The sequence below is a fragment of the Phaeobacter sp. JH20_02 genome (assembly GCF_048056915.1).
Classification (GTDB): domain Bacteria; phylum Pseudomonadota; class Alphaproteobacteria; order Rhodobacterales; family Rhodobacteraceae; genus Phaeobacter; species Phaeobacter bryozoorum.
In genome coordinates this window covers 683,449-798,791 of sequence record NZ_JAYMVP010000022.1, presented here as the reverse complement: position 1 = coordinate 798,791, position 115,343 = coordinate 683,449, and the positions used below count along the sequence as shown (strand labels likewise).

The 115,343-nt window shown below is 61.2% G+C and carries 103 protein-coding genes, 1 tRNA gene and 2 pseudogenes (1 of these 106 running past the window's edge); 48 read left to right on the top strand and 58 right to left on the bottom strand.

What is annotated here, in order from left to right:
* A protein-coding gene (locus tag VWY34_RS10575) for an ATP-dependent Clp protease proteolytic subunit (RefSeq protein WP_340545310.1) crosses the window boundary here: on the bottom strand, window positions 1-342 show its 5' portion. It extends 291 nt beyond the left edge of the window; only the first 342 of its 633 coding nucleotides appear in the window; the start codon lies at window positions 340-342; its stop codon lies off the left edge, out of view.
* A gap of 273 nt (window positions 343-615) precedes the next feature.
* On the opposite strand from VWY34_RS10575, the gene VWY34_RS10570 reads away from it, so the two are divergent.
* Complete coding sequence (locus VWY34_RS10570; protein ID WP_340545309.1) at window positions 616-1,623, top strand: GlxA family transcriptional regulator; 1,008 nt, start codon at window positions 616-618, stop codon at window positions 1,621-1,623.
* Window positions 1,624-1,682: 59 nt separating this feature from the next.
* Here VWY34_RS10570 and VWY34_RS10565 read toward each other — a convergent pair whose 3' ends face one another.
* From VWY34_RS10565 to VWY34_RS10515, 11 genes are all read right to left on the bottom strand, one after another.
* Window positions 1,683-2,453, bottom strand: coding sequence for a lytic murein transglycosylase (locus VWY34_RS10565; RefSeq protein WP_340546308.1), 771 nt, complete (start codon window positions 2,451-2,453; stop codon window positions 1,683-1,685).
* A gap of 220 nt (window positions 2,454-2,673) precedes the next feature.
* Window positions 2,674-3,924, bottom strand: coding sequence for an Hsp70 family protein (locus tag VWY34_RS10560; RefSeq protein WP_416544246.1), 1,251 nt, complete (start codon window positions 3,922-3,924; stop codon window positions 2,674-2,676).
* Window positions 3,925-4,108: 184 nt separating this feature from the next.
* Window positions 4,109-5,140 carry a c-type cytochrome gene (locus VWY34_RS10555; RefSeq protein WP_416544384.1) on the bottom strand — a complete coding sequence of 344 codons (1,032 nt, stop codon included), beginning with the start codon at window positions 5,138-5,140 and terminating at the stop codon, window positions 4,109-4,111.
* A 61-nt stretch (window positions 5,141-5,201) separates the two neighbouring features.
* Window positions 5,202-6,473, bottom strand: coding sequence for a sulfite dehydrogenase (gene soxC / locus VWY34_RS10550; protein ID WP_416544245.1), 1,272 nt, complete (start codon window positions 6,471-6,473; stop codon window positions 5,202-5,204).
* A gap of 76 nt (window positions 6,474-6,549) precedes the next feature.
* Complete coding sequence (gene soxB / locus VWY34_RS10545) at window positions 6,550-8,247, bottom strand: thiosulfohydrolase SoxB (protein ID WP_416544244.1); 1,698 nt, start codon at window positions 8,245-8,247, stop codon at window positions 6,550-6,552.
* Between the two features lie 98 nt (window positions 8,248-8,345).
* Complete coding sequence (gene soxA, locus VWY34_RS10540) at window positions 8,346-9,197, bottom strand: sulfur oxidation c-type cytochrome SoxA (protein ID WP_416544243.1); 852 nt, start codon at window positions 9,195-9,197, stop codon at window positions 8,346-8,348.
* Between the two features lie 73 nt (window positions 9,198-9,270).
* Window positions 9,271-9,600, bottom strand: a complete 330-nt coding sequence (soxZ, locus tag VWY34_RS10535) for a thiosulfate oxidation carrier complex protein SoxZ (protein WP_340545304.1) — start codon at window positions 9,598-9,600, stop codon at window positions 9,271-9,273.
* Between the two features lie 49 nt (window positions 9,601-9,649).
* On the bottom strand, window positions 9,650-10,066 hold the full coding sequence (gene soxY, locus VWY34_RS10530) for a thiosulfate oxidation carrier protein SoxY (RefSeq protein ID WP_340545303.1): 417 nt from the start codon (window positions 10,064-10,066) through the stop codon (window positions 9,650-9,652).
* A 49-nt stretch (window positions 10,067-10,115) separates the two neighbouring features.
* Complete coding sequence (gene soxX, locus VWY34_RS10525; protein WP_340545302.1) at window positions 10,116-10,592, bottom strand: sulfur oxidation c-type cytochrome SoxX; 477 nt, start codon at window positions 10,590-10,592, stop codon at window positions 10,116-10,118.
* Between the two features lie 201 nt (window positions 10,593-10,793).
* Window positions 10,794-11,369 carry a thioredoxin family protein gene (locus tag VWY34_RS10520; protein ID WP_416540306.1) on the bottom strand — a complete coding sequence of 192 codons (576 nt, stop codon included), beginning with the start codon at window positions 11,367-11,369 and terminating at the stop codon, window positions 10,794-10,796.
* Window positions 11,370-11,406: 37 nt separating this feature from the next.
* A complete protein-coding gene (locus VWY34_RS10515; RefSeq protein WP_340545300.1) occupies window positions 11,407-12,144 on the bottom strand; it encodes a cytochrome c biogenesis CcdA family protein in 738 nt (245 codons plus the stop codon).
* Between the two features lie 313 nt (window positions 12,145-12,457).
* Here VWY34_RS10515 and VWY34_RS10510 point away from each other — a divergent pair, with 313 nt between their 5' ends.
* The 10 genes from VWY34_RS10510 (at window position 12,458) to mdoH (ending at window position 24,518) form a co-directional block, all read left to right on the top strand.
* Complete coding sequence (locus VWY34_RS10510) at window positions 12,458-12,937, top strand: hypothetical protein (protein WP_340546306.1); 480 nt, start codon at window positions 12,458-12,460, stop codon at window positions 12,935-12,937.
* Between the two features lie 19 nt (window positions 12,938-12,956).
* The gene (locus tag VWY34_RS10505) at window positions 12,957-13,292 is read left to right on the top strand and encodes an ArsR/SmtB family transcription factor (RefSeq protein ID WP_340546305.1); all 336 of its coding nucleotides are present in this window, start codon (window positions 12,957-12,959) and stop codon (window positions 13,290-13,292) included.
* A gap of 86 nt (window positions 13,293-13,378) precedes the next feature.
* Window positions 13,379-14,449, top strand: a complete 1,071-nt coding sequence (locus VWY34_RS10500; RefSeq protein ID WP_416544242.1) for a YeeE/YedE family protein — start codon at window positions 13,379-13,381, stop codon at window positions 14,447-14,449.
* A gap of 223 nt (window positions 14,450-14,672) precedes the next feature.
* Window positions 14,673-15,110: a DUF302 domain-containing protein gene (locus tag VWY34_RS10495; RefSeq protein ID WP_340546304.1), complete on the top strand. Its 438-nt coding sequence runs from the start codon at window positions 14,673-14,675 to the stop codon at window positions 15,108-15,110.
* Window positions 15,111-15,191: 81 nt separating this feature from the next.
* Complete coding sequence (locus VWY34_RS10490; protein ID WP_416536198.1) at window positions 15,192-16,856, top strand: thiamine pyrophosphate-binding protein; 1,665 nt, start codon at window positions 15,192-15,194, stop codon at window positions 16,854-16,856.
* Window positions 16,843-18,063 carry a CaiB/BaiF CoA transferase family protein gene (locus VWY34_RS10485; protein WP_416544241.1) on the top strand — a complete coding sequence of 407 codons (1,221 nt, stop codon included), beginning with the start codon at window positions 16,843-16,845 and terminating at the stop codon, window positions 18,061-18,063. The genes VWY34_RS10490 and VWY34_RS10485 overlap by 14 nt, the downstream gene beginning before the upstream one ends.
* A 368-nt stretch (window positions 18,064-18,431) precedes the next feature.
* Window positions 18,432-19,796, top strand: a complete 1,365-nt coding sequence (locus tag VWY34_RS10480) for a tetratricopeptide repeat protein (RefSeq protein WP_340545296.1) — start codon at window positions 18,432-18,434, stop codon at window positions 19,794-19,796.
* Between the two features lie 23 nt (window positions 19,797-19,819).
* Window positions 19,820-21,091, top strand: a complete 1,272-nt coding sequence (locus VWY34_RS10475) for an OpgC family protein (RefSeq protein ID WP_416542416.1) — start codon at window positions 19,820-19,822, stop codon at window positions 21,089-21,091.
* Complete coding sequence (locus tag VWY34_RS10470) at window positions 21,088-22,611, top strand: glucan biosynthesis protein (RefSeq protein ID WP_416544240.1); 1,524 nt, start codon at window positions 21,088-21,090, stop codon at window positions 22,609-22,611. Before VWY34_RS10475 ends, VWY34_RS10470 begins: the two co-directional genes overlap by 4 nt.
* Window positions 22,608-24,518 carry a glucans biosynthesis glucosyltransferase MdoH gene (mdoH, locus tag VWY34_RS10465; RefSeq protein ID WP_416536206.1) on the top strand — a complete coding sequence of 637 codons (1,911 nt, stop codon included), beginning with the start codon at window positions 22,608-22,610 and terminating at the stop codon, window positions 24,516-24,518. Before VWY34_RS10470 ends, mdoH begins: the two co-directional genes overlap by 4 nt.
* 126 nt (window positions 24,519-24,644) lie before the next feature.
* On the opposite strand, the gene VWY34_RS10460 is transcribed toward mdoH, so the two are convergent.
* Both VWY34_RS10460 and VWY34_RS10455 read right to left on the bottom strand, forming a co-directional pair.
* Window positions 24,645-25,505, bottom strand: coding sequence for an alpha/beta hydrolase family esterase (locus VWY34_RS10460; RefSeq protein WP_416544239.1), 861 nt, complete (start codon window positions 25,503-25,505; stop codon window positions 24,645-24,647).
* Entirely contained in the window at window positions 25,505-26,068 is a 564-nt protein-coding gene (locus tag VWY34_RS10455) for a rhodanese-like domain-containing protein (protein ID WP_416536210.1), read from the bottom strand. Before VWY34_RS10455 ends, VWY34_RS10460 begins: the two co-directional genes overlap by 1 nt.
* Window positions 26,069-26,332: 264 nt before the next feature.
* Here VWY34_RS10455 and VWY34_RS10450 point away from each other — a divergent pair, with 264 nt between their 5' ends.
* From VWY34_RS10450 to selD, 7 genes are all read left to right on the top strand, one after another.
* Entirely contained in the window at window positions 26,333-29,194 is a 2,862-nt protein-coding gene (locus VWY34_RS10450) for a monovalent cation/H+ antiporter subunit A (protein ID WP_416544238.1), read from the top strand.
* A 2-nt stretch (window positions 29,195-29,196) separates the two neighbouring features.
* Window positions 29,197-29,550, top strand: a complete 354-nt coding sequence (locus VWY34_RS10445) for a Na+/H+ antiporter subunit C (protein ID WP_340545289.1) — start codon at window positions 29,197-29,199, stop codon at window positions 29,548-29,550.
* Window positions 29,547-31,103 (top strand): monovalent cation/H+ antiporter subunit D, encoded by a 1,557-nt coding sequence (locus VWY34_RS10440; protein ID WP_416544237.1) that lies wholly within the window; start codon window positions 29,547-29,549, stop codon window positions 31,101-31,103. The genes VWY34_RS10445 and VWY34_RS10440 overlap by 4 nt, the downstream gene beginning before the upstream one ends.
* 1 nt (window position 31,104) lies before the next feature.
* Complete coding sequence (locus tag VWY34_RS10435; RefSeq protein WP_416544236.1) at window positions 31,105-31,602, top strand: Na+/H+ antiporter subunit E; 498 nt, start codon at window positions 31,105-31,107, stop codon at window positions 31,600-31,602.
* Window positions 31,599-31,868: a K+/H+ antiporter subunit F gene (locus VWY34_RS10430; RefSeq protein WP_014874349.1), complete on the top strand. Its 270-nt coding sequence runs from the start codon at window positions 31,599-31,601 to the stop codon at window positions 31,866-31,868. Before VWY34_RS10435 ends, VWY34_RS10430 begins: the two co-directional genes overlap by 4 nt.
* A 9-nt stretch (window positions 31,869-31,877) precedes the next feature.
* Window positions 31,878-32,258: a Na+/H+ antiporter subunit G gene (locus VWY34_RS10425; protein ID WP_340545286.1), complete on the top strand. Its 381-nt coding sequence runs from the start codon at window positions 31,878-31,880 to the stop codon at window positions 32,256-32,258.
* Between the two features lie 91 nt (window positions 32,259-32,349).
* On the top strand, window positions 32,350-34,509 hold the full coding sequence (gene selD, locus VWY34_RS10420; protein WP_416544383.1) for a selenide, water dikinase SelD: 2,160 nt from the start codon (window positions 32,350-32,352) through the stop codon (window positions 34,507-34,509).
* 8 nt (window positions 34,510-34,517) lie between these two features.
* Here the strand turns inward: selD and mnmH are convergent, their stop codons facing one another.
* On the bottom strand, window positions 34,518-35,570 hold the full coding sequence (mnmH, locus tag VWY34_RS10415) for a tRNA 2-selenouridine(34) synthase MnmH (protein WP_416544235.1): 1,053 nt from the start codon (window positions 35,568-35,570) through the stop codon (window positions 34,518-34,520).
* 163 nt (window positions 35,571-35,733) lie between these two features.
* Between mnmH and VWY34_RS10410 the strand changes: the two genes are divergently transcribed.
* On the top strand, window positions 35,734-36,225 hold the full coding sequence (locus VWY34_RS10410) for a MarR family winged helix-turn-helix transcriptional regulator (RefSeq protein ID WP_416536217.1): 492 nt from the start codon (window positions 35,734-35,736) through the stop codon (window positions 36,223-36,225).
* Window positions 36,226-36,342: 117 nt separating this feature from the next.
* Here VWY34_RS10410 and VWY34_RS10405 read toward each other — a convergent pair whose 3' ends face one another.
* Window positions 36,343-36,651 (bottom strand): DUF1992 domain-containing protein, encoded by a 309-nt coding sequence (locus VWY34_RS10405; RefSeq protein WP_340545283.1) that lies wholly within the window; start codon window positions 36,649-36,651, stop codon window positions 36,343-36,345.
* 100 nt (window positions 36,652-36,751) lie between these two features.
* The gene (locus VWY34_RS10400) at window positions 36,752-38,329 is read right to left on the bottom strand and encodes a bifunctional metallophosphatase/5'-nucleotidase (protein ID WP_416544234.1); all 1,578 of its coding nucleotides are present in this window, start codon (window positions 38,327-38,329) and stop codon (window positions 36,752-36,754) included.
* 154 nt (window positions 38,330-38,483) lie between these two features.
* Between VWY34_RS10400 and VWY34_RS10395 the strand changes: the two genes are divergently transcribed.
* From VWY34_RS10395 to arsC, 3 genes are read left to right on the top strand one after another with little or no spacing between them, the layout of a single operon-like run.
* Window positions 38,484-38,822: a DUF952 domain-containing protein gene (locus VWY34_RS10395; protein WP_416538616.1), complete on the top strand. Its 339-nt coding sequence runs from the start codon at window positions 38,484-38,486 to the stop codon at window positions 38,820-38,822.
* The gene (locus VWY34_RS10390) at window positions 38,819-39,877 is read left to right on the top strand and encodes a quinone-dependent dihydroorotate dehydrogenase (RefSeq protein WP_416544233.1); all 1,059 of its coding nucleotides are present in this window, start codon (window positions 38,819-38,821) and stop codon (window positions 39,875-39,877) included. The genes VWY34_RS10395 and VWY34_RS10390 overlap by 4 nt, the downstream gene beginning before the upstream one ends.
* Window positions 39,874-40,215: an arsenate reductase (glutaredoxin) gene (gene arsC / locus VWY34_RS10385; protein ID WP_416544232.1), complete on the top strand. Its 342-nt coding sequence runs from the start codon at window positions 39,874-39,876 to the stop codon at window positions 40,213-40,215. Before VWY34_RS10390 ends, arsC begins: the two co-directional genes overlap by 4 nt.
* Window positions 40,216-40,294: 79 nt before the next feature.
* Here arsC and VWY34_RS10380 read toward each other — a convergent pair whose 3' ends face one another.
* The 3 genes from VWY34_RS10380 to VWY34_RS10370 are packed head-to-tail and all read right to left on the bottom strand — an operon-like array spanning window position 40,295 to window position 42,617.
* Complete coding sequence (locus VWY34_RS10380) at window positions 40,295-41,626, bottom strand: MATE family efflux transporter (RefSeq protein ID WP_416544231.1); 1,332 nt, start codon at window positions 41,624-41,626, stop codon at window positions 40,295-40,297.
* 5 nt (window positions 41,627-41,631) lie between these two features.
* Entirely contained in the window at window positions 41,632-42,198 is a 567-nt protein-coding gene (locus tag VWY34_RS10375; RefSeq protein WP_416538614.1) for a PaaI family thioesterase, read from the bottom strand.
* Window positions 42,195-42,617: a PaaI family thioesterase gene (locus tag VWY34_RS10370; protein ID WP_340545276.1), complete on the bottom strand. Its 423-nt coding sequence runs from the start codon at window positions 42,615-42,617 to the stop codon at window positions 42,195-42,197. The genes VWY34_RS10375 and VWY34_RS10370 overlap by 4 nt, the downstream gene beginning before the upstream one ends.
* 115 nt (window positions 42,618-42,732) lie before the next feature.
* On the opposite strand from VWY34_RS10370, the gene VWY34_RS10365 reads away from it, so the two are divergent.
* The 8 genes from VWY34_RS10365 to VWY34_RS10330 all read left to right on the top strand — a co-directional run bounded on the left by VWY34_RS10365 (window position 42,733) and on the right by VWY34_RS10330 (window position 51,685).
* Window positions 42,733-43,110 (top strand): MerR family transcriptional regulator, encoded by a 378-nt coding sequence (locus VWY34_RS10365; protein WP_340545275.1) that lies wholly within the window; start codon window positions 42,733-42,735, stop codon window positions 43,108-43,110.
* Window positions 43,111-43,482: 372 nt separating this feature from the next.
* Entirely contained in the window at window positions 43,483-43,884 is a 402-nt protein-coding gene (locus VWY34_RS10360) for a MerR family transcriptional regulator (protein WP_340545274.1), read from the top strand.
* Between the two features lie 79 nt (window positions 43,885-43,963).
* Window positions 43,964-45,745, top strand: coding sequence for an acyl-CoA dehydrogenase C-terminal domain-containing protein (locus VWY34_RS10355; protein WP_416536231.1), 1,782 nt, complete (start codon window positions 43,964-43,966; stop codon window positions 45,743-45,745).
* Window positions 45,746-45,886: 141 nt separating this feature from the next.
* Window positions 45,887-46,099, top strand: coding sequence for a hypothetical protein (locus VWY34_RS10350; protein ID WP_340545272.1), 213 nt, complete (start codon window positions 45,887-45,889; stop codon window positions 46,097-46,099).
* A gap of 67 nt (window positions 46,100-46,166) precedes the next feature.
* Window positions 46,167-47,318, top strand: coding sequence for an acyl-CoA dehydrogenase family protein (locus tag VWY34_RS10345; RefSeq protein WP_416544230.1), 1,152 nt, complete (start codon window positions 46,167-46,169; stop codon window positions 47,316-47,318).
* Window positions 47,319-47,599: 281 nt separating this feature from the next.
* Window positions 47,600-48,238, top strand: coding sequence for a glutathione S-transferase family protein (locus tag VWY34_RS10340; RefSeq protein WP_416544776.1), 639 nt, complete (start codon window positions 47,600-47,602; stop codon window positions 48,236-48,238).
* 10 nt (window positions 48,239-48,248) lie between these two features.
* Window positions 48,249-49,460, top strand: a complete 1,212-nt coding sequence (locus tag VWY34_RS10335) for an acetyl-CoA C-acetyltransferase (protein ID WP_416536237.1) — start codon at window positions 48,249-48,251, stop codon at window positions 49,458-49,460.
* A gap of 23 nt (window positions 49,461-49,483) precedes the next feature.
* Entirely contained in the window at window positions 49,484-51,685 is a 2,202-nt protein-coding gene (locus VWY34_RS10330) for a 3-hydroxyacyl-CoA dehydrogenase NAD-binding domain-containing protein (RefSeq protein WP_416544775.1), read from the top strand.
* A gap of 158 nt (window positions 51,686-51,843) precedes the next feature.
* On the opposite strand, the gene VWY34_RS10325 is transcribed toward VWY34_RS10330, so the two are convergent.
* Entirely contained in the window at window positions 51,844-52,533 is a 690-nt protein-coding gene (locus VWY34_RS10325) for a Hint domain-containing protein (RefSeq protein WP_416544774.1), read from the bottom strand.
* A 175-nt stretch (window positions 52,534-52,708) separates the two neighbouring features.
* A complete protein-coding gene (locus VWY34_RS10320) occupies window positions 52,709-53,374 on the bottom strand; it encodes a sulfotransferase family 2 domain-containing protein (protein ID WP_340546302.1) in 666 nt (221 codons plus the stop codon).
* Between the two features lie 137 nt (window positions 53,375-53,511).
* Between VWY34_RS10320 and VWY34_RS10315 the strand changes: the two genes are divergently transcribed.
* The 4 genes from VWY34_RS10315 to VWY34_RS10300 all read left to right on the top strand — a co-directional run bounded on the left by VWY34_RS10315 (window position 53,512) and on the right by VWY34_RS10300 (window position 58,559).
* Entirely contained in the window at window positions 53,512-55,140 is a 1,629-nt protein-coding gene (locus VWY34_RS10315) for an AMP-binding protein (RefSeq protein ID WP_416536245.1), read from the top strand.
* Window positions 55,141-55,251: 111 nt separating this feature from the next.
* A complete protein-coding gene (locus VWY34_RS10310) occupies window positions 55,252-56,262 on the top strand; it encodes a hypothetical protein (protein ID WP_340545265.1) in 1,011 nt (336 codons plus the stop codon).
* A 457-nt stretch (window positions 56,263-56,719) separates the two neighbouring features.
* A complete protein-coding gene (gene rsgA, locus VWY34_RS10305; RefSeq protein WP_416544773.1) occupies window positions 56,720-57,802 on the top strand; it encodes a ribosome small subunit-dependent GTPase A in 1,083 nt (360 codons plus the stop codon).
* Between the two features lie 4 nt (window positions 57,803-57,806).
* Window positions 57,807-58,559, top strand: a complete 753-nt coding sequence (locus VWY34_RS10300) for a VOC family protein (RefSeq protein ID WP_340545263.1) — start codon at window positions 57,807-57,809, stop codon at window positions 58,557-58,559.
* Between the two features lie 609 nt (window positions 58,560-59,168).
* Here VWY34_RS10300 and VWY34_RS10295 read toward each other — a convergent pair.
* The 6 genes from VWY34_RS10295 to VWY34_RS10270 all read right to left on the bottom strand — a co-directional run bounded on the left by VWY34_RS10295 (window position 59,169) and on the right by VWY34_RS10270 (window position 65,694).
* The gene (locus VWY34_RS10295) at window positions 59,169-60,500 is read right to left on the bottom strand and encodes an SPOR domain-containing protein (RefSeq protein ID WP_416544772.1); all 1,332 of its coding nucleotides are present in this window, start codon (window positions 60,498-60,500) and stop codon (window positions 59,169-59,171) included.
* Window positions 60,501-60,729: 229 nt separating this feature from the next.
* On the bottom strand, window positions 60,730-61,362 hold the full coding sequence (gene upp, locus VWY34_RS10290; RefSeq protein ID WP_014874324.1) for a uracil phosphoribosyltransferase: 633 nt from the start codon (window positions 61,360-61,362) through the stop codon (window positions 60,730-60,732).
* A 156-nt stretch (window positions 61,363-61,518) separates the two neighbouring features.
* Window positions 61,519-62,736: a phosphopentomutase gene (locus tag VWY34_RS10285; RefSeq protein WP_416544771.1), complete on the bottom strand. Its 1,218-nt coding sequence runs from the start codon at window positions 62,734-62,736 to the stop codon at window positions 61,519-61,521.
* Window positions 62,736-64,046 carry a thymidine phosphorylase gene (locus tag VWY34_RS10280; RefSeq protein ID WP_416544770.1) on the bottom strand — a complete coding sequence of 437 codons (1,311 nt, stop codon included), beginning with the start codon at window positions 64,044-64,046 and terminating at the stop codon, window positions 62,736-62,738. The genes VWY34_RS10285 and VWY34_RS10280 overlap by 1 nt, the downstream gene beginning before the upstream one ends.
* Window positions 64,047-64,049: 3 nt before the next feature.
* Entirely contained in the window at window positions 64,050-64,442 is a 393-nt protein-coding gene (locus VWY34_RS10275; RefSeq protein WP_340545259.1) for a cytidine deaminase, read from the bottom strand.
* A gap of 154 nt (window positions 64,443-64,596) precedes the next feature.
* Entirely contained in the window at window positions 64,597-65,694 is a 1,098-nt protein-coding gene (locus tag VWY34_RS10270; RefSeq protein WP_416536257.1) for a cupin domain-containing protein, read from the bottom strand.
* A gap of 152 nt (window positions 65,695-65,846) precedes the next feature.
* Between VWY34_RS10270 and VWY34_RS10265 the strand changes: the two genes are divergently transcribed.
* Window positions 65,847-68,135 (top strand): NADP-dependent malic enzyme, encoded by a 2,289-nt coding sequence (locus VWY34_RS10265; protein ID WP_340545257.1) that lies wholly within the window; start codon window positions 65,847-65,849, stop codon window positions 68,133-68,135.
* Between the two features lie 85 nt (window positions 68,136-68,220).
* On the opposite strand, the gene VWY34_RS10260 is transcribed toward VWY34_RS10265, so the two are convergent.
* The gene (locus VWY34_RS10260) at window positions 68,221-68,400 is read right to left on the bottom strand and encodes a hypothetical protein (RefSeq protein ID WP_340545256.1); all 180 of its coding nucleotides are present in this window, start codon (window positions 68,398-68,400) and stop codon (window positions 68,221-68,223) included.
* A 40-nt stretch (window positions 68,401-68,440) separates the two neighbouring features.
* On the opposite strand from VWY34_RS10260, the gene prpE reads away from it, so the two are divergent.
* Together prpE and VWY34_RS10250 are read left to right on the top strand one after the other, a co-directional pair.
* Entirely contained in the window at window positions 68,441-70,330 is a 1,890-nt protein-coding gene (gene prpE, locus VWY34_RS10255; RefSeq protein ID WP_416544769.1) for a propionate-CoA ligase PrpE, read from the top strand.
* A gap of 128 nt (window positions 70,331-70,458) precedes the next feature.
* The gene (locus VWY34_RS10250) at window positions 70,459-71,886 is read left to right on the top strand and encodes an amidase family protein (protein ID WP_416544768.1); all 1,428 of its coding nucleotides are present in this window, start codon (window positions 70,459-70,461) and stop codon (window positions 71,884-71,886) included.
* A gap of 424 nt (window positions 71,887-72,310) precedes the next feature.
* Here VWY34_RS10250 and VWY34_RS10245 read toward each other — a convergent pair whose 3' ends face one another.
* The gene (locus VWY34_RS10245; protein WP_340545253.1) at window positions 72,311-73,072 is read right to left on the bottom strand and encodes an NAD kinase; all 762 of its coding nucleotides are present in this window, start codon (window positions 73,070-73,072) and stop codon (window positions 72,311-72,313) included.
* 169 nt (window positions 73,073-73,241) lie between these two features.
* On the opposite strand from VWY34_RS10245, the gene glyA reads away from it, so the two are divergent.
* The gene (gene glyA / locus VWY34_RS10240) at window positions 73,242-74,540 is read left to right on the top strand and encodes a serine hydroxymethyltransferase (protein WP_340545252.1); all 1,299 of its coding nucleotides are present in this window, start codon (window positions 73,242-73,244) and stop codon (window positions 74,538-74,540) included.
* Window positions 74,541-74,621: 81 nt separating this feature from the next.
* On the opposite strand, the gene VWY34_RS10235 is transcribed toward glyA, so the two are convergent.
* The 4 genes from VWY34_RS10235 to VWY34_RS10220 all read right to left on the bottom strand — a co-directional run bounded on the left by VWY34_RS10235 (window position 74,622) and on the right by VWY34_RS10220 (window position 76,771).
* Window positions 74,622-74,906, bottom strand: coding sequence for a hypothetical protein (locus tag VWY34_RS10235; RefSeq protein WP_260101729.1), 285 nt, complete (start codon window positions 74,904-74,906; stop codon window positions 74,622-74,624).
* A 76-nt stretch (window positions 74,907-74,982) separates the two neighbouring features.
* A complete protein-coding gene (locus VWY34_RS10230; RefSeq protein WP_416544767.1) occupies window positions 74,983-75,660 on the bottom strand; it encodes a PspA/IM30 family protein in 678 nt (225 codons plus the stop codon).
* 91 nt (window positions 75,661-75,751) lie between these two features.
* On the bottom strand, window positions 75,752-76,339 hold the full coding sequence (locus tag VWY34_RS10225; RefSeq protein ID WP_416537362.1) for a TetR/AcrR family transcriptional regulator: 588 nt from the start codon (window positions 76,337-76,339) through the stop codon (window positions 75,752-75,754).
* Window positions 76,340-76,405: 66 nt separating this feature from the next.
* A complete protein-coding gene (locus tag VWY34_RS10220) occupies window positions 76,406-76,771 on the bottom strand; it encodes a hypothetical protein (RefSeq protein WP_340545249.1) in 366 nt (121 codons plus the stop codon).
* A 144-nt stretch (window positions 76,772-76,915) separates the two neighbouring features.
* Between VWY34_RS10220 and VWY34_RS10215 the strand changes: the two genes are divergently transcribed.
* Window positions 76,916-77,674 carry an alpha/beta fold hydrolase gene (locus VWY34_RS10215; RefSeq protein WP_416537361.1) on the top strand — a complete coding sequence of 253 codons (759 nt, stop codon included), beginning with the start codon at window positions 76,916-76,918 and terminating at the stop codon, window positions 77,672-77,674.
* Window positions 77,675-77,704: 30 nt separating this feature from the next.
* On the opposite strand, the gene VWY34_RS10210 is transcribed toward VWY34_RS10215, so the two are convergent.
* The gene (locus VWY34_RS10210) at window positions 77,705-77,887 is read right to left on the bottom strand and encodes a hypothetical protein (RefSeq protein WP_416544780.1); all 183 of its coding nucleotides are present in this window, start codon (window positions 77,885-77,887) and stop codon (window positions 77,705-77,707) included.
* 338 nt (window positions 77,888-78,225) lie between these two features.
* The gene (locus VWY34_RS10205) at window positions 78,226-79,593 is read right to left on the bottom strand and encodes a methyl-accepting chemotaxis protein (RefSeq protein WP_416544766.1); all 1,368 of its coding nucleotides are present in this window, start codon (window positions 79,591-79,593) and stop codon (window positions 78,226-78,228) included.
* 453 nt (window positions 79,594-80,046) lie between these two features.
* Here VWY34_RS10205 and VWY34_RS10200 point away from each other — a divergent pair, with 453 nt between their 5' ends.
* Window positions 80,047-82,575 (top strand): ATP-binding protein, encoded by a 2,529-nt coding sequence (locus VWY34_RS10200; protein WP_416544765.1) that lies wholly within the window; start codon window positions 80,047-80,049, stop codon window positions 82,573-82,575.
* 133 nt (window positions 82,576-82,708) lie between these two features.
* Here the strand turns inward: VWY34_RS10200 and VWY34_RS10195 are convergent, their stop codons facing one another.
* From VWY34_RS10195 to VWY34_RS10180, 4 genes are all read right to left on the bottom strand, one after another.
* Window positions 82,709-83,683 (bottom strand): glycosyltransferase family 2 protein, encoded by a 975-nt coding sequence (locus VWY34_RS10195; protein ID WP_416542896.1) that lies wholly within the window; start codon window positions 83,681-83,683, stop codon window positions 82,709-82,711.
* A gap of 30 nt (window positions 83,684-83,713) precedes the next feature.
* Window positions 83,714-83,799, bottom strand: a tRNA-Leu gene (locus VWY34_RS10190).
* A 144-nt stretch (window positions 83,800-83,943) separates the two neighbouring features.
* Window positions 83,944-84,576, bottom strand: a complete 633-nt coding sequence (locus tag VWY34_RS10185) for a tetratricopeptide repeat protein (RefSeq protein ID WP_416544764.1) — start codon at window positions 84,574-84,576, stop codon at window positions 83,944-83,946.
* 69 nt (window positions 84,577-84,645) lie between these two features.
* Window positions 84,646-85,119, bottom strand: coding sequence for an Lrp/AsnC family transcriptional regulator (locus VWY34_RS10180; protein ID WP_416536269.1), 474 nt, complete (start codon window positions 85,117-85,119; stop codon window positions 84,646-84,648).
* A 136-nt stretch (window positions 85,120-85,255) separates the two neighbouring features.
* Here VWY34_RS10180 and putA point away from each other — a divergent pair, with 136 nt between their 5' ends.
* From putA to VWY34_RS10165, 3 genes are all read left to right on the top strand, one after another.
* On the top strand, window positions 85,256-88,732 hold the full coding sequence (gene putA, locus VWY34_RS10175; RefSeq protein WP_416548942.1) for a bifunctional proline dehydrogenase/L-glutamate gamma-semialdehyde dehydrogenase PutA: 3,477 nt from the start codon (window positions 85,256-85,258) through the stop codon (window positions 88,730-88,732).
* A 77-nt stretch (window positions 88,733-88,809) separates the two neighbouring features.
* Window positions 88,810-89,586: a rhomboid family intramembrane serine protease gene (locus tag VWY34_RS10170; protein WP_340545242.1), complete on the top strand. Its 777-nt coding sequence runs from the start codon at window positions 88,810-88,812 to the stop codon at window positions 89,584-89,586.
* Window positions 89,587-89,626: 40 nt separating this feature from the next.
* Window positions 89,627-90,040, top strand: a complete 414-nt coding sequence (locus tag VWY34_RS10165; protein ID WP_416536271.1) for a GFA family protein — start codon at window positions 89,627-89,629, stop codon at window positions 90,038-90,040.
* 90 nt (window positions 90,041-90,130) lie between these two features.
* Here the strand turns inward: VWY34_RS10165 and VWY34_RS10160 are convergent, their stop codons facing one another.
* Together VWY34_RS10160 and VWY34_RS10155 are read right to left on the bottom strand one after the other, a co-directional pair.
* Window positions 90,131-90,916 (bottom strand): inositol monophosphatase family protein, encoded by a 786-nt coding sequence (locus VWY34_RS10160; protein ID WP_416544762.1) that lies wholly within the window; start codon window positions 90,914-90,916, stop codon window positions 90,131-90,133.
* Window positions 90,917-91,096: 180 nt separating this feature from the next.
* Complete coding sequence (locus tag VWY34_RS10155; protein WP_260087555.1) at window positions 91,097-92,002, bottom strand: LysR family transcriptional regulator; 906 nt, start codon at window positions 92,000-92,002, stop codon at window positions 91,097-91,099.
* A gap of 96 nt (window positions 92,003-92,098) precedes the next feature.
* Between VWY34_RS10155 and metF the strand changes: the two genes are divergently transcribed.
* Together metF and VWY34_RS10145 are read left to right on the top strand one after the other, a co-directional pair.
* Window positions 92,099-92,968 carry a methylenetetrahydrofolate reductase [NAD(P)H] gene (gene metF / locus VWY34_RS10150; protein WP_260087554.1) on the top strand — a complete coding sequence of 290 codons (870 nt, stop codon included), beginning with the start codon at window positions 92,099-92,101 and terminating at the stop codon, window positions 92,966-92,968.
* 99 nt (window positions 92,969-93,067) lie between these two features.
* Entirely contained in the window at window positions 93,068-93,625 is a 558-nt protein-coding gene (locus VWY34_RS10145; protein WP_416536274.1) for a hotdog fold thioesterase, read from the top strand.
* 293 nt (window positions 93,626-93,918) lie between these two features.
* Here the strand turns inward: VWY34_RS10145 and VWY34_RS10140 are convergent, their stop codons facing one another.
* The 10 genes and pseudogenes from VWY34_RS10140 to VWY34_RS10095 form a co-directional block, all read right to left on the bottom strand.
* Window positions 93,919-94,332 (bottom strand): hypothetical protein, encoded by a 414-nt coding sequence (locus tag VWY34_RS10140; RefSeq protein ID WP_416537353.1) that lies wholly within the window; start codon window positions 94,330-94,332, stop codon window positions 93,919-93,921.
* 110 nt (window positions 94,333-94,442) lie between these two features.
* Window positions 94,443-95,009: pseudogene (locus VWY34_RS10135) on the bottom strand (IS5 family transposase); the annotation flags it as partial.
* A 66-nt stretch (window positions 95,010-95,075) separates the two neighbouring features.
* Entirely contained in the window at window positions 95,076-95,516 is a 441-nt protein-coding gene (locus VWY34_RS10130; protein WP_340545238.1) for a c-type cytochrome, read from the bottom strand.
* 11 nt (window positions 95,517-95,527) lie between these two features.
* Window positions 95,528-96,730, bottom strand: coding sequence for an ABC transporter ATP-binding protein (locus VWY34_RS10125; RefSeq protein ID WP_416544761.1), 1,203 nt, complete (start codon window positions 96,728-96,730; stop codon window positions 95,528-95,530).
* A gap of 53 nt (window positions 96,731-96,783) precedes the next feature.
* On the bottom strand, window positions 96,784-97,482 hold the full coding sequence (locus tag VWY34_RS10120; protein WP_416536278.1) for a copper-binding protein: 699 nt from the start codon (window positions 97,480-97,482) through the stop codon (window positions 96,784-96,786).
* 40 nt (window positions 97,483-97,522) lie between these two features.
* A complete protein-coding gene (locus tag VWY34_RS10115) occupies window positions 97,523-98,881 on the bottom strand; it encodes a multicopper oxidase family protein (protein WP_416544760.1) in 1,359 nt (452 codons plus the stop codon).
* 14 nt (window positions 98,882-98,895) lie between these two features.
* Complete coding sequence (locus VWY34_RS10110) at window positions 98,896-100,356, bottom strand: TolC family protein (RefSeq protein WP_416544759.1); 1,461 nt, start codon at window positions 100,354-100,356, stop codon at window positions 98,896-98,898.
* A complete protein-coding gene (locus VWY34_RS10105) occupies window positions 100,356-100,580 on the bottom strand; it encodes a hypothetical protein (protein ID WP_260084249.1) in 225 nt (74 codons plus the stop codon). Before VWY34_RS10105 ends, VWY34_RS10110 begins: the two co-directional genes overlap by 1 nt.
* An 83-nt stretch (window positions 100,581-100,663) precedes the next feature.
* Window positions 100,664-101,056, bottom strand: a complete 393-nt coding sequence (locus VWY34_RS10100) for a hypothetical protein (RefSeq protein ID WP_260108715.1) — start codon at window positions 101,054-101,056, stop codon at window positions 100,664-100,666.
* A 637-nt stretch (window positions 101,057-101,693) separates the two neighbouring features.
* Window positions 101,694-102,731 carry a helix-turn-helix domain-containing protein gene (locus VWY34_RS10095; protein ID WP_416542892.1) on the bottom strand — a complete coding sequence of 346 codons (1,038 nt, stop codon included), beginning with the start codon at window positions 102,729-102,731 and terminating at the stop codon, window positions 101,694-101,696.
* 177 nt (window positions 102,732-102,908) lie between these two features.
* Here VWY34_RS10095 and VWY34_RS10090 point away from each other — a divergent pair, with 177 nt between their 5' ends.
* Window positions 102,909-103,859: an alpha/beta hydrolase family protein gene (locus VWY34_RS10090; RefSeq protein ID WP_416548940.1), complete on the top strand. Its 951-nt coding sequence runs from the start codon at window positions 102,909-102,911 to the stop codon at window positions 103,857-103,859.
* A gap of 443 nt (window positions 103,860-104,302) precedes the next feature.
* Here VWY34_RS10090 and VWY34_RS10085 read toward each other — a convergent pair.
* The 6 genes and pseudogenes from VWY34_RS10085 to VWY34_RS10060 form a co-directional block, all read right to left on the bottom strand.
* Window positions 104,303-104,822, bottom strand: a pseudogene (locus VWY34_RS10085) (transposase); the annotation flags it as partial.
* Window positions 104,801-105,049, bottom strand: a complete 249-nt coding sequence (locus VWY34_RS10080) for a hypothetical protein (RefSeq protein ID WP_416544757.1) — start codon at window positions 105,047-105,049, stop codon at window positions 104,801-104,803. The pseudogene VWY34_RS10085 and the gene VWY34_RS10080, both read right to left, overlap by 22 nt.
* Window positions 104,967-105,344, bottom strand: a complete 378-nt coding sequence (locus VWY34_RS10075; RefSeq protein WP_416544779.1) for a hypothetical protein — start codon at window positions 105,342-105,344, stop codon at window positions 104,967-104,969. The genes VWY34_RS10080 and VWY34_RS10075 overlap by 83 nt, the downstream gene beginning before the upstream one ends.
* Window positions 105,345-106,060: 716 nt before the next feature.
* The gene (locus VWY34_RS10070; RefSeq protein ID WP_416544756.1) at window positions 106,061-107,260 is read right to left on the bottom strand and encodes a DUF2235 domain-containing protein; all 1,200 of its coding nucleotides are present in this window, start codon (window positions 107,258-107,260) and stop codon (window positions 106,061-106,063) included.
* Complete coding sequence (locus VWY34_RS10065) at window positions 107,238-109,535, bottom strand: xanthine dehydrogenase family protein molybdopterin-binding subunit (RefSeq protein WP_416544755.1); 2,298 nt, start codon at window positions 109,533-109,535, stop codon at window positions 107,238-107,240. Before VWY34_RS10065 ends, VWY34_RS10070 begins: the two co-directional genes overlap by 23 nt.
* Window positions 109,536-109,649: 114 nt before the next feature.
* Window positions 109,650-110,801 (bottom strand): type III PLP-dependent enzyme, encoded by a 1,152-nt coding sequence (locus VWY34_RS10060; protein WP_416536286.1) that lies wholly within the window; start codon window positions 110,799-110,801, stop codon window positions 109,650-109,652.
* A 121-nt stretch (window positions 110,802-110,922) separates the two neighbouring features.
* Here VWY34_RS10060 and VWY34_RS10055 point away from each other — a divergent pair, with 121 nt between their 5' ends.
* Both VWY34_RS10055 and VWY34_RS10050 read left to right on the top strand, forming a co-directional pair.
* Entirely contained in the window at window positions 110,923-111,360 is a 438-nt protein-coding gene (locus tag VWY34_RS10055; protein ID WP_340545227.1) for an Lrp/AsnC family transcriptional regulator, read from the top strand.
* Between the two features lie 434 nt (window positions 111,361-111,794).
* Window positions 111,795-115,070: a valine--tRNA ligase gene (locus VWY34_RS10050; protein ID WP_416544754.1), complete on the top strand. Its 3,276-nt coding sequence runs from the start codon at window positions 111,795-111,797 to the stop codon at window positions 115,068-115,070.
* The last annotated feature ends 273 nt before the right edge of the window (window positions 115,071-115,343 follow it).

Sequence of the window (115,343 nt, the reverse complement as noted above, 5' to 3'; positions counted from 1 at the left end):
CGTCAGCAGCAGCGAGCCCATAGAGGCCGCCTGGCCGATCACCAGTGTCGAAACCTTCGGCTTGATGTATTGCATGGTGTCATAGATCGACAGACCCGAGGTCACAACGCCGCCGGGGCTGTTGATATACATCGAGATCTCTTTCGACGGGTTCTCCGCCTCGAGGTGCAGCAGCTGGGCCACGATCAGGGAGCTCATGCCGTCGTGAACCGGACCGTTAAGGAAAATGATCCGCTCCTTCAGCAGGCGCGAAAAGATATCATAGGCGCGTTCACCGCGGCTGGTCTGTTCCACCACCATCGGCACCAGCGTGTTCATGTATGTTTCTCTTGGATCGACCATATTGACCTGCCTGCTTTGAATTGTATCGGCATCATAGCCGACTGAGTATTACCCGAGTCTTAGTGCCGCCACATTTGGGCTGCAAGGGGCGGCGATTGTTTTTGCGCTGGCCTGTGCCCTGCACCCGAATGCGGCCTCGGTGGCGCAAACAGTCAGGTCCGCGTCGAAAACCATCGCCCCGCCGTCGCAAAAGGTGGGATGCAGGCCGCAGATCGCGGTTAACAAGCAAAGATCACAGACCCAACCAAAACCGGTGTGTTACAGGTTCCCGAAATGATCGATGACTATTTTGTGCAAAAAGGGGCGTCGGCCAATCTGACGATCCCCTTTGACGGTGAGCCGCAGGATTTCTATTTCCTGCTGCTGCCGAAGGCGACGATGCTGCCCATCGCGGCCGCCGTCGAGCCGTTGCGCATTGCCAATCAGGTCACCAATACGCAGCTCTATCGCTGGTATGTGATGACACCGGATGGCGAACCGATCCGCTGTTCAAACGGGATGACCATCACGCCGGACCTGCCAATGGGTCCGCTCCCGGGGGATGCTCTGGCTTTTGTCTGCTCGGGCGTGGAACCGCAGAATGCCGCCAGTGAGACGGTGTTGAACTGGCTGCGGCGCGAACGCCGCTTTGGCCGCTCGATCGGCGGCATCTGCACCGGGGCCTTTGCTCTGGCGCAGGCTGGGCTACTGGGCGAGCATCGGTTCACCCTGCACTGGGAGAACCAGCCCGGTTTTGTCGAGAGATATCCGGACCTGCTCCCATCGCCCCGGATCTTTGAAATCAGCGATACTCTGATGACATGCGGCGGCGGCAATGCAGCCACAGATATGATGCTGAACCTGATCGAGGAACGCCATGGCAAGCAGCTGGCGATCATTGTTGCCGATATGTGCCTGCATGTGCGTACCGGCGGGCAGAGCACACCGCAGAAGTCCAATTACGCGGTCGCAATCGGCAGCCGCAACCAACGGCTGCTGAACGCGCTTCAGCTGATGCAGGAATCAATTGAGGAGCCGCTCTCCATCGGCGAGCTCTGTGATCGGCTGGATATCTCGCGTCGTCAGCTGGAGCGGCTGTTTGCGCGCTATCTCGACCAGAGCCCGATGCATGTCTACTTCGACATGCGGCTCAGCCATGCCTTTGCGCTGATGAACGAGACCTCGATGTCAGTGACCGAGATCGCGCTGGCGTCTGGCTTCAACAGCGCCACGCATTTCTCGCGCCAGTTCAAACGCAAGTTCGGCGCCAGCCCGCATTTTTTCCGCAAGGGGTGGAACTGAGCCGCAGCAGCCGCCGACAGCAGCAGTCTCCCCCCGTTGCGGATGAGCAGGCGGTGTCCTCAGCCGTCGATCTTGCGCCCCATGATGGCCAGCGACTGCTGGTAGACGGTTGCCGCATTCCATTCCTTCAGCACGCGGTAATTCGGCTCCCCCTGTTGGTAGCCACGCCCGGGTTTCCAGCCTTTCTTGCGCAGGAAATGGGCGGTTGAGGCCAGCGCATCCCCCATGTTGTAGAAATCCACCCGCCCGTTGCCATCCCAGTCCACACCGTAGTTGAGCGCATTCCCCGGCAGGAACTGGGTGTGCCCCAGTTCGCCGTGTTTGGCGCCTTTGGTCGCGCCGGTAATGGCGCCCTGATCCACCAGTTTCAGCGCACCAATGGCATGGGGTTTGAAGAAATCGGAGCGGCGGCAGTCGTAGGTCAGCGTCACGATGGCCGAGACCACCTGACTGTCACCCATGTAATTGCCAAACGCAGTTTCCATACCGTGAATCGCAATCAGGATCCCGGCCGGAACCCCGAACTTGCGTTCCAAGGCGGCAAAGAACTCCGCATTGCGTGCCTTGCGCTTGCGGCCTTGGGCGATGATCGTATTGGCGCCGCGGATCTGCATGAATTTCTCAAGAGAATAGCGAAAGCTCTTCTGGTTGCGATCTGCGGCGATGGTGCGGCTGGCGTAGCTGGTATTGGCCAGCGCGTTCAGCCCGGCCTGGCGGACGCCGGCGCGTTGCGCCTCCTGGGCGAAATCGCGTTTCCAGGTCTCAAACCCGGCAGAGGTATTGCCGCAGGATGCCGCCATCGCGGCAAGGGGAAGGCCAGAGGCCAGCATCGCGGTGACGGCGATGGCTGACAGCCGACGGCTGAGCAGCAGCGGCGCTCGACGATGAGTGGCGGCGGCATCTGAGGTGAAGGGGCGAAACAACTGGAACATCTTAAAAAACCTGAATCCGAAGCTTATGGGCTGAACCTTCAGTCTAGCTGAAATCTGCGTCGAGACCAGCCATCAGATCACCCCGGCGCAAGCCTATGTCCGACGTCAGTTCGCGGCCTCAGGCAAACGCGCTGCCCGCAGCCAGCGCCAGACCATCGGCGACAGCTGTCATCGCGTTCTCCGAATATAGCTCAGCGCGCGGACAGAGCTGCTGCATCTGCGTCTGCACCGCCGCAAGCAGGGCTGAACCCCCGACCAGAACCACCCGCGTGACCTGATCACCGCGCAGATCCGCCCGACGAAGGGTCTCGCGGGCGCAGGCGGTGATCTCGTCGATATCGCTCGCCAGGCTCTGCTCAAGCGTCTGCGTGTCCAGGGGCACCGACAGCCCCGGTTCCAGAACCTTCAGATCAATCACCGCGCGGCGGCGATCTGGGTGATTGACCGCGATTTTGCCCCGCTCAACGGCAAAGGCCAGATCGTGCCCCAGCTCATCTTCCAACACGGAGACAAGCCGTGCCAGTTTTTCAGGTTCTTCGGCATTGCGCGCCAGATCCTGCGCGGCGCGGCGACTGTCGGCAGCATAGAGGAAAGGGATCATCTGCCAGGTCGCCAGATCGTTGAACAGCCGGTTGGGTGCAGGCAGGCTGCCGCCACCAAAACTGTTGCGAATAGCACTGCCGCGCCCCAACAGCGGCATCACGTAATCAATGCTCAGCTGCCGGTCGAAATCGGTCCCGCCAAGACGCACGCCATGCGAGGCCAGAATACGCGCGGTCCCATCCCGTGACTGCTCAAAGGCTGTGAAGTCCGAGGTGCCGCCGCCGATATCAACGATCAGGCCGATGCCGGGCTTGGGCTGTGCCGAGCGCAGGGCCGCTTCGGGTTCCAGCATGAAACGGACCTCCTCAAACCCTGCGGCCAGATAGCAGGCGCGCAGGTCCACTTCGGCCTGGGCATCGCGGGCTGCATCCTTGCTGTGAAACAGCACCGGACGGCCTGACAGCGCATGGCTGAACGACTGGCCGGTTGCCGCCTCTGCCCGGGTCTTCAGCTCGGCCAGAAAACGGGCCACGATAGTGACAAAATCGACCAGCTCACCATTCAGACGACGCTTTTCATACATCAGCGGTGTGCCGAGCAGGCTTTTCAAGGCACGCATGAAGCGGCCTTCGTCCCCATTGATCAACGCGCGGGTGGCTGGCCGCCCGATAATCATCTTGCGACGATCAGGATCAAAGAACACGGCCGTTGGCAAAGTGGTTTCCCCCGGCTCGATCTCCACCAGCCAGGGTCGTCCGTTGACCGCAACACCGGCTGCCGAGTTGGAGGTGCCAAAGTCGATTCCAAGGGTGTTGGGAGTGGGCATGTCTGGCACCTGTCGCTGAGAAAGAACCGGCGTGAGTATCTGAAGACGTTGTGCAAAACAAGTGTTCAGACAGCGGCGGAACGACACAACTCTGGCGGAACGCAAACCACCCCCGCGATAGCCATAGCGGAGGTGGTGGGAGGCAGGCACCGCCTGACGCCTGCACTGAGGAGTGCTGGCGGGATCAGTCGGCGGTTGCGGCCTTCAGATAAGCGATCACCGCTTCGATATCGGCGTCTTTCTTCAGCCCGGCAAAGGACATCTTGGTCCCTTTCATGTATTTCTTCGGATTTGCGAGAAAGGCCGCAAGCGCGGCCTCATCCCAGACCAGCCCATTTTCTGCCGCCGCTAGCAGCGCCTTGGAATAGCGAAACCCATCAACATGGGCGGCTGGCGCGCCGATGATTCCGTTCAGGATCGGACCGGTTTTCGATTTCGCGCCCGCGCCGATCTGGTGGCAGGATTTGCATTTGCGAAAGGTCTTCTCGCCCTTTGCGACCAGCTCAGGGTCTGGGCCGATGTCTGGGGTAGCCTCTGGGGCGACGGCCTCTTTAACGGACGCGGTGTCTGCCGCTGCGGCGGCAACGGTCGGTTCGGCTGCGGTGTCCGCTTGTGTCTCAGCGGCATCGGTTTCGTCCGGCGTCACATCCAGCACCATGGCGCGCATGGTAATCTCGACGCTATCCTTGCAGCTCTCCATGCAGGGCGAAGCGGTCCAGAAGTGTTTTTCCGCTTCCAGCCGGTCATCCAGAATGAAGCCATCCGCATTGGGCAGCTTCACCCCGGCAAAGGTTTCGTCCGACAGCACAAACTCATCATCGACCAGGTCGTTGGAATAGAGAATATAGGCGACAATCGCATAGACCTCATCCGGGGTCAGAGATTGTGCGTCGCCAAAGGGCATGGAACGGTTCACGTAATCCCACGTGGTCGAGAGATACGGCCAGTAGCTGCCGACAGTTTTCAGCGGATCGTCATGGTCGAGCGTGCCCTGCCCGCCCGCGAGCTTGGGCCAATTGCCCACACCCTCGGCGAAATCGCCGTGGCAGACCGCGCATTTTTCGGCAAAGACCTCCTCGCCGGCGAAGACATCGCCCGAGCCTTCGGGCAGCCCGGTGCCATCGGGAGAGACATCGAGATCCCAGGCCGCGATTTCCTCCGGCAAGGCCGGGCGACCGAGGCCGAGTTTTTCCGCTGCGGCTGGCGTCACGACCATCGTGGACAAGACAGCCGCTGCAAGCAAACTCCGCCTCCCCTCGGTGGGCTTCATCACCACTTCAAGAAACCTCGACATTTTCCGCCTCCCCGTTTGCCTTGACCCACCAGGTCTGGATGGCGTTGTTGTGATAAATCGAATTCAGCCCCCGCACCTCGCGCAGCTGCGCCTTGGTTGGCTGCACATAGCCCGACGCATCGCGGGCCCGGCTTTGCAGCAGCATCTCGGACCCGTCCCAGTTGATATCCAGATAGAACCGGGTCAGCGCCTTGTCCGTTCCCGGTGCCGCCAGCCGCGCCTCGGTCCAGGTCTTGCCGCCATCCAGGGACACATCCACGCCAGTGATTGCGCCGCGCCCGGACCAGGCCAGGCCAGTGATCACCAGCGGCCCGTCGCCATGGGTAATCGGTGCCTGAGGGCTTGGGCTGGTCACAACGGATTTTGCGTCCATCTCCCAGGTCCACTTGCGGCTGATGCCATTGGCCAGCGTGTCGGTGTATTTCGAGGTTTCCTCGCGGCTCTCGACCGGACCTGCCATGACCTCGATCCGGCGCAGCCATTTGACCCACATGTTGCCTTCCCAGCCGGGCACCACGAGGCGCACCGGATAGCCGTGCTCCTTGCGCAGCGCCTCACCGTTGGCCTTGAAGGCGACCAGCACGTCGTCCATCGCCTTTTCCAGTGGGATCGAGCGCCCGTTGGAGGACGCATCCGCCCCCTCGACATAAACCCATTTGCCTGCGGGGTTTACGCCAGCTTCCTCAAGCAGGGTGCGCAGCGGGACACCGGAATATTCCATGTTGTGGATCATGCCATGGGTGAACTGCGCGCCATTGAGTTGCGCGCCGGCCCACTCCATGCCGGAATTCGCAGCACATTCGCAGAAATAGACGCGGTTTTCGCGCGGGAAGCGTTCCAGATCCGCATAGGTAAACACCAAAGGCGTGTCGACCAGGCCGTTGATCATCAGCCGGTAGTCATCCTTGCGCAGCTCAATCGCGCCGGAGTGATGACGTTCAAAGGCGCAGCCTTGCGGGGTGATGGTTCCGTCCAGCGCGTGGATCGGCGTGAAGTTGATCGAGCTGATGGTGTCCGCCGTCAGCCACTCCACATTGCGCCGGACCACGTCGCTTTCGTATTTGATCGGCAGGCCGTAGGGGGTGGTATCCACGCCGTCGCCAAGACCGGATGCCCAGTCCTGCACCTCTGTGATCAGCGGGTCGGGTGTCGCAGCGCCAGCAGAACGGCTCGCCACTGCCCCTGCCCCAACCGCCGCAGCACCGGCCAGAAACTGGCGACGCGACCGGCTGGTTTGCTTCGGTTTATCAGTCATCTCTGAATATCTCCTTACATCGAAAAATTCACTTTCGTGAATTCATCAGCGCAAAAATTTTTGGCGGATGCCGGGCTTAGGCGCCCGACACCTGCACGGAATTGTTCGGGGAAAGGGTAACGGTGCCCATCTTGCGAATGTGGCTTTCGACCACATCCCAGATCTGCGGGCCCTTGGTCCCTTCATTCACGCTGGCCCAGCCGGCAACGATATAGGTCTTGGCCGGGTCAATCGCCTCGCCGGTCTTGAGCAGTGTCATATTGCTGATCCGTTCGCCCTGCGGCTTGGTGATATCGATATGGTAGCCCATGCCACCGACGCGCACCATGTCGCCGCCCTGCTGGTAATAAGGGTCGGGATTGAAAATGTTGTCGGCCACATCCTCCATCACCACCTTCAGGAATTCGCCTGTCATTTCATTGCGATAAGCTGAACCATAGCTCATGGAGGTGACATTCCAGATATCCTCGCGGGTGATGTCATCGCCGGGCAGCAGGGATGGCCCCCAGCGCACCCCGGGCGACAGGGCGATATCAGCCTCCCGTTCGCTCAGCAGCGCATCGCAGATCAGATCATCCCAGGTGCCGTTGAAGTTGCCGCGCCGATAGAGCAGCTCATCAGTCTGGCCGATCACCTCAACCAGGTCTGCCTCATAGGGCGCGCGCTGATCGTCGATCAACTGGGTGATCACCGGATCGGGCGCAATCACATCGGCAAACACTGGGATCAGCTTATGCCGCAGCCCCATCAGCTGGCTGTCACGCACGTCCAGATCCACGCGGGAGACAAATTTACCATTGGACCCAGACGCAACAATGTGGGTCTGACCAACAAGAACCGGTTCCGGCAGCGCATCATGGGTGTGACCGGACAGGATCACGTCAATGCCACTGACCACACCGGCCATTTTCTTATCAACATCAAACCCGTTGTGCGATAGCACCACGACAACATCCGCACCCGCGGCGCGCACCTCATCAACCATGTCCTGCATATGCTCATCACGGATCCCGAAGGAGTATTCCGGGAACATCCAGCCGGGGTTGGCGATTGGCATGTACGGAAATGCCTGACCGATCACGGCAACCTTCGCGCCGCCACGGTCGAAGAACTTATAAGGTTTGAACAGCTCAGCCGGTTCATCCCATTCCGCATCAAAGATATTCTGGCCAAGTGCCGCAAAGGGCAGCCCCTCGACGATCTCATTCACCCGATCCGACCCCAACGTGAACTCCCAATGGAAGGTCATCGCATCCGGCTTCAGCGCGTTCATCACATTGACCATGTCCTGGCCTTCGGTGTGATGACAGGTGTAGGAGCCGTGCCAGGTGTCGCCGCCATCCAGCAGAAGCGCATCGGGGCGGTCGGCGCGGATCGCATTGATAATGGTGGCAACCCGATCCAGCCCCCCGACCCGGCCATACCCCTGCGCAAGCGACGCAAAATCATTATAGGTCAGTGCATAAGCTGAGGGGCTGCCATCGGCGATCCCATAGGCCTTGCGGAAATCCGCGCCGGTGATATGGGGCACATGGCCCTTGTTGTCACCAACCCCAAGGTTGATCGAAGGTTCGCGAAAATAGATCGGCTTCAGCTGGGCGTGGATATCGGTGACATGGATCAGACTGATATTGCCATAGGTATCAAATTGCAGAAGCTGGTCCTGCGTCAGACGTTGCTGAGCCGCCAGCCGACCCCAGTTGCCAAAACCAGAGGCGCCAACCAGCGCTGAGGCTGCCATGGAGACCTGCAAGAAATCACGCCGCGAGATCATTGGGTTATCTTTCTACTGAGACACACGATACATTCGCATGTTTGAATGAAACGAGAGGAAACGCGCCCCGCACCATTTCTGATACGGGGCTGCGCAAATCAGTTGCGGACAGACGGCGCCTCGACCGAGAGACCGTTGCCACGCGACGCGACATACAGCTCCAGAGCCACGAACTCAGCCGAACCCGGTTTGTAAGTCTCTGCACGGGTGTCACGTACACAGCCTTTGAACCGCGCATGGGCCGTGTTCAGCTTGGTGTTCTTCAAGCGATAGACCGGGAAGCCATTGATCTGGCCCTGGCTCAGATGGTCGGCACGGATCATGTTGCCATAGTTATCTTCATGGCAATTGGCGCAGGAGAGTTCCAGCTGGCCAGTGCGGGTGTAGTAGAGCTCCTTGCCCTGCTCCCAAGTAGATTGGGCCGGGCCGTCGATGGCCACGTTGACCGGCATGCCACGCGATTGCACTGAAATCAGCGCCTCCATGGCCGCCATCTTGCCGCTGGTGTATTTCCACTTCTCCGCGCCCATCTGGTTCTCGCGGCAGTCGTTGATCTGCATGACGAGGGTACGCATCTCGCCTGCATCCTCGTTCCACTTGGGGTAAACCGCGCGGACGCCGACCATGCTCTCTTCGACATCGTCGTGGCAGGAGGCGCAGGATTTCTCCGCGGTGCCTTCAACCTTGGACCATGCGTCCATTGCCTGATCGACAAAGACCATTGCAGGGTTGTCAAAATCATCCATCTGCAGTGCCTGCGTCTCATCCGAGCGGAAATGCCAGCCTGACATCACCTCGTCCAGCACATCAGCAACATGCGCGGGTGCGGCGGTCTTGGTGACCATTTCGATCTCGTCATTGACGACCAGCGTATCATCATCCGCCTCGGCAAAGGCGGTAACGGGCAAGGCCAGCGCCATGGCAATTGCGGTGATTGCCTTATTATTCATCTTGTTTCCTCCCTTGGGTGGTCGTCCCGCCCGGCGTTCCGGACAGGGCGTTTGCCTATGGATCCGGAAGGGATCAGCCGATCGCGATCGGTTTTTGTTCCGTGTAGACAGAACCGTCATCGTCGTACCAGGTGAAGACGAATTCACCCGCCTCGGGGACGGTGGCGTCGAACTGGAAGTAAGGGTTGGTGGAAATGGCGGGTTCCATGGCCACATCAACAACGGACTGACCGTTAAACTCGCAGGTAAAGCGATTGATGATCGACCGCGGAATGACGTTGCCTTCCTTGTCCTTGCGCTGACCGCTTTCCATGTTGTGGCTGATCAGCGTCTTGATGGTCACCGCTTCGCCTGCGGCTGCTTTCTTCGGGACTTTGACGCGGGGTTTTACACCGGATGCCATGTCGTTAACTCCTGATATCTATGGGGCGAACCTGACGGACAGGTCGCGCTTAGCCGCCGCAGCCGCCGATGGTCACCTTGACGGTCGCGCTTGCCTTGGCAAAGCTGCCGTCGGCCATTTTGGCAACCGCCACAATGTCTTGCGTACCTGCGAGGCGAATCCGTGTGGCGGCTGACTGGCTGGCAGCCAACGGACCAAAGGTAAAGGTCGCGACGCCCGGGGTCGGGTTGCCGGTCGCCAGGATCATGATGGCGGAAGCACCGGGCGCATCGACCTCGATCGGTACGGTATTGCCGTTTTCGGCGATTTCGGGCGCGGTCAGTGTCAGGCCGGTGTCGGCCATATCAGCGCCACCCGTGAACTCTGCAATCCGATCCTCGGCTGCAGCAACGACACGCAAGGGCAGCATGGTCAGGGCAGCGGCCCCAAGGCCAAGGCCAAGTGTGTCGCGACGTGAGAACTCCATCGTATGTCTCCTTTGACGTTGATGGCGCAAAAGATCCCGGTCCTTTGCGTCAGTCTTCTTTCAGGGTCGCAAGGAATGCGACCACATCTTCGATTTCCTGGGCGGTCAGGATCGGCGGCAGCGGCTCGGTCCCCGCCTCGCCCGTGTAGGCATCGCCCGGCCGGATGAAGCCATCGACCTTGTAAAAGGCGGGCATCATCGTGCCGTCGAATGTCATCTTGGCATTGGCCACCAGACCGCGCAGCTCCGCCTCGCTCCAGCGGCTGCCGGCACCATCCAGCGCAGGGCCGATTTCACCGTGAAACGGCACATCCGACAGCGCGGACACCTGATGGCAGGCCACGCAATTGCCCTTGGATTTATCGCCAACCAGCAATGCGCCGCTGGCGGCATCCCCGGCAGCTCCGCTGAGCGATACGGCAACAGCGCCGTCGTCGTCATAGGCGACCTCTTTCGGCGCGATCTCAGCGGCAAACGCAACTGTCCCGGCCAGACAGGCTGCCAGTGTCAGAGATATTTGCTTCATGTTTCCTCCCATTGGCTCCCACGCGCTTTGGCGTGCTTCGCTGGCGTTTACCCTAGGCGACCTCACCCGGCTAACGCAACATCAAATTCAGTAATTTGAATTTCATTATGTCGTTTCGACCGTTCAACCTATCCGGCCTCGTCTGCCCGACGGCACGCAGGCAAGGCCATCTTTGCTGCAAAGACGATCAAACCACCGGTATCAATCGGTGGAGCCGTTGTTCCGTTCCTGGATGCGGCGGGCATGGTAACGTTGAAAATCTTCTCCGTTATCAAGCAAATAGCGCTCTTCGTTCACCCATGTGAACATATCGAGCGTAGTGCCGACCCCAAAGGCACCGGGCATGATCGCCACCGCGGCCTGCGGCGCCGGAATCTCGGGCACCTCCTGCGGCAGGAACATCATTGTCGGGGTAAACAGAACGCCCCATTTTCGGGCCATGTCCTTCTCCGACAGGGTTTCACCGTCAAAATCCGTCACTTCGACATCGCCATATAGATTGAGCTGCACCACAAAGAAATTGTCGCCGATGTAGGTCCCGACCTCGGGTGTCGGGAACACCTCCTCGTGCATCTTGGTACAATAGACACAGCCCCTTTGTTCAAAGAACAGCACCAGCCGCTTGCCCTCGGCATTGGCCTCGTCCAGATCCTCGCGCAGATCCTTGAAGGTCTCGCGCATCCAGGGGGTCTTGTGCAGGCCATCATCGCCGAGCTCCACCGCCCCCGCAGAGCCGACACACAGCAGCCACAACAGTCCGATCATTAGTCGTTTCATCTCTTACCCTCCCAATACGGCCGCCATTCTGGGCCGCTCAGCCGATACTTGCAAAACCCGGGAACCACCGGATCATAGCCTCGGCAATATAACGCACGCTGCCCGTGGCGATCAGAACCGCAAAGATGATGAGCATGACGCCCATCCCCTTTTCCACCCAGGCAAAGGCAGACCGGTGGCGGGCCACAAACCTAAGAAAAGGCCCGGCAAACAGCGCCGCTACCACAAAGGGCGCGGTCATCGCCGCGCCGTAGACCAGCAACAGCAGCCCGCCGCGCCAGATATCGCCAAGGCCAGAGGCAATCATCAGGATCGAGGCCAGGGCCGGCCCCACGCAGGGTGTCCAGCCAAAGCCAAAGGCCAATCCCATCAAATAGGCGCCAGCCAAGGTCGCGGGCGGCGCGGTGCTTTCGATCCGAGCCTCGCGATAAAGCAGTGGAATCCGCAGGACCCCCAGAAAATGCAGCCCAAAGACCAGCAGCAATACCGCAGCGCCATAGGCCAGCACATCCATATATTGGCCAAACACCTGCCCCAGTGCGGTGGCTCCCATTCCCATCAGCACGAAGACAGTGGTCACCCCTGCGGCGAAGCAGATCGACGCCAGCACAAGGCGCCGCCGCGCGCCCAAAGCGATCTCGCCGTCGCTGCGCAGCTCCGCGATGGAAAGCCCCCCCATATAGGAGAGGTAAAACGGCACCATGGGCAGCACGCAGGGCGTGAAGAATGACAATAGCCCCGCAACAAGCGCTCCGAACAAAGAGATTTCCAGCATGTATCAAGGCCCCTTGCCATCTTCTGCGTTCGAACCAGACAAGACCACAGTTGCCGATCCACATCGCGCCGAGAAGTATCTTCTGTCGGCTGCTGGCGGTCGATCTCCGTGTGCAAGCCGCGATTGCCCAAATCAGGCACAGCTCCAACAAGATGCGCGGGCCGCCGGTCACCCCGGTAGAAACTTGTACTATTCACATATTCAAATTACGTAGTACATATAGACACCCTTCATGCCGACCCGTCAATCACCGGCCGTGGCTCAGACATCGTACTTCACGGCCCCCACACAGATCATCGAGACAAATCGCATCATGGCCTTTTCTTCGCTGACCTCCCTGCCCTATCGCAGCTGCCGCGCCGCTGCCTCGGCGCTGGCAAAGGTCGCTGTCATGGCGGCATTGCCGCTGATCGCATCGGCCAGCGATGCCGCAGAGCTGGTGATGGTCGAGCAGCCGGGCTGCGCCTGGTGCGAACGCTGGGACGCGGAGATTGCGCCGATCTATCCAAAGACCGCCGAAGGCACCTTTGCCCCGCTGCGCCGGGCAGATTTGCGCGACATGCCGAAAGATCTGACGCTGTCACGGCGGGTCACATTCACGCCAACCTTCTTGATCGTTGAGGGCGGCCATGAGATGGCGAGACTGGAAGGCTATCCGGGAGAGGATTTCTTCTGGCCGCTGATTTCCGGTCTGCTGCAGGCGCACGCAGGCTTTGTCCCGCCCGCTGCCGAGCAACCAGACGCGGGACACGCCCCCGACCAGCAGCCCGCCCCGATGGCCACCAATGGTTGAACCAGGAGAGAACACCGATATGGCCCTGCCACAGTTTTCCGCCGATATGGCCCCCGAAGATCTCGATACGATGGTGGACAATGCCACCCGCGCCTCGAATTTTCTGAAGGCGATCAGCCACGAGGGACGCCTGATGATCCTGTGCCATCTGGTGTCGGGTGAAAAATCGGTGACCGAGCTGGAAGAGCTGCTCTCCGCACGTCAGGCGGCGGTTTCCCAACAGCTGTCACGCCTGCGTCTGGAAGGTCTGGTCATTCCACGCCGTGAGGGCAAGGCGATCTATTACCGGCTGGCAGATGATCGTCCGCGCCGGATCCTGGAAGTGGTCTACGAGCTGTTCTGCAAGGAGGACTGACCGACGACCGGTCGGCCCGGCCACACTGGCAGCGGAACCTTCAGCCGCCAGCCCCGCAGCTCTTTCACCGGCGGAACCCGCACAAGATGCCCACCCCCCTGTCCGACCTCCTGAGCGATACGCAACTGACCGCCCTGCTGGGGGTGTTTGGCGGCGTCCTGCTGGGATTGGCGGCGCGGCTGGGGCGGTTCTGCACGCTGGGCGCCATCGAGGATCTGCTCTATGGCGGCTCGTCCCTGCGTCTGCGGATGTGGGGCATGGCAATCGGCATGGCAATCCTGGGAAGTTTTGGCCTCATGGCTCTAGGCTGGCTGGACCCGGCGCAGTCGCAATATCTTGCCATTCGCTGGATGCCGCTGGCCTCTATCGGCGGCGGCCTATTATTTGGCTATGGCATGGCCCTGAGCGGGATGTGCGGCTATGGTGCCATAGCCCGGCTCGGCGGCGGCGATCTGCGCAGCTTTGTCATCGTGCTGGTGATGGGCGTATCGACCTTTGTCGTGCTGACAGGCCCTCTCGCCCCGCTGCGCAACCTGTTTTTCCGGCAACAGAGCATCACCGATGATCTGCCCGCCGGCATCGCCCATCATCTGGCCAACCATCTTGGAGCGTCGGTCAGCGCTATCGGCCTAGCCATCGGCGGTGCGATCCTGCTGATATCCATCCTCGGGCGTGAGGTGCGCGAGTCTCCGGCCGCTATTGGCTGGGCTGCGCTGGTGGCGTTTGCCATCATCAGCGGCTGGGCAGGTAGCAGCCATATCGCGCGGACGGGGTTTGACGCGATACCTCTGGTCTCGCATTCCTTCTCCGCGCCGCTTGGCGAAACCATCATGTGGACAATGACCGGCAGCCTGCGGCCGATCAGCTTTGCCGTCGGCTCGGTCAGCGGCGTCTGGCTCGGTGCCTTTATCGGTTCGCTGATCAAGGGGCATTTCCGCTGGGAGGCCTGCGACGACCCGCGCGAGCTGCGCCGCCAGATCATCGGGGCCGCGATCATGGGGGGCGGCGCGGTCCTTGCAATGGGCTGCACGGTCGGCCAGGGGCTGAGCGCCTTTTCGCTGTTGTCGATTTCTGCCCCGGTGACCTTTCTGTCGATCTTTGCCGGGGCCGCTGTTGGGCTGCGCCAGCTGATCACCGGTTTTCGCCGCGCCGCCTGACTGTACCGCCTGGCTGCACCACCTGACTGCCCTGCCGCGTGGCTCGCACCGGCTGCACGACAATGTGACTGCGGTGCAGCCGCCGAGGCATTAACCTCGTAAGCAACGACAGGAGATCACCGCCATGTTTCAAAACGTGATGGGTCCGATGCCCCCCCGCCGCAGCCATCTGTTCGCTGCGGCACTGGCCTTCGTGCTGCTTGCCGCAACAGGGTCACATACGATGGTTGCGACCGCCGCACCGCTGGCCAAGCGCCAGGGCTGGGCCGTTCACCAGACCCGCAAGCCCTACCCGCAGCTGGTCGAAGATGTGATTGCGGCGACGAAGGCGCAGGGTCTTGTCGTGGTGACGCAGGCCGGGCCGACCAAGGCCGCTGCGGCCCGTGGCATTACCATACCCGGCAACCGGGTGATCGGTGTTTTCAACAATGACTATGCGGTGCGGGTCCTCAGCCATTCCACCGCCGCAATGATTGAAGCCCCGATCCGCCTTTATGTGACCGAAGGCGAAGATGGCTTGGCGACGCTTTCTTATAAAACCGCAACCCATGTCTTTGCCCCCTATCTCGATGAAGGCGGGGCTGATCTCGCCGATATCGCGGCAGAGCTGGACCAACATCTTGATGCCATTGCGCAAAATGCGGCGCGCTCGGCGCCTTGACGCTCACACCCGCGTGAGGAGGCTTGCAACCTTGCCCGGTTCCGGCAATTTGGCGGCACTTGTTCACGAAGGGTGGATTTCATGACACAGACCGACACCGCGGCTGCGACGGCCACAGAACCATTGCGCGCGGCGGATGTGCTGGCCCGGCGACTATATGCCGCCGGATGCCGCCATGCCTTCGGCATGCCCGGTGGCGAAGTGCTGACGCTTGTCGATGCGCTGACCAAGGCGGGCATCCGCTTTCACCTTGCCAAACACGAGAACAGCGCCGGTTTCATGGGCGAAGGCGTGCACCACAGCGATGGCGCACCGGTTATCCTTGTGGCCACGCTGGGCCCGGGGGCGCTCAATGGGGTGAACGTTGTCGCCAATGCGCATCAGGACCGGGTGCCGATGCTGGTGCTGACAGGATGTGTGGATGCGGCGGAAGCGGCCACCTATACCCATCAGGTACTGGACCACCAGGCGGTTTTTGCCCCGATCACCAAGGCCAGCTATCGCCTCGACGCCGAGGCTGCGGGTGTGATCGCCGACAAGGCGGTGCGGATCGCAACCGCGCCGCGCAATGGGCCGGTGCATATCGATGTGCCGATCTCCGTCGCCGATTCCCCTGCCGGCACCCACCGTCCTTGCCTCGCGCCTGCCAGAGCAACGCAACCGCAGCCCGCTGACCTGGCGCAGGCGCGCGCGTGGCTTACCGAGGCCGAGCGCCCGCTGGCGGTGATCGGTCTTGACGCTGTTGCCGAGGCCGCATCCGCGCCGCTTCTGGCCTTTCTCGAACACTACCAGATCCCTTTTGTAACCAGCTACAAGGCCAAGGGCATCCTGCCTGAGAAGCACCCGCTTTGCCTTGGCGGCGCCGGGCTGTCGCCGCTCGCCGATCGTCACCTGCTGCCGCTGGTGCGCGAGGCCGATCTGGTTCTTGCGCTGGGGTACGATCCAATCGAGATGCGCCCGGGCTGGCGCAACGCCTGGGATTGTTCCCGCCAGCGGGTGATTGATATCTGCGCCGAGGACAACACCCACTACATGCACGCGGCCACTCTGACGCTGGTTGCCGGTCTTGCGCCCAGTCTGCGTGCCCTGACGGTTGGGGCGCAGCTCGCCGATGACACACAGCCGTCCCCGCAGCGCTGGCCCGAAGGTCAGCCTGAGGTGGCCCGGGCAGCCCTTCGCTCCGCCTTCACCCCGCAGGCGGACTGGGGACCCGCTGCGATCGTTGCCGAATGTCAGGCCACCCTGCCCGGCGATACGCTGGCGACGGCAGACAGCGGCGCCCATCGGATCTTGCTCTCGCAGATGTGGAGCTGCCATGAGCCTCGCGCCCTGATCCAATCCTCGGGCCTCTGCACCATGGGCTGCGCGGTGCCGATGGCCATCGGCCGCAAACTGGCAGAGCCGCAGCGCACGGTTGTCAGCTTCTCCGGTGATGCGGGTTTCCTGATGGTGGCGGGCGAGTTGTCCACCGCCGCCGAGCTTGGCGTTGCACCGATCTTTGTTGTCTTCGCCGATGCCAGCCTCGCATTGATCGATCTGAAGCAGCGACAGCGACGGCTGGATAACGCTGGCGTCGACTTCGGCCAGCACGACTTTGCCGCGATGGGCCGGGCCTTTGGCGGCCATGGCGTCAGGGTCCGCGACCGCGCAGGCCTGCGCGCTGCCTTGCAAGAGGCACAGCAGGCCGAGCGTTTCACCGTCATTGCCGCAGAATTCGAGCGGGAGGCCTATGATGGGCTCATCTGACCGGACATCCGAAGCCAAGCTGCCTCATGGCCCGCTGACCGGCATCAAGGTGCTGGACCTGTCCCGCATTCTGGCAGGGCCGACCTGCACCCAGATGCTGGGAGATCTGGGGGCCAGTGTGCTCAAGGTCGAAAACCCGCGAACCGGGGGCGATGACACCCGGCAGTGGGGGCCGCCCTATGTGGTGGATGGAGACGGTCACCAGTCGGATCTGTCGGCCTATTTCATGGCCGCAAACCGCAATAAGCGTTCGGTTGAGGTGGACATCGCCACGGCCGAGGGCCAGCAGGTCATACGTCGTCTCGCCGCCGAAGCCGATATTCTGCTGGAAAACTTCAAACCCGGTGGGCTTGCCAAATACGGCCTCGACTACGAGAGCCTCCACGCAGAGTTCCCGCATCTGGTCTATGGTTCGATCTCCGGCTACGGCCAGACTGGACCCAATGCCCATAAACCCGGCTATGACCTGATGGCACAGGGCTATGGCGGGATCATGTCGCTCACCGGTGAGCCTGAGGGCCGACCGATGAAGGTTGGCGTCGGCATCGCCGACGTAATGTGCGGCATGTATGCCTGTGTCGGCATCCTCGCAGCGCTGCGCCACAAGGAACAGACCGGCGAAGGCCAGCAGGTCGATATCGCGCTGGTGGATGCGCAGATCGCCTGGCTGATCAACGAAGGTGTGGCAACACTCAACACTGGCAGCGCCCCCAAACGGCGCGGTAATGAGCATCCCAGCATCGTGCCATATGGGTTATATGAGACCTCAGATGGCCATGTGATCCTCGCGGTCGGCAATGACGCGCAATTTGGCCGCTTCCTATCTTTTCTCGGTCTGGACGGGCTGGCGCGGGACTCGCGCTTTGCAACCAACCCGGCCCGCTTGCAGCACCGCGACGCGCTCGCCGACATCCTGGTACCGGCGCTGCGCCAATACTGCACCGATGAGGTGATCGCCGCGATGGAGGCCCGCAAGGTGACAGCAGGACCGGTGCAGACGCTCGATCAGGTTTTTGCCTCTGATCAGGTGGCGGCGCGGGATATGACAATTGAAATGTCCTCGGCGGCGGGGCCGGTGCGGTTGCTTGGCAATCCGCTCAAATTCTCCCGGACGCCGGTGACCTACCGCCATGCGCCTCCAATCTGCGGTGCAGACAGCGACCTCCTAGCCAGGACCGCGGACCCGTTTTCGGAAGACGACAACTAAGACAGCGGCGCGCCGCCACCGAGAACAGGCAGAAGCCCCATCACCCGGGGGCGACTGCCTGCTCAATATCTCTGCTATCCCCTTAAGACACCGCAGAAAACGCCTGTTTCTCGGGCTTGCAACCGGCAGGATCTGGCCGAGTGTTACAGAAACTGGCGGTCTTCGGCCAAAGTCGCGCTGCACGGGCTTGCCAGATTACAAAAAATGCGGGAAATCGCTGTCAATCAATATGGTTGGCCCATTAATCCGGCGAGATTGCACACGCCGCTTCACCAAACCGCGAGCGGGCATCGCGAGACGCGCGGCCGTGCTTTAGGCTCGACGACAAAGCACCTCTGCTTTCGTTTTTGACACGGATCGGACAAACGATGATGCAAGATATTTTTGGCCAGGACACCAGCCTGACAAACGCCGCGGCGCTCGAGAACTGGAACTGCGTTCAGATGGGGGTGTTGTCTCACGGCGCTGCCGCGCCGCAACATCTGGGCGCCCTGCTGGAGGCTGCACCGGAGTTTGCCATGGCCCAGGCGGCCAAGGGCATGTTTGTGCTGCTGCTGGGTCGGGCAGAACTGATGCAGGCCGCACGCGACGCCTATGCTGCGGCCAAGGCCGCCGAGGATGGTGCATTGCCACGCGAACGCCACTATATCGCGGCGCTCGGTGCCTGGCTGGAGGGCCGTCCATCGCTGGCGATTGCAGAGATGGAGACCGTGCTGCGCAGCCACCCCGAGGACGCGCTGGCGATGAAGCTGAGCCACGCGATCCGCTTCATCCTGGGCGACAGCGCCGGTATGCGCCGGTCGATCGAGCGGGTCCTGCCCGCCTATGCGCCGGATCACGCCGGACGCGGTTACCTGCTTGGATGCCACGCCTTTTCGCTTGAGGAAACCGGCGCTTATGACCTAGCCGAAGCAACCGGGCGTCAGGCGCTCTGGATGGCACCGGATGATGCCTGGGGCCTGCATGCGGTGGCCCATGTCCATGATATGACGGGCAACTCACGTGCCGGGCTTGACTGGCTGACCGGTCGCGAAGAGGCCTGGGCACATTGCAACAACTTTCGCTACCACGTCTGGTGGCACAAGGCGCTGATGCATCTGGATCAGGGGCAGACCGAACAGGTGCTGGCGCTATACGATCACGAGATCCGCAAAGACAAAACCGATGATTACCGTGACATTTCCAACGCCACCTCACTGCTGATGCGGCTGGAGCTGGAGGGCGTTGCAATCGGTGACCGCTGGGAAGAACTCGCAGAACTCTGTGCCAACCGGACCGAAGACGGCTGCCTGATCTTTGCTGATCTTCACTATCTTCTTGCCCTGGTGGGCGATGATCGCAAGGTTGAGGCTGGCCAGCTGGTGCAGCGGATTCACGCTGATGCGCGTCGCGGCGCCAGCGAGAGCGATGGCCGCATGGCAACGCCAGGCTGCGGCCTTGCGCTGGGGCTCGAGGCCTTTGGCGAAGGTAACTACAGCGAAGCCTTCGGCTATCTCGCCAGCGGACGCAGTTCCCTGCAACTGGCAGGGGGCAGCCATGCCCAGCGGGACGTTTTCGAACGCGTGACCATTGATGCGGGCATCCGCGCGGGGCGTCTGGACGCGGTGGAGGCCATCCTCAACGAACGGCGCGCCCAGCGGGGCGGCGCCGAGGACAGCTATGCACAGGCGCGCCGTGCACTGATCGCTGCCGGACGTGGCGCGCCCTGCGCGCAAAGCGTCCCGGCAGAATAACAAAAGTAAGGACACAACAGCCTATGGCGACCATCTCGCCCTTTCCCGGTGCCAAGGGCACCGAGACCACTCCAGTGGCCAATCGCCCGGTTGCCCCGCAATCGGACGCGCAGACCCGCGCGCTTCGCGATCCCCGGCTGGATTTCTACCGCGGCATTGCGATGTTCATCATCCTGTGCGCTCATATTCCCGGGAACCGCTGGACCGGCTGGATTCCGGCCCGGTTTGGCTTCTCCGACGCGACGGAGATCTTTGTCTTCTGTTCGGGCATGGCCTCGGCCATCGCCTTTGGCGGCACCTTTGCCCGCCGCGGCTGGCTGATTGGCAGCGCGCGCGTGGTGTTTCGCTGCTGGCAAGTCTACTGGGCCCATATCGGCCTGTTTGTCTTTCTCGCCACCACCATGGCGGCGCTGGATCTCTACGGGGCTTTTGACAAGAGCTATATTGCCTCGCTGAACCTGTTGCCGTTCTTTGAAAACCCGGTGCCGCAGCTGGTTGGGCTGATGACGCTCAGCTACGTGCCAAACTACTTTGACATTCTGCCGATGTATCTCGTCGTGTTGGGGCTGATGCCGCTGATGATGGGGCTGGAACGCGTCGGCGTCTGGGCTGTGGCGGCCACCTCGATCGCGATCTGGCTGCTGGCCAACCCGTATATGATTGGCCTCGGGCCGAATGGGCTGTCGCTCTCCGCCGAACCCTGGTCGAGCCGCGAATGGTTTTTCAACCCCTTTGGCTGGCAGCTGCTGTTCTTCACCGGCTTTGCCTTCATGAAAGGCTGGCTGCCCGCCCCGCCGGTCTCACGCGGACTGATGATCATAGCCACGGCCTATCTGCTCCTGCTAGCGCCCTTCGGCTCCTGGAAAGTCTTCCTCTGGGTCGAAGCCTGGAACACCGGTCTGGCGGAGCTGATCCGACCGACCTGGCAGCTGACAGCCGAATGGCGGGAAAAAACCGACTTTGGCCTTTTGCGCTATGGCCATTTCCTGTCGCTGGCCTACCTCGGCTGGGTGGTTGCGGGTGAAGGCGGTCGCCGTCTGATCGCCTCCGGGCAATCCACGCCCGCCCGGATCTGGGCCGTGCTGCTGTCGCTGATCACCAAAGTCGGTCAGCAATCGCTTGCGGTCTTTGTGTTTTCCATGGCGCTGGCCCGGTTGCTGGGCTTTGCCATGGATCTCACCGACAGGTCGATCATGACCACTGCATTTTTTAACCTCACCGGGTTTGGCCTGATCATCGGCTGCGCCTATATCGCTGCCTGGTTCAAATCACATCCATGGAAAACCAAGAGATGAAAGAATTCTCGCGACGCACCTTTCTGGCAACCGCCCTGGCCAGCACGGCCCCGCTTGCGCTTGCCGCGCTGACCTCGCCTGCGCGTGCGACCGGAGGCCCTGCATTCTCGCGCGAAACGGTTGTGGCGCTGGCGCGCGAGTTGGCGGCCGCCCCTTACGCGCCCCGCCCCAGCGTGCCGCAGGACTGGCAGGAGCAGACCTATGAGGAATACCAGACCCGCTGGTTCCGCAGCCGCGATGCGCTCTGGTCGAAGACCCCGCGCAGCTACAATGTCGATTTCTTTCTGCCCGGCCTTTATTTCCCGCGCCCGGTCGAGATCTACACCGTGGAAAACGGCCTCGCCCAGCCGGTGGCCTTTGACCTCTCGCTGTTTGACAAAACCGACAAAGCCCCCGACCTGAGCGTCGACGACAGCCTCGGCTACTCCGGTTTCCGGCTGCGGACCGATCTGAAGGAACCCGGCAAGAAAACGGAATTCTGCGTATTCCAGGGCGCGAGTTATTTCCGGGCCATCGGGGCTGCACATACCTATGGGTTGTCGGCGCGCGGCCTGGCGGTGAATACCGCTACCTCCAAGGGCGAAGAATTCCCTGAATTCATTGCCTTCTGGCTCGAAGCTCCAGTTCCCGGCCAAAAGAACATGATCGTCCATGCGCTGATGGATTCGCCGTCTGTCACCGGGGCCTACCGGTTTGACATACTGCCGGGGCAAGACACGGTGATGGATGTCGAGGCGCGCCTGTTTGCACGTGCGGAACTGGACAATATCGGGCTTGGACCACTCACCTCGATGTTCCTGTTTGATCAGACCAATCGCAACCGGTTTGACGATTTCCGCCCTGCGGTTCACGACAGCGACGGTCTGCTGGTGGTCAACGGCAACGGCGAGACCCTGTGGCGCCCACTGGCCAACCCCAAGACGCTGCAGCTGTCGTCCTTTGTCGATGAAAACCCGCGTGGCTTTGGCCTGATGCAGCGCCCGCGGCTGCTGTCTGATTATGAGGATCTGGAAGCGCATTATCACCAGCGCCCGGCGCTCTGGGTTGAGCCGAAGGGTGATTGGGGCAAAGGCGCCGTTACGCTGGTCGAAATCCCGGCGGACAAGGAAATCTACGACAATATCGTGGCCTATTGGCGCCCCCGCGACAGCTACGCCCCTGGCTCAGAGATTGCCATTGACTATCGGCTGACCTGGGGCAACGGCCCGGATCTGCCGGTGCCACAGGTGATCAACACCGCCGCGGGCGCGCGCATCTTTGGTGATCCGGGTCGGATCATCACCATCGATTTCGCCGCCCATCCGCTGTTTGCCGGTGGCGTTGATGATCTAAAGGCGCATATCACGTCACCTCATGTCACCCCAACCGAAGGCGTCTTGCAGCAAAACCCGGAAACTGGCGGGGTGCGGTTGGCCTTTGCCTTTGACCCGGGCGAACGCGACCACGTCGAATTGCGCGCTGAACTGCGAAAGGGTGATCAGCCCGCCTCCGAAGTCTGGCTTTACCGGTGGACCAAATGACCAATTTCTCCCTGACCCCACCGGAACAACCGCTGGCTATGCCAGAGCAGAATTTCGGTGCCCATTTTCAGGATCACGCCTGCCCCTTACCCGGTGACAGCGTGGCAACCGGCGGACAGCCCAGCGAGTCAAGCCAGCGTCAGGTGGCGCTATGGCGTGTTCTGGCCTTCTCTCCAGCGATGGCCGCTACGGGGCTGTTGACCTGGGGTATGAAGGACTGGTTCGCGGCAGACGGGTTTTCCATGCTGGAGGTCGCACTTCTGGTGTTGATCGCGTTCAATTTCTTCTGGATCTGCTTTTCGGTCTCTACCGTTCTTCTGGGTCTCTGGGGCCTGTCCCAGCGCCCCCGCGCGCTGGGACGAGGCCGCCCGCAGCGGATGAAGGTCGCGCTCCTGATGCCGATCTACAACGAGGTCCCCTGGTATGTACTTGGCAATGCCCAATCCATGCTGGAAGAGCTGCACGCCCGCGGCGGTGTCCATGACTATGCAATGTTCATCCTGTCCGACACCCGCGACGATGCCATCGCCGCAGAGGAACGTGCCAGTGTCGAGGCCCTGCGCAGTATGCTCCCCGCAGGGGCCCAGCTCTATTATCGGCGCCGCGATGACAACGCAGGACGCAAGGTCGGCAATATCGCCGACTGGGTACGCCGCTGGGGCGCCGGCTGGGACGCGATGCTGGTGCTCGATGCCGACAGCCTGATGACCGGGCGCGCGATTGCCCATCTGGCCGACGCGCTGGCTCGTGATCCCGGCGCAGGTCTGATCCAGAGCTATCCGCAGCTGATAGGTGCGCATTCCGTCTTTGGCCGGATGCAGCAGTTTGCCAATGGCGTCTACGGCCTGGCTCTGGCCGAAGGTCTGGCGCGCTGGGCAGGGCATGAAGGCAATTACTGGGGGCATAATGCGATCATCCGCACCCGTGCCTTTGCCGCCTGTGCGGGGTTGCCGCCGCTGCGCTCTGTCTTTGGTGGTGAAAAGCTGATCATGAGCCATGATTTCGTGGAGGCCGGGCTGCTGCGTCGCGCCGGTTGGAGCGTGCAGTTCCTGCCCCGCATTCGTGGGTCTTACGAAGAAACTCCGCAGACGCTGATTGACCATGTGCTGCGGGATCGGCGCTGGTGTCAGGGCAATCTACAGCACCTGAACCTGCTCAACGCCAAGGGGTTTCGCGCCTTGTCACGCTTTCATCTGCTGCATGGGGCCATCGGCTACCTGATGGCGCCAGTCTGGTTCGCCCTGCTGGTGATCTGGGCGCTGATCGGACGTGGCGAGGAAGCCTCGGTCCTGACCTATTTCAGTGAAACCAATCCGCTGATGCCCTCCTGGCCGGACATGTCAGAGCCGCGCCATGTGCTGGTGATCCTGCTCATCTATGCCATGCTGCTCGCCCCAAAGCTTCTGGCCGTGGCGGCGCTGCCGATGACCGGGAGCCGCTTCTCCGACTATGGCGGCGCGGGCGCCTTTGCCCTGTCACTGTTGACGGAAATCCTGCTCGCGATCCTTTATGCGCCGATCCTGATGGTTCAGCAGATGATCGCGGTGCTGCGCACCGCCTTTGGCCTCCAAAAGGGATGGGCGCCGCAGGCACGCGACGGTGGCAGCTACTCCTGGCGCACGCTGTTCACCTGCCACGCGCTGGAAACCGTCAGCGGCATCGCGCTGTGGACGGGGATTCTTGCCGGCGTGGTATCCGTCTGGCTATTGCCAATCGCCGTATCGCTGATCCTTGCGGTGCCCCTTTCGGCCCTGTCGGGCGTACCGTTGCAGCGCTTTGCCAAAGCCCTTCTGGCCACCCGTGAGGTCCATAACGAGCCCCGCATCACCCGCATCGCCCGTGCCAGACGGGACAGGTTGCGCCTGGCATTGGAGCGATCCCCCGCCCATCCCACAGCCGCTGAGTAAAAAAGACAGTTCAGGCGAAAATATCCACAATTTGCATTAAATTGAAAATTCCGGCAGGAAACATCAGGTTTCGCCGGAATTTTTTATTGAGAATTCACAGCCGCCTCATCGACGCCATATGTCGCACTACTGCGACAGCGGGCGATCCTCGAACCAATCGGCAAGCCATGCGGCCCAGCCCTCCGGCACCCGGTGCCCGCCGTCGAAAAGCACCACGTCGATATCTGCGCCTGTACCGCAGGCCCATCGGCGCCGCAGGGTGCCACCTTCAGATCCGCTGTGGCTTGGCGCATGTGTCGTGCAGCCGTTGGTATCGCGCCACAGCTCAAGCCCGGCAAAGATATCTCCTTGCTGAAAACGACGATTGCCAAGGTATCGGCCTTCCAGCGGCACCACCTCATCGCGCCATCCATGAGTGTGCATCAAACGCACCGGACCGGTGCAGCTCTCAGGCTGCGGCCGCCAGAAACTGCCCGCAATCGTTGCGTAAGCGGCAAATTGATCGGGGGTTGCACAGGCCAGATAGCTGACCATGAAGGCACCTGCGGAAAATCCTGATAAAACAACGGATTTCCGGTCGATGTTAAACCTATGTTCAGCATCTGCCAGCACCGCCTCAAGAAACGCGGATTCGTCGCGACCACCGAAATCCGGCAAGAACGCCCAAGAGCGAGGGCCACCGGGATTACGCGGCAGCGCCGTGGGGGCGATCACCGCGTAGCCCCGATCGTTCAACCCATCGACCATCGCGCGATTGCGCAGTGCAGCCTCACCCGACCCGCCGTAGCCGTGCAGGAACATCACCGCCGGCAGCGCTTTCTCATCGCCGGTATCCGGCAGCACGATGTGATAGTCGCCCCCGTCAATCTGGCAGGCATCGGCGAGGGGCCCGCATCCAGCCTGTACCGCCGAGCCGAAAAGCAGGCCCGACAGAGCAACGCTTACGCCCGGCCAGAGGCGCCCCATACCTGCTATCACCCGTTTCATCAGCCCTGCCCCGTCCAGCGCGCGACCGGCAGATTGCTGCGCAGCCATCCCGGCCCGGCGGCGGAGCCGAGCATCCCCTCCGGCACGTCGATCACATTTGTATAACCGGCCGCGTCCAGCGCCAGCGTCACCCGGGCGGAGCGCACACCGCGCGCGCAGATCAGGGCCAGCGGCGCGCTGCGATCACCACCGGTGACGCGATCAAGCGCGGCCAGAAAATCCTCACGCCGCATGTCGATCTGATGGCTGCCCACTGGCACACCGCTGGCCCGCCACTCACGCGGTGTGCGGATATCTACCAGGATCAGCTCCCCCGCCTTGGCCCTGGCAAATGCGTCCTCAACCGACAGGCGGGGACGGTCATGGGCCGGGGGTTGCCTGCGCCACCATGTATATCCACCGCCCCCCGCAATGGCGATCCCGGCGAAGGCCACACCGGCCTGAAGCAATCGACGCCGCGAGATCAACGGATCACCCGCCTCCGCCTCAGCTGCCGGGTCACTGTCCGCGCCATCAGTCTGAGGGCCGGAGTTATCTGACCGTTTTGATTGAGAATGCGACATCTGGCCTCTCCCCGCGCTGCCGGCGCCGTCCTACATGACCCAAGACCTAGCAGGTTCCTGCAAAGTGTTCAGCCTGAGACATCCCGCATGGTGATCAAGTTGTTGTCAACCTGACACCGGGCCGCGCCAAATTGCTGCGGCGGGCAAAAAACTCACCGGATCGCTGCCTTTGCAGGGTTTGCAGGCGCGGTCGGGGCTGGCACAGTTGCGAAAAATTGCTTAGGCACCAAACGATCTGGCCTTGTGCATGGAGGAGAACCGCACGTGTCCCTGTTCCTGATTGCAGCCCTGCCCTTTCTCGGCGCGGTATTCCCCGCGCTATTGATCCGTGCCGGGCGCAATGCCTCGGCATCGGCGGCAGGCCTGACAACATTGCTCGCGTTTGTCGGACTGATGCTGCACGCCCCGGCGGTGATGCGCGGCGAAGTTATTCAGGCGCAATTCGACTGGCTGCCGGCGCTTGGGCTGAATGCCAATTTCTTTCTCGACGGCCTGGGCTTTCTCTTTGCCGGGCTGATCCTTGGAATTGGCCTGCTGATCATCCTCTATGCCCGGTTCTACCTGTCGCGCGAGGATCCGATGGGTAATTTCTACACCTATCTGCTGCTGTTTCAGGGCGCGATGGTGGGGATTGTCACCTCGGACAACATTCTGCTGCTGCTGATCTTCTGGGAGCTGACGTCGCTCAGTTCCTTCCTGCTGATCGGCTACTGGAAGCATCTGCCCGAAGGACGTCAGGGCGCGCGAATGGCGCTGACTGTTACCGGCGCCGGTGGCCTTGCCATGATCGGTGGCATGCTGATCCTCGGCAATATCGTCGGGTCTTATGATCTGACCGTGATCCTAGGCGCAAAGGAGGTCATTCAGGCCTCGCCGCTCTATCTGCCGGCCCTGATCCTGATCCTGATTGGCGCCTTCACCAAATCGGCGCAGTTCCCGTTTCATTTCTGGCTGCCGCACGCCATGGCCGCACCGACGCCGGTGTCAGCCTATCTCCACTCCGCAACCATGGTGAAGGCAGGCCTGTTCCTGATGGCGCGGATGTGGCCTGTGTTGGCGGGTACGCCGGAATGGTTCTACATCGTCGCAACGACGGGTCTGATCACGATGGTGCTGGGGGCGATCATTGCCCTGTTCAAGGATGATCTGAAGGCGCTTCTGGCGTTTTCCACCGTCAGCCACCTGGGCCTGATCACCATGCTGCTGGGGTTTGGCACCAAATTTGCTGCCGTCGCCGCCGTTTTCCACATCATCAACCATGCCACCTTCAAGGCGGCTCTGTTTATGAGCGCGGGCATTGTCGACCACGAGGCCCACACCCGCGACATCAAACGGCTGGGCGGCCTGCGGCACCTGATGCCGATCACCTTTGCCATCGCCACAGTCGCGGCCCTGTCGATGGCTGGCATTCCGCCCTTCAACGGTTTCCTGTCGAAGGAGATGATGCTGGAGGAAACCGTTCACACGGTCTGGGCGGGTTCACATTATCTGGTGCCGGGTCTAGCGCTATTGGGGGCCTTGTTCTCCGCCGCCTATTCGTTCCGCTTCATCGCCCATGTCTTCCTCGGGCCAAGGCGTGACGACTACCCTGCAACCCCGCATGATCCCGGCACCGGCATGTGGCTGGCCCCAGCGTTTCTGGTTGGTCTTGTCGTGCTGATCGGCCTGTTCTCGGCCAAGATCGTCGGGCCGTTGGTGGCCACTGCGGCCTCTGCCGTGATTGGTGGCGAGAAACTGCCCTATTATTCGCTGAAACTCTGGCACGGATTTACTCCGGCGCTTTATATGTCGATGGCGGCGGTTGCCGGGGGTGTCGTCCTGCTGATGCTGCACAAACCGCTGATGCGTATGTGGGATTCCGCACCGCGCCCGGAGGCGAAGGTAATTTTCGAGGCGCTGATCGGCGCGCTCACACGGCTTTCGCGTGCCATTACCGACGGTATGCACAACGGCTCGATGCCACGCTATGCCGGGATCATGATCACCTTTACCGCGGTACTGTCCTTCTATGCCTATCAATCCGGCACATTGGCGGCGCCGACCCGCAGCCTTCAGGATGTCGGGCTGATCCCGATCCTTGGCTGGGCCAGCCTGCTGATCGCAACCGGTTTTCTGGTTGCCATGCACCGCAACCGCCTGCTGGCGCTGGTGCTGATCGGCGTTGTTGGACTGGTGGTGTCGATGGGCTTTAACTACATGTCAGCGCCGGATCTCGCTCTGACGCAGATTTCGGTCGAAGTGGTCACCATCATTCTGATGCTGCTGGCGCTGAACTTCATGCCCAAGGAAACCCCGGTCGAAAGCTCTGGCGGCGCCCGCTTGCGTGACATCTCCATTGCCGGCATCTCAGGCCTTGGGGTTGCGGGGCTGATCTATGCACTGATGACCCGTGATTTCATCGGCGAGACGATTTCCGGCTTCCACCTTGAAAACTCCTACAAGGGCGGCGGCGGCACCAATGTCGTCAATGTGATCCTGGTGGATTTCCGAGGCTTCGACACCTTTGGCGAGATCATCGTTCTTGGCATTGCCGCGCTGGTGATCTTTGCGCTGACCGAGGCGGTGCTGGGCACCCGCGTGCGGGCCTATCTGCTGAACCGCAAGCCCGATCTGCCGCAGGCCGGTGACTCGCATCCGATGATGATGGTGGTGGCGACCCGCGTGATGATGCCGCTGGCGCTGATGGTGGCGGCCTATATCTTCTTCCGGGGGCACAATCTGCCCGGTGGCGGCTTTATCGCAGGGCTGATCGCGGCGATTGCGGTCATCATGCAATATATGGCGTCGGGCTTTGCCTGGGCGACCGAGCGGCAGCGCTACCCCTATCATGGCATCATCGGATCCGGTGTGCTGATCGCCGCCGCAACCGGCATGGGATCATGGTTCAGCGGCAAGCCCTTCCTGACCAGCGCCTTTGGGTACATCCACTGGGAACCGCTGGAAGAATTTGAATGGGCAACCGCTGCGCTGTTCGACCTTGGCGTGTTTCTGGCAGTTGTTGGCGCTGTGCTGCTGGCGCTGGAGAGCCTGTCACGCTTTGCCTGGCAGCCTGGCACCGACAGCACCCACGCGATGGATATCAACCCGGCCCGCGATGACGTGGCCATGACCGAGAACGAGGGCTGACTATGGAAATTCTAGTCGCTTCGGCCGTGGGCGTCCTGACCGCGGCCGGCATCTACCTGATCCTGCGCCGACGCAGCTTTCCCGTCATCCTCGGGCTGTCACTGATCTCCTATGCGGTGAACGTGTTCCTGTTTGCCACTGGCCGCTTGATGACCAACGCCCCTGCGATCCTCAATAAATACGAAGAGGTCCCCTATACCGACCCGCTGCCGCAGGCTCTGGTGCTGACCGCAATCGTGATCTCCTTTGGCATGACGGCCGTTGTGGTGATGATTGCGCTGGGGGCCTATCTGTCGTCGCAGGATGACCGGATCAATCTCAGCGATGATGATGCCAAAGTTGGAGATGACGCATGAACCACCTCGTGATTGCGCCGATTGTCCTGCCGGCAATCGTCGCGCCCTTTATTATCATGGTCCTGCGCTACCATCTGGACCTGCAACGGATCTTCTCGGTCGCCAGCAGCCTGCTGGTGCTCTGCCTGACCCTGGCGCTGGCAGCGCAGGCCGCCGACGGCACCGTGCAGGTCTATGAGCTGGGTGACTGGCCTGCGCCTTTTGGCATCGTGCTGGTGCTGGATCGCCTGTCGGCAATGATGATCGTCCTGACATCGGTTCTGGCGCTGGCTGTCGTGCTCTACGCGATTGGCACCGGCTGGGATTCTCGCGGCGCCAATTTCCACGCGCTGTTCCAGTTCCAGATCATGGGCATTCTCGGCGCCTTCATGACGGGCGATGCCTTCAACCTGTTCGTGTTCTTCGAAGTGCTGCTGATTGCCTCCTACGGGTTGATGATCCACGCAGGCGGCGCCAAGCGGTTTCAGGCCGGCGTGCAATATGTGGTCTATAACCTCCTGGGCTCGACCCTGTTCCTGTTTGCGCTCGGCACGATCTACGCCGTTACCGGCACGCTGAACATGGCCGATCTGGCGGTGCGCGTGGCCGAGATGTCGGGCGAGGAAACCGCCCTGCTGCGCGTTGGTGCGGTCATGCTGCTGCTGGTCTTCGCGATCAAGGCTGCGGTGCTGCCGCTGCATTTCTGGCTGCCCGCCTCCTACAGCCATGCCCCGCTGCCGGTGGCCGCGCTGTTTGCGATCATGACAAAGGTCGGCGCCTATGCAATCCTGCGGGTCTACACGCTGATCTTTGGCCCGGATGTTGCGATCACCGAAGGGCTGGTCGGCGATTGGCTGCTGCCTGCCGCCATGGTCACGCTGGTCGTCGGCGCCATCGGTGTTCTCGGCTCGCGCGAGATCGGGCGACTGGTCGCCTTTGGGGCGATCACCTCGATGGGGACACTGCTGATTTCCATTGCCCTGTTCACCCCTGCCGCAACCGGAGCCGCTCTCTACTACATCGTCCATTCGACGCTGGCGACGGCGCTGATGTTCCTGATTGCCGATCAGGTCATGGAACGTCAGGGCGGTGCTATTGCCGCCCTTCGTCTGATGCCGCAGAGCGGCTTGCTGTCGGTGATGTTCTTTATCGCCGCTATCGCGCTGGCCGGTATGCCACCAGTCTCCGGCTTCATTGGTAAGCTGCTGGTGATGGATGCCGCGCGCGATCATGACCTGGTCTGGTGGATCTGGGCGGTCATTCTGCTCGGCTCGCTTGTGACCATCGTTGGTCTGGCTCGTGCAGGCACGCTGATCTTCTGGAAAAGCCATGGCCTGCAGGCAACCGACGGCACGGTCGCATCCGATGCAGGTGACGAGGATCTTCTCGACGGTAACGCCACCCCAGCCCCAGCGGCGGCGCCGGTCCTGCCGCTTGTTGTCTGCTTTGGGCTGATGGGGGCGATTGTGCTGCTCACCGTCTTTGCCGGGCCGATGACCCGCTATGCCGACGCCACGGCGGCCCAGCTGTTCACCCCAACCGCCTACATCGAAACCGTCCTTGGGGGGCTTTGAAATGAAGCTGATGCGCCGCGTACTGCCACACCCGATCCTGACACTGGTGCTGACCGCAACCTGGCTGTTGCTGGTGAATGGCTGGTCGCTCAACTCGCTGGTGTTCGGGTTCATGCTCGGGGTTTTGATCCCCTTCCTGACACAGCCCTACTGGCCCCAACAGCTGAAGATGAAAGGCCCGGTGAAGATCATCGGCTACATCCTCATCGTACTCTATGATATCGTGGTGGCCAATCTGGTGGTGGCCAAGATCGTCCTGTTCAAATCCAATGCCAGCCGCCACCCCAATTGGGTGACGATCCCGCTGGACCTGCGCACACCCGAAGCGATCACGGTGCTGGCAGCGACCATCACCATGACACCGGGGACCGTCTCTGCCGATCTCTCAGCCGAAGGTCATGCGCTGCTGGTCCACTGCCTTGACGCGCCGGACCCCGAAGCGGTGCGCGACGAGATCAAGGACCGCTACGAACGCCGCCTGAAGGAGATTTTCGAATGATCGAAACAGCTGCAATCTTTGCGTTTGTCTGCTTTGCGCTGTCGCTGCTGATGAACCTGTGGAAAGTTGTCTCCGCCGAGGATGTCGCCGACCGGATCCTGGCGCTGGATACGATGTTCATCAACGCCATCGCGCTGATGGTGCTCTATGGGCTGGCGCTGGGAACCGAGATCTTCTTTGAGGCGGCAATGATCATCGCCATGCTGGGCTTCGTGTCCACAGTGGCCTATGCGCGCTTCATCCTGCGCGGCAATATCATCGAGTGAGGAGAGATCATGGACCTGTTCTTTGACATCGTGATCGCCGGATTTCTCGTGATCGGCGGCATCTTCGGTATCGTGGGATCATTTGGCCTGTTGAAGCTCAACGACCGCATGTCCCGGCTGCACGCGCCCACCAAGGCGACGACGCTAGGCGTTGGCGGTGTGCTGCTGGCCTCGATGACCCATGCCGCCGTCTACGAATACCACCTGTCGGTGCATGAGCTGATGATTACGCTATTTCTGTTCCTGACGGCGCCGATCACGGCAAATTTCATTGCCAAGGTTCACATCCACCGGCACGACACGCCAGACAGCCTGCCAGACGCAGGTAAAGATAAGATATGGGCGACGCATAAACTGCCCGAAAACGAAGTGATCGGCCCAGAGGTCTGATCTCCCAGCGCCCCCGCCCGTCCGGCGGGGGTCTTTCATCCGGGGCGGAGCCTGTCCGGGTGAGCCAGCCCAGCCCGGTGACACATAGATGATGCACGCAGCCCCCCTCCCCCTGACCAAAGACGTGGTATTGATCGGCGGCGGCCACACCCATGCGCTGGTGCTGCGCAAATGGGGTATGCGGCCCCTCGCCGGAGCGCGCCTGACCGTGATCAACCCCGGTCCGACCGCCCCCTACTCCGGCATGTTGCCGGGCTTTGTCGCCGGGCATTACGCGCGCGAGGCGTTGGATATTGATCTGGTGAAGCTGGCACGCTTTGCCGGGGCGCGATTGGTGCTCGGGGCGGCTGATCACATCGACACCGATAGACGCGAGGTCCATGTCTCGGGCCGCCCCCCAATTGCCTATGACATTGCCGCAATCAACCTGGGCATCACCTCTGCCATGCCCGATATGCCGGGATTTGATGACCATGCGATCCCGGCAAAACCACTCGGCCGTTTTGCGGAAAGCTGGGCCGCGTATCTGCACGGCGACAGCGCCGCCCATGTTGCGGTGATCGGTGGCGGTGTGGCCGGAGTGGAGCTGATCCTCGCCATGGCCCATGCGCTGCGGGCCCGGGGCCGGACGGTGCAAGCCACGTTGATTGATCGCAGCGAAATCCTGACTGACACCGGCACCAAGTCCAGCGCCCGGCTGCGCGCTGCGCTGCGCGGTCTTGACGTCACCGTGATAGAACACGCGAAGATTGCCCAGATCGAGGCCACTCATGTGTTGCTGGCGGACGGCCGCGCAATCCGGTCCGATTTCACAACCGGGGCTGCGGGTGCACGTCCCTACCCCTGGCTCAACGGAACCGGGCTGGACCTGCACGATGGGTTTCTCTCGGTTGATGCCTATTTGCAGACCAATCGCAAAGGCGTCTTTGCTACCGGCGACTGTGCTCATTTCAGCCCCGACCCGCGTCCGAAGGCCGGGGTCTATGCGGTGCGTCAGGCGCCGATCCTCTATCATAATCTGCGCGCCAGCCTGACGCGGGATCCGCTGCGCCGCTACCGCCCGCAGAAAGACTATCTGAAACTGATCTCGATGGGCGGCAAAACCGCTGTTGGAGAACGCTTTGGACAGACCTTTTCGGGCGGTTGGATCTGGCGCTGGAAAGATCACATCGATCAGGGCTTCATGGCGCAGTTCCGAGATCTGCCGCAGATGGATCAGCCGGCGCTGCCCCCCGAACACACCCATGATCTGCCAGAGGCGCTTGGCCATAAACCGATGTGCGGAGGTTGCGGTGCCAAGGTTGGCGCGCGCACGCTCAAGGCGACGCTCCGATCGCAGCCGCATAATCAGCGCACGGACATCACCCCGCTTCCCGGTGATGACGCCGCGCTGCTGATAACGGGCGGGCAAAGGCAGGTGATCAGCACAGATCACCTGCGGGCCTTTACCGCCGACCCGGTGGTGATGGCCCGTATCGCGGCGGTCCATGCGCTTGGCGATATCTGGGCGATGGGCGCCGAGCCGCAGGCCGCGACCGCCAACTTGATCCTGCCCCGACTGTCGGCGGAACTTCAGGCCCGGACCCTTGATGAAATCATGTCTGCCGCCGGTGACATCCTGAGGAAAGCCGGCGCCGAGATCGTTGGTGGCCACACCTCCGTGGGAGACGAGCTGACCATAGGGTTTACCGTGACCGGACTATGCGACGCGGCACCCATCACCCTGGCCGGGGCACAGCCGGGTGACGCCCTGATCCTGACAAAACCGCTGGGCACCGGGGTGATCATGGCGGCGGAAATGGCGGGAAAGGCCGAGGGCGCCTGGGTCGCCGCGGCATTGACGTCGATGAGCCAGTCGCAGGACAAGACCGCCGAGCTTCTGCACGCCGCACATGCGATGACCGATGTGACCGGATTTGGCCTGCTGGGCCATCTGCTGGGGATCTGCGAAGCCTCCGCTGTTGGAGCTGAACTGGACCTCGGGGCAATTCCTGCGCTGCCCGGTGCCGCTGCACTGACAGCACGCGGGGTCAGGTCCTCGCTCTTTGAAGAAAATGCCGCGCTTCTGCCGCAGATAACCACCGGCGGGCCACAGGATCTGCTGTTCGATCCGCAGACTGCCGGTGGCCTGCTGGCCGCACTGCCGCGCGATCAGGCCGAGGCGCTCTTACCCGAACTCCGCAGATACGCAGCTGAGGCCGCGATCATCGGCCATATCACCGGCTCTGCGGGCGCGATCACGCTGATCTGAAGTCGCGGCTATAGCCGGTCCAGCTCAAGACGCAGATCCGCGGCCAGCCGGTCAAGATCGGGCTCCCGCAGGTCGGTTGCCCCCAGGGTGGTTATCACATCGGCACCGATGGCCCGGCGCGCAGTCTCATAGGCGGGGTCGTAATGCTGCGTGATGAGCGCCTCCGTCAGCGCCGGTTTGTCGCCTTCGGCAATCCTCTGCAACCAGCCATCGACCACCGCATTGGAGCGATGTGCCCGCAACCCATCGAGACGCACGCGCAGCATCTCCGTGTTTGACAGAATATCATCATAACCCGCCAGCAAGTATCGACATCGCGCCGCCACGGGTGCGTGGATCTCGATCCGCGGAGCCCGTTTCATGGCCGCCCAGAGCTGCGGTGGGATGATCCGTGCGCCGATCTTGCTCGACTCCGCCTCCACCAGCACCGGGCGTTCCGGATTCATCCGTGCCAGTTGACCGGCCAATGCGGATTCAAACGCCTTCTGGCTGGGCTGCGGGGTCGGGTGATCGCCCAGCAGCGAGCCGCGATGATGTGCCAGCCCCTCAAGGTCCAGCACCTGTGCGCCAAGCAGTCCAACACGCTGGAGGATATCGGTTTTTGCGGTGCCCGTGTAGCCATCCAGCGCCACGAAACGATGCGGCAACGCGGCTTTATAGAGATAGTCATGGACCAGTCTGCGGTAACTTTGGTAGCCGCCCTCGACCACATCCGCCCGCCATCCAATCTGCTGCAACAGCCAGGTAAAACTGCCGGACCGTTGCCCGCCGCGCCAACAGTAGACCAGCGGGCGCCAGGATCCCGGATGATGGCTCAGCCGTTGCTCAATATGGTCGGCAGCATTGCGAAACACCTTCGCGGCACCGACCTTGCGGGCCAGAAACGGACTTTGCTGGACATAGATCGTGCCGACTTCGGCGCGTTCTTCATTATCCAGAACCGGCAGGTTTATGGCCCCGGGCCAGTGATCCTCAGCAAATTCGGCGGGACTCCGCACGTCGATGACACAATCGTAGTCTTGATCGAGAATTTCGGATAGCGATGTAAAACGAAGGGCCATGTCTGATGATCTACCGCGCCGCGCGCGCAAGGAAAAGTCGCATTCCCTTTATACCTTAAACATTTTATTATGGATCAAAGATTCGTTTGAAATTCTATCTATAAACCGATCACAGCCGGTTCCCGGATGTGAACTGGATGCTTTTTCCAGCGGGAGGCAGGACATGGCAGAGCCACAGATAGATACCTTGCAGTTCCCCGGTCATCTGATCCGGCGGTTGCACCAGATCTCTGTTGCCCTGTTTGCGGATCATATGGCGCGCAATGACATCGACCTGACACCGGTACAGTTTGCCGCGATTGACGCCCTGGCCCACGAACCCGGTGTTGATCAGGCAACAATCGCGGCCCGCATTGCCTATGACCGCGCAACGCTTGGAAAAGTGATCGACCGGCTAGAGGCCAAGGGACTGATCCGGCGTGATATTTCTCCAGCTGATAGACGTGCGCGCGTTGTCACCCTGACCGAGGCTGGCCAGTCGCTCCTGAACAAAGCCATGCCGATTGTCGAGGCGCTACAGTCCGAAATCCTGACCGGCCTCAGCCCGGCGGAGCAGGTTCAGATCACCACATTGTTGACCAAGGCGACCCAGATCGGCGACCGGCTGCGCCGCGCTCCGCACCGCGCGCAAACAGGCTCGCAGAAGGAATTCTGACCCCGCTATCGCGCAGAGACGGCCCGGCAGCCATATGGTGAGTAGCGGATAACAAGCTGCCGACGCAGGACCCGAACAGCACCGTCAACGCCCTAGCCAGATCGCGTGCAACGCTGGTTATCGACCATAGGCCTTGCGCGCGAGGTCGATGCGGGCTTCCAGCATTGTCATTTCTTTCATGATATCACGGCGTTTTGAACGGTCGCCGGTATCGGCAAGCTGTTGGCGCAGAACCGCAAGCGTGCGCGACAGCGTGACGAACTCCGGCACACCGCCGCTCTCCTTGATCAATCGGTTGACCAGCGCATTCTCCGGGTCGTCAACCGGTGGCAACGGTTTGCCCGCTCCTGACAGGTTGTCAAAAGCGCCATCGGCCTCCGCCTTCTGGATACGCGCGTTGATAAGGTCAATCAGGGGGTGATCCATAACGGTGTTATGCCGCAGCTGACAGGAAAAACAAAGACCGCGCCGAAGATACGGCGCGGTCCAGTCTGGGTTGTTGAGGCAGCGCAATAGCTGCGCCCGGTCACTTCTGGCGGATGCGGCCGTCGGTGTAGGGCTTATAGGGGGAGTTCTCGACCAGATACTCTGCCATGACATCCGCCAGATCCGGGCCAAAGTCATAGGCGTTCTTGTCGTCGCCTGCGAAGACCTTGTAGCCATCACCGCCATTGCGGACGTAGTTGTTTGTCACGACAACATAGGTCTTGGCCGGATCAATCGGCACGAAGCTGTCGCCTTCGCTCACCATGACCTCCTGAATGCGGCCCTCATTGGGTGCAACCGACGGATCCCAGGTGAATTTCAGACCAGCGACCTGCGGGAAGCGGCCCTTGACCTCTTCAACCTGGCTCACCCCGTTTTCCAGGGCCGCGATGACGTCCTCGCCAGTGATTTCAAAGGTCGAGAGCGTGTTCTGGAACGGCAGGACCGTCAGGACCTCTCCCATCGTGACCTCGCCCGGCTCCAGGCTCGCACGGATACCGCCCGAGTTGGCAATCGCAATGCTGACACCCTGATCCTTCACTCGGTCCAGCATCGCATCGGCCACCAGGTTGCCCATCTGGCATTCCTGAACACGGCAATTGTCGCGGTCGCCGTCAACAGCTTCTGCGCTCTCGGCCACAACCTTGTTGCGGATCTCGTCCAGCGGTTTGGCCAGCTCGGCGATGCGTGCGACGGTATCCGCATCCTCGGTGACGGTGCCATCCATAATCAGAGGTTCGCCAACCGCTTCGACGACATTGCCTGCATCATCGAAGGTCACGTTCAGCTCACCCAGGAACTTGCCATAGGCATAGGCCTGCACGATGGCCACATCATTGACCATGGTCGGGTATGGCCCTGAAGCATCTTCCGACGTGTTGGAAAGATAGGTGTTGCTGTGCCCACCCACGATGACGTCCACACCCGTGGTGCCCGCCGCAACGCGCTGATCCACGGCATAGCCCGAATGGCTCAGCACGATGATCTTGTTGACGCCCTCGGCGGTCAGCCGGTCGACCTCCCCCTGCACGGCATCAACCGGGTTGGTGAAGGTGATGTTTTTGCCCGGGCTGGCCAGATCGGGCGTATCCTCGGGAGTGAGGCCGATCAGGCCGATCTTTTCACCGCCGCGTTCGATCACGGTGGATTTCTTCAGCACATCGGCCAAGGCAGGCTCAGCGCTGACATCGGCATTGGACATCAGAACCGGAAACTGAACCGAATCCATGAACCCGCGCAGGACCTCGGGGCCATCATCGAACTCGTGGTTGCCGACGGTCATGCCGTCATAGCCAAGCTTATTCATCATCTCGGCGGCAACTTTGCCCTTATAGTAGGTGTAGTAGAGCGAGCCCTGAAACTGGTCGCCACCATCAACAAGAATGCTGTTGTTGCTGCGCGCGCGCGCATCCGCCAGCGCAGTTACCAGACGTGCCGATCCGCCAAAGCACTTGCCCTCGGCATTGTCCCCTTCGCGGCAGCCGCTGTCATACTTGCTGATCGGCTCAAACCGCGAATGAAAGTCATTGGTGTGCAGGATGGTCAGCTTGTAGTCGGCTGCGGCTACGCCCGCCGTCAGGCCAAGCGCGGCAACAGACGTCAGAAAACGCGTCATCATGGAAACATACTCCCTTATTATTTTTCTATTGCCGGATGGTGAGGGGAAATGCGGGCGCAGTCAAAGGGGAAAAATTCATCGCCGTGCTGTCTTTGCGTCAAGACCGATCATATTCAGCCTTGATTCACCTCTGCGCGCAGGGCATCACCGCGCCATGCTCATCTATAAAATCTTCCGCACCGACGAATGGACCACCCTTCAGGCAGAGGGTGAGACCCTCGGCGCCCCCATCGATCTGAGCGATGGTTACATTCATTTCTCCACCGCCGACCAGTCCCAGGAGACCGCAGCCAAGCATTTTGCCGGAGTTGACGGGCTTTGGCTGATTGCGGTCGATGCCGAGCGGCTGGGGCTAGACCTGCGCTGGGAAGTGTCGCGGGGCGGCGCCGAGTTTCCCCATCTCTACCGCAAGATGACCATGACTGATGTGGTCTGGGCGAGACCGCTGCCGCTGGTCGACGGCACCCATCAATTCCCGGAGGATATGGCGTGAGCCTCGTTGAACGTCTTACCCTTGGTGCGCTGCATCGCTGCGACCCGGAGACCGCCCATGGCTTGTCGATCAAGGCGCTGAAACTGGGGCTGACGCCCGCCCCCGGCCCGGTCACCTCCCAGCGTCTTGCGACCGAGATCGCCGGTCTGTCCCTGCCAAATCCGGTTGGCTTGGCGGCGGGATTTGACAAGAACGCCGAAGCACTGCGCCCGCTCTCTCAGGCCGGGTTCGGCTTTATCGAGGTGGGGGCCGCGACGCCGCGCCCGCAACCCGGCAACCCCAAGCCGCGCCTGTTTCGTCTGACCGAAGATCAGGCGGCTATCAACAGGTTCGGCTTCAACAACGACGGCATGAGCGTGATCGGCCAGCGTCTTGCGGCCCGCCCGCGCGATGCTGTGATCGGCCTCAATCTTGGGGCCAACAAGGACAGCAGCGACCGCGCTGCCGATTTTGCCAAGGTGCTAGCCCATTGTGGGGCGCATCTGGATTTTGCGACGGTGAATGTCTCCTCGCCCAACACCGAGAAACTGCGCGATCTGCAGGGCAAGGCCGCCCTGTCAGCGCTGCTCAGCGGCGTGATTGAGACGCGGGACGGGCTGGACCAGCGGGTGCCGGTGTTCCTGAAAATCGCCCCCGACCTTGACCGCGCTGGGATCGAGGATATTGCCGAGGTGGCGCTTGAAACCGGTATTGATGCGGTGATTGCCACCAATACAACGCTTGATCGCGACGGGCTGAACAGTGCACATCGTGGCGAAACGGGCGGCCTGTCTGGCGCGCCGCTGTTTGAGAAATCCACCCGCGTTCTGGCGCAGCTTTCTGAGCTTCTGGACGGTCGGGTGCCTCTGATTGGCGTGGGCGGCATCTCCACAGCCGAACAGGCCTATGCCAAGATCTGCGCCGGCGCATCGGCGGTCCAGTTTTATACCGCCATGGTCTATGCCGGACTGTCATTGGCCGGAGAGATCGCGCGCGGGCTGGACCAGCTGCTGGCCCGCGACGGTTTTGACACTGTCGCAGATGCCGTCGGCATCAAACGCGGGGACTGGCTATGATCACCTACTGGCACAATCCGCGCTGCTCAAAATCCCGTGCGGGCCTTGCCCTGCTTGAGGAGGCCGGAACAGCGGTCACCCTGCGCCATTATCTGAAAGATGCGCCCTCGGAGGCAGAGCTGGCGGAGGTTCAGGCCAAACTGGGTGTCACTGCAATTGAGATGATGCGCAGCGGCGATGCCACCTTCAAGGAGCAGAACCTCAGCTCATCGGATGATGACGCAACGCTGATCGCGGCGATGGCCGCGCATCCGATCCTGATTGAGCGCCCCATCGCCATTTCGGAAACAGCAGCCGTGATAGGCCGTCCTACCGAAGCGCTGAAAAAACTTCTCTGACAGGAGCCGCGAGAAACAGTGGCCGCCTGAAACAGTCGCCATCTGAAACACAGCTGCTCTCTTTCAGCCCAGCCCCGATCTATGCGCCGACCTGCGCTTCGAGCCGTGGATAGCGCAGACCAAGCGTCGCACCTCGCGCTAGGTTCAACACCATCAATGCCGCCCAAAGCCCGTGATTGCCGAGGAGCGGCACCAGAACCAACAGGGCCACAACGTAGACCGCCACCGATTGCAGCATCGCGATCCGCATGTCCCGCGTCCAGGTCGCCCCGATGTAAATCCCGTCGAACATATAGCTGGCCACACTGAGCAGCGGTAATATCGCAGCCCAGATCAGGTAATCCCGCCCGGCTGCCCGCACCTCAGGCGAAGTGGACATGACATCGATGAGCCAACCACCGCCCAGCCAGAACAGCAGCCCCAGTACGATTGCGCCGCCCACGCCCCATTGGCTGGTCACCACCGCTGCGCGTCGCAGCTGCATCCGCGCCTTTGCACCGACCGCGCTGCCCACCAGCGCCTCGGCAGAAAAGGCAAAACCGTCGAGCGCAAAGGCCGTTATCTCAACGAATTGCAGCAACACCTGATTGGCTGCGAGCGTCACATCGCCCAGATCGGCGCCGATGAACAGAAAGGTCGTGAAGGATCCGGTCAGCAGCACCGAGCGGATCATGATATCGCCATTGACCTGCATCATGCGTTTCAGCCGCACAGGATCGAACACACGGGCCCAGTTGCGCCACTGGCTGCCCGCAAAGGCATCGCGGCACAGCCACAGCCCCAGCGCAAGACCGCTCCATTCCGCGATCAGGGTTGCGACCGCGACCCCTTCGACTCCCCAGCCCAGCCCCAGCACGAACCAGAGATCCAGCAGAATATTGAGACCGTTCATCCAGATTTGCAGGGCAAAAACACCGCGTGTGCGTTCAACCGCGATCAGCCAACCAGTGACCGCATATAGCGCGATGGTCGCAGGGGCACCCCAGATGCGAATCTGAAGGTAATCCCGCGCCAGCCCCTCGACCTCGGCACTGGCAGGGGCCAGCGCAAAGGCCCCCCAGAACACCGCGACCTGTCCAACAATGAACACAAGGCCCGCAGCAAAGGCCAGCAGGATCCCCCGGGTGAGCAGCGCGCCCGTTTCTGCCCAGTCTCCAGCCCCGCGGGCCTGCGCGGCGAGACCCGTGGTGCCCATCCGCAGAAAACCGAAGATCCAATAGATCGTCGCCAGAATGACCGCACCGATGCCCACCGCCCCAATAGGAGCCGCCTGCCCCATCTGGCCGACAACTCCGGTATCCACGGCCCCCAGAATAGGCACCGTCGCATTCGAGAGTACAATCGGCAGCGCAATCTTCAGCACCCGCGCATGGCTGATCGGTTCCGGCACCTCGGCGCTGGCTGTGGACATGCGTTCTAGCCCTTGTCCCGAGGCGCGGCATCGGCCACGAAGTCCGGCGCGGCAGCCCCCTGTTTTGCCGCCTCCTGCGGCATCAGGAAATGGCCCGTGGCCTGGGCGAACAATTTGTCCTTGTGATCCTGCCAGGCCGCCACATGGACCGAGGCATAGCGCCGGCCGGACCGGGACACGGTGGCGCGTGCATAGGCATCTCTCGGCAGCCCGGAACGCAGGTAATCCACTGTGAAATCAATGGTCTTCGGCTGGCGTGGCAATTTACCTGCGGCCAGTTCCTCAACATCGAGCGTGCCGCTTTCGATGCGCTCCCACAGGTTGGCCCAGGTCAGGGTCATCACGGCTGTCACCTCCAGAAAGGCCGCTGTGACACCACCGTGGATGGCGGGTAGAAACGGGTTACCGATCAGCTTGTGATCGAAATTTAGCTGCGCCGTCAGCTCATCGCCGCGACGATCAAACGTGATGTTGAGAAAACGCGCATAGGGCACGGATTCCACAAGCGCGGCGAGGGCAGCGTCGCGCCGCTGCTTCACCACCTGAACGGGTTCGGGACGGGGGCGGCTCAAAATTTTGCCTCCACGGTAAAGGCGCCAACCGCCGTAGCGACGGGGTGTGCCTCATCCTCGTCCATCGCCGTCGCACGGACGAAGGCGACGTTGCGGGTCATGTGATGACAGGTCGCGCGGGTCACGATCCGCTGCCCGGGAGTGGCTGCACGCATGTAGTCGATACGCAGGTCGATCGTGGCGGTGCCGCCCGGCGCCGACGGGTGGCACATCACCGCCGCGCCGCAGCAGGTATCCATCAGCGCCGACACCGCGCCACCGTGGATCACCCCGGTTTCCGGGTCGCCGATCAGTTTCTCATCATAGGGCATCACGATCTCGGCCGTGCCATCCCCCAGTTCCGTGAGGGTCATCCCCAGTTCCTGCGCATGCGGGATGGCTTCTATGAACTGTCGCGCGAGCTGCGTCTTGTCGACCATGGGCTTCCCCGTTCCTATGTTTTCCTCTTTATCGGCCAGACCTTGGCCGAAGAGCAACCCCGGCGGTTGAACCCTTTGCCGGTTGTGCTTAGTTTGCGGGTAAGGGAGATACGGAATGACCGAACAGAAATTGTCATTCAAGGAGATGTGCAGCGAATTCGACGTGACCCCGCGCACGCTTCGCTACTATGAGTACATCGAATTGTTGCAACCCGATCGCGAAGGCCGGTCGCGGTTTTACGGTGCCCGCGAGCGGGCCCGGATGAAGCTGATTATGCGGGGACGCAAGTTCGGCTTCCAGCTCGAAGAGATCCGCCAGTGGCTGCTGATCTATGAAAACGAGGGCGATGAGGCTCAAAATCGCGCCTTTGTCGAAATGGCCGACCGCCAGATGGAAGAGCTGCGCAAGCAGCGCGAACAGCTCGACGAAGCGCTTCAGGAACTCCACGACCTGCGAGCCACCACGCTCAACCTGCTGAAACAAGACGCCTGATTCCCGCCGACCAAGCGTCAGGTCGGATCCGCTTTTGACACTCAACGCCCCGCCGACTGGTGGGGCGTTTGCCGTTCTGCGGGCTCGTCAGCACGTGATCTGCCGTCCATGTGACGGATGTTCCAATCAAAAAAATCGAACATAATCCACGCGAAAAAGCCCGATAATTTTATCGGTAATTTGAACGATCGCCCTATTTTAAGGGCTGATAGCCAAACCCGAAACGAAGTAACGTTGCGTCAGCTCGGTGGATCCTACGTCACCTCGGAAAGTGACGCAGCGTTCAACTTACGTCAACGTCAAGTTGCTGTTGTAAACGACGGGCAAGCTGCTCACCTTAGTCTCACAACCCAGCAGTTATGAGTTACGACGATGACCGATGAAACCAAGACCATCCGCCAGATGTGCGATGAGTTCGGCGTTACGCCGCGTACATTGCGGTTTTACGAAGCCAAGGAGTTGCTGTTCCCGATCCGCGAGGGTCAGAAACGCCTCTTTACCAAACGCGACCAGGCCCGGCTCAAGCTGATCCTGCGCGGCAAGCGGTTTGGCTTCAGCCTCGAGGAAATCCGGCAACTTCTGAATCTCTATCATATGGGCGACCAGCAGCTGACGCAGTTGACCCGCACCTATGACATCGCCTGCGACCGGCTCGCCGATATGGAGCGGCAGCGCGATGAGCTGAACGAGGCAATTGATGATCTGAAAGAGCAGCTGCGTTGGGGCGAACGTGTGATCGCCTCGATGAGCGCCAAACAAGAAGCCGCGGAATAGATCCCGGCCCCCATGCCTGCCTGTCCCAAGATGGGAGAGGCAACCAGACAGACACCGCAGAACCACAGCGAGGACCGCGATGCCCAGTTACACCGCCCCGATCAAAGACACTCAGTTCATTCTTCACAATGTTCTGAAGATCTCTGAAAGCGCCATTCCCGGCTATGACGAGCTGGACGCCGATTTCACCAATGCCGTGCTGGAAGAAGCAGGCAAGATCTCCAGCGAAGTCCTGCACCCGCTGAACACCGTCGGCGATACCGAAGGCTGCCGCCTTGAAAATGGCGTCGTCTACACACCGACCGGGTTCAAGGCTGCGTTTGAGCAGGTCAAGGAAGGCGGCTGGACCGGTCTCGACATGCCGGAAGAATACGGTGGCCAGAACATGCCCTATATCATGGGCACAGCCGTGGGCGAGATGTTCTCCGCTGCGAACCAGGCCTTCACCATGTATCAGGGCCTGACCCATGGCGCCGCGTCGGCGATCCTCGCCCATGGTAGCGACGCCCAGAAAGATACCTATCTGCCGAAAATGGTGTCCTGCGAATGGACCGGCACGATGAACCTGACCGAACCGCACTGCGGCACCGATCTGGGTCTGATGCGCACGAAGGCCGAACCGCAGGATGACGGCAGCTACAAGATCACTGGCCAGAAGATCTTCATCTCCTCCGGCGATCACGACATGGCCGACAACATCATCCATCTGGTGCTGGCCAAGATCCCCGGCGGCCCCGAGGGCATCAAAGGCGTGTCGCTCTTCATCGTGCCGAAGTTCATGGTGAACGAGGACGGCTCGCTCGGCGAACGCAATGGTGTCTCCGTTGGCAAGATCGAAGAAAAGATGGGCATCCACGGCAACTCGACCTGTGTGATGAACTACGACAGCGCAACCGGCTACCTGCTCGGCACCGAGCACAAGGGCATGCGCGCCATGTTCACGATGATGAACGAAGCCCGCCTCGGCGTTGGCATGCAGGGTCTGGCTCAGGCCGACGCCGCCTATCAGAACGCCTTGGAATATGCCAAGGACCGTCTTCAGGGTCGCGACGTGACCGGAGCCAAGAACCCGGAAGGCCCGGCAGACCCGCTGATCGTCCACCCGGACATCCGCCGCAACCTGATGGATCAGAAAAGCTTTGCCGAGGGCGCGCGCGCATTCATCCTCTGGGGCGCAAAGATGATCGACCAGGCGCATCGCGCCGAGGATAAGAATGCCGACGGGCTGATCTCGCTGCTGACACCGGTCATCAAAGGCTTCCTGACCGATCAGGGTTATGACATGACCGTTCAGGCACAGCAGATCTACGGCGGTCACGGCTACATCGAAGAATGGGGCATGTCGCAATACACCCGCGATGCCCGGATCGCGATGATCTACGAAGGCGCCAATGGCGTTCAGGCGCTGGATCTGGTCGGCCGCAAGCTGGCGCAGGATGGCGGCAAACATGTCATGGCCTTCTTCGAGATGGTGAAGAATTTCTGCAAAGAAAACGGAGACATCTCCGACGCTTACAGCAAGGAGTTCATCGACCCTCTGAAAGCCGCGTCGAAGGACCTTCAGGCCGCTGGCATGTATTTCATGCAAAACGGCATGACCAACCCGAACAATGCGCTGTCTGGGTCTTATGACTTCATGCACATGTTTGGTCACGTCTGCCTCGGCCTGATGTGGGCGGAGATGGCCAAGGCGGCACAGGCAGAGCTTGACGCCGGGTCTTCTGACGCCGCGTTCTACGAGACAAAAATCGCGACCGGGCGGTATTACATGGCACGCAGGCTGCCTGCGACGGCGCTGCACCTCAGCCGTATCCAGACCGGCGGCGACACGGTGATGGCACTGGCGGCAGACCAGTTCTGAAGCGCAGTTTGATCACCTCGGGGCCCCTTTTCGTGAGGGTCTCCGACACCGCCCCCGTCTGATCATCGGGGCGGCAGGATAACAGGCGATCCGGGCCATCCGGGGCGCCAGAACCAGGGCGTCGCAATCGGAGGAGAGACAATGCCCAAACGCTTTCGCCTCACGCGCCGCCTGCCGGTTGCCATGACCGAAGACGGCTATCGCCGCTTGCGCCGATTTTCGCAGGAGGCCGGCCTCGACGAAGGCGAAGCCCTCTCCTTCCTGTTTGAGAATTTCGACAGCGTCACAGATCGCGACAACCTCACCCACCGGCTGCGGCTCTTCAATGCCGAGCTTGAGGACCGCAAGAAATAGGCCGGCCCACACCGTCCAAAGAAAACAGATGCCACAAGGCACGAGACAGCCACCAAAGGGGAGCCCCATGAGCGCAGAGCAAAAATCCAGCTGGATGACCGAAGAGCATCAGATGCTGGCGGATATGACCGCCCAGTTCATCACCCGCGAATGGGCGCCGAAATTCGAGACCTGGCGCAAGCAAGGCATGATGGATCGCTCCACCTGGAATGAAGCTGGCGCCCTTGGCCTGCTCTGCCCCTCCGTACCGGAAGAATACGGCGGCGTCGGTGGTGATTTTGGCCATGAAGCCGCAATCCTGATCGAAGGCAGCCGCGCCAATCTCGCCAGCTGGGGCCACGGGATCCATTCCGGCATCGTCGCCCATTACGTGCTGGCCTATGGGACCGAAGAGCAGAAACAGCGCTGGCTGCCCAGGATGATCACCGGCGAGCTGGTCGGCGCTCTGGCGATGACCGAACCCTCCACCGGCTCCGACGTGCAGCGGATCAAGACAAAAGCGGTCAAAGATGGCAACGCCTACCGGCTGAGCGGTCAGAAAACCTTCATCACCAATGGCCAGCACGCCAATCTGATCCTGGTGGCGGCCAAGACCGACCCCACCGAAGGATCCAAGGGCATCTCGCTGGTGGCGGTTGAGACCGATGGCGCAGAGGGTTTCAGCCGCGGCCGCAACCTCGACAAGATCGGCTGCCATGCCGCAGATACCTCGGAACTCTTCTTCGACAATGTCGAGATTGCGCCGGAAAACATCCTCGGCGGCGCCGAGGGTCAGGGCTTCTACCAGATGATGCAGCAGCTGCCGCAGGAACGGCTGATCATCGCCTGTGGCGCCGTCGGTGCCATGGAAGGGGCGGTTGAACGCACGGTCGCCTATTGCAAGGAGCGCGAGGCCTTTGGCGGGCCGCTGACGCAGTTTCAGAACACCCGGTTCAAACTGGTCGAATGCCAGACAAAAACAAAGGTTGCCCGTGCTTTCCTTGATGAATGTATGGTCGAACATCTGCAGGGCAAGCTGACCGTGGAAAAGGCGGCGATGGCCAAATACTGGATCACCGATACCCAGGGTGAGGTGCTCGACGAATGTGTCCAGCTGCATGGCGGCTACGGGTTCATGCAGGAATATGCCGTGGCCGAGATGTGGGCAGATGCCCGCGTTCAGCGCATCTATGGCGGCACCAATGAGATCATGAAGGAATTGATCGCGAGGTCCCTGTGAGGCTTCGGGCTGCACATATAGACGCGGATGCCGGAAGCCTCCGGCGGGAGTATTTGGGGAAAGATGACAGGATGAGACGCGCCTCCCCCCGAGCTCTCCGCCTAATGGGTCGGCGCGCCGTCACCTTTCACGGTCATCGGCTCTCCAGCCTGTTCCGCAGGACCATGCTGACGCCATCTACCTTAATACGGAGTGAAGGTTCCGTCATCTTTCCAGAAATACTCCACGGGGGTGCGGGGGTGTGAAACCCCCGCTCCGCCAGCAGACACAGGGAGCAACATATGACACTCAAACTGCATTGTTTCGGTGAAAGCGGCCATTCCTATAAGGCCGCCCTGGCTCTTGAACTGGCCGGGATCGACTGGGAGCCGGTGTTTGTGGATTTTTTCAGCGGCACCACCCGGGGTGATGCCTTCCGTCGAGATATCAACGACATGGGAGAATGCCCGGTGCTGGTGGATGGCGATCTGACACTCAGCCAATCCGGGGTGATCCAGCAGTATCTGTCGGACACTTATGGCCGGTTCGGCGGCGTCACTGCCGAGGAAAAGCGCGAGATCCTGCGCTGGCAGCTATGGGACAATCACAAATTGTCCTCAAACGCAGGCTTGTGCCGGTTCCTGATGAATTTCCTGCCCGAAGACAAACGCCCGCAGGAGGTCATCGCCTTCCTTCAGGGCCGTCTGCGAGGCGCCTACGCGATCCTGGACAAACATCTTGAGGGGCGAAGCTGGATTGTCGGCGATGGGCTGACCAATGCCGATCTGACCTGCTGCTCCTATCTCTATTACCCCGAACCCTTCGGCTTTGATCGAGCCGAATGGCCCCATATTGACGCTTGGCTCTCGCGGCTGAGCGCACAACCGGGCTGGAAAGCCCCCTACGACCTAATGCCCGGCAACCCGTCGGACCGAGCCTGAGGAGACTGATATGACCGAAGCCTATATTTACGACGCCGTGCGCACCCCGCGTGGCAAAGGCCGCAAGGATGGATCCTTGCATGAAGTAACGGCCGCGCGTCTCTCTGCGGTGGCGCTCAACGCTCTGAAGGAGCGCAACAATCTGGAAGGCCACGCAGTCGAGGACGTGATCTGGGGCAATGTGACCCAGGTTGGCGAACAGGGCGCCTGCTTGGCGCGGACCGCTGTTCTGGCCTCTGATCTGGATGAATCGATCCCCGGCGTGTCGATCAACCGCTTCTGCGCCTCGGGTCTGGAAGCCGTCAACATGGCCGCCAACCAGGTGCGGGGACGTGCTGGTCATGCCTACATCGCCGGCGGTGTGGAATCCATGAGCCGTGTCCCCATGGGCATGGACGGCGGTGCCATTGCTGTTGATCCGGCGATTGCCATCGAGAACTACTTTGTGCCCCAGGGGATCTCGGCAGATATCATCGCCACCGAGTATGGTTTCTCGCGTGATGATGCCGATGCCATGGCGGTGGAATCCCAGCGCCGGGCGAAGGCGGCCTGGGACGACAAGCGTTTTGCGCGCAGCGTTGTCCCGGTGCGCGATATCAACGGGCTGACCATTCTCGATCACGATGAATACATGCGACCCGGCACCGACATGCAGTCGCTCGGCGGTCTGAACCCCTCGTTCCAGATGATGGGTGAGCAAATGCCCGGCTTCGACAAGATCGCGATGCTAAAATACCCGCATCTGGAGCGGATCAATCACATCCACCACGCGGGCAACTCTTCCGGTATCGTGGATGGCGCCGCTGCCGTACTGATTGGCGACAAGGAGTTCGGCGAGGCGATGGGCCTGAAACCGCGCGCCCGTATCAAGGCCACAGCCAAGATCGGCACCGACCCCACCATCATGCTGACCGGCCCCGTGCCCGTCACCGAGAAGATCCTGCGCGACAATGGCATGGAGATTGGTGACATCGACCTCTTTGAGGTCAACGAGGCCTTTGCCAGCGTCGTCATGCGGTTCGAGCAGGCCTTTGGCGTCGACCATGACAAGGTGAACGTCAATGGCGGCTCGATTGCTATGGGCCACCCACTTGGTGCGACCGGCGCCATGATCCTCGGCGCACTGCTGGATGAGCTGGAGCGCAGCGACCGCGAAACCGGTCTTGCGACACTCTGCATCGGGTCCGGCATGGGCGCGGCCACCATCATCGAACGCGTGTAACCCAGGCGACAGGAGACTAAGATATGTCTGATTTCACAATGAAAAAAGACGCCGACGGCGTCGCCATCATCACCTGGGACTGCCCCGGCAAAAGCATGAACGTTCTGAACGGTCAGGCGATGCTAGACCTCGACGGGCTGGTTGACGACGCGCTGGCAGATGATGCCGTCAAGGGCATCGTCATCACCTCGGGCAAAAAAGACTTTGCCGGCGGCATGGATCTCAATGTGCTGGCCAAGATGAAAGAGGATGCCGGTGACGAACCCGCCCGTGGTCTGTTCGAAGGCATCATGAAAATGCACCACGGTCTGCGCAAGATCGAACGGGCCGGCATGGATCCGAAAACCAACAAGGGTGGCAAACCCGTGGCAGCAGCCCTGCCCGGCACAGCTGTTGGCATTGGTCTGGAACTGCCGCTGTCGACGCATCGCATCTTTGCGGCTGACAACCCCAAGGCCAAAATCGGCCTGCCGGAGATCATGGTCGGCATCTTCCCCGGTGCAGGCGGCACCACCCGTCTGGTACGCAAGATGGGTGCAATGAACGCTGCGCCCTTCCTTCTGGAAGGCAAGCTGGTCGATCCCCAAAAAGCCAAGGCCGCAGGCATCATCGACGAAGTGGTCGAGGATCCGCTGGCCGCCGCACGCGCCTGGGTTCTGGAGGCAAAAGACGCCGATATCGTCAAACCCTGGGATGCCAAGGGTTACAAGATGCCCGGTGGCGCGCCCTATCATCCTGCGGGCTTCATGACCTTCCTTGGTGCAGCAGCCATGGTGCATGGCAAAACATTTGGCGCCTTCCCGGCAGCCAAAGCGCTGCTGAGTGCGGTCTATGAAGGCGCGCTCGTGCCCTTTGACACCGCGCTGAAGATTGAGGCGCGCTGGTTCACCCATGTGCTGATGAACCCTTCGTCCGAGGCGATGATCCGTTCGCTCTTCCTCAACAAGGAAGCGCTGGAAAAAGGCGCTGTGCGCCCGGCGGGCATCGAGGATCAGTCGGTCAAGAAAATCGGCGTTCTGGGCGCTGGCATGATGGGGGCCGGTATCGCGCTGGTCTCCGCTCAGGCCGGAATGGAGGTTGTTCTGATCGACCGTGATCAAGCCGCCGCCGACAAGGGCAAGACCTATACCGAAAGCTATCTCGACAAGGGCATCAAGCGCGGCAAAGTCACGGCCGACAAGAAAGAGGCGATGCTGTCACGCATCACCGCAACCCCTGATCTGGACCATCTCAAGGGCTGCGATCTGATCATCGAAGCGGTCTTTGAGGATCCCGGCGTCAAGGCGGAGATGACCAAGAAGGTCGAGGCGATCATCCCCGACGATTGCATCTTTGCCTCCAACACCTCGACGCTGCCGATCACCGGTCTGGCCGAGGCCTCGGTGCGCCCGGAGCAGTTCATCGGCATTCACTTCTTCTCACCGGTGGAAAAAATGTTCCTGGTGGAGATCATCAAGGGTGAGAAAACCGGCGACCGCGCAGTGGCCAAGGCGCTGGACTACGTGCGCCAGATCCGCAAGACTCCGATCGTGGTCAATGATGCCCGGTTTTTCTACTGCAACCGTTGCATCATCCCCTACGTGAACGAAGGCGCACGGATGATCACCGAGGGCGTTGCCCCTGCGTTGATCGACAATGCCGCACGCCAGTTGGGCTTCCCGGTCGGTCCGATCCAACTGACCGATGAGACCTCGATTGACCTCGGTGCCAAGATCGCTCGCGCCACCAAGGCGGCAATGGGCGATGCTTATCCCGAAAGTGCTGCGGATGATCTGATCTTCTGGATGGAAGAACAGGGCCGTCTGGGGCGCAAGTCCAACGCTGGTTTCTTCGACTATGACGACAAGGGCAAGCGGCAGGGTTACTGGAAGGGCATGCAGGAGAAATACCCGCTGGCCGAGGAACAGCCGGACCTGATCGAGGTCCAGGAACGCCTGATGTTTGCACAGGTCCTGGAAGCCGTGCGCGCGCTGGAAGAAGGTGTTCTGATGGACATTCGCGAAGGGGATGTTGGCGCGATCCTGGCCTGGGGCTTTGCGCCCTGGTCCGGTGGCCCGCTGAGCTGGCTGGACATCATCGGCACGCCATATGCTGCCGAGCGCTGCGACCAGCTGACCGCGAAATATGGCGAACGTTTCACCTGTCCGCCGCTGCTGCGCGAGATGGCTGAGAAAGGCCAGACTTTCTATGGCCGGTTCAGCCCGGAGGCCGAAAAGGCCGCCTGATTGAGGTCAGATGACGTCTGAAAGCTCTGAAAGCGGCGCCTCCGGGTGCCGCTTTTTTCACATCAGGAAAGCCGCCTAAGTGGTTATGAAAAATAAAAACCGCCTCCGATATGGTGACGGTTCTGTCTCTGTTTTCACTTGTTGGATTGCAGCGCGGTCTAGACCATCGCTGCGTATTCCGCAGCACCATGCCCACCAGGACCCATCGGCAATGTATTGGCCCAGACGCTTTCCTCGGTGATCATGTCGATCACCAGTTCGCGGGCAGCGTCGGGGTCCAGAACCCGATAAAGCTCGGCATAGGCGCTGGTGTCGAACGACAGAATGTCACGCGGTGACACGCTAAAGCTCAGCAGACCCGCCTCCAGATAGATGACCTCATCCTGTGCAAACCGTGGCACCACGATCTCGACCCGTGTGTCAGGCTCGACCCGGCCAATGCCGCGGTACCCTTCCAGCGCGCAGGCGGGTACGACAACAAACGGATCGCCCTGCCCATCACAGGCAAGATCGCTCTCGATCAGGATCCCCTGGTTCGGCATCACCCAGAGCGGCGCGCGATTGTTCAGCGCATCCTGCGGAATATGAACCGGGCATGTCAGCGGATTGGGTCCACCGCTGGAAAGCAGGATAGTTTCGCGGTGGATATCGACAATGGGCTGCATCCCATGGTCGAAGGTCAGGACCATATCGCCTACGGCCAGAGCCTCAATCGGGCGCCAGCCAAGATGTGAGGCCACAAGGGTGCCCGACAGGATCCCGCCCTGCCCGGCTGCGACCAACGGGTACTCTGTTGCCAGAGCCTCGGCCATCGGAGAGAGCTTGCGTTTCAGCAGCCAATCCAGCATCGGTTTTCCCTTTCACCAAGGCAGCCATACGTTCTGCATGACCCGTCACGTTACCCGTCCGATAGGCGGCCACTGGCGCGCCCACGGGAGAGATTATCATGGTCGCGGATCGAAGATGCGCCATTTTGGCGAAGACTTCGGACCCTGCGTCGTCCCATGTGATTCCATCTCTCGACTACTGGTCTATCGGTGAATCGTTAAAAGAGTATTCAAACTGGGCAAGATCCGCCTCGCAGGCCTGAGCCACCGCCGCGCGGGCCGCGTCGGTATAGGCGTCCTGCCAGCCTCTGGGACGGTCTGAGACATTGGCCCGTGGCAGCTGCAGCTCAAAACCCAGGTGATCAAAGAGCGGGGCCGCATCGCATGCGAAATGTTCCAGGCGGATATAGCAGTCGCATTGTTCGCCCCCATCCGCGCGCCGCATATATGACCGCGCCGGATGTGCACGAAACGCTGCAAGCATCCGGGGATCGCTGGCAAAATCGGGAAATGCCAACGCTTTGGCCAGGGCGACCGAGGGGTGATCAAAGCTTTGCTCGCGCAGCCAGTGATAGAGGCTCAGCACCCGATCAAACGGGTTCCGTACCAGCGTAAAGGCAAAGAGACCGCGCAGCTGCGCCTCGGGCACCAGACCGTCGATATCGGCAAGAGTTGAGTGTTTCCACAATCGGCCCCGGGTTTTAGCGTCTCTGAGGCGTCGCCGCCGCTTGCTGGCCTTGGGCGTGTCGCCGAGCATGAGATCATCTGCCATGGCCCGCGCTTCCAGCGCGAGGGACAGCGCGGTGCCCCCGGTCTTGGGGATATGTACAAAGACATAGGAACGGCCAGGCGACAAGATCATGACAGGCAGGCTAAGCGGTTTGAAGACCAATGGAAACCTCGGCCCTGTCAGACAAAAATGTCTTACGCCTTTCATTGGGGGCAACTTTGCGCAATATCTTGCAACCACGTCGCATGAATCATCTTGGAGGGGTCGAAATGGGTTGGATGTCGGACGAGTCGGGACTGGAGAAAACCGCCGCCAACTATGTGCCGCTGACGCCGCTGTCACATCTGCGCCGGGCCGCGCATGTGTTTGCCGATGTCCCTGCCGTCATCTACGGCAGCCATCGCAAGACCTATGCGGCCTATTATGATCGCTGCACGCGGCTGGCCTCGGCGCTTGCGGGAATGGGCGTCCGCCCCGGCGACGTGGTGGCGACCTTGATCCCCAACCTGCCGGCCCAGGCCGAAGCCCATTTTGGCGTGCCTGCCTGCGGTGCCGTTCTCAACACGATCAACACACGTCTCGACGTCAGCACGGTCGCCTATATTTTCGACCACGGAGAGGCCAAGGTCGTGCTGGTCGACAGCCAGTTCCTGCCACTCGCCGAAGAGGCCAAAGCAGCCTGCGACGGCCCGGGACCGCTGATCATTGAGGTCCCGGATGATCAGGCAGCCTATCCGGCGTCCGGTCGGCACCCGGTCTACGAGCATGTTTTGGCCGCTGCCTCCCATGATTTCGACTGGATCATGCCGCAGGACGAATGGGAAAGCCTTGCGCTCAACTACACCTCCGGCACCACGGGCCGCCCGAAAGGCGTGGTCTACCATCACCGTGGCGCCTATCTGATGACCATGGGCACGGTGATTTCCTGGCGCATGGTGATGCAGCCGAAATACCTTGCCATTGTACCACTGTTTCACTGCAACGGCTGGAACCACACCTGGATGATGCCGGTTCTAGGTGGCACCCTGGTGTGCTGTCGCGATATCACCGCGCCCGCGATCTACGATGCGATTGCCGACGAAGGGGTGACCCATTTCGGCGGTGCGCCAATTGTGCTCAATATGCTGGTGAACGCACCCGAAGAGGACCGGCGCAGCTTTGATCACACGGTCGAGGTCTTCACCGCCGGCGCCCCGCCCGCCCCGGCCACCCTGCAAAAGATCGAGGCTATCGGCTTTCATGTCACGCAGGTCTACGGGCTGACGGAAACATATGGCCACGTCACCGAATGCCTGTGGAAAGGCGGCAGCTGGGACACACTGGACCAGCAGGGCCGGGCCGCGATCAAGGCGCGTCAGGGCGTGGCCTTCCCGATGATGGATCACATTACGGTCATGTCCGACGATATGCAGCAGATTCCGATGAACGGTCAGGATCAGGGTGAGATCGTGATGCGCGGCAATTCGGTCATGAAGGGATATCTGAAGAACCCCGAAGCCACCGCCGAGGCCTTTCAGGGGGGGTATTTCCATTCCGGCGATATCGCCGTGCAGCATCCCGATGGCTATATCCAGATCGCCGACCGCGCCAAGGATATCATCATCTCCGGCGGCGAGAATATCTCCTCGGTGGAGGTTGAGGGCGTGCTGATGGGGCACCCCGATGTGAACCTAGCCGCGGTGGTTGCCAAACCTGACGAAAAATGGGGCGAAGTGCCTTGTGCTTTTGTCGAGTTGAAGCCTGGCGCGGAGGTTGATCCTGCCGAACTGATCCGCTTTGCGCGCGAAACGCTGGCCGGTTTCAAAGCGCCAAAACAGGTGATTTTCCAAGAACTTCCCAAGACATCGACCGGAAAGATCCAGAAATTCGAACTGCGCCAGCAGGCCAAGGCTCTCTGACCCGGTTTCCTGACCAAAGCAGGCGCGAACTGCCGCAAAGTCAATTGCTGACGCTGGGGGCTGCGTGCTATTTGATCTGTGAACAATCGACGGTGAGGACGCGCCCCATTCATGACGGCATTGCGGGAATATCAACGGCTGGAAGCTGCTGCGCTGTGGCGGGCTGCCCCTGACGCGCAGCGGCGCGATGTGATCGTCTCGGTTGGCGACGCGACCCTGACCATTGCGGATATGAATGACCGGCCACTGGCCCATTGGTCACTGGCAGCATTAGAGCGACAGAACCCCGGCAGTTTCCCCGCGTTGTTCCACCCTTACGGCGATCAGGGCGAAACGCTGGAGATCGCCGAAGATGAAACCGCGATGCTGGACGCAATCGACCGTTTGCAATCCGCCCTCACCCGCGCTCGTGCCCGCCCCGGTCGCCTTCGCTCGGTGACGCTGCTGTCGGCGCTGGCTGTCGTGACCGGTCTGGCGGTGTTCTGGCTGCCCGATGCGCTGCTCTCGCATACGGTGAATGTGGTGCCGGACATCAAACGCAAGGCGCTAGGACAGGCGCTGCTTGGCCGGATCGAACGGGTGTCAGGTCAGGCCTGCAGCACATTGGAGACCGCGCCCATTCTGGAACGTCTCGCAGAGCGGCTGGATGTGCGTCAGTTGGTGATCCTGCGCAGCGGCGTGGCCAGCAGCCTCTATCTGCCAGGTGGCATCGTGCTTCTGAACCGCGAGCTGGTGGAGGATCACGAAGATCCGGCGGTAGCAGCTGGCGCGGTACTGGTGGAGCGCGCCCGTGCGGTGGAAAAAGACCCCCTGGCCGAGCTTCTGGCCGCGGGCGGCATTCGCGCCACCTTCAGGATGCTCACAACCGGTGAACTGACCCGTGCAACCCTCGACCGTTATGCGGAAACCGTCATTAGCGCGCCGCGCCCCACGCCGGACGAGGCCACGACACTCGCTGAATTTGCCCGTGCTGCCGTTCCCTCCAGCCCCTATGCCTACGCTCAGGACATTACCGGTGAAACAGTGCTCGGCCTGATCGAGGCCGATCCGATGGCGGGCCGTGACTTGCAGCCGGTACTGAATGACCGCGACTGGGTGCAGCTACAAAGCATCTGCGGCTGATCCAACAGTACCGGTGTGGAACACATCGCACCTCTGACACGATGCGTTGAGATTTCTGCATCCTGTCACCGGGCCGCTGCACGCAATACTGACGCAAACGTCAAGCATTCGGGATCCCGATCGGAACTTCACCGCGAACGAGGCCAGGGTCGGCAGAATGCGACGGAGCTGACATACCCTTTTTCCTGCTGAATGGCTGCTACAGATACCTGAAGACGAGTTCCAAATCAGCCATCAACGGTTGTGTTGTGCATGTTTCCCCACTATCTGCACGTCATCTGTAATGGAGTTTTCATGTCCCGGTAAGGAAGGGAGGCAGCGCGCCTCCCGGAGCACATACAAAATCGCAAACATCGCCGTCACTTTGTAGCTGACGGGTCGGTTTGATGTGCTCACTCGTTTCCTACCATCGGCGCCCAAAATTGACTTGGGCCAGAGACATGAAAGTGAAAACCCTATGACGAGGGATTACTCAGACTTCCTTCCGCGTCGCGCGCGCGACACCGGATCACAGGCGAAACTCAGCCCCCTTCAGGCACTAGGATGGCAACCGTTTTTCACCCAGCAAGTTAGCGTGGAAGACATGGCCGCGACACCTCCTGTTCGCGTTGTCGAAGTGCATCGCAGCGGGCTGCACGCCCTTGGTGACGGCATCGATACCATCCTTCCGCCCAGAGCCGATGTGACTGTCGGCGACTGGCTGTTGCTGGACCAGTCGCACCCGCGGTCCAGTCGGGCTCTTGAGCGTACCAGCCTTATCAAGCGGCGCGCGCCCGGCACCGACCGGCAGGAACAACTGATCGCGGCGAACATTGATACGGCCTTTATCGTCACGTCCTGCAATCAGGACTTCAAATTGGCCCGGCTTGAACGCTATGCCTCCTTGGCGTTCGAGGCGCGGATCACGCCCGTCATCGTCCTCACGAAAACCGACCTCTTGGCGGATCCTGAAGACTACATTGACGCGGCCCACGCGGTGTCGGACATAATCGACGTCGTCGCACTTGACGCGCGCGGTTCTGCCCCGAAGACAGACCTTGCGACCTGGTGCAAGCCCGGCAAGACGGTAGCGTTCCTTGGCTCATCCGGTGTTGGGAAATCGACGCTGGCCAATGCGTTGCTCGACAGCCAATCCATCGAGACCCAGACCATTCGCGAGGACGACGCGAAGGGGCGGCATACGACGACGCGGCGTGAGCTTCATGCTATGCGCAATGGCTGTCTGATCCTGGACACGCCGGGCATGCGGGAATTGCAGCTCACCGATGCGGAGGACGGAATCAATGATCTCTTTGCCGATATTCAGGAGTTGGCCGCGCGGTGTCGATTCAACGACTGTCAGCACGAGACCGAGCCGGGATGCGCGATTCTGACGGCTGTTGATGATGGCGTTCTCGATGCCCGTCGGCTTGGCAGATGGCGTAAGCTGATAGCGGAGGACGCGTTCAACTCCGCGAGCCTTGTGGAACGCAGGTCGCGCGACAGGGCGTTCGGAAAAATGGTGCGCGGCGTCAAGAAAATCAAAGATGTCAGGAGGTAAGACGATGACGCAGTCGAAAGCAGGTCAAATCGTATGGCACGATCTTTTCACATCGGACAGGGCGTGTTCGATGGCATTTTACCAGCACGTGGCCAAATGGACGTATGAAGTCGAGCGGGCGACGGATTTTGCCTGGGGAGGCGGCGAGAAGGATTTCATCCTCGCCCTCTCCGGGGACGAAGCGGGTGCGGGGTTGGCCGAGACGCCTGCCGAGCAGGAAAATGGCTGGATCGCCTACATCGAGGTTCCCGACGTGGACGCGGCGGTCAGACGCGTCGCCACGCTCGGAGGCAAGATCGTTCGGGAGCCATTCGAGGTGCCGGGTGTCGGTCGCAATGCACTCGTCCGCGATCCGCTCGGTGCTCTGGTCGGGATTTCGCTGTCCCGGCACAGCTTCCCTGTTCCACACCGGCAGTTCGGCCCTGACGTGTACGTCGGCATCGGGACTGACTTCCCGCTGGCGTTCTATGCAGAGCTTTTTGGATGGAAGGTCTCTCCCGAGCAGGACACGGATTGTCTTGCACTCCTCGGGCCTGAGGGCGATCTTGTTGCACTCCAACATGCCGCGACCTGGCCAACCGATTCAAATGCAGCTTGGGTCCCGTGCATCAAGGTTGCTTCAGTCGCCGATGCCTGCCGTGCTGCTGAAGCCAAAGGCGCGTGTCTGGCTCCTGTGGATGTGAAGGGAACTGTTCAAGCCCGTAACCCCATTCTGCGTGATCCAGACGGCGCGCCGTTTGCTCTTGGCATCGAATAGACGACCACTTTCTAGCAGTTCGCCTCTTCTTCACAGGAACTGCAGAGCGGGCATTTGTACGCGCTGCAGTATCCGTAACTCAGGGCTCACTGCCCGCTTTCGCTGCGTCGCCCATGGATGGCCGCTCTAGTTTTCTTCGCAAAGATCAGGGGTAAGCTGCTCTGGCGTAGTTTGCGAAGCGTCGGCCAACGCCTGCTCAATCTTTGCGATCTACTCATTCTTTTGCCTACCAAAGTACCGCAGAGTCCGTCACTCCCAATTCGCAGGCAATCCTTGCAAGGGAGCTTCCCCGAACTCGAAGATCGGCGTTGCGGCGGTCACGTCTATCTAACTGCTGCTTTGTGGGCTGACGCATATTGGCACAATGGCGCGGCGCAATTGTTAGGACAATACAGAACGTCCGCGAGCCATTTGCCGATACTGCGACCATGTTGTGAAGGAGGAGTTCGGCCGGGGCCGTGTTGGATTAACGATGAGACGAAAAAGTCAAATATCTCTGACGTTCTAAAAGCGGTTGGCGCAATCATAGCGCCGCGCCAAGCCGCCCCCGCTCCGTTGCGTGAACGCAGATTGGTCAAACAACGTGGCTGACCGGACCCACCGTCGTGATTACTTGCTCAGCCGCGCGCCAGAGAACCCGGCCGCGCGCACTGTCGACAGGGCCGCTTGCGCCGCCTCCCCGACAAAAGGCCCTGCCAGAACGACCTGCAGGCTCTGACCATTGCGGTTGACCCGACCCAGACGCACCGGCAACCCCTTTTGGCGCAACCGTTGAGCCACGGCGTCGGCCTGACTTACATCGGCGAGGGTCGCCGCGCGCACATACCGCGTAGCCGGAGATGACTGAGGTTTGGCCATCGAAGCCGAGGCCGCGCGCGCTGATGTCGCATCGCCGGAAGGCGCCGACCGGGTCGACAGACGGGTGACCAGGGTCTCCTCATCGGTGCCCACGGACGTGCTCGCATCTCCTGCAAGCTGTCTCTGCGAAAGCTTCACAACCGGTCGATCGACCGGACGGCGAATGCCTTCGCGGGGGACGGTGCGCGTCCAGATCGCGCCGGTTTGCGGCCCGCGGTTCGGATTGTAGCGATCCTGATGGATCACCCGCACATATCCCGCAGGCACGCCATCGTTGGCCGCCGCGAGTACGCCGCCCAGCGACATCTCCGCCCGGCGCGGATTAAGACGGTCATCCTCCCATGCGCGGCGATACCCCTGCGGCACTACCAGCCCTCGGCTCAGGCTGCGCTCCTGATAGACATGCTTGGGAACAACGCGGGTGTTGGGATCCAGAACCGAGGACAGGCGGCTGCTGCCCCACTGCGGGCCGCATCGCACATTGCCCGTCTGGTTGATATATTGCTGGCTCAGGGCAGACGCGCCGGGACAGCGGCCAAAGCCCGGCGCCGAACTGGCCGTGGTTACGGTGCTGAGAGGCGGACGATAGGCATCATCCAGTGGCTGCCGGCGCGGCAGCTTCGCCGTTGATGTGCCAACCCGAAGCGGCTTTGCCTGTCGCACGGCACTGCGCTGCGGCTTGGTGGTGGTGACGGTCTGCGGCGCGCGCGCTGCTGCAACCGGCTCTGTAGTTGCAGTTACGGCGCCTTCCAGATTATTCGCTCGCTGCCCCTCCGGCAGGGTGATCAGCTCCGGCACCGGAGCCGAAGTGGCTCTCGGCGAACTGGGGGCCGCAGCAAGCTCAGTGGGCTGGAAGCCGCAAAGCTGTTTGCGGCTGCGGGTTACCCTCGGCACCCAGGTGACATTGCCGTCGATCCCCGCCCGAATGAAAACACAGCCGCGACTGTCGATATATTGCTTGCCTGCAAAGGAGGCGGGCGGAAATTCTGCCGGCGGTTCGGTGGGGCGGATCGACTGCGCCTCTGCTGTGCCGAAGCAGGCCGCTGCGATCAAAGCACTTGCAATAATTCTAGTAAGCGTCATCCGAGAGCCCCACAACATATGGCCGCAGGATGCCCGAAAAGCGAATCTGAGTAAAGCAGGGTTTCCCCGATTTAACGAAAGATCCCAGAGACATCGCGACCCTTACCCTCCCCGCACCCGGGTGTGTCACCCGACGGACATGGAAAAGGCGCCTGTTGCCAGACGCCCTTGCCTTGATGGCCGTGCCTTGTGTCCATGCCGCCCCAAGAACTGCACGCGGGCCGCAGGCTTATTTGGTGCCGAACATCCGATCACCCGCATCGCCGAGCCCGGGCAGGATATACCCCTTCTCGTTCAGCTGCCGGTCCAACGAGGCCGTCACGATCGGCACATCCGGATGCTTCTCCTTCATCAGCTCCACCCCCTCGGGCGAGGCCAGCAGGCAGAGGAAACGGATGTCATTTGCTCCGGCCTCTTTCAGCAGGTCGATGGCCGCGGCCGAACTGTTGCCGGTTGCCAGCATCGGATCTACCGCAATGACCAACCGATCCTTCAGCCCCTCGGGTGCCTTGAAGTAATATTGCACTGGCTGCAGGGTTTCCTCATCCCGGTAGAGACCGACAAAGCCTACCCGTGCCGAGGGGATCAGTTCCAGCACGCCGTCCAGCATCCCGTTGCCCGCCCGCAGGATCGACACCAGCGCCAGTTTCTTACCCGCAAGGATGGGTGCCTCCATTTCCTCCATCGGAGTGTCGATGGTGGTGGTGGTCAGCGGCATCTCGCGGGTGATCTCATAGGCCAACAGCTGGGTAATCTCGCGCAGCAGGCGGCGGAAACCGGCGGTAGAGGTGCCCTTGTCGCGCATCAGGGTGAGCTTGTGCTGCACCAGCGGGTGGTCGACAACGGTCAGATGATCGGACATTGGGCGCTCCTTTCAGGAAAATTCAATCTCTCTTAGTGCCTGCACTGTGGGACAGGCAAGGCGGATTTGTCGGCTATTGTCTCCAACCGCTGCAAATTCGGGCGCCGTTCAGCGCGCAGACGCTGCCGAGGACGCCATCTCATCCGCCCGCTTCAATCAGGTCAGCACCGACCGGCCCGGCCCCTGAGCAGGGATTTTCAGATGGTCCGCCACGGTCGCTGCCACGTCCGCGAATGCCAGATTGCCCAGCGGTCCGGCCCCCGCGCCGGCCATCAGCACCGGCACCTGTTCACGGGTGTGATCGGTGCCGGGCCAGCTCGGATCGTTGCCATGATCGGCCGTAAGGATCAGCAGGTCGCCATCCCGCAGATGCGGCAGCAGCTTGCCGATCTCTTGGTCAAACCATTCCAGCGCCCGCGCATAGCCCGAGATATCGCGACGATGCCCGTAGAGGCTGTCAAACTCGACAAAATTGGCAAAGGTCAGGCTGCCATCCTCGGCCTCAGCCACTGCCGTCTGCAAATGGCGCATCAGCGTCGCATCATCGCCTTTCTTCAGCGTATCAATCCCCTGCATCGAGAAAATATCACCAATTTTGCCGATGGCGTGCACTGGTCGACCGGCATCCTGCACCCAATTGGTCAGGATCGGTTCAGGCGGCATGATGGCGTAGTCACGCCGGTTTGTGGTGCGCTGAAATCCGGTCTCGGGCGTGCCGACAAAGGGTCGCGCAATCACCCGCCCCACCTTCATCGCGTGAAGATAGGGGGCCACCGCCTCGCAGAGCGCCAACAACCGGTCAAGACCAAAGCTCTCCTCATGGGCGGCAATCTGGAAGACACTATCGGCAGAGGTATAACAGATTGGCTGCCCCGACTGCATATGCGCGGCGCCATGTTCGGCAATGATCGCAGTACCCGAGGCATGGCAATTGCCAAGTAGAGCCTCGGTTCCGGCCGCCGCGCAGACATGGGCCACCAGATCATCCGGGAACGCGGGTGTCTGATCCGGGAAATAGCACCAATCCCAAGGCACCGGCAGGCCCGCCAGTTCCCAATGACCAGAGGGGGTATCCTTGCCCCGGCTGATCTCGCGGGCGACACCCCAGCGCCCGATAATCTCCGCCCCACCCAGATCAGGGCAAGGCACCGCCGAGGCCTGCGCCACGGCAGCCCCCAACCCGAGCCGATCCAGATTTGGCACCTGCAGCGGACCGCTGCGCCCCTCCTCTGCGCGGCCCGCAGCGCAGGCCTGGGCGATATGGGCCAGCGTATTGGCGCCAATGTCCGGCAGATCACCATTGAAATACTGACCAGCATCTGGCGCACCACCGATACCGACGGAATCCATCACCACCAGAAACGCACGCGCCATTAGGAAACCCTCTTGTAGATCAGCGGCAGCCGCTCCGGCGCGCTATCAGACAGCTGATAGGCTGCGCGCAGGCTGGCCTCGGCTGCATCAGCGGCGTCTTCATCAGCGGCATGGATCACACCAATCAGGTCGCCGACTGAAAGCGTGCGTCCAAGCGGCGCCAGCTCCGCCAGTCCGACGGAGGGGTCGACCACGTCGCTTTCGATCATCCGCCCGCCGCCCAGCCGCACGACCGCAAGGCCGAGCGCCTCGCCATTGATGGCGTGAACATGGCCCGCCCGATCTGCGGTGATGGGGCGTACCACCGGAGCCGTCGGCAGAATTGTCTGCCAGTGGTCCGCGAAATCGGTCGGGCCGCCCATCGCGGCGACCATTCGGGCAAAACGTTCGGCAACCGCCCCGCTGGCAATGGCCTTGCGGATCATATCCGCCCCGGCATCGCTCTGCGCCGCCAATCCGCCATGTGCCAACAAGACACCTCCCAGCTCCGCCGTCAGCTCCGCCAAGGCGCCCGTCTGACCGCAGATACCGGTCAGCACCCGCATCACCTCCGCCACCTCCAACGCGTTGCCCAGCGCGGGCGCCAAAGGCTGGTTCATATCAGTGATCAGCGCCGAGGTCCTGCAACCGGCCGCATTCGCCGTCTCAGTGAGACTGCGGGCCAGCGCCTCGGCCTCGTCCAGCGTTTTCATAAAGGCACCGGAGCCGATTTTCACATCCAGAACCAGCGCATCGGTGCTGGCCGCCAGTTTCTTTGACAGGATTGAGGCGGTGATCAGGTCCAGACTATCCACCGTGGCGGTGACATCACGGATCGCATATAGCCGCTTGTCCGCCGGGGCGATCTCAGCGGTCGCCCCCACGATGGCGCAGCCTACGCTTTGCATCATGCTGCGCAGCCCCTGTTCGGACACTTGGGTGCTGACGCCCTGAATGGCTTCCATTTTGTCGAGCGTCCCGCCGGTATGGCCCAGACCCCGACCGGAGATCATCGGCACATAGGCACCGCATTCCGCCAGCGCGGGTGCCAGCAGCAGCGACACGCAATCGCCGACCCCACCGGTAGAGTGTTTGTCCAGCACCGGCCCATCCAGATCCCAGCGCAGCACGTCACCGCTATCACGCATTGCCAGCGTCAAGGCCCGCCGCGCATCGACGCCAAGCCCCTGCAGACAAACCGCCATGGCAAACGCACCCGCCTGCGCATCCGAGACGGCCCCATTGGCCAATCCTTCGGCAAACCAGCGCAGGTCTTCATCGCCGGGTGTCTCTCCCCGGCGCAGGCTGGCGATGATCGCGCGTGCGTCCATGGCTCAGCTCCGTTCCATATGGTCCGCGCCAAAGGCGCCGGGCAGCAGATCGCCAATCGTGGTTTCGCGCTCCAGCCCATCTGTGGTGGCAAGTGTCACCTTGACCTCGGGCGCGCCAAACTCCGCCAGCTTCTGACGGCAGCCGCCGCAGGGCGGGATTGGCGCCGGGCAATCGGCAATCACATATGCCGCCTCAAGCTTCGTCTCGCCTGCGGCAACCATTGCGGCGATGGCACCGGCCTCTGCGCAGGTGCCTTCTGGGTAGGCAACGTTTTCCACATTGCAGCCAACATAGACCGTACCGGATGCTGCCCGGATCGCCGCACCGACCTTGAAGTTGGAATAAGGCGCGTGTGCGTTTTCACGAACGGCGGTGGCAGCATCTTTGAGGCTCATGGCGATTCCCTGATTTTTTTGATCAACTGGTCAGAATTTGAGACGATAGCTGAATTTGCCGAAGGAGCGAAAGCCCCCTCGACCAAGCTGAACCACAATATCACATCCTCCGGCCAATACCGCTATTGCCTGATGATCCACCCAGGATCTGCGGTCAGACCGTTGGCTCTGCCAAGCTGGTGTTGAACACACCCGGAAGCGTCACCTCCAGCAGTTCCACATCATCCGACGGCGCGCTGAGGCGGGTTTTCATCCCCGGCGGAATGACGAAGGCATCGCCCTGTTCCAATTGATAAGGCTCGCGGCCCTCGCCCTCCAGCGTGACTGTGCCGTTCATCACAAATGTGAAATGGATATCGGTGTCATGCGCGGCCCACTGCGGCGCGCCTTCTCCGCGGCGCACCACCTGTACGCCTGCGACGCCCTTGGTGTTCTCGGCAATCGTCGTGTCGCGGCAGATGTAGCCCGGCAGGCGGAACGGCATCCATTCGGCGCCTTCTGCCTTGTTGTAAACAAACCGCTGGCCCTGCCATTCCCGTTCGGGACGGTAGTGCGGCGTCGGCAGGGTCATCTCGTGGTCGATCTCGGTCACATGCTCGGCCGGGACGCCGATCTCGATCACCTGCACATTGTCGCTGGCCTCCAGCACCCGGTGGCGGATTTCCGGCGGCTGGATGAAGCAATCGCCTGCCGTCAGACGCATCTTGTCTCCCTGATCCTCATAGACGACATCAACCCAGCCGTGGATACAGAAGATCAGCTGAAAGCCCACCTTGTGGAAATGCACCATATCCGGCACCGGGCCGCCGTCGGGAATGCGGATGTGGCTGGCGATGATCGAGCCGCCCAGCCGGTCAGGCACCAGGTCGCGGTAGTGCATACCCGCGCGCCCGATGATCCATGGCGCCTGATCCTTCAGCCGCCGCACCACAAAACTATGCACTGTTTCGGGCATCACCAGTGGTGGGTTGCGCTCTTCAATCTCAATCTGGGTGCCATTGGGAGCGGTCAGCCTACGGGCACCACCGGCAAACCCATCGGGATCATCAGTCAGGATGCGAATTGTGCCGGGTGATTCAGCGGCGCCGCGCTCGATCCGCAGCCGCAGCCCATGGCCCGAAAACACCCCGATAGCCGGATCATCTGCCGGATAGATCGAGTCCAGCTTCATCCCAAGGGTTTTGGTGTAAAACGGGATGTCGTCCCGCAGCTCCTGCGTCGGCAGCCGCAGCTCCGCAATCGTATCCGCCATTCTTCGCTCCCTTTTGGTCTTTTGCCACACAGTGAGACCAAGCGCGCTCGGGCGCAAGCTCTTGCGAAAGCCCCCAAACACCCAACGAGAATAGTCTGTTTCCCTGACGTCAAAAGTCGTTTAATGCTAAACTATAGTCTCTGGAGCGCCTGATGACCAAAAATCCAAAGTCCGACACCCAAACCCTGCGCGATGCCGCGCTGCACTATCACGCCTATCCCAACCCCGGTAAGCTGGAGATCCGCGCAACCAAGCCGATGGCCAATGGCCGCGATCTGGCGCGGGCTTATTCGCCGGGCGTGGCAGAGGCCTGCATCGAAATCAAATCCGATCCTGCGGACGCGGCGAAATACACGTCGCGCGGCAATCTGGTCGCGGTTGTGACCAATGGGACAGCGGTCCTTGGCCTTGGAAACATCGGCGCGCTGGCGTCGAAACCGGTGATGGAAGGCAAGGCCGTCCTGTTCAAGAAATTCGCCAGCATCGACTGTTTCGATATCGAAGTAAACGAAAGCGATCCGGAAAAGCTGGCCGATATCGTCTGCGCGCTGGAGCCGACCTTTGGGGCGATCAATCTTGAGGATATCAAGGCCCCCGACTGCTTTATCGTGGAAAAGATCTGTCGCGAGCGGATGAATATCCCGGTCTTCCACGATGACCAGCACGGCACCGCAATCGTCGTGGGCGCAGCCGCCAAAAACGCACTGCACGTCGCGGGTAAGACATTCGAAGACATCAAGATTGTCTCCACCGGTGGTGGCGCGGCGGGGATTGCCTGCCTCAACATGCTGGTGAAACTGGGCGTGAAGCGTGAGAATATCTGGCTCTGCGACCTGCACGGGCTGGTCTATGAAGGCCGCACCGAGGATATGAACCCGCATAAGTCCGCCTTTGCACAGAAAACCGACCTGCGCACGCTGGATCAGGTGATCGAGGGCGCGGACCTCTTCCTCGGCCTGTCCGGCCCGAATGTCCTGAAACCGGAGATGGTGGCAAAGATGACGGATCGTCCGATCATTTTTGCCCTGGCCAACCCCAACCCCGAGATCCTGCCGGATGTGGCGCGCAGCGTCTCCCCCAACGCCATCATCGCCACCGGCCGCAGCGACTTTCCCAATCAGGTCAATAACGTCCTCTGCTTCCCCTTCATCTTCCGTGGGGCGCTGGATGTGGGCGCGACAGAGATCAACGACGCCATGCAGATCGCCTGTGTCGAGGGTATCGCCGAAATGGCCCGGATGACCACCTCGGCCGAGGCGGCAGCCGCCTATCAGGGCGAACAGCTGACCTTTGGCGCCGACTACCTCATCCCCAAGCCGTTTGACCCGCGTCTGGTCGGTGTGGTGTCCTCCGCCGTGGCCAAGGCCGCCATGGACAGCGGTGTCGCCCAGCGTCCGATTGATGATCTTGTCGCCTACCGCGCGAAATTGAACCAGACCGTGTTCAAATCCGCCCTGCTGATGAAACCCGTCTTTGAGGCGGCAAAGGCTGCATCGCGCCGCATCGTTTTCACCGAGGGCGAAGATGAGCGGGTGTTGCGCACGGCTCAGGGCATCCTTGAAGAGACCACCGAAACGCCGATCCTGATCGGTCGGCCCGAGGTGATCGAAACCCGCTGTGAACGGCTGGGCCTGCGCATCCGCCCCGGCACCGACGTCCAGATCGTGAACCCGGAGAACGATCCGCGTTACTACGACTACTGGACCAGCTACCACCGCGTGATGCAGCGCGAAGGCGTGACCCCGGATCTGGCCAAGGCGATCATGCGCACCAACACCACGGCCATCGGCGCAATCATGGTCCACCGGGGCGAGGCCGACAGCATGATCTGCGGCACCTTTGGCGAATATCGCTGGCATATGAACTACGTGAACCAGGTGCTTGGCGGTGGCAGCTATGAGCCCCATGGGGCGCTGTCACTGATGATCCTTGAGGACGGGCCGCTGTTCATCGGTGATACCCATGTGCGGATCGAACCAACCCCGGAACAGATTGCGCAGACGGTTCTGGGCGCCGCGCGCCACGTACGCCGCTTTGGCCTGGAGCCAAAGATCGCCCTGTGTTCGCAATCGCAGTTTGGCAATACCAGCTGCGATTCCGGCGCACGGCTGCGCGCGGCCATCGACATCCTCGACCGGACGCCCCGCGATTTCATCTACGAAGGCGAGATGAATATCGATACCGCGCTGGATCCTGAGCTGCGGAGCCGGATCTTCCCGAATTCGCGACTGGAGGGCGAGGCCAATGTGCTGATCTTTGCCCATGCCGATGCCGCGAGCGGTGTGCGCAACATCCTCAAGATGCGGGCCGGCGGGCTGGAGGTCGGGCCGATCCTGATGGGCATGGGCAATCGCGCGCATATCGTCTCCCCCTCGATCACCGCCCGCGGGCTGCTGAACATGGCGGCAATCGCCGGAACGCCCGTCGCCCACTACAGCTGACGGCTGGCTGCGGGGCGCAGATCCCGCAGCGCCACAAACAGAGCAGGCACGTGGCCTCGAATCAGAGTGCCTGCCCCACCCTCCCTCAGACGACCGGCTTCTGAGGCTTGCGCAGAGACTTTGCAAACTGCGCTTCATCTTGCTGTAAATTCCGCGAACGCACCCTGTTTGCAAAACTTTGCAACGCCACACCGGCAAAAAATGCAAATTTCTTGCGCCAATCTGACGCGACGTCGCCCAGCACGCTTGCCCGGTGGCGATCCATGCGCCTAACTCACCTCCAAGGATGAGTGAGGAGGAACCGCATGTCGTATTCAGAGGTCTATGAGAGCTGGAGGTCCAATCCGGAACAATTCTGGATGGAAGCCGCAGCGTCGATCAGCTGGGATCGCGCGCCGAGCAAGGCCCTGACCGACAAGGGCGATGGGCTCTACGAATGGTTTGCCGATGCAAAGGTGAACACCTGCTACAACGCTGTCGACCGTCATGTCGAAGCAGGCCGGGGAGAGCAGACGGCAATCATCTACGACAGCCCCATCACCCAGACGAAGCGCGAAATCTCCTATGTTGAGCTGCGCAACCGTGTCGCCACCCTGGCTGGGGCGCTGCGGGCCAAGGGCGTGGAGAAAGGCGACCGCGTCATCATCTACATGCCGATGATCCCCGAGGCGCTGGAGGCGATGCTGGCCTGCGCCCGCATTGGCGCGGTGCATTCGGTGGTGTTCGGCGGCTTTGCCGCCAACGAACTGGCGGTGCGGATCGACGACGCCACGCCCAAGGCGATCATCGCCGCCTCCTGCGGGTTGGAGCCGGGGCGGACGGTCCATTACAAACCACTTCTGGACGGCGCCATCGACCTGGCCACCCACAAACCCGACTTCTGCGTGATCTTCCAGCGCGAGCAGGAAGTGGCCGAGCTGATCGAAGGCCGCGACGTGAACTGGCACGGTTTCCAATACGGTGTGGAACCTGCCGAATGTGTGCCGGTTGAGGGCAACCACCCTTCCTATATTCTCTATACTTCCGGCACCACCGGCCAGCCCAAGGGGGTGATCCGCCACACCGCAGGCCAGCTGGTGGCACTCAATTGGACCATGAAGAACATTTACAACGTCGATCCCGGCGATGTGTTCTGGGCCGCCTCGGATGTGGGCTGGGTCGTGGGCCACAGCTATATCTGCTACGGGCCGCTTATTCACGGCAACACCACAATCGTGTTCGAGGGCAAACCCGTCGGCACGCCCGATGCGGGAACCTTCTGGCGGGTGATTTCCGAGCATAAGGTCAAGAGCTTCTTCACCGCGCCGACTGCTTTCAGGGCAGTGAAACGCGAGGACCCGAAGGGCGAGTTCGTCAAGAAATACGACCTCGGCTGCCTCAAACAGGTCTACCTGGCCGGCGAGCGTGCGGACCCCGACACCATCACCTGGGCGCAGGAGCAGCTGAAGGTGCCGGTGATCGACCACTGGTGGCAGACAGAGACCGGCTGGTCGATTGCCGCGAACCCGCTGGGGATCGAGGAGCTGCCGGTCAAGCTCGGCTCCCCTGCCGTGCCGATGCCGGGCTATGAAGTCGATATTCTGGACGAAGGCGGCAACCCGGTGGCGCCGGGCGAGCTGGGCGCAATTGCGGTGAAACTGCCGCTGCCGCCGGGCACGCTGCCGACGCTCTGGAATGCTGAGGACCGCTTCAAGAAAAGCTACCTCACCACCTTCCCCGGCTACTATGAGACCGGCGATGCCGGGATGAAGGACGAGGACGGCTATCTCTACATCATGGCGCGCACGGATGACGTGATCAACGTGGCGGGCCACCGCCTGTCGACCGGCGCCATGGAAGAGGTGCTGGCAGGCCACCCGGATGTCGCTGAATGCGCCGTAATTGGCGTCGCCGACAGCCTCAAGGGGCAGATGCCATTGGGTTTCCTCTGCCTCAATGCTGGCTGCAACACGCCCCATGAGGAGGTAGTAGCGCAGGTGGTGAAACTGGTGCGCGAGAAGATCGGCCCGGTGGCGGCGTTCAAACTGGCCTGCGTCGTGGACCGCCTGCCCAAGACCCGCTCCGGCAAGATCCTGCGCGGCACGATGGTGAACATCGCCGACGGCACGCCGTGGAAGATGCCCGCGACCATCGATGACCCGGTCATTCTGGACGAGATCACCACAGCGCTGCAAACTCTCGGATACGCGAAGTAAGACGCGCGCAGGCTTCTGACAAACGCAGGCTTCGCCACCCGGCGGAGCCTGTCTTTGTATGATGTGCCGCGCGGTTTTCCTTGCAACTCGGTCGTGCCCGCCTACCCTGCCGGGAAGGAGGCATGTATATGACACACATCGACATCTGGCGCCTGAGCGCAACGGAACTGGCACAGCACACCCGAGCGGGAGATCTGACCGCCGAAGCCGCCGTTGCCGCCTCCATCAACCGCATGGCAGCGGTCAATCCCGATCTGAATGCCGTTGTCGAGGATCTGGGCAGTGACGCCTTGGAGCGGGCCAGAGCGCTGGACAAGGCGCGCAATGCGGGTGCCACGCCCGGTCCGCTGCACGGTGTGCCAGTCACCATCAAGATCAACGTCGATCAGAAGGGCCACTCCACCTCCAACGGTGTGACCGCGCTGAAGGACCTGATCGCGCCGGATGATGCGCCGGTGGTGAAGAACCTCCAGGATGCAGGGGCCGTCGTGATTGGTCGCACCAACACGCCTGAGTTCTCCTTTCGCGCCGACACTGACAACCCGCTCTTTGGGCGCACGCACAATCCCTGGGGGCGCCATATCTCGCCTGGCGGCTCCTCCGGCGGGGCCGGTGCGGCGGTGATGGCCGGGATCGGCGCGCTGGCCCATGGCAATGACATCGGCGGCTCCTTACGTTTTCCCGCCGCTGCCAATGGCGCGGTAACCGTCAAACCCGGCCTTGGCCGCGTGCCTGCCTGGAACCCCAGCCAAAGCGCAGAGCGTGGAATACTGGCGCAGAATATGTCCGTACAGGGGCTGATCACCCGCACGGCACGGGATCTGCATCTGTCGATGCCCAGCCTTATTGCGCCCGATCCTCGCGATCCCTTCCACGTGCCGATGCCCTGGCACGGTCAGGCCACCGAAGGCCCAATCCGCGTCGCCTTTTCCAAGGAGACCTACGGCTACGAACTCCACCCGCAGGTGGAGGCCGCCTTGGATGACGCGCGCGCAGCCCTGCTGGATGCAGGCTATATCGTCGAGGAAACCCTGCTCCCCGATGTCTTCGATGCCGGGCGCACAGGGTACCGCGCGTTAATGGGCGAGGTCTATGCCCTGATGAAAGACGATGTTGACGCAGCCGGGTCGCAAACGGTGCGGGATATCTTTGCAGTCTATTTTGAGGAATTCCCGCCCTTTGCCGGCGTCGAGCTGTTGCAGATGATGGCCAGACGCACGCAATACGCGCGTGACTGGTCGCTCTTCATGCAGCGCTACCCATTGGTATTGACCCCGTTCCTGCCGCAACCATTTTTCAAACCCGACCGCGACACCGAAGGGGCGGCAGGCGTGCATGAAGTGCTGGGCTGTGCTGTCTATTCCTATGCGATGAACTTCCTCGGCCTGCCTGCGGCCTCGGTTCCCAGCCGCCTTGCCAAATTGCCCTCAGGATCGCAGCCGATCAATGTGCAGATCGCAGCGTCGCGCTGGCGCGAGGACATGGCAGTGGATGCCTGTATCGCCATTGAGGATCGGATCGGGCGCATGTGTGACAGACTGTGGGAGCAGCTCTAACCCGGCTGGCAGATGGTCGGACACTATGGGTGCGCGAAAAGAACTGCGGGAAACCAAAACGCTCGCGGATAAGGAAACCCGGGACCCGGCTCACACCGACCCCCGGATTTTCCGATACCACCGGATACTCGTTCACAAACATCTCACGAAGGTTGCGGGACCATCGCCCCGGCGTTTCCCGCCTTCGCGGATCCAAACGCGTACGGATCAATACCCGCACAGTCCGGCTGAAGCAAAATCTTAGCTGCTTAAAATATAGGGGCCGATGGCCATCCCGGTAGATCCTGCGCCTCTCTTCTTGAGAGCGCTATGCCCTTTGGCTGTCACCGCTGGCATCGGCCTTGTCTAGAGTTCGATTATCGCACAAAAACGCGATCCTTGCGATCACAAACACGTGATCCACCCCGGGCAATGGCCATCTACCTTAGGTGAATTGCTCCGAAATCAACCGTTCCTCCAGCCCATGGCCGGGGTCGAACAGGATCTTGTGGCGGATCCTGGTCTGGGTTGCGATCTCAACCTGAACAACATTGGCAAAAGAAACGGAATCCGCGGCCGCAATCACGGGCCGTTTCTCAGGTTCCAGCACATCAAACCGCACTGTTGCATTGCTGGGCAGCAAGGCACCGCGCCAGCGGCGCGGACGAAAGGCGGCGATTGCGGTCAATGCCAGCACATCCGAACCGATGGGCAAAATGGGACCATGCGCCGAATAATTATAGGCCGTCGACCCCGCTGGCGTTGATACAAGCGCCCCGTCACAGACCAGTTCCGCCATACGCTGACGATCATCAACAGAGATCTTCAGCTTGGCTGCCTGCGGACCGGCCCGCAGCAATGAAACCTCATTGATAGCCAGAGCCCGATGCGTCTGCCCTTCTGCATCCAGTGCGACCATGGACAGCGGGTTAATAATCTCTTCCTCGGCTGCCATCAGCCGCGCGATCAGGTCAACGACGCCATATTCATTCATCAAAAAGCCGATGGTGCCCCGGTTCATGCCATAGACCGGCGCCGACAGATCAATCGTGTCGTGCAGCGTGTCGAGCATGAAGCCATCGCCGCCAAGCGCAACGATCACATCCGCCTCTTCCTTGGGCACGTTTCCGTAGCGTGCGACCATCTCGGCTTGAGCTGACTGCGCCACCGGAGCCCGGCTGGCCAGAAAGGCGATTCTCATTGTCATCAAATCTGTTTCCGGTGTTACGCAATTCGTTCCGAAACAATCACAGCTTTCCCAAGATTGCCAGTCTTGCCGCTCTCAGCGGGGATTTCGTCGCATTCCGGGCTTTCGGGGCCTAGGTGTTTCCGATAGGAAATCTCTCGAATACTACGCCAACTGATGGAGTGTCATCATGACCGAGACCACCTCCCGCGACCCCGGTTTTTTTACCCAATCCCTCGCAGAGCGCGACCCGGAGCTGTTCGGCTCGATCACGGATGAGCTCGGCCGTCAGCGCGACGAGATTGAGTTGATTGCATCGGAGAACATCGTTTCCGCCGCCGTGATGGAGGCTCAGGGCTCCGTTCTGACCAACAAATACGCCGAAGGCTACCCGGGGCGTCGCTACTATGGTGGCTGCCAATATGTTGATGTTGCAGAAAATCTTGCCATCGACCGCGCAAAACAGCTGTTCAACTGCGAATTTGCAAACGTTCAGCCCAACTCCGGTTCGCAGGCCAACCAGGGTGTGTTCCAGGCGTTGATCCAGCCCGGCGACACCATCCTGGGGATGGACCTCGCCTCTGGTGGTCACCTCACTCACGGTGCGCGTCCCAACCAGTCTGGCAAATGGTTCAACGCCATCCACTACGGTGTGCGTGAAGACAACAACCTGATCGACTATGATCAGGTCGAAGCGCTGGCGCTGGAGCATCAGCCCAAGCTGATCATCGCCGGTGGTTCCGCCATTCCGCGGGTGATCGACTTTGCCCGCTTCCGCGAGATCGCGGACAAGGTTGGCGCCTATCTGCACGTCGACATGGCGCATTTCGCCGGTCTGGTTGCGGCGGGTGAACACCCCTCGCCCTTCCCCCATGCCCATGTTGCGACCACCACCACGCATAAGACCCTGCGCGGTCCGCGCGGTGGCATGATTCTGACCAATGACGCCGATATCGCCAAGAAAGTGAACTCCGCGATCTTCCCCGGCATCCAGGGTGGCCCGCTGATGCATGTGATCGCCGCCAAGGCCGTCGCATTCGGTGAAGCACTGCGCCCCGAGTTCAAAGACTACCAGAAGCAGGTGCGGGCCAATGCCGTCGCGCTGGCCGATCAGCTGATCAAGGGCGGTCTGGACATCGTCACTGGCGGCACCGACACCCATGTGATGCTGGTCGACCTGCGCCCGAAAGGCGTGACCGGCAATATCGTGGACAAGGCTCTGGGCCGCGCCCATATCACCACCAACAAGAACGGCATTCCGTTTGACCCGGAGAAGCCGACCGTGACCTCCGGTATCCGTCTCGGTACCCCGGCAGGCACCACCCGTGGTTTTGGTGAAGCCGAATTCCGCGAGATTGCGGATCTGATCATCGAGGTGGTCGACGGCCTGGCAGCCAATGGTGAAGATGGCAACGCCGCTGTTGAGGCATCGGTACGCGAGAAAGTGGCCGCCCTCTGCGCCCGCTTCCCGCTCTACCCGAACCACTGATCCGTTCGCGGAAACAAACAACAACCGCCGCGGGCCCATGGCGCGCGGCGGTTTTCTATTCATGATCTCTGCCCACTGGGATCAGAGCGATTTGGTCTCTGCCAGAGCCTCCTCCAGCATCTTCTCATTACGCGCCTCTTCGATACGGCGGATGCGATCCTCGCTGGACCGGATATCAAAACGGTATTTCACAACATTGATCAGGCTCAGCGTCAGAAGCATGATCCCCATGCCCCAGAACCCTTTGGTCGCAAGCGGCACATCGGTCGACAGCCAGAGCGAAATGCCCAGCATCCCGTAAGCCACGGCCACACCGGCCACGTTGAGAGTGATGATCAGGTTGTTGTCGTTGCGTGTGTTTGTCATTGGGTTTCTCCCGGTTGGTCATAGGTGGTGTTGAGGTCAATCAGATATCGGGCGCATCGGCCCTATACGTGTTGTGTCAGGCTTTTGCGTGCAGCCGTGCCAGCACATCGGCAGCAGTACTGCGGGTCGGCTTCCCAAACCCTGCATCAGCCAGATCGTCGGCCACCGAGCCATGGCTCAGCCCGGTTTCGATGTCTTTGAGGATCGCACTCTGTTCAAAGGGATCTTCGGCAGACATCACCCGATTGATCAGAGCTTCGGCTTCTCCCAGCGTGTCACCGGAACCGGCGATACGGGCCATGCCGCCATGCGCATGTTGCGCCTTGCGGGTGGCGCGGGCCGCGATGGCGCCCTGTTTCAGATCCATGAGGCGACGATGGCTGGCCTCGACCGACTGGCGCAATTGCAGGCTGCGCTGCTCCAGCATATCGACGGTACGGCGGCGCATGGCCTGTTCATTCTCCAGTTCGGCAATCGCGGCGGCAGCTGTCTGGGCCAGATCCTCCCGCCCCTCTGTCAGCGCTGCCTGCGCCCGCTCCAACAGATCCGCAATCCGCAGCGTCACCGCATCCAGCTGCCGGGTTTCCATACGGGACTTCTGGATCAACCCGGCCAGAACCTGCTTCGCACGGGTCAGATCTGCTTCGCTGGTGCGGATCTTCTGGTCGATCAGGTCAATCGCATAGGTGTCGCTCAACCGTTCCTCGGCACGGGCATCAATGCCTCGGATCAGGGTCTTAATCGTTGCAAACATCACATCCTCCAAATCTGAACAGCGTTCATAAATCTGGTATAGAAAAAACCTGAACGTTGTTCAAGGATTATTTTGAACAACGTTCAGAAAATCATGCAAGTCGCGATAATACCTCGGAAATCATCCGCTCGATCTTGGCGATCGGAACCCCGGAGATCCGGTTCTCCAGCCCCAGAAGCACGATTCCATGCACCGCCGAGAACAGCGCCCGCACCATGAGCGCCAGATCCTCAGGCGCCTTATCAGGAAAAATCTCGGCAACAGGCGCGGCAATATTGGCAAATAGTTTCTCCAGCGCCGCCCTGTACCAGTCGGGCACCTCGGCCTCCTCCGCCCGAACATCGAACAAGGCCCGCCAGAGCCGCGTGTTTTCAGCCGCAAACCCCAGATAGGCGTGGCTCATCAGGATCAGCCGGTCCGTTGGCGCCTGCGTCTGCGCGCCAACCAGCGATCGCTGCACCGCCTGCCCCAGCGCCTGAAAAGTCCGCCCGTTTACAGCCATCACGATGGCATTCATGTCGTCGAAAGCGTTGTAGATGGCCCCAACTGCACAGCCTGCATCGGTCGCCAGATCACGTGCCCGCAGCGCCCCTGCCCCGTCGCGGCGAATGCGGATCTCAGCCGCCGCCACCAGCTTTTCGCGCAACTCTTGCTTGCGGATTTCGGCCTTGCTCGCCATCTGCTCTGCCCCTCAATCTTGAACCACGTTCAAGTTATCGCCTCAGACAGGCAAACAAAAGAGCAATCAGATAAAACCCCGCCAGCGCAGCACCACCACCAGCAGCACCGCAACAACGATCAGTGAAAATGCCATCGTCGCAACGATGTCCAGTATCCGCCCCCGTCGCCGATCGGCCAGATCAATGGATTTCAGATGTTTGCTCACCTCGCGCGCCGCGCGTTGCAGCGGTTCGTGATCCACCGTCAGCGCCAGTTTCGGATGCGCCAGAAGATGCTGTGCCTCTGCCAGTCGCAGCCCCTGCTGGTAAATCCGTCGGGGCAGCCGTCGCCGCGCCCGGTTCAACGCCGCAGAGAGATCCCCGCCCGCCTGTTCACGGTCCTTCAGCAGATCCTGAACCTGTTCGATCTCTTTCAGAAGTGTCTCTGCCATGGGCTGCCCGAAGTATGAGGAGTTTCGCGCATCTTAGCCGGGCCAGGCCCGACGCTCAATGGCTGGGCGGCTCTGGTCAGGATTGGGGCAATCCCCCGCGCAAAGGGACTGGCGACCGCCGTGATCGGGCGCTATCACGGGGACATGCTGAACACCATCCGCCATGGCGCCCCGACTGATAAACCCACCTTGATGATCGCGCATGGGCTCTATGGATCCGCCCGCAACTGGGGCGCGATTGCCAAGCGGCTCTGCGATGATCGCGAGGTCATCGCCGTCGATATGCGCAACCACGGCAACAGCCCCTGGACGGAGAGCCACAGCTATCTCGATCTGGCCAGCGACCTTGCCGAGGTCATCGAGCAGCACGGCGGTCCGGTCGATATGATCGGCCACTCGATGGGCGGCAAGGCAGCGATGACACTCGCGCTCAATCACCCTGACGCGTTGCGCCGTCTCCTGGTCGCCGACATCGCCCCGGTCGCCTATGGCCATAGCCAGATCCAGTTCATCCACGCCATGCGTCAGGTCGATCTGTCACGGGTTGAGCGGCGCTCCGATGCGGAGGCCCAGCTGGCAGAACTGGGGGTCGAAAAAGCTTTGCAGAGCTTCTTCACTCAGTCGCTTGACCTGCCCAACAAACGCTGGCGGCTGAACCTGGACACGCTGGAACGTGATATGCCCAAGATCATGGGCTTTCCCGAGACCGAGGCGCAATGGGACGGCACCACGCTGTTTCTCTCCGGCGCTGCATCCGACTATGTCCTCGCCGAGCACCGCCCTCTGATCAAAGCCCGCTTCAGCCAGTCGCATTTCGCCAAGCTTCCGGACTGCGGCCATTGGCTTCATGCAGAAAACCCGCGCGCATTTGTTGCCACAGCCCGCGGGTTCTTTGACGCCTGACCGGGGATACCGCGCCAGACCGACCAGGAATCATCCCTGATACAGACGACGCGCCACGAGATAGGACACCGGCAGGCCAGCAACAGCACCGATGGCCGCCGCCATAAGGATGGCAACCACCGAAACGTGACCGGCGACCAGCACCGCGATCACACCAGCGCCGGCAAGGCTGCTGCCGATCAGGGAATAGAGAATGGACGCTAGGCGGATCATGTCGGTCACTCCGGTCATGGTTGGCAGATGTCATTTAGAACTGCCCCCTTAGACCATTGCGACCGCTCGATCGTCTTTGATCCTGATCAGGTTCTCCATGACGGTTTGGCCGATCGGGAAATCTGTGTTTCGATGCAGCCCGAAACGATCATCAGGCCGGACGCGCCTGATCAGGAACCTGCGTACATCCAAAACGGACAACCGCCGCACCTGCTCTCGCGGTACGACGGTGGCCTGCCGGGGGCCATTGGTACAGACGTGCCCCCAGATATCATCGCTTGTGACGCAGCAGTGGTCGGACCAGCTCAACCCCAGGTCTGCCGCATTTATGTCAGGCCCTAGCCGGTAGCCCGCGCACCATAGCCGCCAGCGCCACCATTTGCGAAGGACACGATGTTCTGCCCGCCCGAACCGGTCTTGAAGATGGAGATCTGGCGGGTCAGCTCATTGGCGTCGTTGGACAGCGTCTGGCTGGCAGCCGTCGCCTCCTCAACCATCGCAGCATTGTGCTGGGTCACCTGATCCAGCTGGCTGACGCCCGTGTTGATTTCCACCAGCGTGACCGATTGCTCGGCGGCGCCGGTTGCGATCTGGCTGACATGGCCGGAAATCGTGCTGACGCTGCCGATGATCTTTTGCAGCTCTTCCCCTGCCCGGCTCACCAGTTTCACGCCATTGCCAACATATTGCGAGCTTTCGGTGATCAATTGCTTGATCTCGCCCGCCGCATCAGAGGACCGCTGCGCCAGCGCCCGCACTTCGGAGGCCACAACGGCAAACCCGCGCCCTGCCTCGCCTGCTCTCGCGGCTTCAACGCCGGCGTTCAGTGCAAGCAGGTTGGTCTGGAACGCAATGTCGTCAATGACCGAGATGATCTGGGAGATCTTGCCGGATGATTCCTCGATCTGCGACATGGCCGTGACCGCACTATTCACCACCTCACCGCTTTCTTCGGCGGTGACGCGGGCGTTGCTTACAATTTCCTCGACCTCGCGGGCGCCATCAGCGGCCGAGCGCACGGTCGAGGTCAGCTCCTCAATCGCCGCTGCCGTTTCTTCCAGGGTTGCGGCCTGGGTTTCGGTGCGATGCGACAATTCGCTGGAGGATTGGCTGATCTCAGAGGCGGTACTGCCGACGGCCTCGGCCACAGCTTTCACCGTTTCAACCGCGCCCATCAAGGTGTCCTGCGCCTTGTTGAACGCATCGCAAAGCACTCGCATATCCGGCAGATCACTTGTTGGTACACGGTAGCTGAGGTCGCCGTCGCTCAGCGCTTCCAGCGCTCTGGAGATTTCCTCAACACAGTTCTGACGCGCAGTGATATCGGAGGCCAGCTTGATCACGCGGATCGTCTTGCCTTCGCTGTCCAGTACAGGGGCGTAGGTGGCCTGGATCCAGATCGTCTTGCCCGATTTGGCAACACGCGGAAACTGATCCGTAAACGCCTTGCCAGCCGCAAGATCCCGCCAGAACTCCGCATAGGCCTCGCTGCGGGCATAGTCCGGGTCCACGAACATCGAATGATGTTTGCCTTGGATTTCCTCAAGAGGGTAGCCAATCGCGCCAAGGAAGTTGGCATTGGCTTCGATGATGGTCCCATCAGGTTCAAACTGGATCATCGCCTGCGTCCGGTCGATCATGTCCATGACCGACTGCTGCATCGTCGACTCTGCCGACTTCTTCTTTGCGTCTCTCTTGAAAAACATCTTTACCCTCGGCCTAACATTGAAAGTTCACTAGAAATTCAATACCCAAGAGACATTGCTCAAACATTAACCCGAGGGAGCGATGCCAGCATGATCGAAAGCCGATGGCCAGCAAACCAGAATCATGATTTTTCGGAATAATATCAATTATTTAATATACGCCCTGCAACTGAAGGATACGGCCAGTTTTAACGCCATAAGGAACACTCTTGCCGCACCCTCAACCCAAGGTGGTGAGACTTCTGACGAACCGCCAGCCGGAAATGAACACAATTTGATATTAATCAAGGATACACTCCCAGAACGCCCCTATACAGAGCATCTTGCGCGCGACCTGAATTCACAAAAATCGCCTAAAGCGGAAAAGACCGAGTATTGTTAATACTGGCTGAACAGTTTTGCGACAGAAATGACCCTAGATTGCAGTAAACGATAACCACCGGTGTAGCCTTCATGAGTTTTCGGCCCAAAGCATGGATCCAGGCGCTGAACAATCGGACCTATCTTCCGACCCTGGTCGCCTTTGTGGTGATCGTGGCGGCCGGGCTGTCTGCCGAGTCCCAGAATGACACAATCTATGAACAGAAGCTGCGGGCGGATGTTCAATATGAGGCGGGGCTGATCCGCGCCCGGATCGAGGGAAACCTGTCAGCCGATATCCAGCTGGTGCGCGGGCTGCAGGCGGTCCTCTCGACCGAACCCGACATGACGCAGCGGCGCTTTGCCGAGCTGGCGTCACAACTGATTGCTGATGAAGCAAGTCTGCGCAACATCGCCGCGGCGCCGGATCTGGTGATCCGCCTGATGTATCCGATTGCGGGTAACGAGGCTGCAATTGGCTTGGACTACCGCAAGAATGAAGCCCAGCGTGCTGCGGCGCTCCGCGCACGCGACAGCGGCGACCTTGTCCTTGCCGGACCGGTCAACCTGCTGCAGGGCGGTCGCGGTATGATCGCCCGCTTTCCGATCTTCGCGGGCCCGCAAGCGACCAGATCATTCTGGGGCATTCTCTCGGCGGTGATTGATGTCGATGCCATCTATACCCAAGGGGGGCTCAACAACCCGGATCTTATGATCGACGTGGCGCTGGTCGGCAAAGACGGCAGGGGTGCCGAGGGCGAGCAGTTCTACGGTGACCCGAGCATACTGAAGGACAACCCGGTCCTGATGGACATTGTCCTGCCCGTAGGCACCTGGCAGCTGGCTGCCCGGCCCAAAGGTGGCTGGCCCGCCCATGCAGACAACCAGTGGCAACTGCGGTTCACCGTTCTGCTGGCCGGCGCCTTCATTCTGTTTCCAACCGCGCTCGCCGGTCGCCTGTCCGCAGCGCGGCGTTCGGTGATCCAGACACTCAAACGGCGCGAACGTGATCTGGAGGCGCTCTCGCGCCGTCTCGAAATGGCTGTTGAAACCTCGAAAATCGGCATCTGGGAAATAGACGAGACTTCTGACAACGCCCTCTGGGACCGCCGGATGCGTGAACTCTACGGGGACCCTGCCGAAGCCGGTGAAGTGCCTTTGTCGCTCTGGCGATCGTTTCTGCACGCCAAGGATCGCGATCGCATTATTAGCGGCTTCCAGGAGGCGCTGCGCAATGGCAACAACCACTCGGTCGATTTCTGCATCGAGCTGAAAGATGGCACTCATAAGAATATCCGGGCCATGGGCTGTTCGTTCCGTGATCGACGGGGGCGCAACCGGATGATCGGTGTCGAATGGGATGTCACCCGCGATGTTGAGTTGAACAACGAGTTGAAGCGCGCGAACCAGCAGCTGACCCATCGCAACGCCCAACTCACCCAGGCCAAACAATCCGCCGAAAAGGCCGATCAGGCAAAAACCGAATTCCTCGCCAATATGAGCCACGAGATCCGCACGCCGATGAATGGGATCATCGGCATGTCCGACATCCTCGCTGAGAGCCCGCTGTCGGAGGAACAGGAGCAATGTGTCGAAACCATCCGTGATTCCTCAGTCGCGCTGTTGAAAATCATCAACGACATCCTGGATCTGTCCCGGCTCGAGGCCGGAAAGATGGAAATCAGCACGGTCGATTTCAACCTGCGCAAATGCGTCGACGGCGCCGTCGATGTGCTCAGGCCGAAGCTGCGCGAAAAGGGGCTATCCTTTACCCAGAGCTTTGCCCATGACCTGCCCGAACAGGTCCATGGCGATGACGGTCGGCTGCGCCAGATCCTGGTCAACCTGCTGAGCAATGCGGTGAAATTCACCCACGATGGCAGTGTCGCCCTGCACGTCAGTCGCGGAGCAAAGGATCCCTATCATATTTTTATCGACGTGGTGGACACCGGCATTGGCATCTCCGAAGATCAGGCCAAACACGTATTTGAGCGGTTTTCGCAGGCCGATGCCGCAACCACACGCCACTATGGCGGAACCGGTCTGGGGCTGACCATCTCCAATATTCTCGCACAGCGCATGGGCGGCGGTATCAGCCTGCAATCCAGCGCCGGCAACGGCGCCTGCTTCCGCTTGGAAATCCGCCTTTCAGCTGCCCGCACGGCCCCCATCGTCCCGCCCCAGATCAGCAGGGAAACCTCCCAGCCGCAGCTTGGTCCGGGGGTATTGCTGCTGGCTGATGACAACCGCACCAACCGCCTGCTGATCCTGAAATTCCTGGCCGACACGCCGCTGAAGGTGATCGAAGCCGAAAATGGACGCGAAGCGGTAGATATGTGCCGCGACCATCAACCCGCCATCATCCTGATGGATATGTCGATGCCCGAGGTCGATGGCCTGACTGCAACCCGCCAGATCCGCGCCAGCGACATGGCCCAGCCCGCGATCATCGCATTGACGGCCAATGCGTTTGACAGCGATCGCCGCGCCTGCCTGGATGCCGGGATGGACCGTTTTCTGCAAAAACCGATCCGCAAGCCGCTGCTGCTGGAAACCATCGCCGCCGTGCAAGCCGAACGCGCGGCACCGCAGGATCAGACCAAGGACGGCACCAACTCCTGACGCCAGCCTCGGCTTACGCCCTCATCCAACTACTCCGCAACACCACGGCAGACGCCCTCCTGCGGTCTTGGGGTTGATAATCCGTCCGGCGAATGGGCCGCAAAACGATCGGATCTAGGAGAGACCTCAACGGTCAGCCGCCTGTCGGCAGCATCTGATTTTCCAGACAGAACTCATAGAGTTCGCGATAGGCGGCCTCTTTCATCAACGCCTCAAACCGGGCGCGATGCAGCGCGATGGCCTTGCTGCGCAGGTCAAACAACCGCCCGCCCGACGCCACATCCAATGCGGCCATACCCGCCCTGATTCTATCAGCCTTGGCCGCAAGCCGTGTGTCGGCCTGAACATTGTGATTGCGGCGCAGCCAGTATTTGCGATCAATCAGCCGGTTCGCCTGATGGGCACTGCCGCGGTGCGACTTCAGAACAAAACTCGCCGCGTCCTTGGTGATGTAGTGGTTGATCTGGGCCAGCGCACGCAGGCTGGGGTCTTTTGCCCTGAAATTGCGATGTTCGTAGGCGCTGCTCGGCAGGCCGGATCCATTGCAAATTCTGATCTGATCATCGGGAAGCTTCGCGCCATTTGGCCTGTGGATGCCGCACCGCTCATGGGCAGCAGGATCAAACATCGTCTTGAACGGTGTCAGATGCGTAGCAACCCGTTCGTCATCCTCGGCCAGCAAAAAGGTCTCCACCACCAGCTGCTCCGACAGGGTTGCACTGCCTGCGCTGCCAAACTTCTTCCAGTTCACCATGATCTGGTCGCAGTCCGGCACGGCATCAATGAGATCGCCGACGGTTCCCGCGCCGGTGTGAACGACGAGAAACTCGTCAAGATCAAGCGCAAGGACCCATCGCGCATCCCGGAACTCCGGCTGGCGCGCGGCACGTTTGTAGGCTTTGACCTGATGTCGCCCGCGTTCAGCCCGATTGTAGAAATAGGAAATTTCACCGAGATCACGCAGAGTTTTCAGAATTTCATCTGTAAAATCATCAGAGTCGTTCTGGTAGATGATGATGTTCTGAAACCCGATCATCTTGTGGTAGGCGACCCATTCCAGGATCGAGGGCCCCTCATTCTTGGCAGTCGCAACCAGCGTAAAAGACAACTGAGGCTCCTGATCTCAAACTGAGGAAACTGGTGCGGACGGCGGGACTCGAACCCGCACGGCCATACGGCCAGGAGATTTTAAGTCTCCGGTGTCTACCATTCCACCACGTCCGCACAGCGGGCTTGGCCCGTTGCAATCACAGACCTAGCGAGGACGCCGCAGCGGCACAATGGGATATCTCACGGATCATGGAATTTTTCCCGCATCGGTGTTTCGGACGCCGCGTCATGCGAAACAGGGGTCTCAATGCCCACAGATCACAGGTCCACTTGAGGCGCCGTCGGGCCTGCCCCTTCCGGTGCCAATGGACCACCCGGCGCCACCAGATGCCGCTCAGGCAGCCAAGGATTGAGCGCCAGCGCCTGCTCCAGCGCCTGGCGCGCCTCTGTCAGGCGCGACAACCCGTAAAGCGACAGCGCCCGACCACTCAGCGCCGAAACATGACGCGGCGACAGGGCGATTGCGCGATCCAGATCCGTTAGCGCCGCGCCAAAATCCCGCCGCAGATAATGGACAAAAGCGCGCTGATTGTAGCCCTCGGCGTAATCCGGGCAGTAGGCGACCAACCTGTCAAATGCCTCCAGTGCACCGAGAAAGTCAAAGGCCGAGCGCCGGGTCATCCCCCGATCCAGCAGCGCCTGCGCCTGAGCATTGGGTGCATCTGCCCAATATTGCCAGAACTGGTTGGAAATGGCCTGCGCCGTCATCTCATCGCTTGCCGCCTGCACGCGGCGGATCAGCCCTTCGACCGCATTACGGTGATCCGGTGCGGCAGGACAGGCCCCGGCCGCCTCGGCTTCTCTCGCCTGGCCCGCCCCCTCGGCCAGAGCAAAGGGTGCAGCGGCCGCGAGGCCAAGAGCTAGAAACGGGGCAATCCAAGACTGTCGCATCCCCCTATTCTGCCGCAAAGCGATCGCCGGACAAGTCACGATTTCGCGTGGACGTCACGACTTGGGGGGTCACGGCAGCAGCGCGCTATCCTCAATTACTGCCTGCATGGCGACATAGGTGGAAGTCGACGCGACATGCGGCAGCGCCGAAATCTTCTCGCCCAGCACCGCACGATAAGCCGACATCGACCGCGTCCGCACCTTTAGCAGATAGTCGAAATGCGAGGCCATCAGATGGGCCTGTTCGATCTCGGGCACCCGCGCCAGCGCCGCATTGAATTTCGCCAGCGCCTCCTCTCGGGTATCGGTCAGCTTCACCTCGACAAAGGCGACGTGATCCAGGCCCAGCCGGATCGGATCGATCAGCGCCCGATAGCCTGTAATGAAGCCCTCGGTCTCCAACCGCCGCAGCCGCGCCTGTGTCGGCGTTTTGGACAGGCCGATCCGCCGCGCCAGATCCGCGATGGACATGCGGCCATCCTCTCCAAGCGCCTCCAGAATCGCCTGATCGAACCGATCCATGCCCGGAAAGTCTATTTGCATTGTCCTGAGATCCTTTTTTGGGCGTTATGCCTATTGATTGCACAACATAGGGCGATTGTCCCGGCAATTTCGCGATATCATATGCGGATAGACCAACCACGGCACGACCTGTGGTTCCTTCGGAGAGTTCCCTAAAATGACAGCGACCCAATCCCGGCCCACGCCCCCCCTGTCCTCCGCACAGACTGCGGACCACGCGGAGGCGCTGCGCTACCGCATCGACGCGGGCACCTATGTTGATCAGGCTCAGATGCGCGACCGGCTGTTTGCGCTGGCCGATCTCAGCGCTGCGGACCGTCGCACCATCTGCGCCAATGCCGCCGCCCTGGTGCGCGACATCCGGGGCCATTCCTCGCCCGGCCTGATGGAAGTATTTCTCGCCGAATACGGTCTTTCCACCGACGAGGGCGTTGCCCTGATGTGCCTGGCCGAGGCGCTCTTGCGGGTGCCCGACGCCGACACCATCGACGCGCTGATCGAGGATAAGATCGCGCCGTCGGAATGGGGCAAGCATCTGGGCAAATCCACCTCCTCTTTGGTCAATGCGTCGACCTGGGCCCTCATGCTGACCGGCAAGGTGCTTGACGAAAAACGCAGCCCGGTCTCGGCGCTGCGCGGCGCCATCAAACGTCTGGGCGAACCGGTGATCCGCACCGCCGTCAGCCGCGCGATGAAGGAAATGGGTCGCCAGTTCGTGCTGGGCGAGACCATTGAAGGGGCCATGAAACGCGCCGCCGGGATGGAAGCCAAAGGCTACACCTATTCCTACGACATGCTGGGAGAGGCCGCCCGCACCGAAGCGGATGCCGCCCGCTATCACCTGGCCTATTCCCGCGCGATTTCGGCCATCGCCGCCGCCTGCGACAGCGAGGATATCCGCCAGAACCCCGGTATCTCGGTCAAACTCTCGGCGCTGCATCCGCGCTACGAACTGGCGCAGGAAACCCGCGTCATGGAGGAACTGGTGCCGCGCCTGCAGGCGCTGGCGCTGCTGGCCAAGGCCGCCGGCATGGGGCTGAACGTCGACGCCGAAGAGGCCGACCGCCTGTCCCTGTCGCTTGAGGTGATCGAAGAGGTGATCTCCGATCCCGCGCTTGCTGGCTGGGATGGGTTTGGTGTGGTGGTGCAGGCCTATGGACCGCGCACCGGAGTGGCGCTGGATGCCCTCTATGATATGGCCAACCGCTATGACCGCCGCCTGATGGTCCGCCTTGTCAAAGGCGCCTATTGGGACACCGAGGTAAAGCGCGCCCAGGTCGAGGGCGTCGATGGGTTCCCCGTCTACACCCATAAATCGCTGACCGATGTGTCCTACATCGCCAACGCCCGCAAACTGTTGTCGATGACTGACCGGATCTACCCGCAGTTTGCCACCCATAACGCCCATACCGTCGCAGCCATTCTGCATATGGCCAAGGACACCGACAAAGGCGCCTATGAGTTTCAGCGCCTGCATGGTATGGGCGAGACCCTGCATCAGATGGTGCTGGAACAGAACCGCACCCACTGCCGGATCTATGCGCCGGTTGGCGCCCATCGCGACCTGCTGGCCTATCTGGTCCGCCGTCTGCTGGAGAATGGCGCCAACAGCTCCTTTGTGAACCAGATCGTTGATGAAAACGTGCCTCCCGAAGTGGTCGCCGCCGATCCCTTCGATCAGGTCGAGGATCTGACTGCGAACCTGCGCAGCGGACCGGAGCTGTTCCAGCCGGAGCGGCCGAACTCCACCGGGTTCGATCTGGGCCACGCCCCCACCCTTGCGGCGATCGACGCCGCCCGCGCGCCTTGGAAGAGCCACAGCTGGACCGCAGCCCCCCTGCTGGCCAAGGCGCCCGCGAGCCCCAGCACCACCGAAGACGCAGTACGCAACCCGGCTGATCTCACCACGGTAGGCCAGGTGCACAGCGCCGGTCAGGCCGAAATCGAGGCGGCCCTCGGCGCCGCAGCCCCGTGGCAAGCCAGCGCCGACATCCGCGCCGAAGTGCTGAACCGGGCCGCCGACCTCTACGAGGCAAATTATGGCGAACTGTTTGCTCTGCTGACGCGCGAAGCGGGCAAGACGCTGCCCGACTGTGTGGCCGAGCTGCGCGAAGCGGTGGATTTCCTGCGCTACTACGCCGCCCGCATTCCAGCAGAGCCGCCGGTCGGCGTGTTCACCTGCATCTCGCCCTGGAACTTCCCGCTGGCGATTTTCTCCGGCCAGATTGCAGCCGCCCTGGCAACCGGCAATGCAGTGCTCGCGAAACCGGCCGAGCAGACCCCGCTGATCGCCCATCGCGCCATCGCGCTGCTGCATGAGGCAGGCGTCCCGAAAGAGGCGTTGCAGCTGCTGCCCGGCGGCGGCGCTGTTGGCGGCGCGCTGACCTCAGATCCGCGCGTCGGCGGCGTCGCTTTCACCGGCTCCACTGCAACCGCACTGAAAATCCGCGCTGCCATGGCCGAGCACCTGCGTCCCGGCGCGCCTCTGATTGCCGAGACCGGTGGTCTCAACGCGATGATCGTGGACAGCACCGCGCTGCCGGAACAGGCCGTTCAGGCCGTCATCGAAAGCGCCTTTCAGTCGGCAGGTCAGCGCTGCTCGGCCCTGCGTTGCCTCTACCTCCAGGAAGATATCGCCGATAACGTGTTGAAAATGCTCAAAGGCGCGATGGATGCCCTGCGGCTTGGCGATCCCTGGCACCTGGCAACCGACAGCGGACCAGTGATCGACGAGGCCGCCCGCGCCGGTATTCTCGCCCATATCGACACCGCCCGCGCCGAGGGCCGGGTGCTGAAGGAACTGACCGCACCGCAGGGCGGCACCTTCGTGGCGCCAACCCTGATCGAAGTCTCCGGCATCAGCGCGCTGGAACAGGAGATCTTTGGCCCGGTCCTGCATGTCGCCCGCTTCAGATCGCAGGATCTCGACCGGATCATCAACGATATAAATGCCACCGGCTATGGGCTGACCTTTGGCCTGCACACGCGGATCGACGACCGGGTGCAATATGTCTGCGACCGTATTCACGCAGGCAACCTCTATGTGAACCGCAACCAGATCGGTGCCATCGTCGGCAGCCAGCCCTTTGGGGGCGAAGGCCTGTCCGGCACCGGTCCCAAGGCCGGTGGCCCCTTCTACATGACGCGTTTCTGTGCGCCTGACCGTCAGCAGAGCACCGACAGCTGGCCCGCCGGTGCAGCAGCGATGGTGTCCCTGCCCGCGCCAACAGGTCAGCCAATGCAGCAGACCACCACCAGCCTGCCCGGCCCGACCGGCGAATCGAACCGCCTGTCGCAGCAGGCCCGCCCACCGCTGCTCTGCCTGGGACCGGGACCACAGGCCGTGGCGGCCCAGGCCCGCGCCGTTCACGCGCTCGGCGGCACCGCGATCGAAGCGACCGGCCCCTGCGATATGCCCCTGCTTCTGACCGCAGAGGGCATCTCCGGGGTGATCTGGTGGGGTGATGAGGCAACCGCGCGCGAGATTGAGACTGGGCTGGCGCGACGCAACGGGCCAATCCTGCCGCTGATCCCCGGCCTGCCGGATGTGGCACGGGTACAGGCCGAACGACATGTCTGCGTCGACACCACCGCCGCAGGCGGCAACGCAGCCCTGCTTGGCGGGATGTCCTGACCGCGAGCGTCAGGCCAATGCGCACAATATCCGGCTAAACTCTTGACGCTGGGCCATATCCGGCCCAGCGTTCCCCCATGTTTCCAATCCGTGACCACAACCCCTCCGGGCGCACGCCCTATGTGACCTATGCGCTCATGGTTGCGAATATCGCGATCTTTGCGCTGACCTACTTTGGCTATGACAGCCCGCGCCGCCTGACCGCGCTCTACAACGCCTATGCGTTGCTGCCGGCGGAGATCATGGCAGGCTATGACTGGAAAACCCTGCTCACCTCGACCTTTCTGCATGGCAGCTGGATGCACCTGGGCGGCAACATGCTGTTTTTATGGATCTTTGGCGACAATATGGAGGACGAGATGGGGCATTTCACCTTTCTCGCCTTCTACCTTGTTTCCGGTATCGGCGCCGGGCTGGTCCATGTCGCAAGTGCCCCGGACTCGCTGGTGCCGCTGGTCGGGGCCTCCGGCGCCATTGCCGGTGTCATGGGCGGCTACCTACTGCTGTTCCCACGGGCGCGCGTCGATATCCTGTTGATCCTGATCATCTATTTCCGCGTCTTCTCGATCCCTGCCTTCGTCATGCTGGGCGTCTGGCTGGGCATGCAGTTCCTCGGCGGGATCGGCTCTGACCCTCAGGCAGGCGGCGTCGCCTATTGGGCGCATGCCGGCGGTTTCGGCGTCGGGCTGGTATTGACACTACCGCTCTGGCTCAGGCGCGGCGGGCCGGTGTACTGGGGCAAGACCCACGGCCATCCACCTCATCCCGAGGTCAGCTATACCGACAGCCGCATCCCACGCGTGCAGCGCAGGCCATCCGCCCCCAACCGGCGCAACACCCCCTGGGGCAAGTAGCCGTCCAGATATCGCAATCTCAAACAAAGGGCCGCAGCAGATGTCCGCATCCACCTCCGCCACGCCGCAGAACGGCGCCCAGCCCTGGCAGGCAAGCTGTCATTGCGGCGCCGTTGTAATCAGAGCCGAGCTGCCTGACGGGCTCGCCTCAGCCAGCCGTTGCAATTGCTCCTTCTGCATCCGTCGCGGGGCCGCGGCAGTGACCGCGCGCACCGCCAGCCTGACCATTCTCAAAGGCGCCGAAAATCTCAGCCTCTACACTTGGGGCAGCCATACGGCGAAACACTATTTCTGCAAGACATGCGGCATCTACGTCTATCACCAGCGCCGTTCCGATCCGGCAGAATGCGGGATCAATCTGGGCTGTATCGACGGTGGCAACCCGCGCACCCACGCCGAAACCTATGGTGACATTCCCTGGCACGACGGGGTGAATCACCCCTCTGACCGCTAGGCAGACGCCGCGGATCAGCCGCAAAACAAAAACGCGACCCGAGGGGCCGCGTTTCAATACGTCAAATCCAGCGAAAAAACCGGGGCGGCATCAGCCCCGGATCACCTTGGCAAAGCTGTCGTAAATCGACTCATTGGCGCAGAGCACATCGCCGGAGGTAAGGATATCATCCTCGGGGTTCACCGCTTCGATAAGGCCGCCTGCCTCCTGCACGATGATCACACCCGCAGCCAGATCCCAGGCATTCAGGCGGCGCTCCCAGTAGCCCTCGTAGCGGCCCGCCGCCACATAGGCCAGATCCAGCGCAGCCGCGCCCCAGCGACGCACACCGGCGCAGGCAGGCATCAGACGCGCCAGATCCTGCAGGGTCGCAGGCAGGTCGGAACGACCGGCAAACGGCAGCCCCGTCGCAAAGATCGACTCGATCATGCGATGACGGCCCGAGACCCGGATCCGGGTGTCATTCATCCAAGCGCCAGCACCTTTTTCGGCAAAGAACATCTCGTCCTTGGCGGCATCATACACAACACCGGCGACAACCTTGCCCTTATGCTCCAGCGCGATGGAAATCGCCCAATGCGGCAGACCGTGCAGGAAGTTGGTGGTGCCATCCAGCGGGTCAACGATCCAGCGGCGGGTCGGATCTGCGCCTTCTTCTTCGCCACCCTCTTCGGCCAGCCAGCCGTAAGTGGGGCGGGCACCTATCAGCTCTTCTTTCAGGATCTTCTCGGCAGCGATATCGGCCTTGGAGACAAAATCGCCTGCCCCCTTTCTCGACACCTGAAGGTTTTCAACTTCGCGAAAATCCTTGACCAGCGACCGCCCCGCCTTGCGGGCAGCTTTGATCATGATGTTGAGGTTTGCGCTGCCAATCATGCGAAAGACTCCTGAGCGAAAAGGGGGAGATGTCGGTCAAACCGTGCCTATACGCGCCTGATTGCCGCTTGCCAAGGCCCAATAGGGGCCTGAACGCACCAGTACGACACATGAGAGCTATGCCTCTGGTGCATGGGTATGCCCTGCTCTGCCCCCTGCGCCACCGCCAGTGTTCGCGCACTACTGCTGTTGCAGCCTGCGCGCCTCCACCTTGGCCAGTCGGATCAGCTCCTGCATATAGGGTTTTTCACGATCTTCACTGCGGATCGCCGCATAAAGCCTGCGGGTGATCCCTTTGGAAGTCAGCGGCCGGGTCACATAGTCGGAGGAATATTTGACCTCCCGCACCACCCAGTCCGGCAGCACCGAAACACCCCGGTTCGACGCCACCAAGAGCAGGATCACCGCCGTCAGCTCCACCTGCCGGATGCCGGCAGGTTCCACGCCCGCAGGCGTCAGCAGCTGGCTGAAGATATCCAGCCGTGCCTTGTCCACCGGATAGGTGATCAGGGTCTCGCCGCGAAAATCCTCGGCCTCGACATAGGGTTTCTCAGCCAGCGGATGCAGCGCCGAGGCAACAAAAACCGGTTTATAGTCAAACAACTCGATAAATTCGATTCCCGGCAGCACCTCTGGATCGGAGGACACCACCAGATCGACCTCCTCCTTTTGCAATGCAGGCAGCGCGTCAAAGGCAAGGCCGGGGCGAATATCGACATCGACATCGGCCCAGTTCTTGCGCAGCCCCTCCAGCACGGGGAACAGCCATTCAAAACAGGCGTGGCATTCGATGGCGATATACATCCGCCCGGTGTTTCCGTCACGCAGGGCCGAGAATTCCGCCTGCATCGCCTCCACCTGTGGCAGCACCTGATCCGCCAGCCGCAGCAGCCGCAGCCCCGCCGCCGACAGTTTCATCGGCTTGGAGCGGCGCAGGAACAGTTCGACCCCCGCCTGATCCTCCAGCCCCTTGATCTGATGGCTCAGCGCACTCTGAGTGATATTCAGCTGATCGGCCGCCCGCGCCAACCCGCCTTCCTGATGTATGGCCTTGATGGTGCGCAGGTGACGAAATTCGATGTGCATCTATCGTGTCGCTCATGTTGTTCTTGAGTATTATGAAATTGTTTCACAATAGACGCTATGCAACAAGAGATGAAATCATGCGGAGCGCTTTTGAAAATGACGACCCCTGACATCTCTTTTGAATTCTTCCCGCCGCAGTCGCTGGAGGCCTCTTTCCGGCTCTGGGATACGGTTCAGACACTGGCGCCGCTGGCGCCCCGCTTTGTCTCCGTCACCTATGGGGCCGGCGGCACCACCCGCGACCTGACCCGCGATGCGGTGGCAACGCTGCATAAATCCTCCGGTCTCAATGTGGCTGCGCATCTGACCTGCGTGAACGCCAGCAAATCCGAGACCATGGAGATTGCCGACCAGTTTGCCGAGGCCGGCGTGCGCGAAATCGTTGCCCTGCGTGGCGATCCGCCAAAAGGCTCCGCCGGGTTTGAACCCCACCCCGAGGGTTTTGCCAATTCGGTCGAGCTGATCTCGGCGCTGGCAGAACGCGATCAGTTCTCGATCCGCGTCGGCGCCTATCCCGACCGCCACCCGGAGGCCACTAGCGCGCGTGCGGATGTCGACTGGCTGAAGCGCAAACTGGACGCTGGCGCCGATGAGGCGCTGACCCAGTTCTTCTTTGAAGCCGATACATTCCTGCGCTTTCGCGATGACTGCGCCAAGGCCGGGATCGACACCAGCCGCATCACGCCCGGTATCCTGCCCATCGAAAACTGGAAGGGCGCGCGCAATTTTGCCAAACGCTGTGGCACCAATATTCCGGCCTGGATCGACGATGCCTTTGACAAGGCGATCCGCGATGGGCGCGAGGACCTTCTCGCCACGGCGCTGTGCACCGAGCTCTGCTCCGATCTGATGGACAACGGCGTTGACAAGCTGCATTTCTACACGCTGAACCGGCCCGAGCTGACCCGCGATGTCTGCTTTGCGCTCGGCATCACACCAACGGTCTCGCTGGAGAACGTGGCGTAGCGCTTGTCCTGCCACCGCTGTCCTCCTAGCCTTTGATCTGGTCGCCCCTGCCGCTGTCGGCAGGGGCATCGTCTTTGCCGACCGGATCAGGATTTCTGCATGACCTCACCCATAAGTTCGCCCGAAACGTCGGCCAAGACGTCCTCCACCACCGCCGCAGCCGCTTCCCCTCTGCGCCGCGCGACCGGCCCGGACGACCTGCTGCGCCCCGAGGACATCACCGGCATGTCCGGGCTGGACTTCATGCAGGGCATTCTCGCAGGTCGCCTGCCCGGTCCGCCCATTGGCGAGACACTGGGCTACCACCTGCACAGCGTCGAGGCAGGCAAAGTGGTGTTTCGCGGCACCCCGGAATTTGCTGTGACCAATCCAATGGGCACGGTCCACGGCGGCTGGTACGGCACCCTGCTGGACAGCGCCATGGCCTGCGCAGTGATGACCCGCGTACCGAAGGGAGCAGCCTATACCACGCTGGAATTCAAGGTAAATATCCTGCGTTCCATCCCACTCGGCACTGAAATCGAATGTATCGGGATGACCGACCATGTCGGGCGCTCGACCGGTGTCGCCCATGGTGAGTTGCGCGGGCTTGCGGATGGCCGCCTCTATGCCACCGGCTCCACAACCTGCATCGTGATGCAGATCACCGCCGGCTAGGCGCCGAAGCGCTTCCCCTCCGGTGCAGGCGCTGCTTGGAGTTCGGAAACTCCCCCAAAGATCGCTCCCAGAGGGAGCGCGCCGGGCTCTTATGGCCAACGCATAAAAAATCAAGCAATGTCTGTAAAGCGTGTTGGGCGTTTGATCTTTGCCGCCGCGAAGATGTTTTGTGCCGCAAGAATCATTTATTTTTCAGTTCGATAGTTTTGGAGGTTAAGAGCGCTTGCAGTCCTGATTGATTGCCACAACTTTGCAACCTTAGTTGCATCGACCATTTGGCTGAAAAGCAATCATCAGGTTTCTCGTGCGGCTTTCGATCTTGTGAGCCGCATAATGCGATCTGAAACCTCATCCTCTTTAGATTGCGCCATCCTGGTGCGCCCCCACATCAAGCCTGCACAGATAAAATACCAACGAAAGAACCATGGGGCGAAGAGCACCAACACTCCGATGCCCAGAACCATGTTGACGATTGCTCCGAAAATACCCGTTTTCTCAAGCAGGAGGACGGACAGAATGCCAACAGGGATCATGGGTAAAAAGAACCAAATCCAGAGCGTTCCGAAGGCGAATATAGCCAGGAGAGGCACTCTCCTTGCGACCTTGAGCACCCAAGCCTCGTGGCGCACAAAACGTAACTTCACCCAAAGAGGCAATTTCCGAACAAGAAATGCGTCATGTTCTTCTATTGTGTTCAGCTCAGTCATGTAGTCACAATTTTCCCCTTAATAACAAGTCACATAGCAGGCTTTCGCCCTGCGCGCAGCATCCTTTTACATGCGCGTATCCCTTTGTCTTTCAACACATCTCTGAATCAATCAGCGTCATATCCGCGGTCCCCAAGCAGCCGGTCGGCATCAGGCAGGCTGCTCAGCGATGCCCGTGCGCCAATGTAGTCGCTGACCTGACCGGCCGTGACGAACAGGTTGAGCGGTCGGCCCTGGCTATCGCGGATGGCATGCAGCTTGGTGTTCATGCCACCCGTGGTCCGACCAATCAGACGTCGACGCCCCCCTTTTTGACGCCCATGCTGGTCGCTGTCCGGTGGGCCTTCAGATACGTCGCGTCCACTGCCCGGCAGTTGATTACGCAGCAATCAATGAGAGGGGATCATCACGGTCTTCTGTTCGCCATCCTCGGCGGCCAAGCCGACCATCATCCGAGCGAAAATGCCCTTGTCGCTCCACCGCTTCCAACGGTTGTAGAGGGTGTTCTGCGGGCCATATGCTGTAGGCGCATCGCGCCATCGTAAGCCACTGCGATTAATGAAGATAATCCCACTCAGCACCGGCCCGTCATCAACGCGTGGTTCGCCGTGGGACTTCGGAGAATAAGGCTCACGGCGCGCCACCTGCGCGTCCCTCAGCCAGAAAAGATCAGACATGTTCACCGCTCGTTTTCGAACCGTGAACCATCCAGCCAAGCGGAAATCAATGGGGCCTGACCCTAGCTAGCGGATACCATTTGCTTCCTGCAGTTCCCGCACATAGCGGATGATGCCACTGACGTCGCCATCAGTAAGCCCCTGCTGCGGCGGCATGCTGCCAAAATCCCAGTGGTGTGCCCGCACTCCGTTGCGGACGGCGAGCAGGAAGGCAGCGTCACCATGGTGAGATGGTTCATAGATGTTATGGACCAGCGGCGGCCCAATCCCGTTTCGTCCTGCGGCATTCGTACCATGGCACTCGGCGCAGACCGCATCAAAGGCGCGTTTGCCGATTGCTGCAGTCTGGCTCAAGTCGTGCGGCAGCTGAACGTCCGTAAGGGGGGCACCGTATTCCAAAACGGAACCCTGCAGGGCCGCATCGTTTCCGCCAGCGCTGCGAAGTACGAAATAGGTCGCTCCCGCTGCACAGGTCGCAGCAACAATGATCGTGGTGATTTTGTTCATGAGAAGTTCTTTCATCTTTGGAAGTCAGGCGCTGGTCTCAGTATCCCGCCGGAAAGCGCCGCGAAGGCGCGAATTTCCTGGTAGCGGATCCGCACATCCTCGCTTTGCTGGTAGAAACGGAACAGATCCTTCAGCAGTGAGGAAAACTCCTTGTGTGCCGATAGCATCGCCACAAGCGCACCCAGCGAGACGCGCTCCTGCAAAACAAAATAGCCGCCCAGGGAATAGAACAGGAACGGGGTCAAGGCTGTCAGGAAGTTGTTGATGGCCTTGGCAAGGAACTTCAGCCGGTGGATCTGCAGTCGCAGATCCTGCAGTTGGCGGAAGCTCTGCGCAACCGGCAGAACGCCGGAGCCCAACTCCCGCAGTTGCAAGTCCAGATGGCCACCAAGCAGGCGCATCTCGCGGATTCGTTTGCGGGATACCGCATTTACCCGCCGCTGCAGTCGCGGCACGATGATCAGTTGCAAAGGGAGCACTGTGAGCGCAGCAGCCGCGAGGATCGGATCCTGCACGAACATGAACAGAAGGATTGTCGCGAGGGTTCCGCCTTGAAGCAGCGGGACTGCCAGCAGTTCGGAGGCAAAGCCGCCGACAGGCTCAACCTCGGGACCAAGTACTGGCATGATGGCAGCCTGGCGCTGCGCGGGGTGCTTTCGTCGCCACTGGCGGTAGACTGCAAGGCGGAGCCGGCGCACGAAGCTCTCGGCGACCCGACCCTTGCAGATGTTCAGCCAGTATTTATTGAGGCCGTTGAGCGATATAACCGCCAGATAGGCGCCGCAAAGCACAAACAGCAGCGAGATTTGCGGGAGGTCATATCCCAGGACCGCAACCGTCCCGTCTTGGCTTTCAAAAACACGGTTCACGATCTGCTTGGGCAGTTCAAGTGTCAGGTAGAGGGTGGGCATGGCGGTCAGGCTCAGCACAACCAGGACTGCCTGCTGCCGTCCGGTGGCGGTCAGGATATGGCGCGGAAGACTGGCCCGAATTCCGGCTGCCTGCCCCGGTATCGCTTCATCAGGTGACACGACGGTCCGAAGATGCCTGCGCAGCAGCAAGGCCGCCTGAACCGCCAAGGTTGCTGCCAGCAGTGCCGGGGCGAGAACCAGCACCAGATGCATCACCGGATGCAGCCAGGCCGGCGCGCTGCTGTCATAGCTGAAGCCAAGTGCCGCCGCTGCATCATGCGCTAGACTGTGAAATTTGGGCATAGAATTCTCTGCTGGAAAACACGGGAAGCGGGATGGCCCGCCTCCCGCCTAACTTAGTTCAGGGCCGTCACGGTAAGCTTGCCCTGGATCCGCTCGGCAACGAACTCGATGGCATCGCCAACCTCGAGCTGGTCCAGCATCGCCTGATCCGCTACCCGAAACACCATGGTCATCGCGGGCATCTCCAGGTTCACCAGTTCCTCATGGATGATGGTAACCTTGCCAGATTTGGTATCGAGCTTTTTTACCGTGCCCTTGGTGAAGCTACCTGCGCTATCAGCCAGCACGGCAACCGGCCCGTGCATGCCCGATTCATAATGACCAGGGATCAGGCATGCGAACTCGAATGTGCCTGCATTGGAGAAGGTCCAGATGACCTCTCCGCTTGCACCCGGATCTAGGCGCACCGAGTTCGGATCATCATGTTCCATCTCCATTTCGGCCATCATCGCCTTGTGCCGAACATTACGCTCTGCCGTATCCAGCACAAACTCATGCTCCAGCTCACCGGCGTTGGTAATCACAAATTTCACCGTCTCATTCTTAACAAAAGAAAAGCTGGAAGGCTCAAACAGCATCTCCCCGTCATCGGTTTCCATCATGGTGACGGCGACCTCGCGGTCCGTGCGGGACAGGTCGCCGGGCTTGCCAACTTCCATACCGCCATCATGGCCGCCGCCGTGTGTTCCATCGGCAAAGACCGGAGCTGCGGGAAGTAGGCAAAGAAGGGCGGTGTAAAGAGCTTTGTTCATGTTTGTTTCCTTATTAGGTTTGGTTAAGGTCAAGGGCTGGTCAGCCCTTGACGGGTGGTTTGGGGGTAATGCGCGTCTGTGCGTCTTCGACGCGGGCAGTCTCCGGGAGCTGTCCGGTCCACTCATAGGCCTGGGTGCCGGGCGGGTTCTCGTACCAGCCGGGATCGCTGTAGTCGTCTGCGCCGATGCCCTCGCGCACCTTCACGACCGAGAACATGCCGCCCATTTCCAGCGGCCCGTAAGGCCCCCAACCGGCCATCATCGGCACGGTGTTGTCGGGCAGCGGCATCGACATCTCACCCATATCCGCCATGCCTGAGGTGCCCATCGGCATGTATTCTGGCTGCAGCTTGCGGATCTGACCGGTCAGCTTGCGCTTGTCGGCCCCGATGAAGGTCGGAATGTCGTGGCCCATGGCGTTCATCGTGTGGTGGGACTTGTGGCAGTGGATCGCCCAGTCGCCCGGATGCACCGCGTCGAACTCATAGGCACGCATGGCGCCGACGGGAATGTCGATCGACACCTCCGGCCAGCGGGCGCTTTCCGGAACCCAGCCGCCGTCGGTACAAGTGACCTCAAAGTCGTAGCCGTGCATGTGGATCGGATGGTTGGTCATGGTCAGGTTGCCGGTCCTGACCCGCACCCGGTCGCCCTGATTGACCACCAGCGGGTCGATGTCCGGGAAGATCCGGCTGTTCCAGCACCACAAGTTGAAATCCGTCATCTCCATCACCCGCGGCACATAAGAGCCGGGGTCGATGTCGAAGGCGTTCAGCATGATCAGGAAATCACGGTCGACGGGCATGAAGGCGGGGTCCTTGGGATGCACGATGAACATCCCCATCATGCCCATCGCCATCTGCACCATCTCATCGCCATGCGGGTGGTACATGAAGGTGCCGGATTTGATCAGGTCGAACTCATAGACAAAGGTCTTGCCGGGCGGGATGCCGGGATGGCTGAGGCCCGCAACCCCGTCCATACCGGAAGGCAGGATCAGCCCGTGCCAATGTACCGTGGTATGCTCCGGCAGCTTGTTGGTGACGAAGATCCGCACCCGGTCGCCCTCCACCGCCTCGATGGTGGGGCCGATGGACTGGCCGTTGTAACCCCACAGGTGGGCGATCATGCCGTCGGCCAGCTCGCGCTCGACCGGCTCGGCCACCAGGTGGAATTCCTTCACTCCGTTGTTCATCCGGAACGGCAGCGTCCAGCCGTTCAGGGTGACCACCGGGTTGTAGTCCGGCCCGGTGGTTGGGGCCAGCGGCGGCTGGGTTGCCGCGCTGTCCATCCTGGCGGCCTCGGGCAGGCCCATGTTCGCGGTCTTGCCCCAAGCCTGGCTGGACACCAGCGCAGCCCCCGCCGCGCCAACTCCAAGCATTTGACGTCTGTTCATCATGTCATTTGATCCTTTCAATGGCCTGCGCCGCCGCCAGCAGCGATCTCGGCGCTGCCGCCCTGCGGAGCGGACCCCGTGCCGCCGCCATAGATCGCGGCACCTACATTGGCCTGCGCCAGCCAGAAATCGCGCTTGGCGTTGGCCGCTTCCAGCGAGCCCGCCAGCTTTTCGCGCACGTCTGTCAGCAGTTCGAAGGTGCTGGTGATCATGCCGTTGTAGCTGAGCAGCCCTTCCTCCTCGATTGTCCGGCGCAGCGGCACCAGCACGTCGCGGTAGTGGCGCGCAATCTCGTAAGAGGAGTGATAGGCCAGCTCTGCGCTGCGGGCTTCTGAGCGGACAGTGACCGCCCGTTCCGCCAGCGCATTGGCCGCCTGCATGTAGGACAGCTCCGCCTTACGCATCCGCGCCTTGCCGGTGTCGAAAACCGGGATGGCGAACTCCAGTTCCAGCTGCGGCAGGGTTTCGGTGTCTGTCACCCCGTCCTCCCACTCGCGCTCGGACTCCACCCCGGCAATCAGTTCCAGGTCAGTGACCAGCCGGGTCCGGTCTGTCAGGCCAAAAGCCCGGGCCTGCGCTTCCAGCCCCAGCTTGGCCACCTGCAGGTCTACCCGGTTCTGCAGCGCTGCCTTTTCGATTGCCGACACTTTGCTCAGCGATTTGGGCAGCGGCGGCAGCGCATCGGGCACATAGTAATCGGCATCGCTGCCCCACAACCCCATCAGCCGGGTCAGCTCCTCCTTGGCAAGCTTTGCCTCCAGCCGGGCGCGGGCCACCTGCCCTGCAAGCTCCGCGTTAAAGGCGAATTCCCGCGCTTGGCTCGCCTTGTTCAGCGCGCCGGTCCTACCCAGCTGGCTGGCCAGCTCTGCCCCCGCCGCTGCTGTCTCGCCAGCCTGGCGCAGATAGCTCAGCCGCTCAAAGGCTGCCACGGCATTGATCCAGGCCAGCCGGGTCTGCCCCGCCAATGCCAGCGTATCGTTCACCGCATTCAGCTGCGCCTGCTGAAACTGCGTCTCAGCCACGGCGATGCGCTGCTTGCGGGTCTTCACGTCCAGCAGGTTCACGGCGATGGTGGATTCCAGAGCCCGGTACAGGCCCAGTTCCGGCGCGCCGATCCCCATCAAGCCGATCGAGACCACCGGGTTCTCCGGCGTCATCTGCTGCCAGGCCTCCGCCGCCGACAGCCCGACTGCGGCATAAGACGCCTGCAGGCCTTTATTGTTCAAAAGCGCCGCCTGCACCGCGGTATCAGCAGAGATTGTCTTGCCCTGCACCAACTGCCGGACTTCTTTCGCCAGCGCCTCGTTCTGGGCCTGTGTCTGGGCAAAGGCGGTACGCTTGCCGATTGCGGCCGCGGTTTGGCTGGCGACCTCCTGAAACCCGGCCTGCGGGCTGGTATATTTTTCCGGCACCGCCGCCGAACAGGCGGCCAGCACCAGGGGCGACGCCAAAAGAACGCGCCAAGTTTTCACTGTCATCAGTGGTTCTCCTGCTGCTGCCCGTTGACACCGCGCCAGGACGCAGGGCCGCGGGGCGTGTGGTTTTCAAATCCCCTGAAAGGGGACTGGTAATTCAGGGACCGGTAGGGGCCGGAGGGCGCGGCGGCACGTTGCAAGTCTGCGGTATCGGGCAGCGCCGCCGGTGACTTGGCGCACGCCCCCAGCAGCAGGGCGCCCGCCCCGGCCAGTAAGAGAGATTTCATGTGTTTTTCCTGAGAAATATCTGCGCGGCTCCTGCATGGATGTGCAGGAGTGATTAGCGGCCGTTAAAAACGGTTCAGATGTTTCAGGCTTTCGGAGGACGCAGCAGGGAGTTAAGTTGCTGGGACGGCAGCTGCGAAGCTGCTTGCCGCCAGCGCACTGGGCGCTTGAGGGCGATTTCCGCCGACTCCAGGGAGATCACGCCAACCGCCATACAGGCGCCTAGGCAACAGTTTCCAGTGTCGGCAGCATTTTGCGACGCCTCCTGGGGATCATGCGCCCCGGCCGTGGAAACGTCTTGCGCCGCGGCGATCACGGCAACGTCGCCGTGGTTGCTAGCACTTTGCGCAGTCAGCGTATTGCCGTGGTGCCCCGCGACAGTATGCGCGGCGGATGGCAGCGAAAAACCCAGCACAATGATCACTGCACATGTAGCAGTCACCCTGATCAGCCGAAGAATATGTGCCATAAACGCCATGCGGTTATTTCTTCCGAAAGGACCCGACCGCGTCAAGGCGGCAATCATGCGTCGGGAGCACAAATCAGCGCTTTTAAGAGGTCTTTTCCGTCAATCCAGAGGATGGATTCCCGAGCTTCGGAAAAAGCCACAAACCTTCCAGCGCAGGAAGGGCGCTGCAGTTCACGGTGATGATTCGGTCTCTGAATTAGTCGATAAAGTCACAGTCCAGTACCCCAATGGATACTCAGCTAAGGGAAGGACGCAGCCCAAAGCTGTCGTAGATATGTGGTGCCGCGCCAAGGATGCTGCTGGTGCGAAACTCCATGGTCATTTCCCCGGACGCGGACGCTCGGCAGAGCCAAGTTGCTTCATGGGATGCTGCGGGTTGCACCGGAGGCAGCGGAGCGCAAAACCAGCCGTTCGCGAAAGGTGCTCCAGACGAACAGTTTGAGCCCAACGTGTAGGGATGCTGCGGGGCGACGAATGACAGGTTGGCCGTCGGCAGCCTAAAACATGCTAAAACCAAACGAGGTTTTGCCACAGGGTTGTGGCGCGAGATTTTCCCGAGACTTCGGGCTTCAGGCTGTGCGTGGCAAAAGGGCCGTTTCTTGCGCCTGGCGGCTTGCAGGGGGATAATGTTCAAACGCTTACCGGTTCAAACACCTTTGCCCGCGTCGAAAATCCGCGCCACATTTGCAGATGGTTGCACTCCGCGTTTCCATTGGCTCGGCGGAACGCCGGTCTCTCGTACAAATTCCCGATTGAAGTTCGATTTGGTGTTGAAACCGCTGTCCAGCATCGCATCGGTGACGGTTGCACCATCCTCGATAAGCTTGCAGGCATGACGAATGCGCCAGCTATTGATGTAGCGAGAGACATTGGCACCGGTCGCGCGGTTGACGGCCATCGAAAGGCGCTTCTCCGGCAGATGCAAGCGGCGCGAAAGCCGCGACAAGCTCAGGTTGGGATCAAGATGCATGGGCTCGCGCCTCAAAAACGTCTCAAGCACTTCCAGGATTTCGATGTCCTCTTTACTCGTCTCTCTGGGGCGTGGAGCTGGCTCATCTGGGTCTTCGCCAACCACACCCGCTGCAGAGGGGCTGCCACTGAGCAACCCCAAAAGCACAAGCACCAGAGACGAAGAGAAGGTGATCAGCCATCCAGCCCATTTTTCGTTGCCCGTCATGAAGGCGACCGCGATGAGAACGTCGCTGAGGGCGGAAGCAATCAACGCCCAGCCCAGGACCTGCCAAAGAACCTTAGGGACTCGCCCGGCGTCCAGCCGGGCAAGGGGCATGTCTGTGGCGCTGTGCAACAGATATAGGATCGCGCAGCCATAGCCCGTAAAGACTAGCGGCACGACGATATCCGTCGTCTCGGGCGCGAAGACACGACAGAACAGTGTAAATGACGGGGCCGCGCCGTGCAGCACGGTTTGACGCAGCGATATCCGGCTGATCAGGGCATCCTGCAATGTGATCCAGGCGAGCGGCGGGATGACCGTGGCACTGACTGGCAAAATGGGTCTGAGCCACGCAATGTCGTAGCCCAGAACCAGAGCGACCAGAAGAGATTGAACCGCGCAGGCGGTAAGGAAGGCGACAAGCAGCGGCCTGCCCTCTGACATAAAGGTGCGAGCGGCAAGATAGGCGAGGACAATGGCTGCAAAAGCAGGGATCGGGAGCATGGGCATGCCACGACTATTGTCCAAAATCCGGATTGTGACGACCTGAATCCCGAAAATAGGACGCGATAAACTGCCGTTGTCCGCACATCAATTGGCATGCGTTCAAAAACGGAGGTTCCCATGAAACGCCTTGCCCTTCTCACCATGCTTGGATTGCCAATCGCGGCTCCGGTTGCGGCGGATATGCTGCCCGGTTACGACCGGTTCGATCTGACAGCCGACCACCGCGCCAGCCCCATCGCCGCCTCGATTTGGTATCCGGCAGCGAACCCCACATATCGCGCGCCTGTCGGCGATGGTCCGATCTTCGACCCGACCTTCGCGTTCATTGGCCCCGCCATTGCACAGGGAGAGCATCCGCTTGTACTTTTGTCCCATGGATCAGGCGGTAATTCCGATAGCCTGGGATGGCTGACAAGCGGCCTTGTCGCGAACGGGGCAATTGTTTTGGCGGTGAACCATCCGGGATCCACAAGCGGCGATAGTTCCCCTCGCCGATCGGTTGATCTGGGCGCGCGCGCAAATGACCTGACGGCCGCGCTCGACATGATCCTCGCTGACCCTGCTTTTGCGCCATTCATCGATCCAGATCGGATTGGCGTCGTCGGATTCTCCTTGGGCGGGACCACCGCTCTCGGGATGGCCGGCGTCCGCTTCGATGGTGCTGCGCAAGACACGAATTGCAGCACTGGTCCCGATGCTGCTGATTGCGTTTTCTTCCGCCGTGGCGGAGTACGGTTTGCCGACTACCCCGGTTTCGAAGCGGATGCACGCGACCCGCGCATCTCACGGGCCGTGATTGTCGACCCCGGCTTTGGCGGTGCCGCTGATCCAGGGACGCTCCAGGGCGCTTTGGCGGGGATTACTCTCATCAACCTGGGTGATGCAGACAGACTCGGAGCTGTTGACGTGGGACCGGATGGAAATGACCTCGCGAACAGGTTGCCCGATGCAACATACGTTGAGATTGCAGCGGCAAACCACTTCACGTTCCTCGGCACCTGCAAACCTGGTGCCGCCGCGTTGCTTGAAGAGGAGCAGGACGACCCGATCTGCACGGACCCGAAAGGCGCGGATCGCACCACTGCGCACTTGCAGCTGATTGACGCAATTACGTTTGGTCTTGAGCTCTAAGAGAGGCTCTCGCTCGATCCATCAATAAAAAAGAGTGCGGCTTCCAATTAACAGCGCCGAAGGCAGCACTCTTTGCCAAGACTCAACAGTTTCTAACACCGGCGAAAAGGACCGGTTTCGACGCCGCTAAATCATCAAAACTGATCCTGGCGCAGCCGCAGCGAAAGCCCGTTTTATCAATATTTTTCCATTTGGATCAGTTGGTTAGGCTCGTGTCATGCGGTGTGGACCGCGTTAACCAATCTGACACGGTGGAAGCCACGGGATGGAAGCGCCGTGCCATGGGGAAAGCGCAGACATCGATCCATAATATCGGTCAGAGTTTCGCGGGTTTTTCTGAGTTTGGAGGCTCCGCGCCGGTGCCTTTGGCATGGGGTTGGTCTCGTTTATCGGCCTTACTGCGTCGGTTTGGCCCCCGTTGCGACGCATGGATTGCATTGGGGCAAAGCCTCTTTGCGACCGGCACCTGCCAGGAAGCCGTAATGGCGCATGCGATGGAACCGGTTTGGCAGGACGTGCATCAGGAAGCGGCGGATGAACTCATACGTATTGAGCCGCATTGTCTTCATGCGATCCCCACTATTGATCCGGTAGTGTGTCCATTTGAAGGACACGGTGTTTGCATCAGCGCTGACCAGGCGGTGGTTGGAGATGGCGATGCCGTGGGTTTAGCGGGACAGGTATGCCAGTACGGTGAGATCACCAGAGAACCTCAGTTGTCCTGCGCGGTGCAGGGCCATCAGGCCTTCGACAGACACCCGCCGGGACAGCCGCGACAGCATGCGCACATGCAGAACAAACCCAGGTTTGCAGGCAACCCACAGGGTGCCGTCCGGCGGCAGGCCGCCACCCGGGACGATCATGAGGATGTGGGGATGATGGGGCCACGCCGGAGGCGTGCTTTCAGCACGACGCCGATCCCCAGGTGTGCAGCACGCTGGTCAAGCCGACACGGGCGCCGAGCGCTTCCGTGCGACGGATCTCGATGGCCGACGTGAGGCGCAGTTGGCTGCGCTGAAGGCGCGATGCAATTGCCGCGGTGAGAGCGGGTTGATCCGGGGCTTTCCGGGAAAGAGCCAGCCATCCGGTGGAGCCTCACGCCAAGAGTCACGCAGAAGCTCCAGCAATCCGGGCGACAGCATTACCTTGCGAGCCTTGCCGCCCTTGCCCTTCTCGACGTGGATCAACATCCGATCGCTGTCGATATCCGTGACCTTGAGATTGCAATTCTTCCGACGCGCGCACCCCTGTACCGTAGGAAATACTGAGCGCCGCTAGATACTTAAGCCGAGGGCCGGGCGCGACCCTGAGTATCTCGAACACCTCTTCGGCGCTGAACACCACCGGAAGCTTGCGCGGTTCCGTGCGAAAGTGCAGGCAATCCTTCATCGCGGGCTGTTTACACGTCGTCTCGAAAAAGAACCGCAAACCCACAAGCCCCGCATTGTTGGTCGACGGGGTGACATTCGTGTTCACCATATGCAGCTGGTAAGCGCGCAGGTCTTCGGGCGTTGCAGTATCCGGCGATCGGCCAAGAAAATCGAACGGCCCGGATGTGCGCCTTCTGCGAACTCTCCCCGAGCCCTTTGATCCGCATATCTTCGATCATCCGCTCTCGAAGCGGTGTCAACTTCATGTCCGCCATGGGAAACTCCCTGTCTGTTGATTGAGAGACCCCAATCGTCAGACAGACACGCCCATTCCCAAAATCTCAGTCGTCAGATCATCCCGCAACGGTATCACCGAGCGCCCCTGCCGCCGTCGCGGCTTCGTCCCCGTCCTGCGCTCCGGACCGTTGCACGCTCGTGGTGAAGGGCCGGACTGGGTCCGAAATCCTGGCTGTTTGGGCGATCGAGCCTGGCGCGATTTCCTTGAGGACGCCGAGAACGCACCGCATCTGGTCAAAGAGGCGTAACTGTCGGCATCTCTATGACTTTCGCGGCCGCGCCATATGTCACAAAAAATTGCCGCAGGATATGATGAACCAGGAACATACATCTCCCTGCCCTCAGAGCTCCTCCAGCGCGGCGAATAACTTCAGCCGCAACCTGCCCTCAGGCCTGCCCCCTTTCGGACCAACGACTATGAGTGTTCTTCCCGCAGCCGCCAGGTTTTGCCCGCAGCTGTGTGCTCGTCATCAGCGCATCCACCATCCCGGCCCCCACAGCCGCTCACAGACAATGGCGCGCCCTACTGCCCGCCTAGCGGGCTGCCTTCGACATCTCTGATTGCCAATGCGCCAGACGTTTGTCGGTGGCATTGGCGCCAACGCTGCTGTGCAGCCTCTCGCTGCTGTCCAGCCCGACCCGCCGCTTGCCGCGCAGCAGGAAAATCTTGCCCCAGCCGCGCCAGGTCCCGACGGAGGGCGCCGTCGGATCAACCGGAAACCGCATCCGCCAGTCGCGCGGCAACGGTAGGCCACAGTTTTCTGCCCGTTCCAGCATCCACACCAGCGAGACATTTGACAGCGGCCGCGCCGCTTCGAACCCGCCCAGCTGCCCGCCGACATCGCCATGGCTGCCGCGAAACCAGACCTGCTCAACCTTGCCGTCGTGACCATCCGGGCATTCCCAGAGAACCGGCTCAAACACCCGGCGGGTTTCGTCCAGCGCAAGCGCGTGAAAGCCGTTCTTCACATGTCGGCCCAGCTGATGGTTGTGAAATCCGTGTCGCCGCTCCGCCCAGCGCCATAGCAGCGGCAGGCGCAGACCCAGCGCCTTCACCGTATCCCAGACCCCCACCATTTCGATCTCCACATTTCGGTGGCAATACCGCTCGCTGAAGGTGGAGGCGACACAGGCTCCGGTCTGCGCCATCGCCTGCCCATGACCGGTCGCATCGGGTTCAGGGGCCGTCTCTGCGCCCGTCTCGGCCATGGGCGGCAGGCTGGTGGCGGTATGATCACGCATCCCGCTGGCCGAGGCCCCGCCGCATTGATAATGCCGGTAGGCGGTGCGGATATTGCGCACCGTGGCATGTTCGGCCTTCAGCAGCCCCACCTCGTCAATGACCCCCGCAAGGGAGCGCACCGCATAGGCCCCCCGCGAATAGCCCATCAGGTAGATCCGGTCGCCGGGACGATAGCGCGAGGCAAGATAGCCATAGGCTCGGCGGATCTGACGGTTGATGCCGCGCCCGATCATCACGTCCGTCGTCTTGCGCCAGCTCTGCCATTGCACACCGGCCTCATAGAACACCGAAACCTGCGGGCCGACCTCGCGGCACAGCCGGTAGACCATGCCCGCATGGGTCTCATGTCCGGGTTCCAGCGTCGACATGGTGCCATCCAGGATGATCACATGCGCTTGCGGCCCACGCAGCTTGGTCTCGGCGGAATGCTCGGAGCGCAAAGGCCGCCCAAGCCATCCCAGGATCCTCTTACTCAGCTGCGTCAGCGACATTCCTCAATGCTTCCCATAGTCTAAGTGGTGTAAACGGCATCTCTATCTGCTGAACGCCGCGCTCCCGGACCGCGTCCTGCACCGCATTGGCAACCGCCGCCAGCGCCCCCACGGTTCCGGCCTCGCCGCAACCTTTCATACCCATCGGGTTCTGGGTCGACGGCACCGGCGCAAAGCCTACCTCAATCATCGGCACATCGGCGGCACGCGGCAAGGCATAGTCCATAAACGATGCTGTGAGCAGCTGCCCGTCGGCATCGTAGACGACACGCTCCAGAATCGCCTGCCCCAGCCCCTGCACCACCCCGCCATGAACCTGACCTTCAGCCAGCAACGGGTTGATGAGATTGCCAAAGTCATCAACCACCGTGTAGCGATCAACATGGCTCAGCCCGGTTTCCGGGTCGATCACGATCTCGGCAACATGGGCTCCGTTTGGAAACGAACGCCCCGGCAGTTTGGCCCGTGCCGCGTGACGCAGCAACTCGTGGCGGCCTTGCGCACGGGCCATCTCTGCGGCCTCCACCAGGCTTGGCCGCTGGTTGCTGCCCGGGGCAGTGAACCGTTCCCCGTCAAAGGTGACGGAGCCATGGGCGACGCCCAGTTCCTCCTCAAGGAAGGGGGTAAAGGCGGCGATCATCACATCGACGGCTGCAAGCGTGGCATTGGCCTGGGTGGTCACCGAACGTGATCCGCCGGTGCCGCCGCCCTGGGCAATCCTGTCGCTGTCGCCCTGCACCACGGTGATATCAGCGGCAGGGATTCCGGTCTGATCCGCAAGAAACTGCGCATAGACCGTTTCATGGCCCTGCCCGTTGCTCTGCGTTCCGACATAGATGCTCACCCGACCCTCCGCTTCAAAGGCGACCTCCGCGCTTTCAGAAGGATCGCCCAAAATACTTTCGATATAGTAACACAGCCCAACGCCCCGTAAATTTCCGCGTTCCGCATCAGCGGCCTTGCGCCCAGCGAATCCCGCCAGATCTGCCGCCTCTTCGGTGCGCGCCAGCAGCTGGTGGAAATCGCCGACGTCATAGGTCTCATCCGTTGCGGTCTGGTAGGGAAACTGGTCGGCGCGGATGAAATTGCGTCGCCGCAGCTCCCATGGGTCGACGCCCAGCGCGTGAGCGGCGTGATCCATCACCCGCTCCAGCACATAGATCGCCTCCGGCCGACCGGCCCCGCGATAGGCATCGACCTGAGCGGTATTGGTATAGATCCCCTCAACCCGCAGCCGGGTGGCGCGGATGTCATAGACCCCGGCCAGCACCCGGCTGAACAGCTGCGTCTGCACCGGCTGGCCGAAATGTGAATTATAGGCGCCAAGGTTGCAGTGACTGTGGACCCGGTAGCCGGTAATGCGCAGATCCGCATCAAAGGCCAGCTCCGCCAGAGAGGTCAGATCGCGTCCGGCATTATCACTCAGCATCGCCTCGGTACGGTCCGAGATCCACAGAACCGGCCGACCCAGCAACCGCGCGGCATGGGCAACCGCGAAATACTCTGGGTACGGCATCGCCTTCATGCCAAAGCCGCCACCAACATCCGGTGTGGTGACATGCACCGCCTCGGGCGCCAGTCCCAGCTTATCGCTGAGCTGCTTTTTCATCGCCCAGACGCCCTGACCGCCATAGGTGAACTGCAACCGGCCATCGGCCCAGCGCGCAAAACAGCCGCGCGGCTCCATCGTGTTGACAATGATCCGGTTGTCTTCGACCTGTAGCGCCACCCGGTGGGCGGCAGCGGCGAATGCGGCGTCCGTCGCGGCCTCATCGCCCATGCCCCAGTCAAAGGCCCGGTTGTCAGGCGCCTCCGGGTGCAGCTGCTCGCCCCCGGCGACCAGATCCAGTTTCGCCGGCAGATCGTCGATATCAAGCTCGATCATCTCACCTGCGTCACGCGCCTGATCCAGCGTCTCGGCAATCACCACCGCAATCGGCTCACCGACAAATCGAACCCGCTCGCGCGCCAGCATTGGCCGTTCGGGCGCAGCTGCCTTGCTGCCATCGCGGTTGGTCACCACGGCACCGTCCATGCCCACGATCAGTCCAGCTGCCTCAAGATCAGCCAACGCCAGCACCGCCGCGACGCCGTCGGCCTCGCGCGCCATGTCGAGATCCAGATGGGTGATGGTGCCATGGGCGACAGGGCTGCGCAGCACCCAGGCCCGCAGCGCCCCGGCTGGCGCGATATCTTCCAGATAGCGCCCCTGCCCGGTCAGAAACCGCACATCCTCGACCCGTCTCACGGGTTGGCTCTTGCCGAATTTATCCATCACTGCCCCTGACCTGCCTTGCGTGTCGGATCGCGTTTCAGCTGCAAAACGTCCACAGCGGCGCCGGGTCCGCCCCGCGCCGCCGTGTTGATCCTGTCAGAAGCGAGACTAGCCTCAGGGGCGCGCTTGTCCAGACAGCTCGATCACTGTCGCCACGTCCGACAGCCCATAACCGTTGAACTGCGTGCTCATGGCCGAGGAATAGGCACCAAGCCCCGGAAACAGCACATAGTCACCGATCCGGGTGTCGCTTGGCAGCGGCAGCCCATCCGGCAGCCGGTCCAGGCTGTCACAGGTCGGCCCGAAGACCACCCGCGGCTGGCAGTCCGCCACCCGGCGGGTGCCATCGGCGGCCACCACCTCGACCCGGCCCGGCAGGCCCATGTCGCGGATATCGACCAGCCCGCCATAGATCCCGTCGTTCAGGAACACCACCGCGCCCTGCTTGCGCATCCCCTTGACGCGCGCCGCCAGGGTAAAGCTTTCAGAGACCATCGCGCGCCCCGGCTCGCAGATCAGCTGCGGCCTCTCCGCACCAAAAGCCTCATCGGCGGCAGCTGAAATCGCCGCAAAAACCTTTTCCAGGTCCGGCGCCACCCCGTCACGGTTGGCAGCAAACCCCCCGCCGACATTGAGCCGGGCAATGCGGACACCGGCGGCATCCACGATCCGTTTGGCGGCATGAACATATTCGACCCAGGCGCTCTCATCCTCGCATTGGGTACCGGGGTGAAAACACAAGGCCGGGGTCCAGCCCTCAGCTGCCACCCGTTTCAGCAGCTCAATCGCCAGCTCGGGTTCGGCCCCGAATTTGCTGCCGAAATCATAGGCGGCACCGGCCACCGGCAGCGCAAAGCGCACGGCGATTTCGCAGGTCTTGGGCACCTCGGCCAGCTTGTCCAGCTCGCTGGCCTCATCCACAGACCAGCTGGCAACGCCATGGGCGATCCCTGCGGCGATCTCCACCTCCGACCGCACCGGGTTGTTGTAATGCATCACCGCATCGGGGCTTGCCGCGCGCACCGCATCCATTTCCGCAGGCGACGCCACATCAAAACCGGTGATCCCCGCCGCCACCAGATTGGACAGCACAGCAGGATGCGGGTTGGCCTTCACCGCATAGGTCACCAGCCCCGGAAAGCCTTTTTGAAAGCGGTTGGCCACATCATGCAGCACCCGCGGCGAGAAATAGAGGATCGGATGATCCGGGGTGCTGCGCGCCAGATGAGTTTCAGGGGAAAGCCAGAGGGGTGGGATCTGCTGCATGGGGAACGGCCCTAATTGGAATATTCGGTGGTGTTTTTATCAGTTTCCGCCGAAACCCCGTCGATTTCGCTCGTCACATTGACTATAGTGACGAAAATCACCGTCATATCGCAGGTCAAACATGCAAACCGACGAAACCGACCAACATCTGCTGACGCTCCTGCGCGAGAACGCCCGCCGCCCTGTGGCGGATCTGGCCCGGCGTCTGGGGCTGGCGCGCACGACGGTGCAGGCACGGATCGAGCGGCTGGAGACCTCAGGCGTGATCAGCGGCTACACGCTGCGCACCTCGTCGCAGGCGCGTCCGCCGCTTCAGGCGACGGTGCTGATCTCGATTGAACCCCGCTCCGGCCCCGAGGTGCTGGCCCGGCTGCGCGGCTTACCCGGCGTCGAGGTGGTCCATACCACCTCGGGGCGCTTTGACCTTCTGGCACAGGTGGTGGCGCAGACCACGGCGGAGCTGGACGAAACCATTGACCGCATCGGCGAGGCACGCGGCGTGCGCTCTTCCGAAAGCCTGATCCATCTCGCAACCAAACTGGACCGCACCGGCCAATAGTGTTCCCACGCGCCGCAACGCGTGCCAAAGCCTCCCACCACATCCAAACCCTGGAAAACGTGAAAAGTCGTGCGCCCGGCCGCCCCTGCGGTATCCGCATCAAGGGCGCCCGGGCGGCTTGAAACCATAGACATCGGCAATCAGGATCCGAGGGAGATCCCTGTGGACAAAGGCGGCTTGGAACTCCACCTCGGTGACCCGGGCGCGACATCACTCACTGTCATCTGCATCCCGATATCCCCACCACCAACCGTGCCGGATTAAGCTTAAAACGCCGTTATCACCGCGATCGTTCCAAATTAATTTTGGTTTTTCAAAAATCATCCGCCAACACCGCCCCGCCAGCACCGCCGCCTCCTATCGAGCCTTTCCCTTTCCCCCGCCATTCGCTATGGGATGAGCCGATTAGATGGATACGCAGGCAGGACATTCCGATGGCGATGGACAAGACATTTAACGCAGCCGAAGCCGAAACCCGGCTTTCCGAGGCCTGGGAAAAGGCAGGCTGTTTCCGCGCAGGTGCAAACGCCAAGCGCAGCGAAACCTACAGCGTCATGATCCCGCCCCCGAATGTCACGGGCGTCCTGCACATGGGCCATGCCTTCAACAACACGCTTCAGGACATCCTGATCCGCTGGAAACGGATGCAGGGGTATGACACGCTCTGGCAGCCCGGCACCGACCACGCGGGCATCGCCACCCAGATGGTGGTCGAGCGCATGCTGGCCCAGACCCAGCAGCCCTCCCGCGGAGAACTGGGCCGCGAGAAGTTCCTGGAAAAGATCTGGGAATGGAAAGAACAATCCGGCGGCACCATCATCAACCAGCTGAAGCGCCTTGGCGCTTCCTGTGACTATGACCGCACCGCCTTCACCATGGCCGGCGCTGCGGGCGACACCCGTACGGGCCATGAGAATTCGCCCAATTTCCACGATGCGGTGATCAAGGTCTTTGTTGAGATGTACAACAAGGGGCTGATCTACCGTGGCAAGCGGCTGGTGAACTGGGACCCGCATTTTGAGACCGCGATCTCCGACCTTGAGGTGGAGAATATCGAGGTTGCGGGCCACATGTGGCACTTCAAATATCCGCTCGCCGGTGGGGCCACCTATACCTATGTGGAGAAGGACGAGGACGGCGATGTCATCCTCGAGGAAGAGCGCGACTATATCTCCATCGCCACCACCCGTCCCGAAACCATGCTGGGCGACGGCGCGGTGGCTGTGCATCCTTCGGATGAACGCTACGCGCCTATTGTGGGCAAGCTGTGCGAAATCCCGGTCGGCCCCAAGGAGCACCGCCGCCTGATCCCGATCATCACTGATGAATACCCGGACAAGGATTTCGGCTCTGGTGCCGTAAAGATCACCGGCGCGCATGATTTCAACGACTATCAGGTCGCCAAACGCGGCGGCATTCCGATGTATAACCTGATGGATACCAAGGCGAATATGCGCAGCGACGGCGCGCCCTATGCCGAGGAAGCCGCCAAAGCACAGGCCATCGCCAATGGCGAGGCAGAGTTCACCGAAGCCAGCATCGCCGCGATGAACATGGTGCCGGAAGAATACCGTGGCCTGGACCGTTTCGAGGCACGCGAGGAAATTGTTCGGCAAATCACTGCAGATGGATTGGCAGTGATGACCACTGCCGACGACCCAAATACAGGCACACCTTCTATGGCAATGGAAGGCCGCCGGAAGCGTAAAGACCTTGGTGTATGGCAAGGTCCGCAAGACGAAATCTATGTTTGCGAGAACGCTGAAAAAGCTCTTGCGCAAGCCCAGGATAGGTATCCTAGGCATGACATTCGCCTTACTGATGACGAAGATTCAGATGATGAAGGCTTCTACGACCCTCAAACTCGGCGTGACATAATTTTTCTGCGTCGCGCATTTCCGAAAGTCGAGAACAAGCCGATCATGCAGCCCTTTGGCGACCGCTCCAAAGTGGTCATTGAACCGATGCTGACCGACCAGTGGTTCGTGGACGCCGCCAAAATCGTCGGGCCGGCGCTGGACGCGGTGAAAGACGGCACCGTGAAGATCCTGCCGGAAAGCGGCGAGAAGACCTATTACCACTGGCTGGAAAACATCGAGCCCTGGTGCATCTCGCGCCAGCTGTGGTGGGGTCATCAGATCCCGGTTTGGTTCGCGGTTGCCGTTGACGGCGACGCCGAGGAAGACCTCGAAGAGATGTTTTGTGCGGCGACAGAGGAAGAAGCCCTACAAGCTGCCTACCAGAAGCTGGGTTTCAAAAAACTCATCGTCACAGAAGCAATGAAGGACTCGGGTAAGCCTGTTGATTTAGGCTCAATTGGTGCAGGCCTTTCCGCGCAGGCTGACCTTTCCTCTGCTCCACACATCATTCTCCGACGCGACCCCGACGTGCTCGACACCTGGTTCTCCTCCGGCCTCTGGCCGATTGGCACGCTGGGCTGGCCCGAGTGGACCGAAGAGACGAAGAAGTACTTCCCGACCTCGACCCTCGTCACCGGTCAGGATATTCTGTTCTTCTGGGTTGCGCGGATGATGATGATGCAGCTGGCGGTTCTGGATCAGGATCTGCCGGTCGAACAGCGCATCCCGTTTGACACCGTCTACCTCCACGGCCTCGTCCGCGATGCCAAGGGCAAGAAGATGTCGAAATCCACCGGCAACGTGGTCGACCCGCTGGAGATCATCGACGAATACGGCGCCGACGCGCTGCGTTTTACCAATGCGGCGATGGCCAGCCTCGGCGGTGTGCTGAAGCTCGACATGCAGCGCATTGCGGGCTACCGCAACTTTGGCACCAAACTGTGGAATGCGGTGAACTTCGCCCATTTCAACAATGTCTATGACGCCGACACCCCTGCCTATGACATCCCCGATGCCAAGGCCGCCGTGAACCAGTGGATCATCGGCGAAACCGCCAAGGTCCGGGTCGAGGTGGACGCCGCCCTTGAGGCCTTCCGCTTCAACGACGCCGCCCTCGGCCTCTACGCCTTTGTCTGGGGCAAGGTCTGCGATTGGTACATCGAACTCAGCAAACCGCTGTTCGGCTCCGAGGATGAGGCGGTGATCGCCGAAACCCGGCAGACGCTGGGCTGGGTGCTGGATCAGTGCATGATCCTCCTGCATCCGATCATGCCCTTCATCACCGAGGAACTGTGGGGCAATACCGCCAAGCGGTCAAACATGCTGGTGCATGAAGACTGGCCGACCTATGGCACCGAGCTGTTGAACGCCGATGCGGACGCCGAAATGAACTGGGTGATCACCGCGATCGAGAACATCCGCTCCACCCGCGCGCAGATGCACGTCCCGGCGGGCGCCAAGATCCCGATGGTGGTGACCGAATTCTCCGATCAGGCGCGCAGCGCCTGGGAGAAGAACGAGGCGATGATCCAGAAACTGGCCCGCATCACCACGCTGGAACAGGTCGACACCTTCCCCAAGGGCTGCGCAAGCGTCGCTGCCCCCGGTGCCTCCTTCGGCCTGCCGCTGGCGGATGTCATCGACGTGGACGCCGAAAAGGCGCGTCTGGAGAAAACCCTGGGCAAGCTGGCCAAGGAGCTGGGCGGCCTGCGCGGACGTCTCAACAACCCCAAATTCGCGGCCTCCGCCCCCGAAGAGGTGGTCGCCGAGGCCCGCGAAAACCTGAACCTGCGCGAGGAAGAAGAAGCCAAGGTGAAGGAAGCGCTCGCGCGCCTCGCCGAAATCGGCTGATCACAACAAACTGCGGGGCAAGCCATTGGTATTCCTACCGGCTTGCCCCGGTACGATCTCCAAAGATGAGATCCAGCGCTGCGGCAGCAACCGCCCGCGATCAGGTCATATGCCCTGCATAAACGGCGCGATCTGCCGCCCCGATTTGCACTCCTGGCTGAGCCATCCCGTCAAATCGTCCCCATAAGGGGAAAAACCACACAACGCGGTCATTGCCTTTGCTCCGGTTCTGTATCAGCCTGTGCCAACAGCTTGATATCCGCGCCAGAAAGG

Coding starts and splice junctions, on each gene's coding strand:
- putA (WP_416548942.1), top strand. CDS start 85,256: ATGACAGCGACCCAATCCCGGCCCACGCCCCCCCTGTCCTCCGCACAG.
- VWY34_RS10170 (WP_340545242.1), top strand. CDS start 88,810: ATGTTTCCAATCCGTGACCACAACCCCTCCGGGCGCACGCCCTATGTG.
- VWY34_RS10410 (WP_416536217.1), top strand. CDS start 35,734: ATGGCAGAGCCACAGATAGATACCTTGCAGTTCCCCGGTCATCTGATC.
- VWY34_RS10110 (WP_416544759.1), bottom strand. CDS start 100,356: ATGACAGTGAAAACTTGGCGCGTTCTTTTGGCGTCGCCCCTGGTGCTG.
- VWY34_RS10560 (WP_416544246.1), bottom strand. CDS start 3,924: ATGCCCACTCCCAACACCCTTGGAATCGACTTTGGCACCTCCAACTCG.
- VWY34_RS10495 (WP_340546304.1), top strand. CDS start 14,673: ATGGTTGCGACCGCCGCACCGCTGGCCAAGCGCCAGGGCTGGGCCGTT.
- VWY34_RS10295 (WP_416544772.1), bottom strand. CDS start 60,500: ATGACGCTTACTAGAATTATTGCAAGTGCTTTGATCGCAGCGGCCTGC.
- VWY34_RS10220 (WP_340545249.1), bottom strand. CDS start 76,771: ATGGCAGAGACACTTCTGAAAGAGATCGAACAGGTTCAGGATCTGCTG.
- VWY34_RS10515 (WP_340545300.1), bottom strand. CDS start 12,144: ATGCTGGAAATCTCTTTGTTCGGAGCGCTTGTTGCGGGGCTATTGTCA.
- soxZ (WP_340545304.1), bottom strand. CDS start 9,600: ATGGCATCCGGTGTAAAACCCCGCGTCAAAGTCCCGAAGAAAGCAGCC.
- VWY34_RS10070 (WP_416544756.1), bottom strand. CDS start 107,260: ATGTCGCTGACGCAGCTGAGTAAGAGGATCCTGGGATGGCTTGGGCGG.
- VWY34_RS10365 (WP_340545275.1), top strand. CDS start 42,733: ATGACCGAACAGAAATTGTCATTCAAGGAGATGTGCAGCGAATTCGAC.
- VWY34_RS10510 (WP_340546306.1), top strand. CDS start 12,458: ATGGCCTTTTCTTCGCTGACCTCCCTGCCCTATCGCAGCTGCCGCGCC.
- soxC (WP_416544245.1), bottom strand. CDS start 6,473: ATGACTGATAAACCGAAGCAAACCAGCCGGTCGCGTCGCCAGTTTCTG.
- VWY34_RS10335 (WP_416536237.1), top strand. CDS start 48,249: ATGACCGAAGCCTATATTTACGACGCCGTGCGCACCCCGCGTGGCAAA.
- VWY34_RS10505 (WP_340546305.1), top strand. CDS start 12,957: ATGGCCCTGCCACAGTTTTCCGCCGATATGGCCCCCGAAGATCTCGAT.
- VWY34_RS10060 (WP_416536286.1), bottom strand. CDS start 110,801: ATGCAGCAGATCCCACCCCTCTGGCTTTCCCCTGAAACTCATCTGGCG.
- VWY34_RS10395 (WP_416538616.1), top strand. CDS start 38,484: ATGCTCATCTATAAAATCTTCCGCACCGACGAATGGACCACCCTTCAG.
- VWY34_RS10345 (WP_416544230.1), top strand. CDS start 46,167: ATGAGCGCAGAGCAAAAATCCAGCTGGATGACCGAAGAGCATCAGATG.
- glyA (WP_340545252.1), top strand. CDS start 73,242: ATGACCGAGACCACCTCCCGCGACCCCGGTTTTTTTACCCAATCCCTC.
- VWY34_RS10275 (WP_340545259.1), bottom strand. CDS start 64,442: ATGAGCCTCAAAGATGCTGCCACCGCCGTTCGTGAAAACGCACACGCG.
- VWY34_RS10425 (WP_340545286.1), top strand. CDS start 31,878: ATGGACCTGTTCTTTGACATCGTGATCGCCGGATTTCTCGTGATCGGC.
- mdoH (WP_416536206.1), top strand. CDS start 22,608: ATGACCAATTTCTCCCTGACCCCACCGGAACAACCGCTGGCTATGCCA.
- rsgA (WP_416544773.1), top strand. CDS start 56,720: ATGACGAGGGATTACTCAGACTTCCTTCCGCGTCGCGCGCGCGACACC.
- VWY34_RS10260 (WP_340545256.1), bottom strand. CDS start 68,400: ATGGATCGCCACCGGGCAAGCGTGCTGGGCGACGTCGCGTCAGATTGG.
- VWY34_RS10250 (WP_416544768.1), top strand. CDS start 70,459: ATGACACACATCGACATCTGGCGCCTGAGCGCAACGGAACTGGCACAG.
- VWY34_RS10315 (WP_416536245.1), top strand. CDS start 53,512: ATGGGTTGGATGTCGGACGAGTCGGGACTGGAGAAAACCGCCGCCAAC.
- VWY34_RS10350 (WP_340545272.1), top strand. CDS start 45,887: ATGCCCAAACGCTTTCGCCTCACGCGCCGCCTGCCGGTTGCCATGACC.
- VWY34_RS10355 (WP_416536231.1), top strand. CDS start 43,964: ATGCCCAGTTACACCGCCCCGATCAAAGACACTCAGTTCATTCTTCAC.
- VWY34_RS10480 (WP_340545296.1), top strand. CDS start 18,432: ATGATGCAAGATATTTTTGGCCAGGACACCAGCCTGACAAACGCCGCG.
- VWY34_RS10125 (WP_416544761.1), bottom strand. CDS start 96,730: ATGCCCAAATTTCACAGTCTAGCGCATGATGCAGCGGCGGCACTTGGC.
- VWY34_RS10320 (WP_340546302.1), bottom strand. CDS start 53,374: ATGATCTTGTCGCCTGGCCGTTCCTATGTCTTTGTACATATCCCCAAG.
- VWY34_RS10370 (WP_340545276.1), bottom strand. CDS start 42,617: ATGGTCGACAAGACGCAGCTCGCGCGACAGTTCATAGAAGCCATCCCG.
- VWY34_RS10270 (WP_416536257.1), bottom strand. CDS start 65,694: ATGGCGGATACGATTGCGGAGCTGCGGCTGCCGACGCAGGAGCTGCGG.
- VWY34_RS10340 (WP_416544776.1), top strand. CDS start 47,600: ATGACACTCAAACTGCATTGTTTCGGTGAAAGCGGCCATTCCTATAAG.
- VWY34_RS10500 (WP_416544242.1), top strand. CDS start 13,379: ATGCCCACCCCCCTGTCCGACCTCCTGAGCGATACGCAACTGACCGCC.
- upp (WP_014874324.1), bottom strand. CDS start 61,362: ATGTCCGATCATCTGACCGTTGTCGACCACCCGCTGGTGCAGCACAAG.
- VWY34_RS10050 (WP_416544754.1), top strand. CDS start 111,795: ATGGCGATGGACAAGACATTTAACGCAGCCGAAGCCGAAACCCGGCTT.
- VWY34_RS10445 (WP_340545289.1), top strand. CDS start 29,197: ATGGAAATTCTAGTCGCTTCGGCCGTGGGCGTCCTGACCGCGGCCGGC.
- VWY34_RS10380 (WP_416544231.1), bottom strand. CDS start 41,626: ATGTCCACAGCCAGCGCCGAGGTGCCGGAACCGATCAGCCATGCGCGG.
- mnmH (WP_416544235.1), bottom strand. CDS start 35,570: ATGGCCCTTCGTTTTACATCGCTATCCGAAATTCTCGATCAAGACTAC.
- VWY34_RS10570 (WP_340545309.1), top strand. CDS start 616: ATGATCGATGACTATTTTGTGCAAAAAGGGGCGTCGGCCAATCTGACG.
- VWY34_RS10130 (WP_340545238.1), bottom strand. CDS start 95,516: ATGAACAAAATCACCACGATCATTGTTGCTGCGACCTGTGCAGCGGGA.
- VWY34_RS10565 (WP_340546308.1), bottom strand. CDS start 2,453: ATGCTGGCCTCTGGCCTTCCCCTTGCCGCGATGGCGGCATCCTGCGGC.
- VWY34_RS10165 (WP_416536271.1), top strand. CDS start 89,627: ATGTCCGCATCCACCTCCGCCACGCCGCAGAACGGCGCCCAGCCCTGG.
- VWY34_RS10330 (WP_416544775.1), top strand. CDS start 49,484: ATGTCTGATTTCACAATGAAAAAAGACGCCGACGGCGTCGCCATCATC.
- VWY34_RS10245 (WP_340545253.1), bottom strand. CDS start 73,072: ATGACAATGAGAATCGCCTTTCTGGCCAGCCGGGCTCCGGTGGCGCAG.
- VWY34_RS10310 (WP_340545265.1), top strand. CDS start 55,252: ATGACGGCATTGCGGGAATATCAACGGCTGGAAGCTGCTGCGCTGTGG.
- selD (WP_416544383.1), top strand. CDS start 32,350: ATGCACGCAGCCCCCCTCCCCCTGACCAAAGACGTGGTATTGATCGGC.
- VWY34_RS10430 (WP_014874349.1), top strand. CDS start 31,599: ATGATCGAAACAGCTGCAATCTTTGCGTTTGTCTGCTTTGCGCTGTCG.
- VWY34_RS10485 (WP_416544241.1), top strand. CDS start 16,843: ATGGGCTCATCTGACCGGACATCCGAAGCCAAGCTGCCTCATGGCCCG.
- VWY34_RS10205 (WP_416544766.1), bottom strand. CDS start 79,593: ATGTTTTTCAAGAGAGACGCAAAGAAGAAGTCGGCAGAGTCGACGATG.
- VWY34_RS10490 (WP_416536198.1), top strand. CDS start 15,192: ATGACACAGACCGACACCGCGGCTGCGACGGCCACAGAACCATTGCGC.
- VWY34_RS10280 (WP_416544770.1), bottom strand. CDS start 64,046: ATGGACGCACGCGCGATCATCGCCAGCCTGCGCCGGGGAGAGACACCC.
- VWY34_RS10065 (WP_416544755.1), bottom strand. CDS start 109,535: ATGGATAAATTCGGCAAGAGCCAACCCGTGAGACGGGTCGAGGATGTG.
- VWY34_RS10210 (WP_416544780.1), bottom strand. CDS start 77,887: ATGATCCGCCTAGCGTCCATTCTCTATTCCCTGATCGGCAGCAGCCTT.
- VWY34_RS10120 (WP_416536278.1), bottom strand. CDS start 97,482: ATGAACAAAGCTCTTTACACCGCCCTTCTTTGCCTACTTCCCGCAGCT.
- VWY34_RS10265 (WP_340545257.1), top strand. CDS start 65,847: ATGACCAAAAATCCAAAGTCCGACACCCAAACCCTGCGCGATGCCGCG.
- VWY34_RS10325 (WP_416544774.1), bottom strand. CDS start 52,533: ATGCTGGATTGGCTGCTGAAACGCAAGCTCTCTCCGATGGCCGAGGCT.
- VWY34_RS10235 (WP_260101729.1), bottom strand. CDS start 74,906: ATGACAAACACACGCAACGACAACAACCTGATCATCACTCTCAACGTG.
- VWY34_RS10215 (WP_416537361.1), top strand. CDS start 76,916: ATGCTGAACACCATCCGCCATGGCGCCCCGACTGATAAACCCACCTTG.
- VWY34_RS10440 (WP_416544237.1), top strand. CDS start 29,547: ATGAACCACCTCGTGATTGCGCCGATTGTCCTGCCGGCAATCGTCGCG.
- VWY34_RS10435 (WP_416544236.1), top strand. CDS start 31,105: ATGAAGCTGATGCGCCGCGTACTGCCACACCCGATCCTGACACTGGTG.
- VWY34_RS10090 (WP_416548940.1), top strand. CDS start 102,909: ATGCTGCCCGGTTACGACCGGTTCGATCTGACAGCCGACCACCGCGCC.
- VWY34_RS10140 (WP_416537353.1), bottom strand. CDS start 94,332: ATGACTGAGCTGAACACAATAGAAGAACATGACGCATTTCTTGTTCGG.
- VWY34_RS10200 (WP_416544765.1), top strand. CDS start 80,047: ATGAGTTTTCGGCCCAAAGCATGGATCCAGGCGCTGAACAATCGGACC.
- VWY34_RS10155 (WP_260087555.1), bottom strand. CDS start 92,002: ATGCACATCGAATTTCGTCACCTGCGCACCATCAAGGCCATACATCAG.
- VWY34_RS10470 (WP_416544240.1), top strand. CDS start 21,088: ATGAAAGAATTCTCGCGACGCACCTTTCTGGCAACCGCCCTGGCCAGC.
- VWY34_RS10455 (WP_416536210.1), bottom strand. CDS start 26,068: ATGTCGCATTCTCAATCAAAACGGTCAGATAACTCCGGCCCTCAGACT.
- VWY34_RS10180 (WP_416536269.1), bottom strand. CDS start 85,119: ATGCAAATAGACTTTCCGGGCATGGATCGGTTCGATCAGGCGATTCTG.
- prpE (WP_416544769.1), top strand. CDS start 68,441: ATGTCGTATTCAGAGGTCTATGAGAGCTGGAGGTCCAATCCGGAACAA.
- soxX (WP_340545302.1), bottom strand. CDS start 10,592: ATGAAGCAAATATCTCTGACACTGGCAGCCTGTCTGGCCGGGACAGTT.
- arsC (WP_416544232.1), top strand. CDS start 39,874: ATGATCACCTACTGGCACAATCCGCGCTGCTCAAAATCCCGTGCGGGC.
- VWY34_RS10225 (WP_416537362.1), bottom strand. CDS start 76,339: ATGGCGAGCAAGGCCGAAATCCGCAAGCAAGAGTTGCGCGAAAAGCTG.
- VWY34_RS10100 (WP_260108715.1), bottom strand. CDS start 101,056: ATGGCGTTTATGGCACATATTCTTCGGCTGATCAGGGTGACTGCTACA.
- VWY34_RS10145 (WP_416536274.1), top strand. CDS start 93,068: ATGACCTCACCCATAAGTTCGCCCGAAACGTCGGCCAAGACGTCCTCC.
- VWY34_RS10160 (WP_416544762.1), bottom strand. CDS start 90,916: ATGATTGGCAGCGCAAACCTCAACATCATGATCAAAGCTGCCCGCAAG.
- VWY34_RS10520 (WP_416540306.1), bottom strand. CDS start 11,369: ATGAAACGACTAATGATCGGACTGTTGTGGCTGCTGTGTGTCGGCTCT.
- VWY34_RS10475 (WP_416542416.1), top strand. CDS start 19,820: ATGGCGACCATCTCGCCCTTTCCCGGTGCCAAGGGCACCGAGACCACT.
- VWY34_RS10185 (WP_416544764.1), bottom strand. CDS start 84,576: ATGCGACAGTCTTGGATTGCCCCGTTTCTAGCTCTTGGCCTCGCGGCC.
- VWY34_RS10105 (WP_260084249.1), bottom strand. CDS start 100,580: ATGAAATCTCTCTTACTGGCCGGGGCGGGCGCCCTGCTGCTGGGGGCG.
- VWY34_RS10055 (WP_340545227.1), top strand. CDS start 110,923: ATGCAAACCGACGAAACCGACCAACATCTGCTGACGCTCCTGCGCGAG.
- metF (WP_260087554.1), top strand. CDS start 92,099: ATGACGACCCCTGACATCTCTTTTGAATTCTTCCCGCCGCAGTCGCTG.
- VWY34_RS10400 (WP_416544234.1), bottom strand. CDS start 38,329: ATGATGACGCGTTTTCTGACGTCTGTTGCCGCGCTTGGCCTGACGGCG.
- VWY34_RS10405 (WP_340545283.1), bottom strand. CDS start 36,651: ATGGATCACCCCCTGATTGACCTTATCAACGCGCGTATCCAGAAGGCG.
- VWY34_RS10360 (WP_340545274.1), top strand. CDS start 43,483: ATGACCGATGAAACCAAGACCATCCGCCAGATGTGCGATGAGTTCGGC.
- soxY (WP_340545303.1), bottom strand. CDS start 10,066: ATGGAGTTCTCACGTCGCGACACACTTGGCCTTGGCCTTGGGGCCGCT.
- VWY34_RS10300 (WP_340545263.1), top strand. CDS start 57,807: ATGACGCAGTCGAAAGCAGGTCAAATCGTATGGCACGATCTTTTCACA.
- VWY34_RS10095 (WP_416542892.1), bottom strand. CDS start 102,731: ATGCCCATGCTCCCGATCCCTGCTTTTGCAGCCATTGTCCTCGCCTAT.
- soxB (WP_416544244.1), bottom strand. CDS start 8,247: ATGATCTCGCGGCGTGATTTCTTGCAGGTCTCCATGGCAGCCTCAGCG.
- soxA (WP_416544243.1), bottom strand. CDS start 9,197: ATGAATAATAAGGCAATCACCGCAATTGCCATGGCGCTGGCCTTGCCC.
- VWY34_RS10285 (WP_416544771.1), bottom strand. CDS start 62,736: ATGGCGCGTGCGTTTCTGGTGGTGATGGATTCCGTCGGTATCGGTGGT.
- VWY34_RS10555 (WP_416544384.1), bottom strand. CDS start 5,140: ATGGTCGTGACGCCAGCCGCAGCGGAAAAACTCGGCCTCGGTCGCCCG.
- VWY34_RS10115 (WP_416544760.1), bottom strand. CDS start 98,881: ATGATGAACAGACGTCAAATGCTTGGAGTTGGCGCGGCGGGGGCTGCG.
- VWY34_RS10080 (WP_416544757.1), bottom strand. CDS start 105,049: ATGTTGATCCACGTCGAGAAGGGCAAGGGCGGCAAGGCTCGCAAGGTA.
- VWY34_RS10460 (WP_416544239.1), bottom strand. CDS start 25,505: ATGAAACGGGTGATAGCAGGTATGGGGCGCCTCTGGCCGGGCGTAAGC.
- VWY34_RS10230 (WP_416544767.1), bottom strand. CDS start 75,660: ATGTTTGCAACGATTAAGACCCTGATCCGAGGCATTGATGCCCGTGCC.